Here is a 115,343-nt window from a genome sequence, read left to right as displayed (position 1 = left end):
GTTGCTTCATGAACGGCATCAGGTGAAGCTGTTGTCATTGAAATGTGAACTTTGCCTGCCGTATTATTTTCGCTTAGGATCTTAGTGATATCTTGCATTGCTGCGTCATCGCTTAAGCAGGAAAATATCCAGTCCGATTTTTGCATAAGCTCATCAATGTTTTCTGCAGCGAATGCGCCTTTTTTCTCGATAGCGTCACATTTTTTACGCGTACGGTTCCAAACAGATAAAGCTCCAACCTCAACGAGTATCATCTCTGCCAAAGCTTCACCGAGCATACCCATGCCAATAAACCCGATAAGAGGATAATTTGTCATTGCACCCTCTCTATTCTTGTTGACCAAAGAGGCTGATTAACTTTTCTTCAGGAATGTTGGCTCCGTCCAGACTGCGCGCAAGTTTGTCATATATTTTCCATTTACCGCCCACTTTATACAGCGAGAGATAGTCAAGAAACACGCCGTTATTCTTCATGGTCACGTTCGCCAGGCGGCCTTCCTGAATAGATATGTTCAAAAACTCAACAATGTGATTAGGGCTAAGCGGTAGCGGAGACCATATTTTCTCCCATACATCCACGATTGCCATTACATAAACTTTTTCGTCTTTTGGCGTGCCGGTAATAAGCTTCATTTGGGCTTTAGGCACATCAAATGCACGTTTAATGCGGTCCCAATCTTTGCTGGCAACGCCGTATGCATAATCAAGCGCAGCATTAATAATCATCTGAAAGTCGTCGGTGTTGTTTTGCGTGGCCATTGTAACCTCTATGCCTTCTTTTCCCAGGAGTGTGGCGCATATTTTCTCCTTAAATGATGATTGTTGGCAGGCCTGGTTTGCATGCATGGTTTTTCATTTTTGAAAAACCATGCATTGAGGCGTTTCGCCTCTGGCGATATGCTGGTTGCATGATGAGCACGATAAACTGGGACCATTTACGTATTTTTCGTACGCTTGCAGATGCAGGTAGCTTACTGTCTGCATCTGAAGACTTGGGCATTAGTCCTCCGACCATATCGCGGCAGATGGCACGGTTGGAGCAAACCGTAAATGCACGTCTTTTCGACCGTAGCCCTAAGGGTTATTCCTTGACCAATGAAGGTGAAGGGTTGCGCGAGCTTGTTGAAAAGCTTGATGAGCCGATACAGGCAATTGAACGTTTTACGCGCACCCTTGATGTTCAAGCAGCAGGTACTGTTCGGTTGGCGACAGGCTTTTGGTTTTCCCGCTTCATTATGGAGCGATTACCTTCGTTTTATGCCGAGCACCCTGATATCGATATTTCTTTTATCACGTCTCACGCACTCAGTGATTTGAGCCGCGGTGATGCAGATATTTCGATCAGAAACACACGCCCAACATCAGGTGATCTTGTGCTGCGAAAATTGTTGGATGCGTCCTTCGCGGTTTACGGAACAGCAGATTATACCGCACATAATCCTGATGCTTATTCAGAGCAGCGGTTTGTTAAGTGTGATTGGATCGGCGGTGCTGAGGCACTTGAAAATCTGGCATCATTTCGCTGGTTGCATGCGCGGCTTGAAATTCCGCCTGTTCTGAAATGTTCGCAAACCTTTCAGCTTTTGGATGCAGTTAAATCAGGTGTTGGCCTTGCTGTTTTGCCTATGTTTGTGGGGGATGCTGAAGAAAACCTGATTTGTGTTTCAGAGCCAATTTACCTTGAACAAAGCGAGATATGGCTTGTTGTTCATGAAGATATGCGCCGCGCACCAGCTGTGCGAGCCGTTATCGACTGGCTTGTCCCACTTATGAGGTCAATATGATTAACGGGTAGGCAGGTTTGAAAGCGAAAGCGCGCGGGCGATGCGCGTAAGGTCATGACTTTCACCAGATGTACCCGAAGTACCAAAGAACGCCACAACCAGATCACGTGCGGGGTCAATATATATGCCCTGACCAGAATAGCCGCCTTTGAATGCGCTGCCGTCAGTCCAGATCATATCCCATTGCCATGCTGCGTGTGTGGGTGTGTCATTTCGAAAAATGCGCGCATGCCGCGCGGTTTGCTCAGTATTAAAACGAATACCGTTTGCGCTCTGTAAGTCATTTAAATGACCAGTACCAACAACACCGATTGTGGCTGGAGCAGTGAAAGCTTGTCCAAATCTTGCTATGTCGCGCAACCTTGCTGACAGACCTGAATGCGCCAGAGCTTTACCGGTTTTGCTGATCATCATCATGCCATCAGCTTCGGCACCAATTTTGTCCCATAGAAGGTTTTGCAAGGCTTTCGAGAGCGGCAGGCCCGTTACATTTTCTATTATTAGGCCGGTGACATACGTGTTCGGTGAAACATATTCATATACAGTGTTTGGATCGCGGTGCAGTGTCATAGAACGCAAGTGCTCAAGCGTCGTAGTCGGGGTGTTATGCGGCGCCGTTAGATCAAGGCTTTCTTCATACCGGTATATGCATGTACCTGTGTTTTGGTAACCGTCTGCATCACGGCAATCAATGCCTGAAGCCATGTTAACAATATCACGAACGCTTATCCCTTGCCACGCGCTACCGCTAAGTTCTGGTACATAAACCTCCACAGGTTTACTGACATCAACACGGCCTTGATGCTCCAGGGCTGCAAGTGCGGTGGAAATATATACCTTGGTCACGGACCAGCCTATATGGCGGTCATAGTTGTTCATACGAGGATAGGCTTCGTAAACAATTTTGCCGTGTGAGAGCACAACAACGCCGTCCACAAATGGATTGTTTTGTACATGCTGATCCAGCGTTTCTTTTTCGCTAACACGAAAGCCTGTAACATTTGAACTGAATGCTTTTTCGAGAGGTCTTTCAGACTTTGTTCGGGCAATGGTTGCGTGGTTGTAAAATGCAGGAAAGTTTTTCCAAACATAGTGACTAACCGGGCCGCCATCATCAAAGTTCTCTATGGTATGGGCACTGTATATACGGCGCTGGTGCTCTAGCGCGGTTTCATTGTCCTGTTGGGCAGCCACTTGCACAGCAAGGGTGCCAACTGTTGCAAGTGCTACAGTAATAATTCGAAACGTACCCATCATTAGTCCCTCCCGTGCGAATCCGGGAATGGTACCATGCATGATATAGATGGCGAGGGTTTTGTATTGCGCTTGTTATTCATGCCTTAAGGCAAAAACCGGATTGATGCGTGCAATGCGAATGGCGTGGCTTGCTACTGTTAGTGACGCAATCAATAACACAGTGCCGCCTGCGCTGATGAATATTTGTGGGAGCAAGTCAATTCTATATGCAAATTGTTGCAGCCAGTTTTGAACGACAAAACCAGCAAGCGGCCATGCAATGATACTAGCGATCAGGACCGGTTTGGAGAATTGCCAAACAAACAGTTGAACAATGTCTCTTATCGTTGCACCAAGCACCTTGCGTATACCAACTTCTTTTGTCCGGCGTTCAACGTTGAATGCCGCAAGGCCAAATATACCCAAAAATGCAATCACGATAGCAAGCGCGGCAAACACACTGAATACATGGGTCAAGCGGTCTTCAAGTGCGTATTGATCCGACAAATCATCGCGAAGGAATGTTTTAAGAACAGGAACGCCCGGAATGTAATTTTGCCAAAGTGCATCCAGCTGCTGGATTGTTTCAGTTGTATAGTCTGTTTCCAGTTTAACGGCGATCGTATTCAAAAACACACTGGCGTCTACAAACAGCATTGGCACCATTTCACTGTGAATGGTTTGAAAATGAGCATTGTCGGCAACCCCGATTACCTGAACGAGAACAGTATCTCTCAGATAATCTTTCATTCTGTATGTTGCCCCAATCGCTTGTGGTGGGTTTGTAAAGCCAAGTGCTTTAGCGGCCATGGCATTTATAATGATAGAGGCAGGTGCATCGGTGTTGAGCACGGCACCGTCTTGTGCTTCGCTTAGAGTGTCAGCTTGGCGTCCGGCTTCGAAACTGCGCCCCGCAAGCATTGTGATATCAAGGGTGCGATCAAAATCCACACTGGCAGCAACGGCTTGAACGGTTACTGCTTCTAAAGGCGTATTTGCCAAATCTGCACTTGTTTGATTTGGTATGTCAGTAACTTGAAGGCTGACATTGTTTTGAGATCCTCTACCTGGCATTTGTGCCATTCTACCTGCATAAGCTACGCCCGGTACGCGGCGAAAGTTAGCAGTTAAGGCTTTTTGTGTTTCCGCGTCCTGCGCACCGGACAGGCCCCAATAAGATACGATATTGTCAGCAGTGAAGCCTAAATCGGCTGTCATTGCATAGCGTGTTTGCAAATAAAAATGCCCTGCCGTGATCATCAAGACAATCGAGACAATGTACTGGATCATGATGAGGCCAAGGCGGAAATGGGCGGTTTCAGGCGGTGCTGAACGCCCACCGGAAAAAGCGGTTGAAAGTGTTCGGGAAGATAGCCGTATCGCAGGGTATATAGCCGCAAGTATGCCTGTGACTATGCTGGCGATTGCTGCAATTATCAGAAAGTCAGCTTCAAGAGTAATATTGTTGAAACCTGTAATGCCTATCCAGTTGAATGCAAGAGAGGCGAGGCTTTCGATCAAAGTAAGGGATACCAAGAATGCGATGCCTACCAGAAAAAGTGCTTCAGCAAGCTGTCGCCATATAAGTTGGCCTCGGCTTGCGCCGACCAGTTTGCGGAGGCTTATTTCCTTTTCTCGTAATGTTGCGTTTGCAGACGAAAGATTGATGAAATTAATACCAGCCATGGTCAGTATCAGAACAGCGATACCGATGAAGCCATACACAAGCGCGGCACTGCCGGCAGGTTTTATCGGGTTTTCACCGCGTTGGTGTAAATGAATATCAGGCAAAGGCAGAAATGAAAGCGCCATCACCTCGCTGGGTTTAAAATCGCGCCAGCTTTCCGGTGAGAAGAAGGCATTGTTATCGAGAAACTCTGGAGAAGATGATGCTACAGATTCGATGTTGGTGCCGCTCCTGAGTTGAAAATAGCTGTATAGCCGTGCTGATGTCCAGTCGATAAAGTCACTATCGAGCGTACCGGGTCCGTTGAATAGTAGCACTTCAAAGTCCATGTGCGTGCGACCAGAGAAAGGTTGCAACACGCCGGAAATCGGATAGTCCTGTTCACCCACCGTAATGGTTTTACCAAGTGCTGTTTGGTCGCGGAAATACTTTTCAGCTATAGCCTGTGTGATAACGACAGCAGCACCGTTCTTAAGTGCTGTATCAGCGCTACCTTCCGCGAATGGCAGGGCTAGTACGTCAAAAAAGGTTTCTTCAATAATGAATGCTGGCTCGGAAAACTGTATGTCCTGAATTTTTATTGGAGCGACACCAGCATAAAAGCGTGTGGTGTCCTCGATCTCGGCGAAGTTTTTTTCAAGGGCTGGTATTAACTCTCTGGGCGAGCGAGCAAGTTGTTTGGGTGCGCGTCCTGGCGGTGCGTATGACGTCTCGATAGTATAAATACGTTCCGCATTTGGTATCCATGTATCATACCCGATTTCTGCTCTGACAAAGAGGATGATGAAAAACGCTGCGGTCAGGCCAACCGTTAAGCCGCCAATATTGATGATGCTGAAAAGTTTGTTGCGAAGAAAAAGCCTGATCGCCACTGTCAGATAACTGCCAAACATATCACTACCTCTTTTGTTCCTGCGGATAACAAAGCAAACTGCAGGCCAAACTATGCGAGATAAAACATTGTTTTATTATAGTATGTTAGGAGGAGTTGTTGCAGTGGAATGCTACGGACATTAGGTTCATATCTTTAAAATGTACGATATCGGACACTAAAATTTCATCGCGTAACATACCCACAAAAAATATTTCGGATGTCGGTGGCATATGAGGTTAAGCTGAATATGGTAGGGTTAACGAATAACGTGGGGCAAAATACATGAACTCTCTTTATAGGATGATAGCTATCGCGGCGCTGGTGCTCGGCGCTTTGCAGGCAAATGCACAAATAGAAGTGGGCGGGTTAAAGGCTGTAGCAGGTGAACGTGTTACAGGGTTCATCGATATCACTGATAACGGCGACGGTGGCAGTCGTGTTCCAGTGTCTATTATTCAAGGTCGCTCAAACGGACCAACGCTTGCATTAGTTGCAGGTACACACGGTTATGAATATGCACCGGTTATTGGATTGCAAAAGGCGGCACGGCTTATTGATCCTGCAATGCTAAGTGGTACGGTTATAATCGTGCATGTGGCAAATATGCCTTCGTTCCTCGGGCGTACAATATATTACAGCCCGGTAGACGGTGAGAACATGAACCGTGTTTATCCCGGTAAAGCAGACGGTACGGTAAGTGAACGCATTGCACATGCCATAACCACGCAAGTAATAGAGCAAGCCGATTATCTGGTGGATATGCATAGCGGAGATGGAAATGAGGATTTGCGGCCGTATATCTACATGCCTGTTACAGGTAATGCTGAGATGGATGCCAAGATTAAAGGCATGGCTTTGGCGTTTGGCCTTGATCATATCGTGATTGATCGTAGGGAAAACCTGCCTGCTGACGCTTCGCGCTTCACTGACATGACAGGATTAACACGTGGTATTCCATCAATGACGACAGAAGCGGGCCGTGTTGGCTCTACAGCGCCAGAACTAGTGCGCAAAAATGCGGAAGGTGTCATGAACTTGCTGCGCCACCTGAAAATGCTGCCAGGCAATGAAAAGCCGCCGCAGCCAACGGTCTGGCTCGGTGACTTTACAGTGATTACTAGCCCGGCAGACGGCATATTTGCCGCGCGTGTCAAGGGCGGCTACACGGTTGCCAAAGACGGTGTGCTCGGCGAACTGGTTGATTATTTTGGTGAGCCGATTGCCACCATCCGTGCGCCTTATGCGGGTATGGTGAACTATGTCATTGCAACGCCGCCAATGCGGAAAGGTGAGCCTGTTGCAATGGTTAGTAAAATAGTCGAAGGGGAATAAAGTGCATTGGGGGCAGATTAATGCTTTGATGATGGTTGTTGTTTTTGTGCAGCCAGTCACGGCACAAGAAGGTGCGGATATACAGAACCCATTTTGGCAGAATGAGTACTGTGTTAACCCAACAGCACCCTATGCGGCTAAATTAAATCCGACAGCGGGTAAGGTGTCTGTCCTTTTTGATATTACCGCTGATGGCAGGCCCGAGAACATTCGTATTGTTAGCGCATCAGCTGAAGAAGGTGGTGAGCGCGTTGCGAATGCATTAGCGAGAAGTGCAGCCAGAGCGCTCAAGAAGTGGGAATATTTCGCTTATATCCAAAATAGCGTTGAATCACCACGTTTCGATGTGCCTCTGACGTTTAACTATGTCGATCATGATACAGATGTCAGTGACCTGACAGACGATGAGCGCTGCACGACAAGTATGATGCCTGAGCCGCCATCTCACGCCGGTGACCCTACCGATGCCTTCGTTAATCTGGCACAGTGTATGGCACCCAATATGCCGTTGAAGGCTGATCGGGAAAATGTATCAGGCCAAGTGACGTTGACATTTGATGTGAATGCAAAAGGGCGATTGAAGAACGTTACGTTGGCACCTAATGAGGAAGAAAGTAGTTTTTCCGCGGAAGCTAAACGCGCTTTAAAGCAGTGGCGATATCGGCCTTTCTTGAAAGCAGGTAAGTCAATTGAGAGGAAAAGCCTTTCAGTAAGTTTTGAATTTGGGGGTGCTACTGAAGAGATTGAGCTGGGCAGCTGTAATCACGCACCATTTGGTACTAGTCGAAAACTGAATGCTGTAAGCAAATCTCAGCAATGTAGAATATCGTTTAGTTATGACGGTGTGCCAGAGCCAAGCAAGGAATGTATTCGAGACTAAAAGGTGATATCCAGTACACGGTGATATGCGATAAACCCGGCTTTTGTGATTGCCTTTTGTGCGGCAATATTCTCTCGTTCTGTTGAGCAGATCGGTGCCAAACCATTCTCGCGTGCTAAACGTCTAAGCTGTAAGAGAATATTGGTTGCAATGCCGTTACCGCGTTGTTGCGGTGAAACAACCATGCCAACATCAGCAATGGGTTTTTGGCTTGTGCTTTTCCGCAGCTCACCAGCAGCGACCATTTCATTGCCTTGCCACAAACCATATAGCTGCTCCTGTGCAATATGCTCGCTGTAGTAACCTGTCAGCCATTCTTCATTTGCACCTATCGCCTCAACAGCGAACGCGACAGCAATTTCAAGCTCGCCTTTAGCCACAAGCCTGAACTCGCTACCCTCAGGGAATTTAGCATCTGGCAAATGAGATGTTTCATCGGTGTAATACATCAATGCATTTACGGTCGTTCTGCTTTGATGGTCCAAACATAATGAAAGATACGCGGGTTCCACCGTGCTTGCAAAAGCGCCAGTGATCTTAAATTCAGTTATGATACGCTGAAATATCTCAGGTGCATTGGGTGCGGCGGGCAAATGAAACTGCATTAGTTTCTTTTCGCTGTTTACAACAAAATAGCCTGCGGTTTTCTCGTCTATGTGTACAGTGTAGTGGTCAGCCATATCGGCGAATGTTTCCCACATGCCGTCCAGCGGTGCGGTTATGTCTTGCAAATATTCTCGTTTGAGACTTTGCAAATCACCGGCGTTAGTTTTTTTGAATTGGTATGCGGTCACGGGTGAGGGTCCTTATAACTCTGGAACATTTGCTCGAGCATTTCGTCTAGGGGGAAATCTTTGAATACGGCAAGGTATTGGAGTGCCGTGCCGTCAAGCTCGGCAATAAAACGCCGTGCCAACATGTGTGGGTTTGCAGCATTAGTGCGCTCAAACATGGCCTCGGTTGCCGAAAGTAGATGTGAAACACGCTTTTGTAGGTGTGTGTCGATGATGGCTTTTAAATCAGGTTGAACAATTAGACTAAGTTGAAAAGCAAAGAAGCTTTTATGAGTTTTTAATGCTTGCCCGTATTCGTGAAGGAAGGCGCGCAGCGTGTCTTCGTAAGGCTGAGAAGATGACATTGTATCTGCAATAACAAACATACCTGCACTGGCATGTTCGATGATGGCCAGCAATAAAGCGTCTTTGCTGCTGTAGTAGTTGTACATCAGGCCTTTTGAAACGCCGGCGGCCTTGGCGATTTGGCTTGTTGACGTATTGTGGTAGCCATTTTTTGCAAACAGCTCCATTGCAGCATTGAGTATTTTATCTTTTCCGAGTTGGGGGCGCATGAATGACTACAATATTTATTAATGACTGACCGGTTAGTCAATTAAGAAATACCAACTTCGTTAGCACGAGTCAACAGCCTGAAATGAGACAAATGTTTGCCTCGTGAGCACTTGCGGGCTTATGTTGTTTTGGATGAAATATTACTTCTTTAAACTAGGGGGCGAAAATATGATAAAATCAGCTTTGAAACTGGCTGCGATTGGCCTGGCATTGACGATGTCTTTTGTGCCTTTGTCTGCACAAAGTAAAACAGCTGGAACAATGGCGGCTGATCCTGCTGATGTTGCCACGGTTGATAGTATTGTGGCTGCTGTTTATGCGTCAATCTCTGGTCCCAAGGGACAGCGCCGTGACTGGGATCGTTTCCGATCGCTTTTCTTTAAAGATGCGCGCCTCATTCCAAGCGGCGCGAACACACCAGCAGGTGCAACATCCCTTACTGTGGATGCATACATAAAACGTGCAGATCAGTTCTTCTTTGATAATGGTTTCTTTGAACGCGAAATTGGCCGCGCACAACATGCTTATGGTAATATTGTTCAGGTTTTCAGTACGTACGACTCCAAGAGAACACTTGAAGATGCGGAGCCTTTTGCCCGTGGTATTAACAGCATTCAATTGCTGAAGCATAGTGATCGCTGGTGGGTTATGAATATATTCTGGCAAGGCGAAACACCGGATTATCCTATCCCGCAAGAATATTTAAATTAGGAGCGCGTTGCGTCAATCTTGATGAAGGCCAGGGCTTGCGGTTTCAGCAGTCCTTGCCTTCGCAGGCAAGTGTCACAAACAGTTCGTTATGTATTTTCCACGTGCCATTCACTTTTCGCCACGCCGCAGTGTAACGTCCGCGGTATGTTGTATCGGGTGTTTGCCCACCAACCCATGTGCCATTTTCCATCGCAAGAGGCAAAGCATTGCTGACATAAATGTCCATTGGTGTGCGCGTGTATTTGACCGCCGGAAAATCACTGAATAACGTTCTGATTGACTTGGTTTCTGCTTCCAAACTAAGCGATTTTACACTGCTGCCATATGTGATGATGTAATCATCGTCAAAGAAGCTAACAAACTTATCAGCATCATGTTTTGCCATTGCCACATTAGAGGCTGCGCGCAGTTCTCTGATCGCCTCGTCATCTTGAATGTCTTCATTAGCATATGTTGTTGAAGCAGCCATAAATGCCACTGCAGAAAAAAGCATGGTGAGACGCATATCAGGTTCCTAAAAATATATTTGTTGGCTGTATTATAACGAAGACGTGTTTGGAGGCAATCTAGGCATCTTTGTTTTACCCTTGCAAAAGAGTACAGTGCATGTCCTAATTTGCCGCAATAGGGGGAGTGATTTTCATGAAGTATAATGTATTTTTGCGCGCTATTACCATAGCTGGCATTGCGTGTGGTTTTGGTTTCCAGGCAGGCGCCGCTCATGCTGCCACTGAAGCTAAAAGTGATACGCTGACAGTTGATCATATAATAGGATTAAAGACACCGCGCGATATTCAGGTAAGCCCTGAGGGTGATTGGGTTGCCTATGTTGTTGCGCGCAATGATACAGAAAAAGATAGAGGGTTTCGGCAAATATGGATGACGTCTACAGACGGTAAAACCACTTTACCGTTAACAGCATCTTATACGAACGCATCAATGCCGCGCTGGAATCCTGATGGTACATCACTGGCTTTTCTTGGCACACGTGGCAGCGACAAAGACGCAAAGTCTCAGGTGTGGTTGCTAAACCGCATGGGTGGTGAAGCACAACAATACACAGATGTGAAACACGGCGTTTCGGGTTTTTCATGGTCTCCTGACGGGACGCGTATGGTACTAACTATTCGCGACCCTGAGGCTGAAGATGCCGAGAAGAAAACAGATAGTAAAAGCCCGAAACCGGTTGTGATTGACCGCTTGCAGTTCAAGCAGGATTATGTGGGGTATCTGGATCGTCGCCGTAGCCATTTATATTTATATGACGGTGATAATGAGCCGCTTCAAATAACATCCGGTGATTATGATGACAGTGACCCGCAGTGGTCCCCTGATGGCACGCGTATAGCCTTTGTTTCCAAACGTGATAATGACCCTGACGCAAACACAAACAGTGATATCTGGATTGTTTCAGCTGATATGGGTGCGGTTGAACGTCCTTTGACCCAGCTCACCACAAATAAAGGCAGTGACGCGAGCCCCGCATGGTCCCCTGACGGTAAAAGCATTGCCTATGTAACGGCAACAGATGTAGAAAAATTCTGGTATGCGACCCGTAACCTTGCGGTTGTTGACGCTGAAGGTGGCACACCGCGTATATTAACTGCTGACTATGACAGGATGATCAATAATCCCACTTTTGCAGCAAATGGTAGATCAATTTATTTTACCGCAGCGGACGGTGGCAATTATCCATTAATGAAAATTGCGACAAGCGGTGGTGTGCCGGAAGTGCTGACAAAAGGCGATGTTTCAGTGCGAGACTTTGCACTTGCAGATGGCGGCGCGATTGCGGTTTTACTTTCAAGTCATGATGCGCCGTTTGATGTGAACATGGTAAAAGGCAAAAAAGTAACACGCATTACGCAACTGAACGATACGCTGCTTGATGGCGTTAAACTGGGCAAGGTTGAGCGGTTGAAAGTTGCCGGATGGAACGGCGACATGGTTGAAAGCTTTGTATACTATCCGCATGACTATGATGCTTCGCGTGCTTATCCAACCATCTTTTTCTTGCACGGTGGACCGGTGGCGCAGCATGACGCTTCCTTTGATGTATGGGGACAATTGTATGCGGCGAACGGTTATATTGCTGTGTTGCCTAATCCGCATGGGTCAAACGGATACGGCGAAGCCTTCACATACGCGCTGAACCGTCAATGGGGTGTGCCTGACTTTGCTGACGTGGACGCAGTGGCTGATCATCTGGTTGCAGCAGGCGTTAGCGATGGTGATCGTCTCGGTGTAGGTGGCTGGTCATATGGTGGTATTCTGACCAATTATATGATCACTAAATCCAACCGTTTTAAGGGTGCTGTTTCAGGCGCTAGTGTCGTGAACCATTTGGCAAATTACGGTCACGACATGTACCAAAATACATGGGAGGCCGAGTTTGGTTTCCCGTGGGAAAAGAACGATGATCTTGATGCAATCAACATCTTTACCAAGCTTGGTAATGTTACAACACCCACATTGATCATGGGTGGGCAAATTGACTGGAATGTACCGATACAAAATTCAGAGCAAATGTATCAGGTTCTGAAGCGCCGCGGTGTTGATACACAGCTTGTTGTGTATCCCGGCGAGCACCATGGTATTCGCAGGCCAAGTTTCCAAATTGATCGTTACAATCGTTATCTTGGTTGGTTTGATCAATATGTCAAAGATGAGTAACATCTGGATGACTTTGGCTGCGTAAAAGAGATGAAAGTGCGGAACCTATTTTTGGTTTCGCTCTAACGGATAACAATATTTACCGCGCCGTGTGCGCGTCACAGTAAAATTTAAATATGGAGAGAGACATGCGTTATCTTTGGGCTTTGGTCATTCTGTTTGCGGTGCCTGCATATGCAGATGGACACACACCGGAGGAAAAGCTTGCTGAAGCCGGGCATGTGTTGCCGTCACCGACATCACCGGTTGCCAACTATGTTACGTGGCGCAAGGCGGGCAACATTCTTTATTTGTCCGGTCACGGGGAATGTGGTGATGAAAGAACAACTGGCAAAGTGGGCCGTGACCTTACTGTAGAACAAGGATATGCTGCGGCTCAGCGTACGGGACTTTGTATGCTGTCTACAATCAAAAGCGCCGTGGGTGAGCTTTCAAACGTGAAGCAGGTTTTGCAAATCATGGGTATGGTCAACGCAACACCTGACTTTGGTCAACAACCTTCCGTGATTAACGGATTTTCGGATGTTTTTGTTGTAGCCTTTGGACCAGCTGGTAAAGGCGCACGTGCAGCCGTTGGTATGGGCAGCCTGCCAAGCAACATTGCCGTTGAGATCAGTGCAGTTATTGAACTGAAAGAATAGCTTTTTACACATGAGAGGTGTGTCTGGCTCACGCCTCTCTACTACATGCAGGATCAAATAGCGTTTATTGAGGCACGACATCAAACGCGATTGTTGTGCGGCGCTTGCCTTCTTTTATCGGCACTGTGCCGTGCAGCATATAAGACGGAAACAGTACAAGCCGCCCAGGAACGGGTTTTACAAAACGTTGTGGGCCTTCATTTTGAGGATCAAAGTATGTGTCGCCAAACTTGAGCCAGCCTTCGTGGATGTCATCATCCAGTTCATCGGGCACTTCCACATAGTAAACCGAGCTTATCCAGCCTGATGTATGCACATGGTCATTGTGATACCCGCCTTCGCTCAATTGTACGCTCCATGCACCGGAAAAGTCGAAGCCATCAGTTATGCGATTTTTAAACTCATCAGGGCCTGTTTTTTCAAGGTGTTGTATATATTGTTGAATGCAGGCTCGAAGCTGGTTTTCCAATGCTTTGATTTCAGCATCGCCTTTGTTGAACAACATGCCGTGGGTTTGCGTTCCGCGCACAAGTGTTTGGTCAATAGGCGCTGCATCTGACTGATGATGTGGCTGCAATACGCGCAGAAGTGCATCGGTAAATGCAGCCTGTGTTTCATAGCCGCTTGGCAAGCTGACATCGAAGACCTGAACTAGTTCTTCATAGTCATTGACCCGTTTTGCTTCTGCAGGGTTCAGGTGTGTGTGACACGCGGCAAGAAAAGCCAGGCATTCTTGATCGTTTTCATCAATTGCTTTGCATTCGGTCAATATGTTTGCCGCTTCGCGGTATTGTTCCTTGCCGATCAAGGCGCGACCATAGGACTTAAGCATATTGCTATCTTTGGCATCGAGTGCATAAGCCTGTTTATAAAGAGGAATGGGGTCAAAGTCGGTATCTAGCTGTTTATTTATTGTTGCTAACTCGGCACAAATACGTGCGCTTGGCCCGAACATGCTCAAACAGTTTTCAAGCTGTGTTTTGGCCTCTTCAAGTTTGCCGGAAAGGATGCGGAAATAGACTTGTCGCAGACGCAGTATCAGCAAGCTTGGTAGGTTCTGTATGGCTACATCAAGGCTTTTCATAAAGTTGGTGTGCTCACCGTGTTCCCACAATGCTTTATTGAGTGTGTCGTGGGCATCCACGTAATGGCGTTTTACAACAACCGCTTTTTCATAGTGATTGATGGCTTTGCCGATCTGGCCATCATCGTAGTAAGCATTGCCTGCTAGTAAAAATGCTTCTGCGTCCGCACAGCCAGCGTTGAAACAGCGCTCGTGGCAGGCAATTGCTTGGTCAATGCGACCCATAAGACGCAACACTTCGCCCAAATAGGCATATCCGATTGGCAATTCTTGTGTTTGTAGGCCAGTCTGAATGGCTGAGCCTGCATTATCGAGAGAGCCAACAGACATCATGGCAAGACCAACGATTAAATATAATTCGGCACTTTTACCTAGAGCTGTCATTCCCTCGCTGGCAATTTGAATCGCGCTATCAGGGCGCTGAACATATAGTTCGGCGCGAGCAGCAGCGATAACATTATCAATGGATTTGCTGTTTTCGTTGTAAACAGTTTGGGCGACAGTTGCTGCCAGATCATATGCTTTGATATCAATAAGCATCTGGATAAAAGCTCTATGCTCTATAGGCTTTGGTCGGAATTCCCCTTGCCTAAATGTATCCACGGCTTCTGCTTCTCTTCCGTGTCCAACGGCATGCAGCATGCGCTGGCAACCTTCTGAGAAATTACCATCAAAACTCTGTGTCACACATTTTCCAATCGATAGCCTGTTTTGCAAAGCGCACCTTAACAAGATGCCCAACTTTGGCAATCAGTGTATATGGCAATTGCTTTAGAAAATAGATGATTAAACCATAATCAAGGTTGCTGTTAGGGGCACTGATCTATCTTTATTTGGATGCTACGACGTTTGATGTCATGTTATGGATAAATACTTGCTATCCCATTCCAGTTGAGAAAGCTAATGCAGTGAGCCAGCATGTCCTTGTTATCAGCAATCCCACTGCAGGAAGAGCCAACAGTCATTATGTCACGGATTTAATAGCGGCTCTCGGTAATAATGGGTTCAATGTTAAACATGTCGAGACAGGTCCGGGCGGATCAATTGTAGTTGATCCTGCGGAGGCTATCGACGTGGTGCTGGCTGTCGGCGGTGATGGCACAATCCGCGATATCATCAATAAGCTTTCTGTGCAGAATTATAAGCTCGCTATTGCGCCGAGTGGTACAGCAAATGTTCTTGCCGCCGAGATTGGTCAGGCCGCAGGCGTCCGCGATGTTGTAAATACAATTATGGCCAACAATGATGTTTCGTTGAATTTAGGGTTCATGGACGGCGCTTATTTTTCAGTAATGGCCAGCGTTGGTTTTGATGCAGATGTTGTGCACACTGTTAATCTCAAATTGAAGAAGCGCTTCGGCAAGCTCGCGTATTTTATGGCAGCGATAAAGGCTTTTTGGCATTTTCGGCCACAACGCTTTAGCGTCACAATTGACGGTGAAAATCACGCTTGTGAAGGTGTTATTTTATCAAATAGTCGCTATTACGGCGGGACATTTACCTGCGCGAAAAATGCGCGCATTACAGACCCTTTATTACACGCTTGCCTGATACGATTGAATGGCCGTGTTGATGTGATCAAATTTGTCCTTGCGATGGTACGCGGTCGCTTGCATGTTTTTGATGGTGTAAAGTTTGTTGCGGGCACTGCTTTTGCAATTCCTGAACCCGGATTGTGTGTCCAGTGTGATGGTGACGATGCTGGCAAGACGCCGTTGCATTGTGTCAGTGAGTTATCATCGAAGGTTAGAATTTTGTTGCCGAGCAATTAGTCTGGCTTGATTAAATTCAACTGGACAGTGAGTAACAGCGTGTTTGATACTTGCGTTTCTGGTTCCGATAAGTTGATGAGAAAATGACAGAGAACCTAAAATCTGACAATAAGCCCGATGAGCATCTTGTTCAGGTTATTCTATCTGCTAAGCAATCAGGAGAGCTGTGTCAGGCTTGCGGTGTTTGCTGCACAGGAGCTTTTTTCTCGCATGTTAATGTTGCTGAGAAAGAAGTGGACCGGCTTAGCGGTACGTTGATAAAAACTTATACTGGCAAGAAAGGTAAGCCGGTATTTGATCAGCCGTGCCCTGCGCTGTGTGGTACTAGTTGCTCCATATATGATAAACGTCCGGGTTCTTGCCGCGCTTTCCTCTGCAAGCTTACCAGAAATGTGCTTAATGGTCAGGCTGACCTAGAAGCAGCGCTGGAAACAGTGACTGAACTCAAAGCTTTAACTGTATGGTTGCGTGCTAATGCGCCAGCACAAGTGTTAGAACCAATGAAAAGTACGTCGTCTCTGCAACAATCAGCGGAACACACTCTTGCTGTCTGGCAAGGTAAAACTGAAGCAGAAAATGCTTCATCGTCCAGCAAGGCGTTGCTGGTTATGTTGACAAACCTGCATGTTTACTATTCCAGAAAACAACACAACGCAGCTCTTACCGAGCAGGATAAAGAATACATCACCAACGCTTTCGCTTTTGCTAAGCTGTGTGACCGAGAGTTTGCGGAAACCTCATTGTTGCGAAAATACGCGCAACTTGTTCAGAGGTTCTAACACCTGATAGAGCACGTTAGTTTGTCGCACGTATTGCACGGCTTATCTGTCCGGACAGAAAAAGAGCTGTAAAACTCTGTGTCCCCACAGTTTCTCTCTCGCTGCAAACATCGATTTTTGCCACCTATACCTACAGCAAGAGACAAGCGTGGAGAAAACGAATGAAAAATATAATTACAGTGGCATTAGCGAGCTATGTCATGCTGCACCCTTCAGCTAAGGCCGCAACTGCCGAAACAGCGGTTGCTGATATATGTAACCAAGAGAATGTGGAATGTCTAACGAGTGATGTGGGCGTTATAATTGGCAGGCCCGGTACAACAGCCTCGTATGCGGACGGAATAGAAAAAGCTGCAATAACGTTTGAGCGCTTTTTTGGTCATAAGGCACCAAAGGCGGCTGTTGTGCTGGGCGAGGTTGTGGATATGGATATTCGCAGAAGCCTCACGGATGTTTATCCAGTTGTTTTGCCGTGGCTTACTATAAAAGACCGTGAAGCAATGGTGGCACGCAGTGTACGTGCTCAAGTGTTAAGGCAACAACCGGACCTGGAAGGTGCGGCGCTGGACGCTGTTGTAGAGCGATCCGTGAAGGCAAGTCTGAATGCAAACAGTGCAGGGCGGAATGCGGAAGACATGCATCAAGGGGTGCTTGCACATGAGTTGGGGCATATGTTTTTCATCCGGTCTTTTTGGCCTGAAGAAACCATGAGCATGGTTGAAGTGAGACCAAGTCAGATAAACCGATATGCTGGCCCAGGACCAGACTGGCTTGATGAGATGGCAGCTGTTTTGATGGAAAACAGGGTGTTAACCGCGAGCCGAACTGCTTTGCTTGGCACGATGTCAGAAACCGATGATTATAGCGATATGTGGGATATGGAAACATATTTTAGCATGACTCATCCGGCTTTCGAACAAGCGCGCCGTTTAATCGCTGCACGGCAGAACTCAGCTGAAGGCCGCGCGCGTGGTGGCGTTGTAATTCTGTCGCGCGAAGATGTTGAGGCCGGCGGCGATGGCCGTAATCCTGTAACTTTTTACGCTCAGTCGCGTGGCTTTGCCGATTACATGATTGAGAAAACAGGTAACGAACGCATCTTTGCAGACATTGCACGTTACATTGCTGCGGGAAATTCAATGACAGAGTGGCTCGCGGCAGAAGGGCAAAATTATGGCTTGTCTAAAACGGTGGACTTGCTTGAAGAAGATTTTAGGCTTTGGTTGAAAGGGCGTTATGAGCCCGCCGATGCAGGTAGTCAGATCTAGTTGGTTTTTTTGGTGCTTTCTGCTTTCACGCTTGGCGTGCTGAGGGCATCAATTAGTCGTTTCAACCTGTCTTGATCATTGTTGCTGATAGTTGGTATGTCGGTAAGCTGTTTCAAAAATGCATCGCGTTCGGTGGGGGTCAGATTTGGCGGCATAACAATGATTTTTTCGCCAGTACTTGCTGTGGCTCCATCGAGGTGCTCAGCGCGTAGTTCGATTGTTACATCAGCGAATGCATCGATCTCTGCAGCATCCAGCGCGCCGTTTTTGTTTTTATCGCCTGTCGCTAAAAGCCAGTTAATTGTGTCTTTGTTTGCAAGGTTTATGGTGTCTACAGTTGTTATGACGTTGTCACCGTTATGGTCGAAATAGCGCACTACTTTTTCACCGACAGTAATGTGGTTTAGCTGGTTGAGAGAGAAATATGCCGTCGTTCCTGCTAGGCCTGCGATCAGAATAAGACCAATTGCTGTTGCCATATGATTACGCGTTGTTTTGCTGCTCGCAGGGTTCAGAAAATCCCCGATATAATCCCGAATGGCGTGGCTTGCGGTTGTGCCAGCTTGGCGGCATGCTTCCATAAATGCGAGTTTTTCGGTGTAAGACACGCGAACTTCAATTGTTTCACTCTTTTTTTCAGGGCGTTTTGTCATAACGTTAATGCCTAATCTTGGTAGAGCAAACTGTGAGATTAAAATGCGTCCTTGTCAAAGGGTAGTTATAGATAAGGCCTGAAGCTGTTGAACTTCAGGCCGATGTGGTTCTGTCATGTTTTAACTTAACGTAGTTTTGCGGCAATGCCGTTTAAGGTTTCACCAAGTGATGCCAATCGCTCCTGCGTTTTGGCGTTGCCTTCGCTTGCATTCAACGCCGTAGCGAGTGTTGTCAATTGGTTTGCTGTGTTTGCGTCGCGGCTACCTTGTTCCAGACTTGCCTGGGAACGATCAAGGGCTGTCGTTAAATTTGAGACAGTCGATGCTGACAAAGCATTGCTGCGCTGAAGCTGGTCGATATAGGCGCGTGCCACAACAGGGTCTGCAGGCCATGAAACCCGGAACTGTTGCTGCGGATTGAAGACCGTTCCCTGGTCTGCAATGGAAGCAGCAGCAATTTCATTTTCGGTCAGATATTCACTGGGCAACAGGGCCATTACATCCAGACCGCGGACAATTTCGCTACCATAAATTTTGCCGTTATACCAATAGGCTGACCAAAAACCGCCCGTGACCAGAACGTCCTCGTGGATAGGCCCACGGTCAAAGAAGGCGATCTCTTGCGGGTTGGTGGAATCGGTAAAATCAATCACGGATACACCGCCTTGATACCATGCTTGTACAAAGATATCGCGGCCCGGCACAGGCACAGCAGAGCCATTATGTGCTACGCAGTTTTCCGTCTCTGACTGCGGTGCAGGTAGCTTGAACCGGCCTCTGTATTCCAGCTTTCTGTCGACAATATCGTAAAAGACATTCGCACCCCATGTTTTGGGGTCATGCGCCAAACAGCGCGGACGGCCACCGCCGCCCCACTCATCGGTAAACAATACTTTGGTGCCATCGTTGTTGAAGGTGGCTGAATGCCAGTAAGCAAAGCCTGGGTCTGTCACCACATCGATACGTGTTGGTTTTAGCGGATCGGAGATATCGAAGATGATGCCGTTGCCCGAGCATGCACCCGCGGCAATTTTGGCTTCGGGGAACACCGTGATGTCGTGGCATTGATCTGTTTCACTGGTGTCTTGCGTGTTGGCACCGTGGTCGCCGCCTTGCCACAATCCAGCTATTCTGCCGGTCTCTTGGTCTGCAAACACCGCAGGGCTGTCAACAATCCGCGAATTGGCTGGGTTATCAACCGGAATTTCAATCACATCAATACGGAACAGGGCGGTGCGCTCATCGCCTGGCACGCGGCCTACGCACCCTGCAAGCTCTTCTTCGCTACGCACGGATGATGTGCCTGAGTTGTAAACAACAATCTTGCCGTCTTTGCCCGGTCCAGACACAACCGAATGGGTGTGTGAACCACGGCAGGTTTGAACCTGTCCTACTTGTCGTGGGCGTGCCAAGTCGCTGATATCAAAAATCCGCAGACCACGGAACCGGTCAGCGCTTACGTCTTCACTGATGCCTTGGCGGCCACAATCAACGCGGCCGCGGGTTTGCTCCACTGACATAATCAGCAAGTCACCAACAATCGAGATGTCGCCTTGCCCGCCGGGACAAACAACGGAGCTGTATAATTTGGGTGTACCACCTTCCTGTAGCTGATAAACGTTGAAACCGTGGTAGCTGCCAACAACCAGCTTATCGCCTGAGAAGGCCATGTCGGTGTTGGAGAAGCTCAAAAACGGCGAGCGTTCGCCGCGCTTAACGTCTGCTTCTTCATCTGTTTCACCTGCTTCATCATCAGATTCAATGACAGGCGGAAGGTCAGACGGATTGTCCGGGTCAAAAAATCCGGCAGGACGCGGCAGTGTTGCAATAAGTGCAACATTCATTGCGGCTTCACCGGCATCATCAAAGCCAGCAGCCAAACCGGCACGTGGATCGTTAGACAAGCCAACAAGCAATCCGGTCATACGCTTGATTTCCGAGGTCTGGTCATTGGTGATGTCGCTGACAAAATCAAAGAGCACAGGGTCGTAAGCAGAACCAGAATGACTAAGCAGGTCGTTCACCATGGTAATCGCGCCTTTGTGGTGCGCGATCATAAGCTCCAGAAACATGCGGTCAAAGTCTGTCGCGTTTGCTGCGGCCAATGCGGCCATTTGTGTTGGTGATGCCATGCCTGCCATTTCATGCGACATGTTCATGCCTTCGTGCGCGGTTGGTTCAGGTACATTTTCACCGCGCGCTGCCAGCCACTGCGACATAAATCTGATTTCATCTGCTTGAGACGCATCAATGCGACCTGCAATTTCAATCAGCTCTTCCGTATTGGTGCGACTAGCCACAAGTGCGGCCATCTGTACGGCTTGGTTATGATGCGGGATCATGTCCTGCATAAATTGCACATCATCAGTGGAGTAGCTGTTGTTGGCTATCTCAATGGCCTTCTTGGCATCAAGCGCTTGCGCTGGCTTGCCCGGCGCGCCCGGTTGCACAATGGGTGCATCCTGCGCCATTGCCATACCAGCATGAGCCATTAAGGCAATGCTCGCCGTTGTTGTTAGAATATATTTTTGAAATGTGGTCATTGAACCGCTCCCCATACATGTACCCACCTGTAACTTAAGTACGATAACCGAATTTGGAGGTAATGCAAAACCACAAAACACTAACACTTTCCATCAAGTTCGCAGTAACAAAGGCTTGTATTTGCGTGAATGCGTATTGAGCTATATATGTGCGCAGCACATTAAAAATTAGAATTTGAGGGAAAATGAAACAAAGTTTAGAGATTTTCAATCGCCTGGTCAGTGAGCTGCTGGCGGATGAAGCAGAGAACCCTGTTGCTGAGCATATACCCTCAACTGAATTGTACGAGCGCCTTGATATCAAATTACAAAAAGAAGGGATCAGCGCTACAGCGCTTGAGAACTCTTTAAAGAGTTTGGTTTTTGCCTCACCGCGCACAGCCACCCCCGGGTTTTTCAATCAACTTTTTGGCGGCCGCCAGGACAAGGCTGTTCTGGGTGACCTCATGTCCGTTATCCTCAATAACAGCATGTACACATACAAAGCGGCTGGCCCTCAGGTGGGCGTGGAAAAAGCGATACTGCGTGAAGTGTGCGATATGGTCGGCTGGGGCCCGCAAGCAGACGGCGCACTTGCGCCCGGTGGTTCCATGACCAACTTTATGGGCATGATGATGGCCCGTGATGCCTTCAATGACCAAATAAGGTTTGAAGGTGTAGCGCAAAAAATGACCGTCTACACATCAGCAGAAGGCCATTACAGTACACAAAAAAATGCAGCGTTTGTCGGCATAGGGCGCGCAGGTGTCAGGAAAATTGCTACAGACGACCAAGGCCGTATGGATATGGCGGTTTTGCGCGCAACAATTCAGGATGACATCGCGAAAGGGTATCACCCTGTCCTCATTAACTGTACGGCAGGCACAACGGTGCTCGGCGTGTTTGATGATCTGGTCGCGGCCAGCGCAATCGCAAAAGAACATAACATCTGGCTGCATGTTGACGGGGCATACGGCGGCGCTGTCCTTTTCAGCGATACGTACAAGCATTTAATTAAAGGCGTAGAAAACGCAGACTCGTTTACGATCAATGCGCACAAAACGCTGGGCACGCCGCTTAGTTGTTCCCTCATCGTGGTGAAAGACAAAAAACACCTGCATGATTCCTTCTCTAATGATGCGAGCTATCTTTACCAAACCGACGAGGATGACTTTAACCCGGGCAAAACCTCCGTTCAGTGCGGCCGCAGAAATGACGCGCTGAAACTTTGGGTGCTGTGGAAAAGTGTGGGCACAAACGGGCTTGAAAAAATTGTTGATAAGCAGTTTGAACTGGCAGATACGGCACGCGCATATATCAGAAACAACCCTGACTATACTGATTACAGCGAAGACAACACCATTGCGGCCTGCTTTAATTATAAAGGTATTCCCGCCGAAGACATCTGCACGGCACTGTATGAGCATTCAGAACTTTTGGTCGGATACGGATCGTTCAGGGATGATACTTTCATCCGGCTGGTGACAGTAAATGCGACGAATGAGAATGAAGACATTCTAAATTTCTTCAAAACGCTGGAAGCCTTCGTTGCGAAGAACGAGAACCTGTTGACTCAGACCGTGGCTGCTTGAGCTCTCAAAATAACATTAGAAAAACTGACAACGATAACTCGCTGTACCTACTCGAATGACCATATTACAATCGAATGGTTAGAAAAATGGTGCCGGAGGTGGATTAGACTCGGCGATGCTCGCCACCTTCGCTTCATTCGGTTTGAACCACCGACACGCGGGTTTTCAATCCAGCAGTAGTTGGTTCGGTGTCGGGTTGCTTAGTATATTGAATTTCAATAGTTTTGCTTTTGCAAAAGAGCTTAAGCAAGCTCGCTCATAAAATCATAGGAGCCTTTGGTGTCATCTGCTTTTACCAGTAAACTGCCAAATTTAGAGACCAGTATTTTCACTGAAATGTCGATAATGGCTAACGAGCATCAAGCGATTAATTTGGCTCAAGGCTTCCCTGAATTTGATGCACCCGCTTTTTTAAAAGATAAAATTAATCAGGCCATTCATGAAGGGCACAATCAATACGCACCCTCAAATGGTTTGCCTGAATTGTTAACTCAAATTGCCGAAATGGTGCACAGGCATTATCAAACTGAATTAACTGTTGAACAAAAACTTGATGGCCTGAAGGGCGTTACTATTACTGCAGGCGCAACTGAAGCCTTATGGGTCGCTATACAAACCCTTGTGCGCAAAAATGATGAAGTGATTGTTTTTGACCCTGCCTACGACTCTTACGAACCTGCCGTTGAGCTTGCAGGCGGCGTTTGTCGCCATATCGCACTTGAGGCCCCAAGCTATGAAATAAACTGGGTACTGGTAGAACAAACCGTTAATGCCAATACACGCGCCATTATCATTAACAACCCGCACAATCCAACGGGTTCAATACTGAGCCAGTCTGACCTTAGTACGCTAGAGACATTGGTTGAAAAATATAATTTATATGTCATCAGCGACGAAGTATACGAGCACATGACCTTTGACGGCCTAAGGCATGAGAGTGTTTTACGGTACCCCGCGTTATTCAGGCGCGCCTTTGTCGTCTCTAGTTTTGGCAAGACTTTTCATTGTACCGGCTGGAAAATGGGCTACTGCGCTGCACCGGACGCGCTGTCTGCGGAGTTCAGAAAAATACATCAATACGTCACCTTTTGCTCATTTACCCCTGCGCAAATAGCCATTGCACAAATGCTAAGAGAGCAGCCATCACATGTCACTGGTTTGGCAAGTTTTTACCAGCAAAAACGAGATTTACTCGTCAGCGCGCTAGAAGGCTCACGTTTTAAGGTGCTGCCCTCAAAAGGTACGTATTTTTTATTGTTGGATTATTCAGCCATATCAGCACTGGGTGACCGCGAATTTTGTGAGTGGTTAACTAAAGAAATAGGCGTTGCCGCCATTCCTCTCAGTCCTTTTTACCAATCGGAACAACGGGAAACTTATCTTAAGAATAATAAAGTGATACGCCTGTGTTTTGCTAAAAACGACGGCACTTTGCTGAAAGCCGCAGAAATATTGTGTCAGCTTTAGCAATAGCAGCAGTGCAATATAATATTCATTGGTTACGGGATGGTTGGCGAGCTGCCGCTCGGTAAAAAGTGTCGGTAAAAACGACAAAACCGCTCGTAAGCTATAACGCGAACCGTTCTCTGAAAGAAAAGTGGTGCCAGAGGGTAGATTTGAACTACCGACACGCGGATTTTCAAGCCAGCAATTCGGGATTAATCAGCTAAATCAGTTTTCATGAAGGGAGAAAGGCACGGTCCCGGAATCAAAATTTTTCTCTACGATTTCTAGGGTAGTATCCGTCGCCGCCAACGCCTTGAATTTCTTGCTTGCGTTAGCATCTGGATTAATGATCCGGATTTTCCTCTCTGGCGAAAATACACCTCGAAACAAATAGCGAAATAAACTGTCGACGATGTAGTCATCTTCACTGACGCTAAGACCGATTATTGAGATACCGCCTTGTCTTATGTTTAGAAATTCAGGGCGATACCACAGTGTTGATAATAGTCGAAGGTCGTTCGTTTTCCCATATCCTGGTAGAACAAGCAGCGGTTTAACTTCTCCAGTTAAGCAGTGTGCTTGGTCCCATTTGTCAGAGTTTTCTAGCGCGTCAGACGTGTAAATTTCTGTCGGCTGCATCTCCGTAGAATATCCTATGGGCTGAAACCCGAAACTCTTACCCCCTGTCCCCATGGTAGTGGGCTGCCCTTGAATCCAATGTACCGACCCATGCATCTTCATTATGTCAAGATGGTCATCTTCAAAACCATATGAATATGGCAAGCCCTCCCTTCGAAGAGTCATTTCGAGAAGAGTGTCCCAGTTGAATGTTAACACAATATCGTCTGAGGTAAGTTTGGAGGCAAAGTGTTTGTAGTAGTCTGGAATGTTGGGCAACGCTGGCGTGGAGGAAGCGATTGCTTTTGCAAGAAAGAACTTTAGGGCCATTCGTTCCCTACTGCCTTGATCACTCCAGCGTTCACCCCCTGCATGCTCGCGTAATTCGACAAAATCTAAGTACGTGCACAATCGGGCGAAGTCTTTCGCATCGGGACTACCAACAAGGTCGACATCTATTTGATCCGCATAACCTTCCACACGCGAAAGAAGGCCAGGTGCCTCTTTCCTGAACAGTCGTACGGCTTCTGGAAGTAACTTGTTGGTTAGTGGAATTCCCGCTCCCGCTGAAAATCCGGCGCCTAGAATAAAAATTCGACCTGTTTGAATGCTCAATATTTACTCCGATGCCTAAAGCACAAGATTACGTTGGTTGATAAGCATTGAGCTCGGTTGATTGTGTATGTTTGGCAGGCCAATTTAGTTAAGCGCCACAACAAATGACACCACTGCCAGTGCCAAAGAAAGCAGTCCCAAACAAACGCTAACTTTAACAGCAGGATCAGGGTGTCCAAGAGCGCCCAAAGCTGCTCTCCACCAGCCGACTTCTTCAAATTTTAAATCGAGTGACTCGTCAGAAACGCCCGTTCGTCCATTCAGTTCAATCCAAGCCTGCCAATCTACCCAAATAACTTTTTTGGCGGATATTGACTTTTTGCCTGATTGAGATGTCCATGCTAACTGATTATTCGCAGCAAAACGGATAACTCTGATTACAGAGCCTTTGTCGCTTGAAATTTTAAACCACCTTCCATGGACTGTATGCCTATAAGCTTTACTCTTATCCTTATCATGTTTTCCGTCGGTTTCTTTCGTAACATGTGAAAAGTTCACCGCAAACCAACCGTTAGGTACATCTATTGCTGGCCGTTGAGGTCTTCTCTTAAATTTACCTTGAAAGTGACACGTCATTTCGCCAGTCCATAATGAGCTATCAATAGTTGGGGTTTGATTAGTCATTGTGACAATACAACCTATTGCATGTCTTTTTGCAACAATAGGAAATGAGCGATGCGCGACGTTTTCTCAATTCTGGTAAGGACCTATCTCTCAATTCCACTTGGTCCAAAAGTTCACAGTTCTGCAGCATCGCTGGCTTTTGGCAGGGTCGCGTCAGAGATATTCCTGTCAAATATTGTAAAATCTTTTAGCGGACACTCGAATATACCCGGGGCTGAATACGCAAAAAGCCGCATATTAATGTGGCTTTTGAAGTGGTGCCCGAGGCTAGATTTGGCTCGGCGTTGCTCGTCACCTTCGCTTTGCTCGGTATGAACAGTGATGAAAATCGCTACCCAGGAACACAATTCAAAAAAAATCCCGCCAAAAGGCAGGATGTTTTTTAAGTGGTGCCCGGGGGCGGATTTGAACCACCGACACGCGGATTTTCAATCCGCTGCTCTACCCCTGAGCTACCCGGGCACATATATCTGTCAGGTGGGTTGCCTGACGTGCGAAAGGGCTTTTAGCCAATATTATTAGTTGTGTCCAGCGCTGAGTTGAAGTTTTTGCAAGGAACCAATCCAAATTTTTTATGAGGCTCTGCACAGAAACTGTGTTGCCGATCAGTTCTCTTCCAGATCATCATTTATTTCACTGTCGCCGGGCAGTACATATTGCTCGTTAAACCATTTACCAAGGTCCAGATCAGCGCAGCGTTTTGAACAAAATGGCCGGTATGCGTGCACCACAGGTTTACTGCACTCCGGGCACTTGGCCTTTACCATATCGGCGCTTTTAACTTTCTCGTTCATGTCCGTGCCCCTTAGGTATTGCGCAGGAAAACATCTGGTGTTGTGCCCAGCATCAACTCAACAGTGCGCTGGGTCATGGCTGTTAATTCTGCACTATAGTGTGGGTGTGCTTTCAACCATGCCAGTAAAGGTTCCGGCCCTGCGATAACGAGTGTGCCGGGTTGCGGTGCTTGCCCCGCCTGTAAGGCACGGCGCAGCAGATCAAGCATGGCGGCCTGAACGCGTGTACGTGTCAGCCCTGAAACCTGCATACGGTCCCGCAGTGACAAGCCACTGCGTTTGCGCGCAAATTCAACCAGACCAAATGTTGAAATGCCGGTGTGTTGCACAGGTACGCGGTCCTCACGGGTGACTTTTTCAATAAGCTGGATCAGCTCCTTGGCAGCGCCCTTGGCGGTCATGTCAATGAAGTCAACCACAACCAGTCCGCCTATATCCTGAAAGCGCAAGTGATACAGCACAGCCAGCGCTGCTTCCATGTTGACGATCACTTTGGCGTCTGATGCGCTGCGTCCCTTGAAGGCATTGCCCATGTTCACATCCACCACTGTCATGGCAGGTGTGGGGGTTATGCTGATCCAGCCGCCGGACGGCAGCATGATGCGTTCAGCCAAGGCTTCCTCAATAGCCTCGTTCACCCCGTAATATTCAAATGCTGGCTCAGTGCCTTTATACTGCGATAGTCGCTCATGCACATCAGGCCAGCGCTTGGCGCATGTTTTAGCGGCGGACGCAAAAGCCGAGCCTCCTTCTATCAGCACTTGTGTGCTGTCATCAGGAATAGCAATTAGCGCCTTTTCAAGCGGTGTATATGAAAACACAACACCAGGCTTGTCGGCTGCGCTGTTAATAGCTTGTACCAGAAGCTTTGCTTCCTCAGTAATGGCTTCGGTTGGTGTGTTTGCTGCGCGTGAACGCACAATGATAACTGCGTTTTCTGCACACGCCCCAAGCTCGGGTGTCAGCTTCTTGACCTTTGCAGGACCAATATCTTTGGAGAAATTTAGCCGGGCACCGCCCGTCTCGATAACAACATAACGCCCCATAAGGCGTGGGCGTGGTGTGATAACCAGTGCTTTGTCATCTTGTGTGCTGGGCTCGCTTACAACTTGCACCAGCAGGCGCATGCCTTCTGTTACACAGTCATTGATGCTGTTTGCCTTGCCTTTAACCAGTGATTTGGCGCGGCGCAGATTCATGCACCCCGTAAGGCCTTCTCCGAGGTCAGCAAAGGCAAGATCATTTGCCGTATCAATATGGGTAATGCGTGCGGCAAACACGCTGTCTAGCGGGCTCAGGCTTACATCATCATGAAAGCGCAAGTCGGTGGGCAGGCCGTCATCACCGTCGTTTGTGTCGATGTCAGCGCTGCGCCACTGGCCGATGCCAGGCTCGATGATGGTAAGTGATGCATTAGTCATGGCGGTGCTCGCTGGTTGTGTCCAATGCGCGCTGACCCAGCACGTGCCGACAGTGTGCGTTTAACCAGCCGCCAATCTCGAACAAAGGCAAGCCGACAACATTTGAATAAGAGCCTGACAGAAACCTGACATAAAGAACCGCCAAGCCTTGAATTGCATAGCCACCTGCTTTGCCGTTCCATTCACCGCTGACAATATAGGCTTCGATGTCCGCATCGCTTAAGCGCTTGAAGCCGACAGTTGTTGTAACAGACTTAACAAGCTGCTTACCGTCTGGTTTGATTAGTGAAATACCTGAGATAACCCTGTGGCGCCTGCCAGACAACATCGCAAGACATTGCCGGGCAGTGCTTGCATCTTCTGCTTTTGGTAATATACGGCGCCCACAAGCCACAACGGTGTCTGCGGCTAGGATAATGCTGCCTTGATGTGTGGGTGCAACAGCCAGCGCTTTTTCTCGCGCCATGCGTTCGCCGTAGTGTTTTGGCAACTCGTCCTTGTGCGGGGTTTCATCAATATCAGCTGGGGCAATGATGGCAGGCTTAACACCTATCTGCGCCAGCAAATCACGACGACGGGGCGATGCCGATGCCAGCACTAAAGGCGTATGTGTACCTTCAGATTTTACATCGTCATTTGACTGCGAGGTGGTCATGGGCCACCGAACCGATTATTTGAAACGGTAAGTAATGCGACCCTTGGTCAGGTCGTACGGCGTTAGTTCAACCAGAACATCGTCGCCTGCCAGCACGCGAATGCGATTCTTGCGCATTTTACCTGCTGTGTGGCCGAGAATTTCGTGATCATTCTCAAGCTTTACCCGGAACATTGCGTTTGGCAGCAGTTCAGTAACCGTGCCGCGCATTTCCAAAACTTCTTCTTTAGCCATTATGTCTCCTTGGTATGGCCCTCAATTTCGGCACATACATGACGAGATTAGCATCAAAAAGCAACCATTTTGGCCCAAAACATTAAGTTTTCTTGTTGATTCGATCTGAAATGTGGAATTTTTGTCGCGTATTGTAACGAAAAAGCGCTTAAATCAGGGCTAAAAGGGAAATTTATCAGCGATCTGCACTTCCAGCCGATCACGTACCAAACGGTAACTTTCCATCACCTGATTACGGTTACCTTCTGCGTCTGATGGGTCTGGCGTAGCCCAATATTCAAGGCGTGTGTTTTTAGCCAGATCCATCTTTTCAATGTGAGTATGGCTTTCTGGTGTTAAAGCAATGATCAGATCAAACAGTGTTATGTCGATATCACCTAGTGGCTTTGGTTTGTGGTCTTGAATGTCGATACCTTCTTCCGCCATCGCAGCGACAGAAAAAGGGTCAAGTGCACCAGCGATAAGCCCAACTGATTCTACAAACATACGTCGTTTGCTATGCTTGTTGGCTAACGCTTCTGCCATGGGGCTTCTCACTGCATTTTGGTTGCAGACAAAGAGGACACTCGGCGACTTTCTTTTGGCGCCGCTTTCGCCAGCTGATGTTCCTGTATCGCTCATCGCGGACCTCTGCCGTCTTTGAGGTGCAGCACACATACCAGCGTGAACAGGCGCCGTGCTGTTTGCATATCCACTTCCACCTTACCTTCAAGACGTTCCATCAAAAGCGTGCTGCCTTCATTGTGGAGGCCGCGGCGCCCCATATCGATTGCTTCAATCTGGGAAGGGCTGGCTGTTTTAATCGCTTCGTAGTAGCTATCACAAATAGCAAAATACTCACGGATGATGCGCCGAAACGGTGTCATGGCAAGGCGAAAGCTCATTAGTAACTGATCGCTTATCGCAGACACATCAAACTGAAGGCGCCCTTCAATGGTGCCCAATGTTAACTTGTAAGGACCTTCGTAAGTTTCGTCCGATGACTTTACGAGGTGAAAACTGTTTTCTTCAAGCAGATCAAAGATCGCAATACGCCGCTCATGCTCAACGTCAGCGGTCCACCGCACCACGGTCGATTCGTCCAGCTTCACATCTATCAGTTTGCGGCTCGTCATAGGCTCCTGCCCAGGTTGGTCACTTATTGATCTTTCAGCCGGATGCTAACAGAAAGTGCGTGTGCGCCAAGCCCTTCTTCATTTGCTAACGTCACTGCCGCTGGGCCAATGGTTTGTAGGCTTGCCTCATCACATGCCACAAATGTGGTGCGTTTCATGAAATCATAAACGCTCAACCCGCTTGAGAAGCGTGCTGTACGCGCTGTTGGGAGAACGTGGTTAGGCCCCGCTACATAATCGCCAATGGCTTCCGGTGTATGACGCCCCATAAAAATAGCACCTGCGTTATTTATTTTCCGGCGCATGGCCTCAGGGTCATCAACTGCGAGCTCTAGGTGTTCAGGGGCTAATCTGTCCGTTAAGGCAATAGCGTCGTCCAGATCAGGTACAACAATGACTGCGCCGTAATCACGCCAGCTTGCAAGCGCAATGTCTTTACGTTCCATTGTGGCCAAGTGATCTTCAACTGCGTCCATAACCATTTTGGCATAGACGGCGTCGTCCGTAATAAGAATGCTCTGTGCCACAGAATCGTGCTCTGCTTGCGACAACAAATCTGCTGCAATCCAGCGCGGATCAGTTTTGTTGTCTGCAATCACCAGAATTTCACTTGGTCCGGCAATGCTGTCGATACCAACTTTGCCAAAGACCTGCCGCTTTGCTTCTGCAACAAAGGCATTACCTGGTCCGACAATTTTATCTACAGAGGAAATCGTGGCAGTACCGTATGCAAGCGCGGCTACCGCCTGAGCACCACCGATGCGATATATTTCACTAACACCTGCCAGTTTAGCTGCCGCTAGTACAAGTGGATTAAGTACATCGTCGGGGGTGGGAACAACCATTACAATACGCTCAACACCAGCAACGGTGGCCGGAATAGCGTTCATCAACACAGAAGAAGGATAACTGGCAAGGCCCCCGGGCACATACAACCCCGCAGCGCTCACTGGTTTCCATGCCTGACCAAGGCGAACGCCTACGTCGTCTATATAGTCGATATCTTCAGGCAATTGCTTTGCATGAAACGCGCGAATGCGGTCAGCCGCTAGCTTGAGAGCGTCCATGGTTTCTGCGTTAACCTGAGTGCATGCCCTATCAACTTCTTCGCCGCTGATGGCAAGGCCATGTGTGCGTGCATCAAACCGGTCAAATTGCTCTGTAAAATCAAATAGTGCATCGTCACCGCGTTCTTGAACGGCAGTGAGAATACCTGCTACGGCATCGCGCACATCATTTGACTGTTCACGTTTGGCACCCAGTAAGTTTGCAAACTGATCTTCAAAGTCTGCGGTGGTGCTACTCAGCAGTTTTGCCATCTTCCAGCACCTCCCTGAAGCGATCAGTCCAGTATGTTAGTTCGCGCGGGCGTGTCTTGAACGCTGATCTGTTAATAACCAGGCGAGATGTGATTTCTGTTAATACCTCAACTTCCTTGAGGTTGTTGGCTTTAAGTGTGCTGCCTGTAGATACCAAATCAACGATTCGCTTCGATAAACCAAGGCTCGGCGCAAGCTCCATCGCACCGTTCAGTTTAATGCACTCAGCCTGAACGCCGCGGTTGGCATAATACTGGCTGGTAAGGTTTGGATATTTGGTGGCTACGCGAATGTGTGACCATTCCTTTGGATCGCTGTCCGGTTCGTCCACAGGCATAGCAAGCGACAGGCGGCAATAACCGATCCCGAGATCAAGCGGAGAATACAGATCTGTATAGCCAAATTCCTGCAATACATCATTACCAACCACGCCTATGTGTGCTGCGCCAAACGCAACAAAAGTTGCAGCATCAAACGCGCGCACACGAATGATGGTCAGGTTGTCTATATTGGTCGCGAACTCAAGCTGGCGTGACTTTGGGTCATCAAAGGCTGCTTCCGGCTCAATCCCAGCACCACGCACAAGAGGCATAACTTCATCGAGAATGCGCCCTTTAGGTAGCGCAAGCACCAACTTTTCCGAAAGTTCCATCAACCTAATCCTGTGATGATTTAATAATCAATCTACGTACGCAGCTAACCTTCGTGACGGGGGCGTGCTATCGCTTCCCACGTTTCCGAGAGGTCAGTTGCAACTGCGTCAACAACCTCAGCCGATAGTCTAATACTCGCATTGTCTGCAAAGTTCAGTAAAATTGTGACGCCAACGCCCGTTTCATGAGCTTCCATGTCCAATAGCGACAAAACTGTGTCGCTGCTTTTCAGGTCAATTCCCGAAGCTTGTACCTTGCTAATACCATTGAAGTGTATAGCTGTACGAACACGCTCACCTTTTGGGCGCCGCAGCCAGCCCTTCTTTTCCCAAACATAACGATTGCCAACGAAAGCAAATCGCTGTGTCTCCGGTTGCCAGGCAATATCATTCACCAGCACAGCAGTGTCCTGCATTAAGCTGGAGATAACCGTTAGGTCTTCTGCTGTTTGCGCAATAAGTTTGAGCGATTTGCTCTTTTGAGGCTTGCTCATGGGGACGGGCTCGTTTCAGTTGCAGGAAATGGTTATAATAATGACATTAAAATCAATCGGAACAATGTGATCCAACGTAGTGCAATGTAAGCTGTGCCATCAATGGCTTCAAGAGGCTATTGGGATTTATCACTATTTTGCTGGGTAATGCGCGAATATGTGATTTGTTGCACGACGTGCAGGTCATGTCGCAACAAGGGCAGGCTTGACAGTATGTAGGTGGTCACGCTCTATAGTGCGGTGAGTTGTAAGTGAGGGTTAGGTTATGTCGCAGATCAAAAAAATTCTTATTGTTGGTGGTGGAACATCTGGCTGGATGACTGCCAATTATTTAGCAAGGCAGCTTGGTACAAATAATGGTGGTACCGAGATTACGTTAGTAGAATCGAGTGATATTCCGACTGTTGGTGTCGGTGAGGCAACCATTCCACCGATCCGTACACTGGTATCTTTGCTTGGCTTTGATGAAGCAGAATTTATGCGAGAAACATCAGCCACGTTTAAGCTTGCTATCAAATTTGACAATTGGAACACGCCCGCAGCTAATATGGGTGACATTGCAGACACCTACTATCACACCTTCGGAAAATTTAATCAGATCAATACAGACCTTATGGCACCGTATTGGGTGATGGACCGTGAGAAAAGCGGCGAGAATTACGTCGATTACACGATGTTTGAAGGCGGGGTTATTGATGCGGGTTGCGGCCCGAAACGGATCACAGACCCACAGTTTCAAGGCCCTATGCAATATGCCTATCATTTTGATGCAGGACGCCTGGCCGAATTGTTAAAGAAAAAAGGCAAGGCAGAAGGTATTACTCAGCTAATTGGTACAGTTGATGATGTGAAGCTTAAGGAAAACGGTGACATAGCCAGTGTTATCACCAAGGAACAAGGTGAGCTAACCGCAGATCTATATATTGACTGCACAGGGTTTCGGGCACGCCTTATTGAAGGTGCCATGGGTACCGAGTTTACAGGTATGAACGATGTGTTGTTTTGCAACAATGCTGTTGCATGCCAAATTCCTTACGAAGACCCAAAGGAAATTATTCCCCCGTACACGACAGCAACTGCACAAACTGAAGGTTGGACATGGGATATCCCACTCAATAACAGGCGCGGTGTTGGTTATGTTTATTCCGATAAATATACAGACAAAGAAAATGCTGAAGAGCTGCTACGCTCATATCTTGGGCCACGTGGTAAGGACATTGATGTGTGGCATATTGGTATTCGTACCGGTAAACGGCGTCAGCAGTGGAAGGGCAACTGCGTCTCCATCGGGCTTTCTGCCGGATTTATTGAGCCGCTGGAATCAACAGGTATTTTCCTTGTTGATATGGGTTTGCGCTGGCTTGCCGAGTTTCTTTCAACAACGGATAAGTTTGAGTTAGCTGCCAAGGACTTTAATGGCCGCATGAACGAGATGTACGCCGATATTATTGACTTTATTAAGCTTCACTATGCGATCACTAAGCGAACAGATACAGAGTTTTGGGTTGATAATGCGAATCCGGATACCTGGACCACAACACTGCAAGATAAGCTTGAAGCATGGAAAAGTCGTGTGCCGGGCTTGTATGAATTTTCCGGTTTTCCGCAAGTGTTTGGTCTGACCAACCATTTGCAGGTACTTTATGGTATGGACTATGTGCCTGATCTTTCCGGTCAGGAAGCACGGTATCTGCATGTGCAAGCCGCTCGCGAGCAGGCGCAAAAATTCAAAGGAACGGCGCAAGGCGGTATCGCTGTTATGCCCAAGCACCGGGATCTGATTGAGCAAATTTACACTAAAGGGTTTCAACCTGCACCAAACCGGTAAGTTGATATGGGCCCGCAATGCAAAAGAAAGGTGAAATGCCATGCACCGTATAGTGTTGGGGCTTGTAATCTGGTTTGCAGCTTCGTTCATTAATGTCTCTGTTGCCGATGAAGCAGAAAAATTACATGCTTTGTTTGATGCAGAGTGGTCATCGCGGCTGGAGCGCAACCCTTTAAACGCCACAGCCATTGGCGCCAAAGGGTATGATCACCGTTTGCCAGATGTCTCACCTGCAGCTTATGCGCAATTTTTGGCTGAAGACAGAGCGTTTCTTGCAAGCCTTAGAGCAATAGATCGCAGTGCGCTGGGAGGTGACGAGCAGGTTAATTACGATATTTTCGCATACTTGCTGGACGCCCGTATTGCAGGTGCGGCGTATAAGCCTTGGCGTATTCCTTTTTTGTCCGATTCAGGATTTCATCTTGCGCTGGCATCTTCTGTTGAGACAGTGCCAACTTCCTCTGTTGCTAATTACGAAGCCTACATTGAACGCTTGCAAAAAGTTGGAAATTATTTCGATCAGCAGATTGCTAATATGCAGCAGGGATTAGATGACGGCTTTTCCATGCCGCGCGACATTTTGCCAAAAATTGCCCCAAGTTTTGCTGCACATGCTGATGTTAAGAATGCAAAGGATAGTGCTTTTTATAAACCTGTCGCTCAAATGCCGGACAGCATAGCACCTGCCGATAAAGAGCAATTGCGAATGAAAGCGCTGAAGGTTGTTGGCGAAATTGTGCTGCCAGCATACCGCAGACTTAACAAGTTTTTCAAGCAAGCCTATATGACAACTGCGCGCTCAACCCTTGGTGCGATCAAGATGCCGAATGGTGAGGCTTATTACGCTGACAGAGTGAAGTTTTATACCACCATTGATATTACGCCTGAGCAAGTACACGCGCTAGGTAAGGCTGAGGTTAAACGTATTCTTGATGAGATGAATGCAATCATTAAAGAGGTTGGTTTCAAAGGTGATTTCTCGGCATTTTTGGAGTTTTTAAGAACAGATCCTCAGTTTTATGCGGATACACCGAAAGATTTGTTGAAAGAAGCGGCGTGGATATCAAAACGCATTGATGAAAAGCTGCCAGCTCTCTTTAATAAATTACCGCGCACACCGTACGGCGTGCGAGCCGTGCCAGATGAAATTGCACCAAACTACACAACAGGCAGATATTGGCGTGCCATACCCGGTAAGCGTGGCGGACTGTTTATGGTCAACACTTACGCGCTTGATAAGCGTCCGCTTTATTCGCTGGCGGCACTTGCATTGCATGAAGGTGTGCCTGGACACCACCTACAAAATGCGCTTGCGAAGGAAATTCAGAACGTTCCGGATTTTCGGCGTAATCTCTATGTGAACGCCTTTGGTGAAGGGTGGGGACTATACAGCGAGAAACTGGGTATCGAGATGGGTATCTATGAAACGCCATACGAACACTTTGGTCGCTTGAGCTATGAAATGTGGCGCGCAGGGCGGCTTGTTGTAGACACGGGCATTCACGCAATGGGATGGAGCAGGGACGAGGCTGTTGCGTTCTTTATGAAAAACTCAGCACTGTCCGTTCATAATATTAACACCGAGGTTGACCGCTATATATCATGGCCGGGACAGGCACTTGCTTATAAAATGGGCGAGCTGAAGATACTTGAGCTTCGCGCGCGTGCTGAAGAAGCACTTGGTCAGGCATTTGATGTAAGAATGTTTCATGATGCCGTACTTGAAAATGGTACGTTGCCGCTTAGTTTACTCGAAGATAAAATCGACGCGTATATAGAGAAGACTGTGAGTAACTAGTGACTTCAGGGTTGTGTAATTTAATTACGCATGCAACTACTTAATCGTTCACACGCTCAATGTTGGCACCCACGCGGCGAAACTTTTCTTCTAAGTGCTCGTACCCGCGATCTAGGTGATATAGGCGGTTGATAACTGTCTGGCCTTCGGCCACAAGCCCCGCGAGGGCAAGGCTCATACTAGCTCTGAGGTCCGTGGCCATAACTTGAGCGCCGCGTAAAGCGTTTACGCCCCTAACTGTAGCACTTGACCCGGTAACCGTGATGTCAGCACCGAGGCGACAAAGCTCAGGCACATGCATGAAACGGTTTTCAAAAATGGCTTCCGTGATAACGCTGGCGCCGTCCGCAACAGCCGCCAAAGTCATGAACTGTGCCTGCATGTCCGTTGGGAAAGCAGGGAAGGGCTGAGTTACGATATTAAAACCACTGACGTGACCGTTGGAGCGCACACGAACACCGTCATCTTCAACTTCGACGATGCCACCAGCCTCACTCAGAACATCAAGTGCAGCCTGCATATCGTTTGCGCGCGCGTTCTTGAGCAGTAGATTGCCTTTGGTCATAAGGGCCGCGATTGCGTATGAACCTGCCTCTACGCGGTCGGGCATTACTGCATGTGTTGTGCCTGATAATTCTTCAACACCTTCAACAGTGATGGTGTGTGTGCCAGCGCCCGTGATGCGCGCACCCATGCTGCTGAGGCATAGTGCAAGATCGGCAATTTCCGGCTCTCGCGCAGCGTTTTCAATTGTGGTTGTACCTTTAGCGAGTGTGGCTGCCATCAATATGTTTTCAGTTGCACCAACAGATACAAACGGAAATCGTACCACGCCGCCTACAAGGCCGTTTGGTGCGCTTGCCCGCACATATCCATCCTCAATTTCGATGTCTGCACCCAGTGCTTCGAGCGCTTTCAGGTGCAAGTCAATTGGTCTGTTACCAATGGCACATCCGCCAGGCAATGACACTGTGGCTTCTCCCATGCGGGCAACCAGTGGACCCAGTACAAGGATAGATGCGCGCATTTTGCGTACAATATCGTACGGCGCGACCGTGTCTGCGATGTGGGAGGCATCAAATGTCAGGCTACGCCCGCGCATCATCAGGCCCTTGCCGCCAGCTATCGCGATGGCAACGCCAAGATGATTGAGAAGATCACTAAGAGTGGTTATGTCGGCAAGACGTGGTAGGTTGTTGAGTGTTACAGGCTCATCGGTTAGCAGCGCTGTACACATTAAGGGTAAGGCCGCGTTTTTCGCGCCGCTGATTTCCACCGTACCTTCAAGACGGTTGCCGCCTGTGATAACCAGTTTTTCCATTTTGCCTAACCTATCGAGTAATGTGTTTGATCGCGTCCCACTATCAATAGGAAGGCGGCGAAAACATGGCTATATGCCAAAAATGACATCTTATAGCTTGGGCAAGGTAACGCCTGTCTGTCCTTGGTATTTGCCCGAGCGATCGCTGTATGCCGTTTCGCATGGTTCGTTGCCTTGCAAGAACAGGAACTGACATGCACCCTCATTGGCATATACTTTGGCGGGCAGTGGTGTTGTGTTTGAAAACTCAAGCGTCACATGACCTTCCCACCCTGGCTCAAGGGGTGTTACATTCACAATGATACCGCAGCGTGCATAGGTGGATTTACCTAAGCAAATCACAAGTACGTCTTTCGGTACACGAAAATATTCCACAGTACGTGCCAGTGCAAAACTGTTAGGCGGGATTACACATACGTCTGTGTCACGGTCAACAAAGCTTTCAGAGGAAAAATTCTTTGGGTCTACAACCGCGCTGTTCACATTGGTGAAAATTTTGAACTCGGGGGCAACGCGCGCATCATACCCGTATGATGATAACCCGTAAGAAATATTGCCTTCACGAACCTGACCATCCACGAACGGTTCGATCATGTGGTTATCCTGTGATTGCTGGCGGATCCATTTATCAGACATGATGGCCACTGTGTTCTCCCAAACTCTTATGTATGCAGTGATGCTCTGTTCGGTTTTGTAGGACAAGCGAGCGCATCAGACAAGCCAGTTTCGCACATGGCGGTTCGTGTATGAATTATATGGGCAACAAGGCCATCTAAAATTGGTTGATAACAGTGATGCCGTGAGTGGGCGCATTGTCCATGTTCATCAAGGCAGGCACGGCCTCTTCAAGGCTGATCGTGCCGCCGACAAGCAATTCAGGCATCAGCGCACCAGATGTGATCATTTCCATCATTGCATCGTATCTGTGCGCCTGCATGCCGTGGCTGCCCAGAATTTCCAGCTCATGTGCAATCACTTTATCCATCGGTATGGGCGGCGTTGCATGGTTTTCTGTCATCAGGCCAATTTGTACATGGCGGCCACGTTTGCGCAGGCTGTTAATTGAGTTAAGGCAGGTTTGCGTGTGACCGAGTGCATCCAGCGACACATGTACGCCGCCAGCCGTTTGGTCCCGTATTGCTTCTGCCACTTGCGGTGAGGTTATTGCGTTAACCGTGACTTCTGCACCAAGTTGCCGTGCAAGTAACAGCTTGTCGTCTGTGACATCAATGGCCACAACACGGGCACCGGCTGCTGCTGCAATCATAATGGCAGACAAACCAACACCGCCGCAGCCGTGCACGGCTACCCATTCATCTTTTGCAACACGGCCTTGATCAATGACGGCGCGAAAAGAGGTCACAAACCGGCAGCCAAGGCTGGCTGCTGTTGTGAACGCCGTACTGTCCGGTAAGCGCACAAGGTTAATGTCGGCATAATGTACACCGACATATTCAGCGAACGAGCCCCAATGGGTAAAGCCGGGCTGAAACTGGTTGTCACACACTTGATGATGGCCTGCTGTACATTCCCCGCATGTGCCGCATCCACCAACGAACGGAACCGTTACGCGGTCACCTACACTCCAGCGAGTGACCCCGTTGCCAACTGCTTCAATGACGCCGGCCAGTTCATGACCTGGCACGTGCGGTAACTCAATATCAGGATCGTGTCCTATCCATCCGTGCCAGTCACTGCGGCACAGGCCGGAAGCCATTACTTTAATAACCACGCCGCCGGCAACAGGTGTTGGGTCGGGCACGCTCGTTACACGCGGTGCAGCTTGAAAGGCTTCATATAGCATTGCTTTCACGACAGCCTCCGGAGTGATCATTGGTGCGTTTGTCTGCGATAAAACCTAGTCGTTATTGTCTTTATCGCTAGCGGCTTGTTCTTTTGCCTGCGTTTTGCGACGACGCAAGTTTGCACGCAGTGCTTCAGCAAGCCGTGCCTGCTTTTCATCAGATTTTGCTTTGTTGGCAATATGTGTTTTGTTGTTTGTCATGCACGAGAAAATGCGTTGATCGCAGCAAAATTTCAAGTGAAAATATAACCATGCACCATACTGTGTATGCTGGCTGAACAGCACAGTTTTGACTTGCATCAAGCTGGTCACTGTGGCAATACGCGCGGCGTGTTACCTGTTGGTGCACAGTCTTTTGGTATGCTGCCGTGGCTCAGGGGTAGAGCACCCCCTTGGTAAGGGGGAGGTCGGGAGTTCGAATCTCCCCGGCAGCACCATAGAGTTCAAAGAACTGAACGCACATCTTTTTCGAACGTTTTTCCAACAGGTAAAACTCTACCATCATGCAAGGTAAGTTCAAGGCGACCATCTCTTCGAGATGCTCTTCTAATGCTGTTCCGGTTCACTATAGCCGATCGATGAACACGTATGAAATCAGGCTGCAAAATTTTCTGTAATCCAGAAATCGTTTGTCGCCATAGCAGTTCTCGATTATTGGCACACACACGTACGTATTTGTCTTCCGCCAAAAAGCATCCAATTTCTGTGTTGCTAAGCAGCTGGACATGGCGTCCTTCCTGAATTTTAACTAAATAACTGATAGGCTTGTCAGGTTGATCCCATCGTCGTTCTATGCTTCGCTCCAGTGCACGCATCAGCTTGTGATTGGTTACGGGCTTTGTAATAAAATCCAGTGCGTCCACATCATAAGATTCGGCGGCAAAACCTACATAGGCCGTTACAAAAACGACATGACATTTATACTTGGCCAGTTGCCGCGCAAGTTCTATCCCATTGATACTGGGCATCTGGATATCCAGAAAGAACAGGTCAGGTAGGCCTTCTTGAACACGGTCCAGAACCTCATCTGCAGAGCCACACGTTATCACACGTTTAACGCCGATTTGCTTAAGCTCATAAGAAAGCACATCTCTACCCGCTTCCTCATCATCGCATATAAGCACTGTCAGATTACTCAGTGTCAAAGTATACGCCTCCATCATCCACTCCGGGGACAAACACCGACACAGAAAAAAGGTCTGGTGCTGCATTTACTTGCACTTGCGCTAGTGTACCAAAATTCTCCAGCAGTCGACTTTTCAGACCAGCGAGCCCTGTACCCAAACTGCTTCCTTCCTTCGGTTCATAGGACCCAGCAGGTAATGTGTTGGTTAAGAGTAGGCGAAATCCATTGTCTTTCAGATCAGCCTGCAGCTGCACTTCAATAGTTTCTTTATACTGTTCGACGGCATGCTGGATTACGTTTTCAAGGAGTGGCTGGATGAGCAACACCGGCACTTCCATACTTAACGCTTCCGTTGTGAGTTGTGCCAAGTTGTGCTGAAAAATGACCCGGTGTCCAAAGCGGGAGGACTGTATATCCATATAGTCCAGAGCAAAGTTAATTTCTCTTCCCAGAGATGAAATGCCACTTTCGCCGCGTTCCGCAACATAGCGTAAAAGCTCCGAGAATTTTACGAGCAGGTCTTTGGTGTGAAAAGCCTTTTCTTTGAGTGCTGTGGCCACCAATAGATTGAGCGTATTGAAAACAAAGTGTGGCACCATCTGGCGGCGCACTAGTTCAGCGTTCAGTGCGCTGATTTTTGCCTTGGCTCGCAGCGCCTCTTCCTGGCTTCGAGCTTGTTGTCGAACTGCTTGCCAGGCAGCATAGCAAATACTCCAAACGATAAAGATATATCCCGGTAAATAGAGGCCTGTGGTCACAGACTGAACCAAAGAATAAGGCACCTCCGGAGGGAAGACCTGTTGATATATCAGATCGTGTACGGCCTTGAAAAACAGAACAGAGGTCACGATCGCGATGAATGCCGTAAAGCCGCGCAGTATTGTCTTCTGGCCGATGAACCTGTCCAATGCCGGCCTCAGCAACAGACACTGCAAAAACCCGACGCAGGTGTCAGACAGGTCCACGACCATATAAATAAGCGGCTTGTCGAAAATAACGCCTTGGGACGTGCGCAGAAGCCAGTAAAATAGCACCCACGCAACGGCATTAAACCTCAGAAACCGCTTAAATTCTTCATTCACAGATTTTTCTATTCCACAGGTGTACGACAAATTGGTCGGTTAAGAGGGCACTTTTCTTCATTGAAACGGGTAAAGGATTCTTCAAAAGCTTCCCATGTCCATTTACCAGGATCATGCAGATTAATTACATAATCGAAATCCAACCCTAGTTTAGTGATTTCATTTTTTAAAGAAACACCTGCACGGGTTGCTGCCCGCATTTGACTTGTCGGGTAAGGGGCACGGTAATGGTCAGCCGCTACAAACGCCTTTTTATCAGGTATCTGGAAAAGCAAAACCTCAGATACGTCCACAGTACTCAACAAGTTAAGGATAACTTTGTTTGGTCCTTCTCCAAGTTCACGCATAGAGGAAACCACTTCATAACGATCTTCGCCGAAGTCTGGACTCACATGCTCTGACAGCAGTTGCTCTGTATTTGGCGTAATTATGAACTTAACATCGGTGTCTAAAAGATCTTTGATGCCTGATATGTGGTCAAAGTGATGATGTGACGCAACCATGTATTTCAACGGTTTTTGGTTGCCCATTTGCTCACGGAAATAATCCAGTCTGCTACCAAGACGCTGCAGAGCTCCTACGCCAATCAGGTATTCACCTGTATCAACGAAGGTGCTGTAGGTACTACCTTCACCGATATGGTATACACCCGGCAAAACCTCATCTGTGTGCCATGCCGCCCGATCGATGTTACCCGGCATTTGTCTCAAACTGTTTTCCAACTCAAAATTCTCCGCTGAAACATCATTGACGGCTACGTCTGTATAGCGTCGATAACTCACCAATCGACCATTGTTGTAGAGGTCGACCTGACGGGCAAACCGCAGGCCGCCTTTGTTCGCGTGATCGCGGAATTGATAGAAAGTATCAGTTGATGCATCCGTCATTGCCACTTTAGCAATCAACCCTGTTTCAGGGTCGATAGAAGGATACAATACTCGTTCTCCTTCCAGGGTGAATTTGTATTTGCTGAGCACGCGTCCCATAAACTGCTCGTCAGCAAGGTATTCCATTTTTTCCGGGGTTTTGGAAATCATGTAGGCAAGTAGGAAATCAGAAGTGCGTACAATCGGCAGCAGTTCTCCCATCCGGCTACCAGCACCGCTCGCCCCTGGCAACAAGGCACGGCTCTGATACACTATCGCATGAGATTTCCCATCAACTTCCAGGAACCGAAAGTGATGCAGTGATCGGTAAAAATCATTGAAGTATTCTAACGAGAAACGTTCACCACTAAAGTCCATATCCGCCCATATGCGCATGTTATGGAATTCACCCAACGTCGGCGTTCTGTTTTGACCTAATGACCCAACACTAACTTCCATTTTAACAGAAATTGAATTGACTGCATCCATGCCATCCACAGAATAAGCGTGGGCAATCTTATCGGCGACATCGTTGATTTGGGCGCCAACCGCGCTGCTAACCAGCAGAGCTAATGCGCAAACCCCTGTAAGGGCCGTTGATACAAACTTTTTCATAAACTTCCTCCCAGTTTTCTTGTAAAACTCTATGGAAGGAAGTTGCGCGCTGATACTTACTTTGTCGCAAACTCACCACCCTGTGTCGTGAATTGCTGAAACTCTCAACAGAAGCTATTCGCTCTCAGCATTTGCTTCTTCTGGCTGCTGGTCATCATTATTCTGCGTGACCAACACGACAAGAATTACGGCGACACCCATAATCAAATAGTATGCTTGTGTAATGCCTTCAAACCCGAAGACAAAAGGTGCAGCTATAAATGCGATGCCAGCAATAAAGTCTATAACAAGATGAACTTTGAAAGGAATTGAACGCCTTATACTTGCTGCGTAATCTGTAATTACACTGTATGCAATCAGCCCAACGCCAGCCACGACTGAAAACCAAACCGCGATCAAGGGTGTTCCAATGGGAACAATCAGAAACGGCGCGATAATAAGGGCAAGTGCGGTCGCATAATCGATAAAACTGTGGGCTTTAATGGATAAAAATTTCATGTCTCTTCTCCTGACAGTAATAGGAAAAGCACCACCCACTGCAATGTGGGTGATGCTTTTGCGGGAATTATTTCAATGTTGCAACGCCGAGTGCTACGTTGAAATCTGAACACCACACATAAAATTCGCTGAACTGTGACGGGTTAATATTCGCTGGGATTGCGTAAACTTGCAGGCCTGTTGTTGATGCTAGTTTGGTGAATTCTGTTTTTTCATCAAAGCCGCCTTTGCCAAAGCCAAGTGTTGGGGCAGGGGCGCCGTCCAATGAGAAGTTTCCTTCCAAAACAACTATATAGCCGGCATCTGTTTTCACGATGGAAATGTCGCCGGTTGTTATGTGGTTATTCCGGCCTTCAAAGCTGCCGCTTTTGACAATGGTTGTTGTACTGTCTGCGGGCGCTGCCTGCGCTGTGAAAGATGCTGCGCTGAATGATGCGATGGCAAATAGTGTGAGGGCAATTTTCTTAAGCATGGGTTTAGTCCTTTCCGATAAATTAACGTTCACATGTTTGGCACACAGCCAATTTTTCATTTGATAGTTATTGACCGTGTGGTAAATAACTAAAACTGTAAATGGCAGTTATTGACCACGCAGTCAATAACTAGGTTAATCACGTTAACGTGAGGAGAGAAAATGGCGCGCCCTAGAAAATTTGAAGAAGAAAAAGTGCTGAACGCCATAAAGAATGTTTTCTGGCAAAGCGGATATGAGGGCACATCATATAATGACCTGATCAAGGCTAGCGGATTGCACAAAGGCAGCCTATATGCGGCATTTGGTGATAAACACGCGCTGTATCTGCGTGCCTTGCAGGAATACGATGCGCGCGAGGTGAGGGCGGCTAAAGACTTGCTTATGGGGCGTGGCGCCGCTGCTGATATGCCGGGCAATGCGCGTGTGATAGCGCTGTTGCAAGCAGTTGTTGATGCTGTAACGATACATGATGATCGGCGCGGATGTTTGCTTTGCAATGCCGCCATGGACCAGGCGCCGTATGATAAAGATGTAGAAAAATCAGTGGCGGAAAGCATGGCATCCATGCAGGAGGCATTTGAAAGTGCTTTAGCTGAAAAGCATGCGGGCGCAGCATTGCGGGCAACCGCCAGCGCTGCTAGTGCAATTTACTTTGGTATGCGCGTGATGGTGAAGTCAGGCGCGCCCATTGCTATGCTTGAGCAGGCAAAAGATGGTGCAAAGTCGTTGCTATGACTAGTCACCATTGGTGTTTCACGCTGGAAACAGGAAATCTGTCCATTGACTTATTTTTAGCTTCGCGTGACGTGCAGGGCGCGCTATTAATAATGTTTACCTAACAGGAAGAGTATCTTGTCGCGCCCAAAGGCAAATAAACCGTCAGATAAATTACACGATCAGGCCAGCGCTTCAATTCCATTGGCAGACATGGTTTTTGACACGCTGAATATTGCAGCAGCGGCGCTTGATGAAGACGGTTGTTACATTACTGTAAATAATGACTGGGCAATACTGTTTGGCTCGCCTGACGGTGGATCTTGGGTCGGAAAAAGCCATTTTGAAGAATGTAAGGCCATATTCTCTGAATCTGAATTTGCGGATGTTCTGGCCGGTTCGGCGCTGAGAGAACAGTTGGCGCAAATTCGCGGTAATACTATTGAAAGTACATCATCAAGCGACAGTGAGCTGGCACTATACTGGAATGCTTTACCTATCAAGGAAGCAAAGGTTGCTTGTGTGGTAACGGCTCGCCGCGTTGAAGATGCTGTAGACGAAGTTAAGCAGCTTATTCGTGACCGCGATCAGTTGCGCTTTGCCATTGAAGGTGCCGATTACGGTCTTTGGGATTGGGATGTGGTTACGGGTGAGGTGTATTTCAGCCGCCAGTATATGAATATAGTCGGATATGAGCAATTCGAACTACCCCATACATACGACACATGGTCTATTTTGTGTAGGCCTGAAGACCTGCTTGATGCAGAGCAGGCGGTTAAAGACTATCAATCGGTTGGTGATGGGTTCCTGGAAGATGAATTCCAGATGATACACAAAAACGGCACTTTGGTTTGGATATTAAGCCGGGGTAAGATTGTCAGCTGGCGAGAGGATGGTTCTCCGCGCAGAATTGTTGGAACGCATCAGGATATTTCCGCTAAAAAAGAGCGAGAAGCAGCGCTTGTTAAGGCAAAAGAAGAAGCAGTGAAAGCCAATCAGGCAAAGTCAGATTTTCTTGCCCTCATTAGTCATGAAATACGCACGCCGCTAAATGGTATCACTAGTGTTTTACAGTTGTTGGCAGATGAAGATGATGCTGATGAGCGCGGACGGTTATCGCAAATTGCGCTTAACAGCAGTGATCAGTTGTTAACAGTTTTGTCAGATGTGTTGGATGTTTCCAAAATGGAAGCCGGGCGGTTTGATCTTAACCCACAGTCAATCAACTTGGTTAACCTGGTTGAAGAGCTTTCTCAGACACATAAAAAGGCGATAGAAGCAAAAGGTCTGTCTTTCAATTTGACTGTAAACGGCAATGCTCAGCTGCAGTTGATGATGGACCCTGTGCGTGTGACCCAGATTATGAATAATTTTCTCTCTAACGCTGCAAAGTTTACTGAAAAAGGCGCTGTTGCACTAACTGTTGATATTGACGAGAGCTATACCTCAGATGCAAGTGGCAAAGTGTACTTAAGCTTTGCCGTGCGGGATGATGGTGTTGGCTTGTCTCCTTCTGAACGGGAAAGGTTGTTTCAGCCTTTTTATCAGGCTGAGGGAACACGTAGTCGTTCTTCAGAAGGGACGGGGCTAGGTCTTTCTATTTGTAAAAAACTGGCAGGCTTAATGGGCGGAAAAGTATGGTGTGCCAGTAAAAAGGGCGCTGGAAGCACCTTTTATTTTGAAGCAGCATTTCCTGTTGCTGACACAAATACAAACCGCGACCATGACATTATTGAAGACACAAACGATGTAAGGCGAGAAAACATCCGGGTGCTTGCTGCTGAAGACAACCCCGTTAATCAGATGATGCTGAAAAAGTTTCTTGTAGAGCGTATGGGATATCCGGTTGTTGTTGTTGGTGATGGTGCACAGGCTTTGGAAGCGTTATCAAAGGATGTGTATGATGTTGTACTCATGGACATTCACATGCCTGTTAAGGACGGCGTAACGGCCACGCGTGAGTTAAGGGCGATGGACGAGACGTGGTGTAGATTGCCAATTATAGCCTTAACTGCGGACACAACCCAGGTGCACATGGATGAGTATAGCGAAGCTGGAATTGACGCATGTGTATCTAAACCTGTCGATTGGCAAAAGCTGGATGCAACGATCCAGGAAGTGGTGCGCCAAAAAGTAAGCAAACCAATAACGCATTAGTAAACTACAGATTGCTGTATTGTGGTTGATATAAACTAGTCTGTGGCTTTAAGCATCATGCGGTCAAAATAACGTAACAATTGATCAAGTGCATGCCCTCGCTTCAATATGCGGCCATCCATGCCAACAATACGCCACATACCTTGCTGGGTGTTGCGCGCAGGCTCTTTGATAATGCGGTAAACTGGCATTTCACTGGCGCGGCGAAAAATGGAAAACACGGCCTGATCTTTCAGGTGATCAATTGCATAATCCCGCCACTCTCCGGCTGAAACCAAACGGCCATAAACGTTAAGGATGCGTGCCAGTTCCGGACGCATAAAGTAAACCGCTTTTGGGTGCGCATGACTATTCTGAGAGGCCATGTCGCTTTCGCTGAACAGCGGATAAATAGAAGAATTTTTGCTCATAAAGCTCCTCAATAATGATCATCTTGAGCCAAAACGGTGTTAAATGCAATTGGTCTATCGGTTGTGTTGCTTATGGAATGTTGCGCGATTCGGTTAACATTTAGAACCAGTATCTCTATATTGCAGCAGTATTTGGAATGGAATTCTATATGAATCTTGTACTTAAGCTGTGTGTCTTGACCTTGAAAGCAATCAATGGGATATTTATATGCAGTCTATATAAGTTTCCGCTGAAGAAACGTGACTAATAAAAAACATAATAAAAACGACAACAAACAGAGAGGATATAACAATGGGATTCCCATCTATTTTTGGCCGACATTCGACAGGCCGTAATGTATTGGCAGGCGTTTTGGCTGCTGGCGTTGCAACAAGTGTTCTTTACTCGGTCGCAGGCAGTGCAACAATGTTGCATGATGATGAGGGTGAACGCGTGACACAAACACGCGATGTGGCAACCTTTACACGCATTGAAATACGCGGCGCTATCGACCTTGAGCTAACTGCTGGCAGCAGTGATCAGGAAGTGACGGTTAGAGCGCGTGAAAGCCGTATTGACCGTGTAACGACGGAAGTATCAGGCGACACATTAATCATCGACATGAAAGAAGATGGTAATAGTAAGCGTTTTTGGAACAACACGAATGTTGATGTAACTATCAACATGGAATCATTGCGTGCCATTGATGTGCGTGGTGCCGTGGACGGCGAGTTTGAAAACATTGATAGCGATGAGTTGCTAATTGATATTCGAGGCGCAGCTGATGTGGATATTAGTGGTACATGCGGTACGCTTACAATCGATATGAAAGGTGCAGCTGATATTGAGGCTGATGACCTGAAGTGCGAAAATGTTGAAGTTGAAGTGAAAGGCGCGGGTTCAGCGTCAGTTTACGCAAGCGAAAGCATTGATGCAGATGTGGCCGGTGTTGCCTCCATCTCGGTTTATGGTAACCCTAAGAATGTGAAAAAACATTCTGGTGGTTTTGCGAGCATTTCAATTAAATAAAGACATGATGCTGCCTTTTCGGTGGCTTGAGGGAGAACTCCAATGAATTCACTTGGTAAATTTGTTGCCGGTGCTTGTGTTGTTACGCTTGCGGGCATTAGTGGTGCGATTGCTGCAGATACATCTGAAGAAATGCGCGACATCGAAGCATTCAACCAAATTAAGAACAAAGGTTCTTTTGAAGTAAATGTCACTGTTGGCGGTGAGCAGTCCGTAAAAATTACGGCAGACAGTGATATTATGGGTGATATTGAAACTGAAGTACGCGGTGATACGCTGCATATTGAGCTTGATAACGAGCGTAAATGGCGCCGCAATCATCGTATCGATGTATTACGTGTAGACATAACTGTGCCATCACTTGAGGCTGCCATGGTTTATGGCTCTGGCGATTTTACGATCACAGGTCTAAGCGGTGGCAATTTTAAAACAAGTGTTCACGGTGCTGGCGATGTTGAACTTATAGATGCGACGGTGGACGACCTTTCTATTGATATTAAAGGTTCCGGTGATGTGGAAGCCTCTGGTACGTGCAATTCACTTGATGTGGAAGTTAAAGGTTCCGGTGATGTTAGTGCGCGTAAGATGGAATGTGCAACAGGCGATGTCGGCATTATGGGGTCCGGCGATGTGGCTGTTCACCTCAAAGAAAAAGCGGATGTTGGTATCATGGGCTCCGGCGATGTAGATGTTTGGGGTAAGCCTGAAAGCGTTAAATCACGCAGCATGGGCTCTGGTGACGTAACGCTCCGATAGAAAAAATATCCAAGTAAAATAAGACGGCGTTATTTCGCCATAATTGAGCCATTTGTGGGCCGCATTCGCGGCCCATAGTTTTTTTGTTGGCCTCTGCTGGCTCAACCGGTTGCGTTCCTGGGTCCCCCTGACCCCTTGGTTCTCTTGTCCCCCGGTTGAGTCAGCTTCAACATCTTCATTATTCCGATAATCCACTCACTATTTTGTTGATGGACGCAAACGTCTATTTGGTTCAGGTTGCGCGCATGAATTTTGTGACCGTGGCTATCATCACGGCAAGTGTGGAGGGCACCCATGTTAACACTATTTGAATTAAGCGGCGCACGACCAGAGATTCGGTTTAGTCCGTATGTTTGGCGCATCAAAATGATGCTCGAACATAAAGGACTGGATTACGATACAAAAACAGTCACGTTTACCAATAAATCTGCGCTTGAAGGGTCTGGTTTAAACCGTGTTCCTGTCATTAAGTACGGCGAAAAATGGGTTTCGGAAAGCCTTGATATCGCGCGCTATCTGGATGCTACATTTCCTGAAAAGCCGCTATTCGAGAGCCCTCTCGCTGCAGAGCAAGCGGTTATCCTGAACAATTGGATGGATCAGAACATTCTAATGCCTGTCTTTATGATGATTGTTGCGGATATCCACGATACATTGGATGCTGAATCGCAAGTGTATTTCAGAGAAACGCGTGAACCCAGGATTGGATGTACAATAGAATCAACCCGCAGCGCTCGTGATGAACGGCGCGAATCGTTTAAAGCTTCACTTGCACCTATCGAAGCTATTCTTGCTAATCATGATTATTTGTCTGGTTCGGTACCTGCATTTGCTGACCATTGTTTAATGGGGCCAGTTATGTTTGCGCATATACCATCCAGTTTTGATCCGTTTGCCGGCAGCATACCTATTCAAGCTTGGCGTGAACGTATGTTTGACCAATATGGTAGTTTTGCCAGAAAAGCGCCACGGGCGGTCTGATTTTTGGGTTATTTTAACGCTTACGGGGTTGTCAGAACCGGAGTTTTCTATATATCAAAGCGCTATGAAGCGAGAGTTTAAGCAAAATACTAAAGGATCATTTAGTGGCTGATGTTCTTCTCGAAGCGCGCGACTTAAATAAACACTTCGGTAACCTTAAAGCGGTGGATGGTATTTCGCTAGAGGTTGCCAAAGGTGAAGTGCTTGGTTTTCTTGGGCCAAACGGCGCGGGTAAAACAACAACCATGAAGATGTTAACGGGCTTTTTGGCGCCAACAAGTGGTAGCGCCTACATCTGCGGCGAACTGGTTACATCTGAAAATGAAGCGGCGCGTCAGCGTATTGGTTATCTGCCGGAGGGCGCGCCGTTATACGGCGAAATGTCGCCTGCTTCATTCTTAAAATTTATTGCTGCCACGCACGGCATCACTGGCCGTGAAGCTGACGATGTTGTAGCAAGTTCCGCTAGCGCTGTTAACCTTGAGAAAGTGATGGGGCAGCGTATTGAAACCCTTTCCAAAGGTTTCAAGAGGCGTGTGGGTTTGGCCGCTGCTATTTTGCATGCTCCGGACGTTCTTATTCTTGATGAACCTACCGATGGCCTTGATCCAAACCAGAAACACGAGGTGCGCCGTTTGATTGAAGCGATGTCGGTTGACCGTTCAATCATTATTTCGACACACATTCTTGAAGAGGTTGATGCACTGTGTCACCGGGCCGTAATCATTAATAAAGGTCGCATTGTTGCGGATGGTACGCCCTCACAATTAAAGGCGAAATCCAAATACCGTAATGCTGTGACCATGTTGTTACCGGAAGACAGGGCTGAGTTGGCAGCATCTGCATTAAAATCATTGAAGCAGATTGCTGGCGTCGAAGCAGCTCGCGAAGGTAACCAGATGCGTTTAACTGTCCTTGCCAGGGGTGGCGGAGAAATCGCCGATACTATCGGGGACATTGCTGCTGTTAGTAATTGGCAAGTTAGTCAGTTCACGGTTGATTCTGGTAGGTTGGATGATGTGTTTCGCCAGCTAACCGAGGGAGAAGATCAATGACAGCTATTATGACAATCCTTCGCCGTGAATTCTCCAGCTATTTTGCCAGCCCGGTTGCGTATGTGTTTTTGGTGATCTTTTTGATTATGCAGGGCCTATTCACCTTTTACATCGGGTCATTTTATCAGCGTGAACAGGCTGATTTGGTCTCGTTCTTTACGTATCAACCTTGGTTGTACCTGTTTCTTATGCCGTCAATTGCCATGCGGCTTTGGGCAGAAGAACGCAGAGCAGGCACATTCGAGTTGTTATTGACTTTGCCTTTACCAACACGAGCCGTGGTTATTGGTAAATATATGGCGGCACTAGCTTTTGCGGCGCTCGCATTGGCTTTGACCTTTCCGATATGGATAACGGTTAATTGGCTAGGTAGCCCTGATAATGGTGTGATCATTACGGGATATGTTGGCTCATTCTTGATGGCAGGTGCTTATTTGGCGATTGGTGCAGCAATGTCATCTGTGACCAAAAATCAGGTTGTTGCATTCATTCTTGCTGTAACAGTTTGTTTTCTGTTTCTTGTTTCTGGTTTGCCAATGGTTTTGGACACGGTTGGAGCGTGGGCGCCTGACGCTGTCGTACTCGCGGTGGCAAATCTGTCCTTTCTGACGCATTTTGATGCCTTGCAAAAAGGTGTAGTGACGTTGAGTGACGTTGTTTATTTTGTTGCGGTGATTGTTTTCTGGCTATGGGTCAATCGTATTGTGATTGAAAGCAAGAGGGAGGCAGGGTAATGCAAAAGATTTCATCTCTCCTGTCACGTCGTTCGACAATACAAATCATATTGGCAACATTTGTATTTCTGTCAGCCACTATTATTGCGGATCGTTACTTTCGCAGTGTACGCCTGGATCTAACGGCAGAAAATCTTTACACGCTCTCTGATGGCACCAAAGAGTTGCTTCGCAGCGTTGATGAGCCAATCACACTTGATTTCTATTTCTCAAAAACGCAAGCAACACCGTTTCCGCAACTTCTCAGTTATGGTAAACGTATTGAAGACTTATTGCGGGCATTTGCGGCTGAAAATGCAGATAATATACAGTTGTCTATCATTGACCCTGAGCCATTTTCCGAGGAAGAAGATGAAGCTGTTGGACTGGGTTTGCGCGGTGTACCGCTTAATGATGGTTCTACGCTCTACATAGGATTAGCCGCAGCAGACGCCGTTGACGGTGAGGCTGTTATTCCTTTCTTTTCGGAAGAACGTGAAAAGTTTCTTGAATATGATCTGGTCAAGCTCCTGGCGACGCTTGATACATCTGATCGTCGAAAGCTGAAACTGCTCACTACGTTGCCAATGCAGTTTGGTCCGGGTGGTCCGCAGGCAATGCTTGCGGGGCAATCGGAACCTTATGTGCTGTACGAGCAATTATTTGATTTCTTTGACGTTGAAGATTTGGCTGAGGGTTTCACCGAAATCCCGACTGATACTGATGTTTTGATGTTGGTGCATCCTCCAGCACTTTCAGAAGACCAGATGTTTGCCATTGATCAGTATGTACTCAAGGGCGGAAAAGCACTTGTGTTCCTTGATCCGCACGCTGAGGCGGTTGATCCGCGTGCAGTGGTGCCTAGTAGTTCATCACTTGATCCGTTGTTGGCATCTTGGGGTGTTGAAATGCCCGCCGGGCAGGTTGTGGGTGATGCGTCGCTTGCGCAGCGTGTTCAAATGGGTGGATTTGGACCAGACTCTGTAAAAGATTATGTATTTTGGCTCGCCATTACTGACGACTTTTTATCAGACACTGATGTGGTAACGGGTGCTGTGTCATCAATGAATTTTGCAAGTGCAGGTGTATTGAAGCCGCTGGCTGATGCATCCACATCCATAACACCACTTGTGACGACCAGCACTGTTTCAAGCCTGTTTCCGGCCGAACGTGCAGTCGGTGTTCCTGATCCGGACGCCGTGCTGCGAGATATGGCACCTGATGAAGAGAGTTATATCTTATCAGCACGTATAGAGGGCTTGGCCAGCACAGCTTTTCCTGACCGGGTTGCTCAGGCTGTTATTGCAGCAGGTTCTGACACTCAAAATGCACCTGTTGCCAGTGGTCAGATTAATGTTGCCGTTACGTCAGACGCTGACTTGTTTGATGATCGCTTCTGGGTGCAGTTGCAAGATATGCTGGGCCAGCGTGTTGCTGTTCCACTTGCCGGTAACGGTAGTTTTGTTCTCAATCTGGCCGATCATATTTCTGGCTCTGATGCTTTGCTGGGTTTGCGTGGCCGCGGTATCTCAAAGCGGCCTTTTGAAAAAGTGGATGCATTACGCCGTGAAGCTGAAAGCAAATATTTGAGCGAAGAAGAAGAATTGCAAAATCGCCTGAGTGAAACAGAAGCGCGGATTGCTTCATTGGAATCACAAAACCCTGAGGGGGCTGCCGTTCTTTCTGCTGAGCAGGAGTTGGAAATAGAGAGTTTCCGCGATCAGCTATTGGAAACGCGTAAGGCGCTTCGTAATGTGAATCGCAATCTGCGCCGTAATATTGAAAATTTGGGCGACATGCTTGCTTTCATCAATATCGCTTTGATGCCTATGTTGATTATTCTGTATGTGCTGGTGCGTTTGGTTATTCGGCGGCGTGCAGGTGGTCACCGTTTCCTTTAAAGTAAAATCGAGACTGCTGTGTCTGAAAGAATGACAAACATCCTTGGGTATTTGACGTTGGCGGCCATTTTGGCTGCAATCTGGATATTGTTTGGTGAAGACCCTACCCGTGATCAAGGCGCGCGTGGTGAACGCTCTTTTGCAGGATTGTCTGAGCGCATCAATGAAACGGCCCTTGTTAGCATCACAAATGATGAAGGTGCAGTTACCTTGCACAGAGATACGAACGGCTGGTACGTGAATGAGCGAAACGGTTTTCCGGCTAACATTGATAAAGTCCGTGCATTTTTGCGTGGGTTTGCATTGTCCGAGCGCCGTGAGCCTAAAACATCTAATATCGACCGTTTTGATCGCTTGGGGCTTGCAAGCACGGCGACAGAAGTGGCACTTAAAGATGATACAGGCGGAACGTTGCTGTCGGTGAAGCTTGGCACGCGAAAGGGCAGTAACAATGGTCGCTCCCTTACGTATATGTTTCAAGATACAGACACGCGTGCGTGGCTGGTTACTGGTATTGAGGCAGCGGATATCGACCCTGTTGAGTGGCTTGATAAGGATGTGCTGCACATTGAGAACGCGCGTATTGCCGCTGTCACTGTAAATGATGCCGCTTTAAGCCGTACATCTAGTGATGCGGGTTTTATATTAGAGAATGTGACTGAGGGCACCGCACTTCAACCTGCCTGGTTGCGCGCTGAACCCGCTCAGCTCTTTACATTGCTGACTGTTGAAGATGTTCAAAAGGTTAATAACCCGCTAGCGGACGCTATCGCAGAAGTAAGCCTTAAAACGTATGATGGTTTGGCTTTGACTGTAACGGTCTTCAATTATCAGGAGGGTAATTGGATTAAAGTTACCGCAACTTCTGTTGATAATGCTGGCGGAGATGTTCCTGCCGAGGCTGTAACAATTAATGAGAAAGTCAGTGGCTGGTTGTTTAAAATAGCTGATGCAGATGCTGAAATATTAAAGCGCCGTAAATCTGATTTTGTCCAGATCGAGCAAACTGAAGGCTCACCCTCTTGACGTGCGCCATTCTTTCCCTAAATGAGAGACAAATAATTACTGAGGCAGGGCTGTACGTCATCGCGAATTGCTCGATGACCACAATGATATGCCTGACTTAAACTATGTTCGGAGAAACTAATGAGCGATACAGAAACTAAAACCGAAAAAATGGGCTTCGAAGCGGAAGTTTCCCGCTTGCTACATATGATGGTGCATTCGGTTTACTCTGACCGTGAGATATTCTTGCGTGAGTTAATTTCCAATGCATCTGATGCGTGTGACAAACTGCGTTATGCAGGCCAGACAGATGCCAACCTTTTAAAGGGTAACGGTGACTTTGGTATCGCGATCACGGTTGATCCGGAAGCTAAAACCATGGTGGTTGCGGATAACGGTATCGGTATGAACCGAGATGATTTGATCGAAAACCTTGGTACAATTGCAAAGTCAGGAACGGCTAACTTTGTTGACCAGTTAACTGGCGATAGTAAAAAAGACATGCAGTTAATTGGCCAGTTTGGTGTTGGTTTTTACTCGGTCTTTATGGTGGCAGACAGTGTGTCTGTAACAACCCGTAAGGCAGGTGATGATCAAGCTTGGGTGTGGACCAGTAACGGCGAGGGTTCATACGAGATCGGTGAGGCTTCCAAGGAAAACACGGGTACTGAAATTCAGCTTCATCTAAAAGATGATGCTGCCGAGTTTTTGGAGCAATACCGCCTGCAAACAATTGTTGGTAAATACAGTGACCATATTGCTGTGCCTATCACGATGGCGATCAAGGGCGGCGAGGAAGCTGACGCTGAACCAAAAGTGGTTAATGAAGGTTCAGCGATTTGGACACGGGCAAAGTCTGATATCACAGAAGAACAATATAACGAGTTCTACAAACATGTAGGCGGTGGTTTTGATGACCCTTCCATGACACTGCACTACAAAGCGGAAGGTATGCAGGAGTATACGGTGCTGTTGTTTGTACCAACGCAGCAACCAATGGACCTGTTTGATCCAGCGCGTAAAAACCGTGTGAAACTCTATGTAAAGCGCGTATTTATTTCAGATGATAGTGCTGACTTGTTGCCGGGTTGGCTGCGTTTTATGCGCGGTGTCGTAGACAGTCAGGATTTGCCACTAAACATTAGCCGTGAGATGCTACAGAACAACCCTACTCTCACGAAAATGTCCAAAGCAATTACAAAGCGAGTGATTAGTGAGTTCGAAAAACTCGCGAAGAAGGACAGTGAAAAGTTCCTTGCGATCTGGTCAGAATTTGGTGCCGTCATTAAAGAAGGTATTTATGAAGACCATGAGCGGCGCGATGCGCTTTTGAAACTGTCACGTTTTCGCTCTACTGAGATTGACGGCTGGACGACACTTGAAGACTATGTTGGCCGCATGAAAGACAAGCAGTCCAACATATATTATATTACCGGTACGGATGCTGCTGCAGTTGCTAAAAGCCCGCAGCTAGAAGGCTTCCGTTCTCGTGGTATCGAAGTGTTATTATTATCGGATGCCGTTGATGACTTCTGGCTGCAAATGACGCCTGATTTTGACGGGAAAGCTTTCAAGTCTATCACGCATGGTGGTAGCGATTTGAAGGACATTGCTGACGATAAAAGCGATGACAAAAAACCAGAAGCTGCGTCTGAAGGTGAAATGACAACGCTGACAACGCTAATGAAAGAAGTGTTGGGTGACAAAGTATCTGATGTGCGAACAACTGACCGACTAACTGACACGTCAGCGTGCCTTGTTGCGAGCGAAAGTGGCATGGACATGCACATGGAGCGTATCTTGAAAGCGCATAACCAGTTGGACAGTATGACGGCGAAAGTTCTGGAAGTTAATCCGTCACACCCGTTGGTGCGCAAGCTAGCAAGCCTTGCTGGCGAGAAGGGTGCAATGGATAATTTGGCTGATCCTGTTTGGCTGGTGCTTGATCAGGCTAAAATCCTTGAAGGTGATCCGCTTGATGATGCTTCTGCGTTTGCGCGCCGCCTCAGTGCCGCAATGGAAAAAGGTCTAGCTTAACTTAAGATCTTTGTATTAAACCTAAAAAAGAAACCCGTTACTTCGATGTGAAGTAGCGGGTTTTTATTTGGCTAGTAAGGCATGATGCCTAGAAACGACCCGTTAGTTGTACACCGTAAAAGCGTGGCGGACCGGCAACAAACGTTGGTGAACCAAATGCGCCGCCGGTATTGCCTGCATCAATGATGTATTCACGGTCAAACAGATTGTTGGCGAACACATTAATTTCCCAGCTATCATCGGCTGCGGCGAAACCTGCCCGGACATTAACCAGATTTACTGCGTCTTCAGCGATATCAAGACCTGCGATCTGAGCATTCTCAATTTCAAAGAACGCACTTGAACGGTACGTCCATGTGGCATTGGCAAAGAAATTAATGTCGTCAGTAATTGGCACCGTCATTAAGCCGCCTAACGCGGTTGACCACTTTGGCTGCAGGCGAAAACGATTGCCTGCGAAGATGCCGTTTTCAGCTTCATCATCAATTTGTGCGTCTATGTAAGCAACATTGCCGAATACTTGGAAATATTGATTGAGTTGACTACGAAACTCGCCTTCGACGCCGAAGTTGGACGCTGATCCTGCATTTGAAGGACGTGTTACGCCGTTAGGGTCAAGTATTGTTACCTGAAAGTTTTCATAGTCTTGGTAGAAAGCAGATGCAGCTACATCAAGCCGTCCGTCCAGCAAGCGTGCCTTCATGCCGCCTTCATAATTCCAGATGACCTCTTCAGGGATGAAAGTTGGATCTGCAACTGGCGTGCCGTTCGGGCCTGCAATTGAGCCAACATCAATGACATCCGACCGCCTGCCTTTAGCAACTGTCGCATAGAAATTAACATCATCGCTTGCTTCAAATCGCACATTAAAGCGTGGCAAGAATGCACTGTAATCTTCGCTTGCGGTTACCACATTCCCACCTGTATCGACATTACCGAACGCTAGCAATGGTGCGCCTGTCAGGACCGAGTTCGGAAGCCTTGCGAATGAACCACTTTCGCGTTCCTCGTATACATAGCGAATGCCTGCAGTAAACTCTAACCGCTCAGTGATGCCGATAGTTGCATCTGCAAATGCTGAGTAAATATCAAAGCTGCCTGTGTTGCCAAATTCTGCGTCGTAGAAAATAGGCGGCAGGCCTTGTGCGGCGGTGACTGAGCCCACAGTACCGTCAGGCGCAACACATGGAAGGTCCGGAATAACGCCAGCGGCACACTGTAGGAATGTACCTTCTTCTGTAAGGAACGGTACACGCTGTCTTCCACTTTCAGTGAAATAGTTTACACCGAAAAAAGCGTTTAAGGTGTCGCTACCGTAGTTGGCGCGCAGCTCCTGACTAAACTGATCTCCACTCGAATCCTCAGCAAATTCTGCAAAGATTGCTGCAGTACCGTCTGCGTCAAAAACCTCCAGGCTGTCGAATTCGCGGTAGCCACTTACAGAGGTGATACTCCAGTTTTCGTTTAGGTCCCATTGCATGGTCAGATTGCCGTCAAAAAGATCTCGCTCAATGCCGAGCGTTGCTGAACCGAGAACTTCTTCAGAGCGAGGTCCTGCACCACCAAGTTCAGCAAAGCTGAACGGGTCTGTTGCACCACCAGTTGGTGCAAAGTTTCCAGACTTGAAGCTGGTGCCTGTGTCATCGTTTTCCTCGTAATTGATCACTAGATCAGCAGTGAAATTGTCATTGGGCACAAAGCGGACACTACCTCTTATTCCAAAGCGTTCGATACCATTGAGGTCAGGTTGGACGGTGCCTCCCTCGGACTGCGAGCCTGCATCACCGGCGATGTTTTCAATGAAACCATCGCGCTTGCGGTAACTGAAGGCAAGGCGGCCCTGCAGTGTTTGATTGCCACCCGTTATGAAGCCACGTGCCTGATATGCATCAAAGTTTCCATAGCCAACGCTTAATTCTGCGTCGAATTCTTCCTGTGCTTTGCGGGTAATAACCGAAACTGCGCCAATGGCCGACGCTGTTCCAAAAAGGGTCGCTTGTGGGCCTTTGGCAACTTCAATGCGCTCGATGTCAAACAGTTCAAAATGTGAACCACGTGAGCGTGAAACATCAATACCATTGAGATAGATGGAAACACGCGGCGCTATTTGCGCAGAGCCACTGTCAGATGTGATTCCGCGAATAACAAATGCCGGATTGTTGGGGCTTTGTTCTTGGATGATGAGACCTGGTGTAATCTCGGAAACTTCATCAAATTCATCAATGTTGAGATCTTCAAGTAAGCGGCCAGTATAGCTGGTAACGGTTACAGGTACATCGCGCAAACTCTGACTACGTTTCTGCGTCGTCACAATAATTTCGTCTACAACATCCGTATCGTCAGTGCTGGTTTGTGCCAATGTGGGCAATGATGTCATTATTGCAATAAGGCTGACTAACCCAACAAGCTGAGCGGTTTTCTGTTCGGGCATTATACTCTCCGTGAACATGAGACCTTTTGAGTCTCTTTTATTTATGATGCAGCTTATTTATGGGATTTGCGCGCAGCTTAAATGACTTCAAAATGAATTTTTGATGACGATTATTAATATGTTTGCTGTGACGCTCTCTGGACCAGCTTATTTGAGCTTACGCATACGAATACTGGTAATTTGATTTTTGTTTCGAGCTGTTACTTCAAATCTAAAGCCGTGGAAGCTGTATTTTTTACCAACAATAGGAATGGATTCGGCTTCATAGATAACAAGGCCTGCAATTGTTGTTGCTTCGTCATCAGGTAAATGCCAGTCAAACATACGGTTTAAGTCGCGAATAGTTACGGACCCTTCAACTTGGACGCTGTTGTCGGCAAGTGTGCTGACACCTGGCACTTCAAAATCATGTTCGTCTGTGATGTCGCCGACAATTTCTTCCAGAATATCTTCCAGCGTAATCAAACCCTGAATATCGCCGTATTCGTCTACGACCAGTGCAAAGTGTGATTTGCGCTCGAGAAAAGCATTTAATTGTTCTTTCAGGCTTGTGGTTTCAGGAACGAACCAGGGTTTGGTCATAATCCGCTTGGCGTTAAAGCGGTGCATCTGACCACCAGCGCGCCTGATGGCACGCAGTACGTCTTTTACATGCAGCACGCCAACAATGTTTTCAGGCTCACCGTCATATAAGGGAAGCCTTGTATATGGGCTGCGCACAATTGCAGCAATCAGATCATCTGTTGGCATATTGAGGTCGAGCATTTGCATGCTTTTGCGGTGCAGCATTACGTCTTCAATCGTGACTTCCTCAAGGTCAAGGATAGAGCCCAGCATATGCTGATCTTCCTTGACTATGCCGCCTTCATGGCGGTGTAGGTCGATCGCTCCTCTTATCTCTTCCTGGGCTGAAAGCGGGTTATCAATTTCTGACGTATCAACACCAAAAATCTTCAGCGTTATGCGTACGATTTTTTGTACAACTGAAACAATCGGCGCAAAAATGAAGACAACAAAGCCTATAACGCGCGCCATTGTTAATGCCATAGTTTCCGTATGAGCAATGGCATATGATTTAGGCAAAACCTCAGCAAAAATAAGCACGAGGGCCGTCATTACAGCTGTTGCATAAAAAACGCCGTCATCGCCCATTAGATTCAGAAACAGGCTGGTAGCAAGTGCAGATGCCAGAATGTTAACCAGATTATTACCGAGTAATATTGCGCCAATAAGCCGCTCTTTATCATCAATCAAGCGTGAAACGCGCTTTGCGCGCTTATCGCCGCCCTTGGCGAGCTGGTGAATGCGTGCTTTTGATGCGGCCGTTAGTGCCGTCTCAGAGCCGGAAAAAAGCCCGGACAGTAGCAAGAGCACAAAAATAATGCCTGTGGTTATCCAAAATTCTGTTGTGAAAAGTCCGGCGTCCATCGCCGTTGTCCTTTGCTTAATTAACGCGGTGCATGGATGGAATCATGAAGAACTGAGCGAATAATATCAAGGTCTACACCGTACTGCATTGTTGCAGAACCAATATCACCAAGAATAAAACCAATCTTGCCTGCTTCCACTTTCTTGTCTTTAAACATGTGTTGCAACAGAGCCTCAGCATCTAATGGCCTATTGATTTCTGAAGCGCTTGTTTTCATACCAATTTTTTTGAAGTGCTTAACTACACGGTCGCGGTTTTTGGTGCTAGCTGTACCAAGACGCATGGATGTCTCTAGTGCCTGTATCATGCCAATAGCAACAGCCTCGCCGTGCAATATTGTACCATCATAGCCGCACTCAGCTTCCAGGGCGTGTCCAAAGGTGTGCCCCAGGTTCAATAAAGCGCGTTGCCCTTTTTCTCGCTCATCTGCAGCAACAATGCGTGCCTTGGCACGACAGCAGTGCGTGATGGCCTCAATGCGCAATTCACGCGTGTTATGGTCTTGTTGCTCAGACATGACAGCACCGTAATTCTCTTCCAGCCAAGTGAAGAAAGCGGGATCATCAATCAGGCCATACTTCACGACTTCGGCATAACCCGCTTGTAATTCGCGCAGCGGCAAAGTGTTGAGTGTTGTTGTGTCGATAATGACGCGTTTTGGTTGGTAAAAAGCGCCGATTAAATTCTTGCCAAACGGCGTATTAATACCTGTTTTTCCGCCTACAGAACTATCAACCTGCGCTAATAGTGTTGTGGGTATCTGAATAAAATTGATGCCGCGAAGCAGACTAGAAGCTGCAAAACCGGCCAGATCACCTATGACGCCACCGCCAAAAGCAAGAATGGTATCAGACCGTTCAATGCCAGCTTCTAAAAGATTACAGGCAAGAGATTGATATTGTTCAAATGATTTTGTTGCTTCACCAGCTTCAAGTGTAAACCACTCTGCATCAATGTTTGCGCTCTCTAACGCGGCCTTAAGCCTGTTTCCTTGATGTTCAAAGACCCTTTTTTCTGTAACGATAAAAACACGCGGCTGCTTCAGCAGTGGTGTTATATACTCACCGACGATATCAAGAAGACCTGTTCCAACGAGAATGTCATATGATCGATCACCCAGTGCCAGCGGAACGGTTTGTATTGTATTATGTTGGTTATAATCTTGTGTATCAGGCATCGGTAACTTCTGTAGCAGTTAGTTTTCTGACAATTGCGTCTACAACTGTTTCATGCGGTCCGTCGCATGATTGTACTTTCATATCTGCTTCACCGTATATAGGTGAACGTTCGTTGAGAAGATTCTCAAGGACACTACGCGGGTCTTCCACCTGAAGCAGAGGGCGTGTATCGCGGCGCGCCGTTCTTTCAACAAGTATATCCAGTGAGGCATCAAGCCAAATGGAGATACTGTGTTCTTTTATAAGCGCACGTGTTTCAGCATTTATGAACGCACCACCGCCTGTTGCAATAATTTTAGCGGGGCCTTCCATCAGGCGTGCGATCACGCGGCGTTCGCCTGCGCGAAAGTCTTCTTCGCCGTATGTTTCAAAAATTTCGCTAACCGTCATTTGGGCTGCTTTTTCTATTTCAAAGTCAGAATCAATAAACTCTAAATCAAGTCTTTTGGCTAAACGCCGCCCAATAGTTGTTTTTCCTGCTCCCATAAGACCAACAAGAACAATAGTTTTGGAGATACCAAGGGTATTTCCTTTATGAATAGGTGATGCCTCAAAGTTATGTTGTGCACTATCTGACATAACAGACCTTTACTCGTACAAACGGGCCTCGGCAAAGGCTTTTTCTGAAGATTATCATTATCACACGGTAAGAGATCATAATTTAGCCATTTGTATTACTTAGCTAGTGGTTCATGGCTGCGCTTTTGGTATGTTTGTCTGCTGGACTTGATAGCAGGCAACGCCTATAAACAGCACAAAGCTTTTACTGTACTTTAGTATCTATTTTGCAACGCGGGAAGGCGAGCGGATGACAAAAATAACACAGATCATGATCATTGCTGGAGTTGTTCTGGTTGTAGGTGGCGGTTTGTTTCTAATGACATGGGATATTCCGGCGCCTTCCGAGAATGTCACTAAAACACTCAATAATGATCGTTTCCCTTCTTGACTATGAGGGTTTTTCTTGTGTTAAAGCGTTTCATAATACTTGCAATCGGCTCTTTGGTTCTGGCGGCTGCTTCTAATGCACAGGATGCTGCTCAAGACGATATTGAGCAGTCGCAGGCGGACAATACCACACAGGTGGAACAGGCACAGCGCGCAGCACAAGACGCACAAACCAGCAGCAGAGTACGATCAACGAACAGGCGTACGCTATATTTTGTTGGCCCAAGGGCACGAGCACAGCGTCAGCTGGGCCCAGGTATTGGCGCACCGAAATCAATCCTGCCAACACCATTTGTATCGCGCGGTTCACTTGCTGTACCGGCGGCGGAAAATACGGACACGCTTCCTGCTGATGCTGCGACAATTGTGCCCGGACAAGGCACACCTGCTGATAATGTGGAAGGTTTGGAGAGTGTCGATGCTTCAGCGCTATCCAGTGAACAACAGCAACAGGTGGTTGAGCCAGAGCAGGAAGATACGCCAGATGATCCTTTCGGTGAGTTGTTTCAGGAAGGGATATTAGAGCGCCTTGACCCGTCAGGCATACCAGTCAATACGGGTATTGGCGCCGGCGGTATTGAAACAGTATGGCAAGGATATAGCCGTGCAGAAATTATTGCGTTTTTAGAGCGTATAGAAAAACCTACCTTTTCACCCGCTTTGTCACGTTTGGCGAGTGCAGTGGCTGCATCCCGGCTGACGTTGCCTGAACCAGAGCGTGATAGCGACATCATTGAAATGTTAACTGCACGCCTAGCCGTATTTGAGGCTTTTGCTGATGTGTCTGCATACACTGCATTAATTGATGCACTTCCTATTGACCGTGATTGGTCAGCATTGGCGCGCCATCAGGCACATGCACATTTGCTAAAAGGCGAATTACCAGATGCGTGTGTTGTGGCGGAAAGTCAGCGCGCCATAGACATAAATGCATACTGGGTGCGTCTGAGCGCTTTTTGTATGGCAGCTGTCGGTGACCGTACAGGCGTTGATTTTCAGCTCGGTATTCTGGAAGAAACACGATCCCTTGATACAACCTTCTATCAATTGCTCGATCAGATATTGATTGAGGCAGAGCAGCCGACAGGCGCTGTTATACCTCAACCAACTGTTCTATCTGCGCCTATGCCGGCAGATATTGTTTCTGCTGCAATGGCAAGGTTGGCTCGCGTTGAAATAAATGACGTTGATCTAAGTGATGCCAATCTTTTGGCCGTGCCTATGTTGTTGCAAAACCCTTCTCTTTCCCCAGAAGCTAAGGTCAAACTTCTGGACGCTATGTTATCTCGCGGGGTTGCTGACGCTGCCTTGATGTCAGCGGCTGCTGGCAATTTCCCTATTGATAGCGGTTTGTTGACTAACCTGCTTGCTGGGCCTGTCGACGAAGACGCATCAATAGACAATATTGATGATACATCTGATCAGGTTGTGACGGAGTTGGAGAGCGGGTTGCAAGATGATCGGTCAGGTGAAGAAGCAAGCGAAACACTTAAGCAGTTGACATTGTTGGCGGCTATTGCGCAGCAAACTGACATGGCCCCGCAAGCCCTTGAGCAAGTTTGGGAGAGCAATGTTGCGAATGGCACATTAGCTAAGTTTGCGTCATCAATTGAGATACTGACTAGAGCTTTACAAAATGAAAATGATACTGCTGCGGTTGCGGCTATTGCTGTTCGCGCTGCTGCGATGACAGGCGGTGACGCTTTTGCAAAGCGGATATTGTCGCTGCGCACACAAGCTGCGGGTACTGATGAAGCCAAAGATGTCGCTCTTGTGCGTTTGTGGCCTTTGATAGCAATTGCTGATGTGCCGAACGAACTGTCCACCAGTTCCCGTGTGTATGATGCCACGGCATTTGAACGTTGGTGGCAGACCATGAGTGATAATGAGAATAAATTTGTTATCGCAAATAGTTTGCTAACCGCGATGGATGGTTTGGGCTTTGACGTACCTGACCGTGCCTGGGCTTTGGTGGCAGATGGTCCTGCTGTGTTTGAAGGTAGCAGTATATCGCCCTCTCTATGGCGCGCGCTTGATCAAAGCGTTGCGGCCCAAGATCCAGTGGCTACATTGACCGCATTTTACAAGCTTTACGGCGAAGTGAATGCCAAGGACATACCACCATCTGTCGTTGGTGTACTCATCAATAGTCTTCGTCGTGTCGGGTTTGATGCTATTGCCAAGGCAATTGTGTTTGATATTTTAATCAGCCAAGGCTTGTAAGCTCAATGTCCGATAGAGACTTCGTTGAGCAGTTTCTGGAAATGTTGTCTGCTGAAAAAGGTCGTGCTGAAAATAGCCTTAAGGCATATCAACGAGATATTGATCATTTTTGTTCGGTTACATCTGTGCCATTGAAGGACACTGAAACTGAAACTATTCGCCAATATCTTGCGCATCTTTATAATCACGGCCTTAAGGCAGCAACAGTAGCGCGGCGCTTGTCAGCGATCCGTCAACTGTTTTTGTTTCTGTTTCGTGAAGGTTTGCGCAGCGATAACCCGGCAAAAAATATTGAAAGTCCGCGTTTAGGTGCATCATTACCAAAGATATTGTCTGACGAGGATGTTGAGCGTTTGCTGGACCATGCAGAAATGCTGGCGGCAAAGGGTGAATTGAAAGCATTACGCACGCACGCCTTGCTGGAAACTTTATATGCAACGGGTTTGCGCATAAGTGAGCTGGTTTCGCTGCCGCGCCGATCAGTGGGCCCGGATACAACAATGATTCTTGTGCGCGGTAAAGGCGGGCGCGAACGCATGGTGCCTTTGGGTGGTAAAGCCCGCAGGGCACTTCTCGCATATCTTGATGCTGAAGCGGAACGGCAAAAGGTTATAAAAAAGGGCAAGATTGAGGAAACGACATTTTTGTTTCCCTCTTCAGGTGCTGAAGGACATTTGAGTCGCAGGCGTGTGGGGCAATTGCTCAAAATACTCGCTGCTGAAGTTGGTCTTCCACTTGCCAATGTTAGCCCACACAAACTGCGGCACGCATTTGCAACGCACTTATTGGCTAACGGGGCTGATTTGCGTGCGGTGCAGCAGATGCTTGGCCACGCTGACATATCCACAACACAGATATACACACATGTGCTGGACGAGCGATTGAAAGCGCTTGTGTTGAACCAGCACCCTTTGGCTGATGGCAGTTAAGACTTTCTGGCAAAAGCTTTAAATACATCACTTGACACATTACATAACATCAAGGATTTTGCGCCCAATCTCAAAACGTGATTAAATACGATATGAGCGATGCGTATAGCAAAAAGAAGGCTGACACTATGATGACTTTTTTGGAGTTTGAAAAACCAATTGCTGAACTTGAAGGCAAGATCAGAGAGTTACGGAGTTTTTCAGGCGGCGCGGGTGATGTTGATATTTCATCTGAAGTTGGGCAGCTGGAAACCAAGCTTAGTAAAATGTTGAAAGAAACATACGCCGAGTTGACGCCGAGCCAGAAAATTCAAGTGGCACGTCACCCTGAACGACCACATTTTTGCGATCTTGTCGCGCATCTGTTTACTGAGTTTACACCTTTGGCTGGTGACAGGGCATTTGGTGAAGATTCAGCGCTTATTGGCGGCATTGCAAGATTTCGCGGTGAAGCTTGTGTTGTTATGGGGCATGAAAAGGGTGCGGACACTGAAGGCCGTATTGTCCATAATTTTGGTATGGCGCGGCCGGAAGGGTACCGTAAAGCTATTCGGTTAATGGATATGGCGGATCGTTTTGGTTTACCAGTGATATCACTAGTAGACACTCCTGGCGCATATCCGGGTGTTGGCGCGGAAGAGCGCGGCCAAGCAGAAGCCATTGCGCGCTCAACGGACAAATGCTTGTCACTTGAAGTGCCCATGATCACGTGTGTGGTTGGTGAGGGTGGTTCTGGCGGTGCGGTTGCAATTGCTGCTGCGAACCATGTGTTGATGATGGAGCATGCGATATATTCAGTTATCTCGCCCGAGGGTTGCGCGTCGATTTTATGGCGTACCAATGAAAAAGCGCAGGATGCGGCTAATGCATTGAAGATTACAGCCCAAGACCTGCATAAGCTGGGTGTTATTGATGGTATCGTGCCCGAGCCGCTCGGCGGTGCACACCGTGATACCGAGCGTGCGATGAATATGCTTGGTGACAGCCTCGAAAGTGGTTTGCGCGATATGGCAGGGTTTGATCGTGTTCGTCTCAAGTCGTTGCGCCGCGAAAAGTTTCTTGCGGTAGGGGATATAGGTCTTAACTAAGCCTTTTCCTGGCCGTACAGCAGTTTTACTTTCAATAATGATGATTGGTATGTTGCCGGAAAGTATAGATATGCAGCAGCTGCTCTTTTACTTTGATCTGGTTGGCGTTTTCGTTTTTGCTGTTTCTGGTGCGCTGGCAGCCGTGCGAAAGGGTATGGACGTTTTTGGCATTGTTGTTGTGTCACTTATGCCTGCAGTTGGCGGCGGCACACTGCGTGACCTTGTACTGGGTGAGCCCGTTTTCTGGGTACAAAATACTGCCAGTATCTGGGCGGCGCTCGCAGCATCTGCACTTACATTTTTCGTCGCTGGTAAACTTGAAAGTCGAATGAAGTGGTTGATTTGGGCTGATGCAGCTGGCCTGGCTTTATTTTGTGTCGTAGGCGCGGAGAAAGCACTGGCCGTATCTGGTAGCCCGATGATTGCCGTGATGCTTGGTGTGGCAACAGGTGTTGCTGGCGGTATCATTCGCGACATCATTTGCAATGAAATCCCGCTGGTTTTGCGGGATGATCAGGAAATCTATGCAACGGCGGCATTTGTAGGTGCTGGTCTGTATTGTACTATAATGTACATAGCCGCGGTGCCAGTGTATGCGCTTTGGGCGGGAATGGCCGCTGCATTTATAACACGAGCGGCTGCTATAAGGCTGGGTTGGCGTTTGCCAAAGGCTTTATACTGAACTGAGTTGCTGGCTGCAGGTCTGTAATTTATTTGTAATTACACGCACCAAATTTGACACCTCATCATTTTGTAACACTCTCGTGCTATCAAAACCTGTATCAAGCGCGAATCGTTGAGTTTCCTCACCTGATTTCTAGCATACTGTGTTTATGTGATTGCAGGCAGAGAATAGCTTTCGCTAATCAATGTCGCAAACACTAGATATTGTGGGAAGAAAAAAGTTTTACCACTTTATCTTGACGAATGACTGCATTCGCCCTTATCTTAACCTCCACAGCAATCGAAGCATTATCCGTAACGGGGGACGTTGTTAGATTTGCTTCGTAAGATATTGAAAATAAATAAAAAGTTGATTTTGTTCAGCTTTTGTTCCTGATTTGTGTTACTTTAAGCGGTTTCACGAAGCGATGAAGGAGTCAAAAGTTCAGATTATAAGCTTGAAAAATCAGAGAGAAACTGAACGAGCATATAGAGCAAAAAAGACGATTAGGTATTCAGGGTTAAGAAACTGGGGCGGTCCAGGGAGCAAGAGGCAAGATGTTTGAAGTAACGCATTTCGAGCACGGCGGCGCGGTAGAAATTGATAGAAGTAAAGATGAGCTTCTTACCGAGTTTGGTAAGGCAACACTCACGGATAGATATTTGTTGCCCGGTGAAAGTTATCAGGACCTGTTTGCACGGGTTGCGTCTTTTTATGGTGACGATGCGGCGCATTCACAGCGTTTGTATAACTATATCTCCAATTTGTGGTTTATGCCTGCAACGCCTGTTTTGTCGAATGGCGGGACCAATCGCGGTTTGCCTATCAGTTGTTTCCTGAATGAAGCACAAGATAAGCTTGGCTCTATTGTTGACTTGTGGACAGAGAATGTATGGCTTGCGTCGCGTGGGGGCGGCATAGGAAGTTATTGGGGCAATTTGCGTTCTATTGGTGAAACTGTTGGCGGTGTCGGTAAAACTAGCGGTATCGTACCTTTTGTACGCGTGATGGACAGCCTAACGCTTGCTATTTCTCAAGGGTCACTGCGCCGTGGGTCTGCAGCGATTTACCTGCCAGTAAGCCACCCTGAAATTGAAGAATTTGCCGAGTTGCGCCGCCCGACCGGTGGTGATCCAAATCGCAAAACACCAAACCTGCATCACGGCGTGCTGATTTCTGATGCGTTTATGCGTGCAGTGGAGGCTGATGAAGAGTGGGCGCTCACAAGCCCGAAAGACGGTCATGTTGTAACAACCGTAGGTGCGCGTTCCTTGTGGATTCGTCTGTTAACTGCACGGGTTGAAACTGGTGAGCCGTACTTTATCTTCTCTGATACAGTGAACCGTCAAATGCCGGAGCATCACAAGCTTGCAGGTTTGACAGTGAAAACATCAAACCTTTGCGCTGAAATTACGCTGCCAACAGGTGTTGACCATTTGGGTAACGAACGTACGGCTGTTTGTTGTTTATCCAGTCTTAATCTTGAGCACTTCAAGGAGTGGAAAGATAATAAGGATTTCATTCCCGACATCATGCGTTTTCTTGATAATGTGTTGCAGGACTTCATTGACCGTGCACCGAGTGAGATGGCCAAAGCGCGTTATGCAGCAATGCGGGAGCGCTCTGTTGGCTTGGGCGTGATGGGTTTCCACAGTTTCTTGCAGAACAATATGGTGCCGTTTGAAAGTGGTATGGCTAAATCATGGAATTTCAATATCTTCAAGCATATTGAAAAAGAAGTGAACCGTGCCTCTGAAGCATTGGCATTCGAGCGTGGTCCTTGTCCTGACGCTGCTGATTACGGCATGATGGAGCGCTTCTCGAACAAGACAGCGATTGCGCCAACGGCTTCAATTTCAACCATTTGTGGTGGCGCCAGTCCGGGCATCGAACCTATTGCAGCGAATAGCTATAATCAGAAGACCCTGTCCGGTAACTTTATTGTTCACAATCAGGCATTAACCAAATTGCTTGAGGAAAAAGGGCAAAATACTGACGAAATATGGACCTCTATCACAGTTAATGAAGGGTCTGTTCAGCATCTTGAGTTTTTGACCCAAGATGAAAAAGACGTGTTTAAAACTGCGTTTGAACTGGATCAGCGCTGGGTAGTTGAGCTTGCAGCGGACCGTGCTGTTCATGTTTCACAAGCACAGTCAGTAAACATTTTCTTGCCGGCAGATGTACACAAACGTGACTTGCACCAAATCCATTATCAGGCTTGGAAAAAAGGCCTCAAAAGCCTTTATTATTGTCGTTCGAAATCAATCGCTCGTGCTGAGGTGGTTGCAACCGGCAGTACCAAGAAAAAGGCTGAAATGGAAATGCAGTTGGAACTGGCAGCAGCGAACACCACTGATTACGAAGAATGCCTAGCTTGCCAATAATCGGGCGTATCTCAAAATCATAAGAATAAGTAGTTGAGGCCCTGTTTTCAGGGCCTTTTCTTATTTTTAAACAATGATTTGATACTCGCAAAGCGTAAAGGCTGAGGCCGTGATGCCTGTGAGAGAATATCTTGATAAGCAACCGCATTATTAGTCAGTGAAGCTGGCAATGCACTGCTGTCTGGAAAACGCAAACGATGTGTATTGAGTTTGGTTAATATTTCTATAGGGTCTATTAGGTAAAACGTGCAGCTCGTTAAAACCGGGAATATGATGGATAAAGTCGAAGATAAAATTAGTCATAATCGACGCAATATTATTAAAGGTGCTGCAATGGCTGCTGCTGCTGTAGTTACCTCCGGTACAGCAGGAGGTGCCACGTCGGCGCAAACCCCAGATGCCTGCGGTGTTGAGGGCATCAGAGAGCCAGAACATGTAACAATTCCCAGGCAAGCCCCAGTAACTGAAGGTGTGCTTCCACTCTCTGGTGGTGCCGGAATTTATTACTGGGATACAGGCGGTGATGGTCCTGCGGTAGTTTTTTCTCACCCGGGCACGGGCAGCGCGTTAAGCTGGCCTTATCAGCAGCCTGTTTTTGCGGCTGCTGGATTTAGGACAATAGCTTATTCGAGGCGTGGGCGTTATGGCTCCCCCGCTGGCTCATTGGATGACACGGGCAGTTATGCGGGCGACCTTGACGCCTTAATGGTACATTTGAATATTGATAAGTTTCACATGGTAGGCCTTGCTGCTGGCGGCTTTGTAGTTTCAGATTATGCTGTTTCCTATCCTGATAAACTGATGAGCATGGTTATTGCTTGTAGTTTGTTCGGGTTGTGGGACAAAGACATTGATAGTCGTTCAGACTTTATTCTCTCCAAAGGCTTTAGCGCTATGCCGTCCGAATTTAAAGAGATCGGTCCAGCATATCGGTGGGCGCACCCAGAAGGTGTTCGAGAATGGATTGAGATGGAAGAGAAATCCAGCGGTGCAGGCCCTAGAGTGCACCAGCGGGACATGAGTGAAATAACATGGGATAAAATTCGGTCTCTTAACATTCCAGCCTTTTTTATCGCCGGTGGAGCTGACTTGTATCAGCCTCCTTCAATGATGAGGGCTGCGGCACGTCAAATGCCTGGTAGCGAAACACTTGTTGTGCCAGAAGTGGGTCATGCTGTGCAATGGGAGCAACCTGAATTATTTAATCGTGTAGTGATTGAGTTTTTTAGAAAACATGCCTGAGGGCTCACTCAAAAATAGAGTATGATACCAGACAAATAAAAGCTCTGAGTGCCAGAGTTTTATTTATGATTATTCTATTGTTTAAGCGGGTAACCGAGCGGTGTACCGGATGGTCGCGGTTCAACCAGTAACCAATATAGCATATTGTCGATAAAGACCTTTGATTGGGTTAAGCCAATATGATTGTACGGCAATATCATTACGTTATCGAATGCGATTGGTGAACGAAGGCGCGGTGTCCATATGCTGGCATTGCCGTCTTCCCGTTCATCCATTAATGCTGAATAGCGCGGCACGGTACCATCACCAGGTGCTTCAACCTGTGTTTTGAATGACTTTTTATCAGCATCATAAGTCGCAACCCTGATAGTTTTGTCTGCATCACCTAAAACCAAATCAAAAAGTAGGCGTTCCGGCGCCGCCGCTGGCTTATCTAAGGCCTCAGCGAAACGCCTTGCCTCAGTCAAGTGATGCGCGAGTGTATAATGGGCAATAGAACGCCTTTCATCGGCACTTTCAATTTCGGGAAACAGCCGTGCGTATGTTTTTTCCATTTTGGGATCAAGCAGGCCCCACTGGTGTTTTTCCCACGTTTTAATATCATAAAGCGAACCTAACTGCTCGCCGTTTGGCCCTACGATCGTATTGTGTCTGTCGCGAGGCATCAGCTGATAGAGGGAAGCAAAGGAGCCAAGTACTGCCTGATTGTAATAAGGTAAAAACGGCCAGCCAAAATTTTTACCCTGAACCAGTTCTTCAATCGCACTGACAGATCCGGCGTTGGGTGTGCCAATAAGTATAACGCGTTCAACGCCAAGTGAGCCCGACCAGTCAAGTATTGGATCTGAACCATCTTTCGGCAGGCCTTGTTCACCGTATCGCAGCATATAGCGCGCAACTAAGCCCCCCATAGAATGGGCGACAATGTCAACTTTAATGTCCGCATCAGATATGCCGTAACGGGTTTCATAAACCTGCGCGGTTTGGTCTCGTACGTCTTGAATGAAATGAAATAGCTTTTGAGCGTTTTCGGCGTTAGACATGCGCCAGTCATAATCAAATTGAAACGCGGTATAGTGCGTATCGTCGTATAGTGTGTCATTTGCATTGCCGAGCTGTTTTTCCCGGTATCCGCCAATCCCGAGCGCTTCAATAATTTGAGCATACGCTTTAACTTTCAACGGAATACCAAGCAATTGAAGTTTGACTTCCTTGAGCGCACCGTCCGGCACCACATGGCTCCAGTTCGTTTTCGAGCCATCAGGGTATATATACGGCGCAGTAATCAGGCGAAGCCCGTCATCGCTTTGGGGGTCGGCGGCACCGGAAATGAACGCACCCCAAACAGGCTGATCAGTACGAATATCTTTTAGTTTGGAGCCTAGAACACCCGGAATGACGATAACCGGATTACGGTAAGGCGTTTCGCTTGCAGCTTCCCGGTTGTAGCTGAGCTGAAGATCAGGCTCATTTGGTCCGCTGGCACAAGCGGTGACTAGCTGGGCTAAAATGACAACGGCAAATAACTTTTTCATGCAAAGAATGCTCTAAATATTTTTGTGAGTGTATAGTTTCTATTGTGCGTGAAATTGAGTCAAATCAATAAGAAAATTCATAACGTGTTGTGTTTGCTCGGTTATCCGAAAATATAGCAAATATTGTGTTTCTTCGTTTCACATACACAAATTGAGGGGTATAATCCCCCGATTCATATAATTGACGATTCCTCGATTTAGAGGCTTTTTACGTGCGTGGGAGAGCAATAAAATGGCTGATGGCGGTTCAACGGTAGTTAAGACAGGCTTGCTTGAAGAAAGACATGTTTATAAACCGTTTCGTTATCCTTGGGCTTATGAGGCATGGTTGAAGCAACAACAGGTTCATTGGTTGCCCGAGGAAGTGCCACTTGCGGAAGATGTGCGTGACTGGGCCAATAATTTATCTGCTTCTGAAAAGAACTTGCTGACGCAAATTTTTCGCTTTTTTACGCAAAGTGATATCGAAGTTAATAACTGCTACATGAAGCATTATACCAAGGTATTTATGCCGACTGAAGTTCAGATGATGCTGTCTGCATTCTCCAATATGGAAACAATTCATATCGCTGCATACAGCCACTTGCTTGATACAATCGGCATGCCAGAGAGCGAATATTCTGCATTTCTTAAATATAAAGAAATGAAGGATAAATTTGATTACATGCAGCAGTTTAATTCTGATGATCTACGATCAACAGGTGTAACACTTGCGGTATTTGGTGCCTTTACAGAAGGCCTGCAGCTGTTTGCCAGTTTCGCTATGCTGCTCAATTTCCCGCGCTTTAATAAAATGAAAGGCATGGGGCAAATCATTACATGGTCCGTGCGTGATGAAAGTTTGCACTGTGATAGTATCATCAAATTGTTCAAAACATTGATGAGCGAGCATCCGGATTTGTGGGATGAGCAAATGCAAACAGAGTTACGCAGTGCTTGCACTACAATAATTGAGCATGAGGATGCGTTTATCGATCTTGCTTTTGGTATGGGACCGATTGAAGGCCTTAAAGCAGAGGATGTTAAAAAATATATCCGTTATATTGGTGACCGTCGCCTTCAACAATTGGGGCTTGATCCTGAATATAATATCATGGAAAATCCGCTGCCGTGGCTCGATAGTATGTTGAATGCAGTTGAGCATACAAATTTCTTCGAGAACCGGGCGACCGAATACTCGAAGGCTGCAACCAAAGGTTCATGGGACGATGCATTCGCTTGAGATTGCGGTTCTAATATACAGATAATGATGGGCGCCTAACTAAGTTAGGCGCTTTCTTTTTGCATTTAACTTTAGAATGAAATAAAGAACATATAGTGAACATATGGGTATATTATGAGCAGTTATAATTATATTACGGAAAACTTTATTTCGCTTGAGCAGTTATCAACCTTAAGCGGGGCAACAACGCGTGAAATTGAATCCATGATCGCGGCGCAGTGCTTACCGGATGCCGCTTATCAGTTAAAAGGCGAGTGTACTATTACGTCTATATTTGGTGATTATGTTGAAGAAATAAGGCAGTCTTTTTTCCCAAATTCTTACGTAGATATGGTGCGTCAGATTTTAAGTGATCCACGAGCGTTGGAAGATATTGCGCGGTCATATAAACAGGTATTTTATGATGGGTATCGTGGCTACTTAATAGAATTTGATGCGCAAAATTATGGTTTTCATCATCTGTTTGATGCAAGCGGACAAGTTTCTGGTGCTGCTGCTGACGCATTTTTTGATAGTGAGTGGGAGCATTATCGCAACGGTGTTTATGGTTTGTGCACAAACTCGGCTTCTATTGAAGAGATAGCGACGAAAGAGGCAATGATTGCTCGTATTAAGTTCTTAATGAGCAAAGAAAGCCCCTTATCGGCGCCGGATACTGAAATGTTGAAGAAAGCCGTTGATATGCTTGATAAGGCGTCAGCTCAATTTGCCCCGCATGAACGGGAGGCAAGTTCGCGCGGGAAATACATTGATGCTGTCAATCGTCAGTATTTTGATGGTGAGGCCTGTTAGAAAAAGAAGAAACGCCCGGAATACTCAAAACTACACGTTACAATCCGGGCGTTTCTCTTGTTGGACGTTTCAGACATGAAGGGGAGCGAGGGAACACCTTTTGTCTCTATGAAACGCCCGCTGGTGCTTGTGCGAGATCAGGGTTTGCACCAGCGTTTCTCTATTTTCACCGATATGTCGCGTCAGCATCGCGGTCGTATATACCGGCGCGAGAACGGTGTCCGTCGTAGCGTTGTTCTGTGTATGTAGGCGTGTATGAATACTGTGCTGCAAGATTTGCATAGAACTGTTCACTTCGACCGTTAATGTTTCTTGCAATAGCGTGCGCTAATTTACTTGTCGTTTCGTTGCGCACTTCATATGCGATTGCCTGTTTCTGTTGGTCAACAGACCGTGAGAACAAGCGCGCTACTGCAGAATTTGGATAGTGTGCGGTTGGTATTACGCCGCAGTTGGTTTGTGCGCGCAGGTTTTGACCATGACGAAACTTCTCGTCCGCCTTAATGCGTACGGCGTCTGTGTAGCGACCAGCACCGCGAAGTCGAACGGACAACTTATAATCAGCTAACGCAACGCCTTTTTCCGTAATTCGCGTATAATATGCTCGCTGGTGTATACCACATTGTCCGCCAACATAACGGCGACGCTTCTTATATTTTTTGTTCCGTTGATCAACATCAGTTACGTGAAACGAAAGACGGTAATCCAGTTCATTGGCGCGAATAGTCATATCTGCGGCACGACGATCCGAAACAAGAACGACATATGATGGAACCAGGCCTGCAATACGATCACGTGCAATATATGAAGCTTTATCGCGTCCACGGCGGTTCTCGGTATCTACGCTCACGAAAACCTTAAACGGATGGCTTGCACGAAATTCATAATCAATTGGGTCGGCATTATGCGCTGTGTATGGGTCAGCAAATGCAGGCGATGATACAGACACGGCACCTAACACGATGCTTGCTAGCGCAAGAGGCTTTGTTGCTGTCTGTTGTTTTAATATGCTCAACATTGGTTTCATCCTTGTTTGATGAAGCCAATGTATCGTGCTAACGCTGACTTAATTCTGAGCTAATCATTCATATTCTGTTCATGTAATGAGGCCCGTAAAGTCAAAATCTAATGATTATTGGGGGAAAGCTTCATTAATAAATGTTGATTTTTGAAAAAGGCGATTCCCAGCATAACGAGCACCGTCTGGTGTTAAATGCGTTCCGTCATAGCTGATCAGCTTGCCGGTTTTAGTGAAAATAGGACATGTAGATTTATCTTCACAGACGATTGCTTGAAAATCTATGAAATTATTATGAATCAATTTCCCTATAGTATTGTTTGTTGAAAGGTGGAGTGCGGGCAGTTGGTTTCGTAGTTCTATTCTTTCTTTCAAAGGCATTTCCAGGTAGCGCTTGATTTCAATATCTCCAAAGTGTTTGCGGCCGAGAACGGCAATTTTTGCAGTAGTTTGAGCTGTTAAGTTACTGAGAGATTCAGGTAGTAATGAGCCTTGCCATTCACGCCATGAAGAAGCAAGAATGACATAATCAGCTTCTTTTAACCTTTGTTGCAAAACAGGGTTTTCATAGCGCTCTTGCTGTGCGCAGGCAATCTTATCTTTTTGGTTCAGATTCTTAGCAATGCGTTTGATATCAACATCTAAATTACCACACGCTTGTAAAATGTGAAAAGTAGATACGCTTGTGTTTTGATGTCGATTAACTTCAATAATGCTGTTTAAGAAGTCTTTGCCGAAACTGTCGCCAACGATTAGTACTTTGGAAGCCTTGTCAGAATCAAACGGCTCTAAATTTAAAACATCAAAGTATTTTATTGTGTATTCCCCTTCACTTCTAACGTTTAGTAAAGCAAGGCTTTTGTCTCGTTCCGGATATCTTCCTGGAAAACCATTAGTATATTCTGCTGCGAGCCAGAATATCATCAATAAACATGTTACAGTGATAGGAAGAGCAAGTATTGCCTTGCTACCCAATGTGTTGGGGGGAGCTTTTCTGAACGGAGCTTCAACATATTTGTAAGACAAGAAGGCTAAAGGAAAAACAATTACAATGCCTACTACAAGAATTAGTGGGTTTTGCGCTGTTAAGGGAGACAATCTTATAAAGGCGAAGATAGGCTGATGCCATAAGTAAGCGCTATAGCTGATTAAACCAATCCACACAAAAGCCTTCGTTGATAGTAGGCGTTGAGCTATGTTTTGATCTCGGGCAAATAAGATGATTAGAACAGTTCCCAAAACGGGCAACAGTGCGTATTCGGATGGGAAGGGCACACTACCATCCAAAAATACTATGGCTGACGTAACCATTAAGAGGCCGAGTATTGAGGCAATATTGTTGCCACTAAATAAGTGATTCTTAAGAGCTATAGCGCATGCAGCGCCAGCTAGAATTTCCCACGCACGAGTAGGCAAAAGGTAGAACACAGCCTCAAGTGAAATCTTACTGTTGTCTATTGCCCAAATTGTGAGTGCAAAACTTGAAGCAATGCCGATATAAATTGCCGCTGTGATGGCAGGTTTACCAAATCGGTATAGAATCATCATAATTGGAGGGAAGAAGATATAATATTGCTCTTCTACAGCAAGACTCCAAGTATGCAGTAGTGGCTTAAGTTCGTTAACAGTATTAAAATAACTCTCTCCTTGCCAAAATAAAATATTTGAACTGAAAAATATTGCGGTAATTAAGCTACGGGAATACTCAACCAGTTCTGCGGGCAACAGTATTATATATGCGAATAGGACAGTTGCGGACATCATTAAGAATAAAGCAGGTAAAATCCGCCTCGCACGCCGTTCGTAGAAATTAACTATTGTGAATGTGCCTTTGTCCATTTCGGACAAGATAATCGAAGTAATAAGATAACCGCTGATAACGAAAAAAATATCAACGCCAACAAACCCACCACTAAAGGTTTCTAGACCAGCGTGAAAAAGGATTACGGGCAAAACAGCGACCGCCCGTAGACCATCTATTTCCGGGCGGTAATGCAAGCGATAAAACCTCTGCCATTTCAGTTAGTTGCTCAGAGTTAAACGTTAGTTGGTAGAATAAATTGATCACAGAAATAATCAATCAAAATTCGCATGGCAGGCTTTCATCAATATGTATCATATAGTGTATTAAGGTATCATTTTATTATAACGAACCATGGCAGTGTTTGAACTTTTTACCGGAACCACACGGGCATGTATCGTTTCTGCCAACATTTGCAAATGGGTTGCTGGCTGGTGCTGCAAACGGTGCGCCGTTGCCGCCAACATTGCCGTGACAATGTTTGTACTTTTGTCCTGAACCGCAAGGACAAGGTGAGTTGCGCGGCACGTTTGACCAAGTAGATGTGTCGTTTGCATCAACATCGCCCATATCAACAGGACCCGCACTTGTATCACCTGATATAATACCGCCAGCAGACGGATCAGGATGGTTTGCTTCCATTACCTGTGGCGCTGGCGGCGATGGCATCACATCAGCCGGACTAACCTGCGGCGCAATTTCCACGCGGGCAAGCAATCGTGCCAGCGTCTCGCGGTTCTGATGCAGCATACTTTCAAAGAGAGAGAAGGCTTCGGTTTTATATTCATTTAGCGGATCACGCTGACCATATGCACGCAAACCAACGCCTTGGCGCAAATGATCAAGGTTTTGTAGGTGATCCTTCCATTCCTGATCGACAACCTGCAGGAGTAGGCTTTTTTCGATATGGCGCCAGAACTCGGTTCCATATTGGGTGGCTTTATCATCAATCAGGCGTGCACTTTCGATCTCAAGGCGTTCAATAATGGTGTCGTCATCAACACCTTCTTCTTCGCTCCAGTCTTTTATCGATATGTTGTGCAAACCAAGGGTGTTTTCCACGTCTTCTTGCAAGCCTTCCAAATCCCACTGTTCAGGATATGATTTAGGCGGAATACGGCTTTCAACAATGTGTTGAACTACGTCATCGCGCATATCCTTGATTGTTTCTGATACATCGTCAGAATCCATAATCTCGCGGCGTTGATCATAGATGACGCGGCGCTGATCGTTCATGACATCATCATATTTTACAAGGTTTTTGCGGATATCATAGTTGCGTGCTTCAACTTTCTGCTGCGCTTTTTCGATCGCCTTGTTGATCCATGGGTGAATAATGGCCTCACCTTCTTCAATGCCAAGGCGCACAAGCATGGCGTCCATCCGCTCCGGGCCAAAAATACGCATCAAATCATCTTGTAATGATAGGAAGAACTTCGTGCGCCCAGGGTCACCTTGACGGCCAGCACGACCACGCAACTGGTTATCAATGCGGCGGCTTTCATGACGTTCGGTTGCCATAATGTACAAGCCGCCTGCTTCAAGCACCTTTTGCTTTTCAGTAGCAACTTCTTCTCTGATTTTTTCTTCGATCTTGGCTGTTTTTTTCGGATCGTCGATGCCTTGCGTTTCTTCCGCAATACGCATGTCTGCATTACCGCCCAGCTGGATATCTGTACCGCGACCAGCCATATTCGTGGCGATAGTTACTGCACCGTACCGACCGGCTTGACTAACAATAAAGGCTTCTTGTTCGTGGTGTCGGGCATTTAGTACCTGATGTTTGATTTTCTTTTTCTTCAGAAATGCTGACAACAACTCTGATTTTTCAATCGATACCGTGCCTACAAGAATAGGTTGGCCTTTCGATTGTGCTTCCTCAATGTCTTTCAGGATGGCATCATACTTTTCGTTAGATGTACGATAAAATTCATCGTGTTCATCAACGCGTGCAATTTCCACGTTCGTTGGAATCTCGATAACACCCAGTCCGTAGATATCAGCAAATTCTTCTGCTTCAGTGGCTGCTGTTCCTGTCATGCCGGCGAGTTTAGGGAACATACGGAAGTAGTTTTGGAAAGTAATAGATGCCAGTGTTTGGTTTTCTGGCTGAATTGTAACGCCTTCTTTCGCTTCAAGTGCTTGGTGCAAGCCACCAGAGTATCGGCGGCCATCCATCATTCGGCCGGTAAACTCATCAATAATGATAACTTTATCATCTTTAACGATGTAATCCGTGTCGCGCTCGAACATGGTACGTGCTTTTAGCGCCTGATCTACATGGTGAACAATTGCAGTGTTCTCGTAGTCGTAAAGACTTTCAGATTTAAGTAATCCGTCAGCACGCAGGATGTCTTCTATGCGTCCTGTGCCGTCTTCGGTTAGTGAGACGCTTTTTGACTTTTCGTCTTTTTCGTAATCATCTTCGCTGATCTGCGACAAAGTTTGGTCAATGCTGATGTAAAGGTCTGATTTGTCCTCGGTAGGCCCTGATATGATCAGTGGTGTACGCGCCTCATCAATTAGAATCGAGTCAACTTCATCAACTACAGCGAATGCGAATTCACGCTGTACCATTTCCTCGCGCTGGAATTTCATATTGTCGCGCAGGTAATCAAATCCAAATTCGTTATTGGTGCCATACGTGATGTCTGCCGCATAAGCTTCGCGGCGCTCAGCATCCGTTTTACCTGGAATGACTACGCCTGTAGTCAGGCCAAGGAAACCATAGACTTTGCTCATCCACTCGGCATCACGTTCAGCCAGATAGTCATTCACGGTGACAACGTGAACACCTTTTCCAGGTAATGCATTTAAGTAGGCAGCAAGGGTAGCAACAAGCGTTTTACCTTCACCTGTTTTCATCTCGGCAATCGAACTATCGTTTAAGACCATACCGCCGATTAACTGCACATCATAATGGCGCATGCCCAGGGCGCGCACAGCGGCTTCACGGACAACAGCAAACGCTTCTACCAGCAAGTCATCCAGTTTTTCGCCGTTATCAAGGCGGCCTCTGAACTCAACAGTTTTGGCCGTGAGAGCTTCATCAGACAATGCCTGATACTCTGGCTCCAACGCATTAATGGCAGCAATTTTGGGCTCGAGCTTAGCAAGATAGCGATCATTAGCTGATCCAAATATCTTCTTTGCGAGCGTGCTTAATCCCAACATATGGTTTTCCTAATCTGCCTATTCTCTGCGGCTGTTTTTAGTGTATGCCTCATCCATGAGGGTGCCACATCCGGCCGGTAAAATAATACCCACTACACACTTATTTTTATGCGTATGAATGCACGCACAGATAAGTATAGCCAAGGCTTCTGTCAACCTATGGCAAACATTTGTACCTTACAAAATGACACTGCAAACGAAGCACACTTGCAATAAAGACGCGGTGTGGCCAAAATGCGCCCGAAAAATTGAGCATTTTTGCGCGTTTTTGTTCATGCAGCATGTATACTGTTTCGAGATCATCTTATCGTGAATAACGACATAAATCAGGACAAGTAATGGCAAGCTATCAAAAATCACCTTTGGCGCCGGACAGATTTCCTGATCTTGCTCCCGTGCCGGGCGTTGAGCTGGGAGCTGTAGCTGCGGGCCTACGCTATACCGGTCGTCCCGATCTTATGCTTGTTGAGTTTCCTGGCGGCGCATATGCGGCAGGTGTTTTTACACGTTCCAAAATGCCAGCCGCCCCGGTTGATTGGTGTCGCAGTGCGTTGTCGGAAAGTAAAGGCAAAGCGAAAGCACTGGTTGTCAATGCCGGTAATGCTAATGCATTCACGGGATCACACGGTGAAAAGGCAACAGCGCGCACCGCTTCAGCGGCAGCCGAAATTATAGGCTGTGATATGAATGAAGTATTGCTCGCATCAACGGGGGTTATTGGTGAGCCATTAGACACTTCAAGTTTCCCTAAGTTTTTGCAGCGAATCCATGAAGGCCTTTCTACTGCTATGTGGCATGAGGTAGCGGTGGCTATCACAACAACAGACACTTTCCCCAAAGGATGTTGCCGTACAACATTTATTGACGGTCAGCCTGTTGTTATCTCTGGTATTTCTAAAGGCTCAGGCATGATAGCTCCTGACATGGCTACTATGTTGGGGTTTGTCTTCACGAATGCCAATGTGTCTTCACAGTGTTTGCAAGCGATTCTCTCACATGCAACAGAAGGCAGCTTTAATAGTGTGACTGTAGATGGTGATACGTCCACCAATGATACTGTACTGGCATTTGCGACAGGTGTGCGCGCCAATGCTGATGTGATTGATGACCCATCTGATCCGCGTTTGGCAGAGTTTGTCAAAAAATTCGATCAGGTAATGATGGACTTGGCGCAACAAATTGTCAGGGACGGCGAAGGGGCAACCAAGTTTGTAACTGTAACTGTCGAAGGGGCTGAGGATACCTCTGCGGCACGCACTATTGCCAAGGCCATTGCTAACAGTCCACTTGTGAAAACGGCAATTGCTGGGGAAGACCCTAACTGGGGGCGCCTTGTGATGGCGGTTGGAAAGTCGGGCGAAAAGGCTGATCGTGATGCACTGCAAATATGGATCGGTGATCAAAAGGTGGCCGACAAAGGCGCCGTTTGTAGCAACTACGTGGAAGAACATGCGGCTGCCCATATGAAGACAGACACTATTTTGCTCCGTGTCGATGTTGGGATTGGTAGTGGCTGTGCATCGGTATGGACGTGTGATCTAACCCATGGTTACATCGATATTAATGCTGATTATCGCAGTTAGATATCTGTAAGCAACATTTGCCGCCTAAGTGGTTAATGATTCCGCTTGTGTTTTTGGCGACGATGTTTTTGATTGTTGAATCCCTTTAACTAATTGAAATTTAACAGAAAAATATATGGCACGAGTCTTGTATTGATTTGCTGTGGGTTAAACCAGCAACGATGTACTGGAGAATGAGAATGCCAACAGTGAATTTGGATCTGCAATTGAAATTTTTGAACGAGCTTGAAGAAGCTCTGTCTGATGCATTGCAAAAGTACGCTGACGATGGTGCTGAAAAGCTTGCCGAGCTTAAATATATGCAGCGCGAAGTGGAGCGTGCAAAGCGGGTAATCGCCGAACGCAAAGACGAAGTGGAAGAGCCGCGTCGTCATTATGCGATGGAAGGTTACCGAGAAGCAGCGTTTAGCTAATCGTAGTAAAGATGATTCGATTTCAGCGTGCCAATGTTGGTTGGCGCGCTAGTTTTCGTTTAAGCTGCGCGTGACTTCTGCCGCGTCATTACTCACATTTTCAAATAGTAAGTTTACCAGGTCAGACAGAGCACCCAGCCCGCCTGCAATTCCCAGCGCAACAAGACCTGCTAGTAAACCATATTCCACAGCTGTGGCACCGTCGATGCTTTTGCGAAAATATGATAGGTTTCTGACAATAGATAACTGCTTAACCGTGTCATTTCTTTGAAAGAAAGACACGCCTCGTGATTTGTGCATGATGGTTCACCTCACTGCCTGCTGTCAGGATTAACTTAAACACTCGATTTTTACCTTAGCACTGCAGTGTTGGCGACAAATCTAAACAAGGTGTTAAAGCTTGTATTTGCCTAAAGTTAACGCTAATTGGTCACTATGATTGATGATGAGTGCCCACAGCCAAATGTTCGTGTTGATGCAGACCTGCCAACCGTTCTTGTTGCGGCCATCGCCTTAATGGACGGCGACGGTCATGTCTTGATTGCACAACGCCCTGAAGGCAAATCGATGGCCGGCCTTTGGGAGTTTCCTGGTGGTAAGGTTGAGGCCGGAGAAATTCCAGAAGCAGCATTGATAAGAGAATGCAAGGAAGAGCTCGGTATTGATATTAGTGCTGCTTGCCTTGCGCCCTTCGCCTTTGCTTCGCATACCTATGAGAAATTTCATTTGCTGATGCCCCTTTATGTGTGCCGCAAATGGGATGGATTAGTACAGGGAATGGAAGGTCAGCAAACGAAATGGGTGCCTATTCGTGAACTTTCGACTTATCCTATGCCGCCTGCAGACGACCCATTGGTTGCTATGATCAGGGATTTCTTTTGAGTAGGCACAATGACGCTGCTAAGCGGTTGTTTTCTGTTTTGTATGAAGATGCATTGGCGTTCGCGTGTTTAAAAGCTGTTCAAGAAGTTGGTCCCGATGACGCCTATATTGCTGCAGGCTTTGTTCGAAATCGATATTGGGATCAACTTTATGATAATAATAAAGCTATTTTGGCTGCCGATATAGATGTGATCTATTTTGATCCAGATGATGCAACACATAATGTGGAACATGCATTTGAAGCCGCTCTTTCCAGTGCCGTGCCTGACCAACAATGGCAAGTGCGCAATCAGGCGCGCATGCATGAATATGGTGGGCACAGCCCATTTAAGGATTTAAATGACGCGTTGATGCATTGGCCGGAAGTAGCAACAGCTATTGGTGTGCGAATGACCAATGATGACGCTCTCGAATATATTGCGCCGTTTGGGCTTGATGATCTTTACGATCATGTTTTACGGATAACACCTCTAGTGAAAGAAAAAGACCCTAGCGCATTTGAAAAGCGACTTATTAACAAAGGGTGGCGTAAGCGGTGGCCACAGCTACGCGTTATTCGTGCGTAACGTTTATTCTGTGGGTGGCTCTTTAGGCGGACCGCCTGCTTTCAGGGCGTCAGCCAGGTTTATCTTGCCGCTTCCAGGCTTCAAGGGTTTTTGTTGGCTTTCATGAGGATGCCAGCCTGTTAAGTACATCACCTCAAACGTGGCTGTAATGCGCCCATTTTCCAGCCCAAATTTTTCTTGATACATCTCGCAAGCCCGCATCAAGATTTTACGCCTTAAAAAACCCTTTGGTCGATTAACTAATGCATTTGCTTCGCCCATGCCGCGGAGTTCCTGCATGAGGTTAAGCGGATGTGTGTATGTCAGGGTTAATGTGTCAACGTCCGTTACAGGTAGCGCAAATCCGGCGCGTTGCATCAGGCTGCCAAGGTCTTTTACATCAGCAAACGGGATAACACGAGCAGAGGCACCGCCAGTGATTTCGGACTCCGCTGCTAGAAAAGCATGTCTGAGTTCATGCAGGGTTTGCCCGCCAAGCATAGATGCCGTAAACAAACCGTCAGGACGTAGTGCATTTTTTATCTGAACCAATAACCCGGGCAAATCATTGACCCAATGCATTATCATATTTGAAACGATAAGGTCGCTTGACTGCTGAGGAATGTCCAAAGCATCATTGTTTTGCCTATGGATTTGATACGTTTTAGCCACAGCTTCCGGCACAAAAGGCGCAAACATGCCGCCTAAATCAACGCGATCAGTGAAGGTGCGGTTCACCTCGCTTAAACGCTCCTGCATGCGGTCTGCTATTTCTGCTTTTAAAAAATTGTGACCATCGTCCATGCGCTGGCTTCGCGCACGGTTTCGTGCGACAGCTTGTGTATCGAAAAGGCGTGGTGGTGTGTCTTGCTGTATCATGCGTTTTTCATAAGGCGTTGGCAATCAGGGTGCAACTGCTTAAAGCATAGCCAGTCAACCTTGGCGTTGTTATGATCTGTGTATGAAGCCTGACTTATTTCAAAAGTTCAATTTTTTACCACAGGTGCTTGATTTCCTTTTGCCGCCTCGGTGCACCATGTGTCGCAGTAGAATAAATGAACATGGACATTTGTGTTCAACTTGTTGGTCATCGCTAACCCCAATAGCTGACCCTAAATGCCGCCGGTGTGCCATACCGTTCGCTTTTTCAACAGATGAAGCACAAGCCTGTGGTGCATGCTTGCAAACTCCCCCTGTTTACGACAGCGCTAACGCGCCAGTGTTATACGATGAAAAAGGTCGAGAACTCGTGCTGGCACTAAAGTATGGAGGCATGTTGTCTGCTGTGCCGGTAATGGCACGTATGATGAGTAGGGAGCTCGATGTGGTCTCTGGAAGTGGAGCTGAAGATGAGATCGGCTTTGATGTGATAATGCCTGTGCCGCTGCATTGGTCACGCTTGTTAAAGCGCCGTTTTAATCAGTCACAAGTGCTGGCACGTGATATTGGGCGCATTACCGGTCGACCCGTGGATGCGTATACATTGAAACGCGCAAAAGCCACACCAAGCCAAGGTACACTTGGCAGGGAAAAGCGTTTTGCAAATGTAAGCAATGCGTTCATGGTGCCTGAAAACAAGCAGAGTCACATTAAAGGTAAAAGTATATTGCTTGTTGACGATGTGCTAACGACCGGCGCAACAGTTTCCGCTTGTGCCGCTACATTGAAAGATGCTGGTGCACAATATGTCCATGTTGTTGTTTTTGCCAGAGTAGGCGAACCTGTTGCAGCCTAGTGACCTGAATGTCAGAAGATCACGAACAGGTGTAGTGTCAAACTCTTTAAATATCTGGTCTGTCACCTACATAGGCCTAGATTGATAAGAATTACCGGACGTGGTTGTTCCTGTGTTATGCAGGCAGCAAGCACGATATATAATTAAGGATATTAAAATGGCTGACGTTGTCATTTACAGCTCAAACTTCTGCCCATTCTGTTTTCGCGCTAAAGCGTTGTTAAAACAGCGTGGCGCTTCATTTCGCGAGATAAACGTGGATATGAATCCTAAAGCACGCAAAGAAATGCGTGAAAAAGCAGGCGGTGTGAACTCCGTCCCGCAAATCTGGATCGGTGGCAAGCATGTTGGTGGATGTGATGATCTGCATGCGCTTGATGCACGCGGTGGATTAACCACAATGTTACAGGCATCATAGGCAAAACATATGCGCATAGGCCTTATTCAACTCAACACTGGCGATGAAATAGGCACCGCAACTGCTGAGGCATGTCTTCATATTCGGGCAGCAGCAGAGAAGGGCGCGCAGTTTATCTCTACACCAGAAACGACCCACCTGATGGAGATGAACCGTCAGGCTGTGTTGAAAAAAGCTTACGTGGAAGCGGCTGATCCAGGATTGGTTGAGTTTAAGGCTTTGGCACGTGAGCTTGGCGTATGGCTGCATATTGGTTCGTTAATTATTAAAGTAGATGATAGCAAGCTGGCTAACCGGTCTTTCATGATCAATCCGGATGGTGAGATCACCGCGCGCTATGACAAGATACATTTGTTTGATGTTGATCTGGACGGCGGCGAGAGCTACCGCGAATCTGCTCTATATCAACGCGGAGAATCTGCCGTTCTCACCAAAGCGTGTGACACTGATATGGGTATGACTATCTGTTACGACCTGCGGTTTGCGCATTTGCACCGAGCACTTGCGCATGCTGGTGCAAAAATTATCTTAAGCCCTGCCGCTTTTACAAAGCCCACGGGCGCGGCACACTGGCATATGTTGTTGCGCGCGCGTGCAATCGAAACAGGTTGCTTTGTGTTAGCCGCCGCACAAACGGGAATGCATAAAACGGGCCGGGAAACATACGGCCATAGCCTTGTTGTCAATCCGTGGGGCGACGTAATCGCAGATGCCGGACTGGATGTGGGCGCTTTGGTTGTTGACCTTGACTTGTTGCAAGTAGACACAGTACGAAGCAAAATACCGGCATTAAGGCATGATCAGCCTATCCGTGTTGAAAGTATGTAGGCATCATGATTGTTTTTGATTTGAAATGCGATAACGCGCATCAGTTTGAAAGTTGGTTTCGTTCCAGTTCAGCTTTTGAACAACAAAAACAGGCAGGACTGGTCATATGCCCGTACTGCGATAGCAGTTCAGTAACAAAAGCCCTGATGGCTCCGAATGTGTCCGCTAAGGGTAATCAAACCCGGGCCAATCCCACGCATTCAAAAGATGCCGAGATATCAACGTCCGTTTCTGCGGCACAACTACCTAGCCCGCCCAAGCTGCCAGCGGCTGTATCAACATCACCCGAGATGGAGCGACTTGTCGAGCAAGCTGCAGATGTAATGTCTAAAATTCAGGAACATGTAGAAAAGAACTGTGACAACGTTGGCGACCAGTTTGCGGAAGAAGCCCGTAAAATCCATTACGGCGAAGCTGACGAGCGCGGTATTTACGGTAATGCCTCTGCTGATGAAGCAAAAGAGTTGATTGAGGAGGGTATTGACGTACTACCTCTCCCGGTTGCGCGCCGGACTGATGCCTAAATCTTTCGATTTCTACAGTAAATTCAAGCTTTAACCGTAGCACTCATCGCGTAATTCACGTCAGTATCTGATGGAGATAACCGCCATTTCTGCGACAGTGGTGCGAAGACAAACCCTGTTACTGCACTTGCATCCATGCCGCAATTATCTAGAAAGTTAGCTAATTCATTGGGTTTGATGAATTTCTTCCAGTCATGTGCGCCAACGGGTAACCAGCGCAGCACACGTTCAGCGCCGATAATAGCGAATAGATAAGCCTTGGGGGTGCGGTTGATGGTAGACAGCAGCATAATGCCTTCTGGCTTAAGGAGTTGATGGCAGGCTGTGAGATAGGCGTTTACATCCGCGACATGCTCAATAACTTCCATGTTGACAATAATATCAAATTTTTCGCCTGCTTCGGCCAACACTTCAGCCGTTGTATTGCGAAAATCTATGTTAAGGCCGGAGCGTGCGGCATGAAGGCTTGCTGTTTTAATATTTTTTTCAGCAGCATCAACTGCTGTAACATCTGCGCCCAAGCGCGCCATTGGCTCCGAAATCAAACCACCGCCGCAACCGATATCAAGCAGACGCATGCCTTCCAGTGGTTTTTTTAATCCAGCCTCCAGCTTAAAGTGCGCTTCGACTTGCTGCCTGATGTACAAAAGTCTGGTCGGGTTAAGGAGATGTAGTGGCTTAAATGGGCCTTTAGGGTCCCACCATGTGTCTGCAATGCGTGCAAAAAATGCCACCTCATCTGCATCAACTGTCTGCCCTTCAGCTAGTACGCCTTCGGTTTTTACCGCGTCTTGATCTGACATTTCTTCCTCAATACAGCAAATTAGCAAGTTTATTGCGCGTTCCATGCTTGCGCCGGTCATCGTCAGCCATTAAACAGAACCGCGCTGCCTCTATACGCACTATACTCTCTTTTGGGTCAAGTCTTGCGTCAAATTGACAGCACACTTTGTTCGGGATCTGGATTCAATGGCACGCATTGTTAAAAAGTTTGGTGGTACATCTGTTGGTGACCTTGATCGTATTCGCAATGTTGCCAAGCGTGTGGCTCAGGCTGTCAATGAAGGCCATGAGGTTGCTGTTGTTGTTTCTGCCATGTCGGGTGTGACTAACCAACTGGTCGATTATTGCCGTACTGCAGCACCCATGCATGATGCGCGCGAATATGACACTGTGGTTGCTGCCGGTGAGCAAATAACGTCAGGGTTGCTTGCGATCACGCTGCAGGATATGGGGATACCGGCGCGCTCGTTTCTTGGTTGGCAGATTGCTCTGAAAACGAATAGTGTGCACGGTGCGGCACGAATTGAAGAAATCGAACCTGAAGCATTGGAAGCCTGTTTCAAAGAGGGCCGTGTAGCTGTTATAGCTGGGTTTCAGGGTATAGCTGATGATAACCGCATTACGACACTTGGTCGCGGTGGTAGTGATACATCCGCTGTTGCACTTGCCGCAGTGGTATCGGCAGATCGTTGCGATATCTATACAGATGTTGACGGTGTATACACAACAGACCCGCGTATTGTACCTAAGGCGCGAAAGCTGAACAAAATTACATATGAGGAGATGCTGGAAATGGCATCTCTTGGAGCCAAAGTACTACAAACGCGCTCAGTAGCGCTGGCGATGAAGCACGGTGTTCGTACACAAGTGCTCTCGTCTTTTGAAGATTTGCCAGGAACATTGGTTGTTGGAGAGGAAGAAATCGTGGAACAGGAAGTTGTTAGTGGTATCGCTTATTCACGCGGTGAAGCCAAAGTCACGATCATTGGCCTTAAGGATACGCCTGGTATGGTTTCTGGTGTTTTTGCGCCGCTTGCCAAGCACAATGTCAATGTTGATATGATTGTGCAAAGCGCATCAGATAATAGCCAAACCACAGATGTAACATTTACTGTGCCAGAAGATGATTTGAAGAAAACTGTAAAAGTCATCGAAGAAAACCGGGATACCTTGGATTATAAGGATTTGGGTTATACGGGTGATGTTGTAAAGGTTTCGGTCGTTGGTTTGGGAATGCGCAGCCATGCTGGCGTTGCGAGCAAAATGTTTGATACACTTGCGGAAAAAGGCATTAATATTCAGGTAATTTCGACATCTGAGATTAAAGTCAGCGTTGTTATTGACGCCGAATATACAGAGCTTGCAGTGCGTGCTTTGCACACTGCGTATGGCTTAGACCAAGCTTAAGCAAGCTTAGATCAAAATATAAGTGAGGAATTTTATGGTGGGTTCAACTCAAGAGGCAAGTAATGTGCGCACACGTGCAGAAGCTGCCGAGAGACTTGCTTATCTTTGGCAAAGAGGTACAGACTTTTTAGGGTGTGAGCACGCGATCCTCGGTGGTGCGATGACTTGGGTCTCGGAACGCAATCTTGTTTCCTCTATCTCAAATGCTGGTGGCTTTGGTGTGATTGCGTGCGGCGGTATGGATACAAGCATGCTGGCCGCCGAAATTGCTGCAACGCGTGAAATGACGGATAAACCTTTCGGCGTTAACTTGATTACCTTGCATCCGGATATTGATAATTTGATTGCGGTATGCCGCGAGCAAAATGTTTCGCATATGGTGCTTGCAGGCGGGCTACCGAGTGGTAATGCGATTAAAGAAATTAAAGACTTTGGTGCGAAACTGATGTGTTTTGCTCCTACTGTGACATTGGGCAAGAAGTTGGTGCGTACAGGCGTTGACGCACTTATTATCGAAGGCATGGAGGCTGGTGGCCATATTGGCCCTGTATCAACGAGTGTTTTGGCGCAGGAAATATTGCCAATCATCCGTGATGTGCCAGTATTTGTTGCTGGTGGTATTGGCCGCGGTGATGCCATCGCGTCGTATCTGAAAATGGGAGCTTCAGGTGTACAGCTTGGCACCCGGTTTGTTGTTGCTGAAGAATGTATTGCCCATGAAAAATTCAAAAAGGCATTTATTCACGGTAAAGCACGCGATGCTGTTGCCAGTGTGCAGATAGATTCGCAGTTCCCTGTTATTCCGGTTCGCGCCATGAAAAATGAAGGCACAGAAGCCTTTATGGTGAAACAGCGTGAAGTCATTGAAAAATTCCATAGCGGCGAACTTAATCAAGAAGATGCTCAAATGCAGATTGAGAAATTCTGGGGCGGCGCGCTGCGCCGTGCTGTGGTAGACGGTGACGTTGAAACAGGATCGGTTATGGCGGGTCAAAGTGTTGGAATGGTCAAATCTGTACAACCAACACAAGCTATTATTGATGAATTAATTGATCAGGCGGTTGTTTATTTATCGTCAGACAATACATAAGAGCACGATACCGCGCACTGTAATTTACAGTGTAACTTACCGTATTAACTGAAGGATGACCCTTGCCTGACCATGTTAGCCAGCCAAGACTACTTCTAAGGCGTTTGCACAGTGTGATGGCAAGCGACGGTGCTGCTCAACAGCGGCTTGACCGTGTTGTGCGTGTAATTGCCCAAAATATGGTAGCGGAAGTATGTTCGGTTTATCTATCACGTGCTGGCGGCATTCTTGAGCTTTTTGCTACAGAAGGCCTGAATGCAGAAGCTGTGCACCGCACAAGGTTGCGCTTTGGTGAAGGTCTTGTTGGCCTGGTTGCCGAGCGTGGTCTGCCGCTTAATTTAAGCGAGGCAACAAGCCATCCGCGGTTTGCGTACCGTCCAGAAACCGGTGAGGATATATATCATAGCTTTCTCGGCGTGCCGATTCTTTACCACGGTAAGGTCAGCGGCATTCTGGTCGTGCAGAATGTAACGCCGCGCACCTACATGCCCGAAGAAGTTGAAGCATTGCAAACCATTGCCATGGTTCTTGCCGAACTTGTCAGTTCTGGTGATCTTGTTGCTGCTGGTGAGTTATCTGAGGATGCCACTTCTGTTGGTCAGCCGATTGCACTTGATGGGATTGCCCTTGTGGCAGGTATCGGTGCAGGTGTGGCAGTTTTGAAGAAGCCACAAGTTCATATTACGCGAACGGTCGCTGAAAGTGTTGATGAAGAGCTTGCGCGCCTTGATGAAGCCATAACGCGCATGCGGCAGCAACTTGAAGATATGCTGGAACATCCTGACTTGGCGCATGGCGGCGAGCACAGAGAGGTGCTCGAGACATATCGCCTTTTTGCCTATGATCGTGGCTGGCAGGAAAAAATTCGTGAAGCGGTTAATTCCGGTCTGACCGCCGAGGCTGCTGTTGAGCGTGTTCAGCAGGAAAACCGGGCCCGCATGGCCAAGATTCGCGATCCATATTTGCGTGAACGGATCCTTGATTTTGAAGATTTGGCAGCGCGCCTAATTCGTATCATCCAAGGTGATACAGACACAGGTAAGCAACCATTGACGCAAGACAGTGTTCTTGTTGCACGCTCGATTGGTCCGGCAGAACTCATGGATTATGATCCTCAATTTCTGAAAGCAGTGGTGCTTGAAGAAGGATCATCGACGGCGCACGTGACCATTATTGCTCGCGCTATGGGTATCCCCGTTATGGGGCAGATCTCCGGCCTGCTTAATCACATAGAGCAAGGTGATGAAGTTGTTGTTGATACAGCACAAAACCACGTCTATGTCCGCCCATCTGACGAAATCATTGAAGGCTATAGCGAAGCCGTTAAGGTGCAGGAGCAATTGCTCGCAGAGTATGCAGCGGAACGTGATTTGCCGGCCATTACCAAAGATGGTCAACAGATTGATCTGTTGATGAATGCTGGTTTACTTGCCGATTTGCCCAGCCTGGATACCAGCGGTGCGGAAGGTATTGGTCTTTTCAGAACCGAGTTTCAGTTCATGGTCTCACCTGCGCTGCCCAGAGTGGACGAACAAACGCGTGTTTACTCTGCAGTGTTGGATGCGGCAGGTGATAAGCCGGTTGTGTTTAGAACACTGGACATAGGCGGCGACAAGCCAGTGCCGTTTCTGCCGCGCGAATCTGAAGAAAACCCAGCGATGGGGATGCGCGCAATTCGCGTTGCACTCGAGAGGCCTGCGTTACTGCGATATCAACTTCGTGCTCTGCTTTATGCTGCTGCAGGGCGTGATTTGCATGTAATGTTCCCGATGATTGCCGAGGTGGCGGAGCTGCGTCGCTGTAAGGCGATACTCAAGAAAGAAATTGACCGGCTTGATAAATTTGACAAACAACAACCTGCAAACATCAAGGTTGGCTGCATGTTTGAAGTGCCTTCGCTTAGCTGGCAACTGGATAGCCTGTTAGCTGAAGTAGACTTTCTATCAATTGGTACGAACGACTTGATGCAATTCTTTTTTGCCTGTGATCGTTCAAACCCTAAATTAGCAGATCGCTATGATTTGCTTGCGCCGCCAGTATTATCATTTCTGCGCATGATTATCTCTGCATGTCATGCAGCAAATGTTCCTGTGACTTTGTGCGGTGAAATGGGGGGGCGTTCGATTGAGGCCATGGCGTTAGTTGCTCTTGGTTTGAAGAAGATATCGGTGTCACCTACATCAGTTGGCCCTGTTAAACGATTGCTGCGGTCTGTCGATATGCGACAATTGCATGACTTCTTGTCTGATCACATTCAATCGACTGAACATTCGATTCGCGACTCGTTAATTTATTTCGCGCGCGATCATGGAATTAAGATGTAATTTCATCCTATCTGTATGTTTTTACCATTATTTTGCCCAGAAAATTTGATTCTAATTGACTCTATTGCTTAATTGTTTGTTGATTTGAATCTGGTTAGATATCGTTTGTTTTCGATCTGTCGCTGTTTATGGCTTTTATAAAGTCGCTGTTTATGGCTTTTATAAAGCCGAGAATACTGTGTTTATTTCGACAGCCACATGATTAAATGATTATACCAAGCGAGAAGCGAATAATTGTGGCAAACACAAATCACTGATCGCGTTAGGACGGGGTTATGGCAAATAAAGCTGTAGAAAATTTATCTGCTGTTGCTGATATGTTGCGCACTGCGCGCCGTGAGCAAAAGCTGTCTTTGCAAGATGTGGCTGCAGACATATGTGTTCGGCGATGCTTTCTTGAAGCGATCGAAGAAAATGATGTTTCGCGTCTACCAAATCAAACTTTTGCTGTTGGTTTCGTCCGTTCATATGCAAAAATGCTTGGCTTGGATGATGCTGCTATTGCTCAACAATTCAAAAACGAGCTTCTGGCATTAGAGAATGATGAGGCCACCGAAGAAGCGCTTGTGACAAATGGCGCTGTTGCTGAGTTGAAACCGGTTGTCGAGCAGAAAAAGACTGCAAACATAAAGCATATAACTACCAAGAAAAGTGGTTGGCCCGCTTGGTTTTCACCGGTTGCAGGGCTTGTTGGAGCTTTTGCTTCTTGGATGTTTATCAGTGCGCAGATGACAGGAGCTGTATGGCAAGCTAGTAGTATAGCATCTTCAACTGATGTTGAAGTGCAGCAACTCGCAGCTATTCAGTCACGTTATATCCAGAAAGAAGATGTAAGCCTCTTATCTGCTGTTTCTAGCCAAAGTTTGTCGAATGAGAGCTTTGCCCGTAACTGGCTATATGCAGATGCTGACGGCATTGATACACGTGGTTCGTTGTTTTTCTCGGCGGCAAATGCTGATGTACAAACAGACGAGAGAATTAGTGATGAAACATTGACGCTGCACGCGCAAGAAGATAGCTGGCTCCAGCTAACATACGCCGATGGTACAGCCATGTGGTCTGGTGTGTTGCGTGCTGGACAAGACTATACGCCGAGTCTTACCGACGAATTGTTTTTAACAACAAGCAACGCTGGTGGTGTTTATGTTGTTAGCGGTCAAAAAACTATTGGACCTCTTGGCGATCGCGGCGCCTTGGTTCAGGACCTTGCTCTTAATCAATCGACACTATCTCAATTTTAGGGTCGCGGCGTGATAGAAACATAAACTAATATTTTCTATCAAATCATGCATGTATACAACTTCATAACATTCTATATTTTTCTTTGCTTCCACTGCTAACGCGGCTGATGTATAACGCGGCCTGTAGATGTTTTGTGCTGTGTTATTGAGATGGAATAAGCAATGAGTATACGCCCATGGAGAGACGTCATAAGACGTAAATCCCGCCAGATTATGGTTGGGTCTGTTCCTGTTGGCGGCGATGCGCCTATCACCGTGCAGACCATGACCAACACTCTTACATCTGATGCACCCGCTACTATCAAACAAATACATGCTGCGGTGGAAGCTGGTGCAGATATTGTTCGGGTTTCCTGCCCTGACGAAGCATCAACTGCCGCTATGCCTGAAATATGTCGTGAGGCTGGTGTACCAATCGTCGCAGATATTCATTTTCATTATAAACGCGCCCTGGAAGCAGCAGATGCAGGTGCAGCGTGTTTGCGCATCAACCCCGGTAATATTGGTTCTGCTGAACGTGTGAAAGAAGTTGTGACAGCTGCAAAAGCGAACGGTTGTTCCATGCGCATCGGTGTAAACGCAGGCTCGCTTGAAAAGCACTTGCTGGACAAATACGCTGAGCCCTGCCCTGAAGCATTGGTTGAGAGCGCACTTGAACACGCTCGCATACTTGAAGACAATGACTTTACTAATTTTAAAATTAGCGTGAAAGCCTCAGATGTTTTCCTGGCAGTAGCCGCATATCATGGTCTGGCGGATGCGTGCGATTATCCATTACACCTTGGTATTACTGAAGCGGGCGCTCTGCGCGGCGGTACCGTGAAATCGTCTATTGGGCTGGGTTCACTTTTGTGGGCGGGTATAGGAGATACCATTAGAGTTTCGCTTTCGGCTGACCCTGTTGAAGAAGTAAAGGTTGGTTTTGAACTGTTGAAGTCTCTTGGGTTGCGACACCGTGGTGTGCAGATCATTTCCTGTCCTTCATGCGCACGCCAAGCATTTCCCGTTATCAAAACTGTTGAAGTACTTGAAGAGCGGTTAGCTCATATCCACACGCCTATGAGTCTTTCAATTATTGGCTGTGTGGTGAATGGTCCAGGTGAGGCACGTGAAACAGACATTGGCTTAACGGGTGGTGGTAACGGTAATCACATGGTTTATCTATCCGGCATGACAGACCATAAAATTTCTGACGATAGGCTCGTTGATCATATCGTTGAGCTTGTAGAGAATAAAGCGTCCGAATTGGACAGCGCTGCGGCGAAAGCTGCTCAATAGCTATTTAGAGGAAAACTCCTGTGTCCAAACTGCAACCTGCGCGGGGCACGCGTGATATATACGGTGATGACGCACGTCATATGACTATGGTGGTAGACACGTTTAAACGTGTTGCAGCCTCATATGGTTTTGAGGAAATGGTAACGCCGATTTTTGAATTTACCGAGGTCTACAAGCGGCCACTTGGTGAAGCATCGGATATTGTCTCTAAAGAAATGTACAGCTTTGAAGATAGAGGCGGTGAAGAGATCACGCTTCGGCCTGAGTTTACAGCTGGTGTATGCCGTGCCTTTATCTCTAACGGACTGCAGCAGAATCTGCCTTGCCGGTTTATGAGCCACGGCCCGGCCTTTCGGTACGAACGGCCGCAAAAAGGTCGCTATCGTCAATTCCATCAAATTAACGCTGAACTGCTTGGTTCTGATGCACCAGAATCTGATGTCGATATGCTTTCGCTTGCGTGGCGCATTCTATCCGAGCTTGGCATTTCAGATGACGTTGTGTTGCATTTTAATACACTAGGTGATGTTCAAAGCAGGACGCAGTACCGTGACGCGCTGGTAGCGTATTTTTCTAAACACAAAGACACATTGTCTGAAGATAGTAAGCGCCGCCTAACGACCAATCCGCTGCGTATTCTGGATAGTAAGGACGCTAGTGATAAAGAGATTGTTGCAAATGCTCCGCTGATATCCGGCAGTTTAACTGATGAAGCGCGTTCGTTTTTCGATACGGTCCGTCGCGGGCTTGATGTAATAGGGATTCCTTATCACCATGATGAACGGTTGGTGCGCGGGCTTGATTATTATACCCACACAGCATTTGAGTTTGTGACGTCTGCACTGGGTGCTCAAGGTACAGTGCTTGCTGGTGGTCGTTACGATGGATTGATTGAACAATTGGGTGGCCCAGTGACACCTGGCATTGGTTGGGCCGGTGGCATTGAGCGCCTTGCTATGCTCTCGCAGGCTGGCGCTGCACCTGCGCGTAGTGTTGTGATGATGCCAATGGGTGACGCGGCAACGCTGAAAGCTTTTGCTCTTGCTGAAGGCCTGAGAAGAAATAATTTTACTGTCACACAGGACCGCAGTGGTAATCTTAAAAAGCGTTTGAACCGTGCGAATAAAGCTTCAGCAAGATTTGCTGTCGTTATTGGTGATAATGAGCTTGAAAACGGTGTGGTTGCGTTGAAAGACCTGGACACGGGAACGCAACAGGAAATCAGTTTTGATCGACTTGCCTCTGCAATCCAGGAGAGTAACAAGTGATTACGGAAGAACGCATTGAACAATTACTAACGCGGTACGATTACCTTGAGCATGCACTTGGTACACCAGACGAATTTTCGAACGAAGAATTTGTAAAGCTTAGTAAGGAATATTCGGACCTTGGCCCGGTCGTTGAAGCGGCGCAAGCCTTGAAAGATGGGCGCGCTGAAATGGCCGACCTTGCCGAGATGATGGCGTCCGGTGATGATCCAGATATGAAAGAGTTGGCACAGGAAGAATTTCTTGAGTTGAAGGAAAAACTACCTGTAATGGAGCGTGAACTTTCCATTGAGTTGTTGCCTAAAGACGTTGCTGATGAACGTTCGGCTATTTTAGAGATAAGGGCCGGCACGGGCGGTGATGAAGCAGCATTGTTTGCGGGCGACCTTTATCGCATGTATGAGCGCTTTGCCGAAAGCCAAGGCTGGAAGGTTGAACTGATTAACAGCTCTTCGGCTGATGTTGGCGGTTTCAAGGAAGTGATGGCAAACGTTACCGGTAAAGGCGTGTTTGCTAAGATGAAGTTTGAATCAGGTGTTCACCGCGTTCAGCGTGTGCCTACAACTGAGTCTGGTGGGCGTATTCACACTAGCGCAGCTACTGTTGCGGTGCTGCCTGAAGCGGAAGAAGTGGACGTGGAAATTCGCAATGAAGATATCCGTATCGATACGATGCGGGCATCAGGGTCTGGCGGGCAGCACGTTAATACGACCGATTCTGCGGTGCGTATAACGCACCTTCCAACTGGTATCATTGTTGTACAAAGCGAAAAATCACAGCACAAAAACCGCGATAAAGCGATGAAGATTTTGCGTGCCCGTTTGTACGATCTGGAACGTGAGAAGATACACTCCGAGCGCTCGGAAGATCGCAAGGCGCAGGTGGGATCAGGTGACAGGTCGGAGCGCATTCGTACATATAATTTCCCGCAAGGGCGTGTGACAGATCATCGGATCGGGCTGACATTACATAAGCTAGATCAAATTCTTGCAGGCGAAGGCTTGGTTGAAGTGGTCGAAAGCCTTATTTCAGAAGATCAGGCGGCGAAACTGTCTGCTATGGAAGCTGGCTTTTGATCGAGGCTGTTGATTTGTTGCCAAGCAAAGTATTGCGTGGTGCAGTTGAATGCTTGGCGGGTAAAGGTAACCCTAATGCGCAGCGTGATGCAGAAGTAATGCTTGCGCATGTTTTGAGCGTGGCTCCTTCACATCTGCCACTCATAAATGAATCAATGTCCATCGCAGACTATCAGGTGTTTCAGCACATGATTGAACGCCGCCTCACTAATGAGCCAGTGGCGTACATAACGGGTCGTCAGAGTTTCTGGACTGGTGAATTCATAGTTGATGAGCACACACTTATTCCGCGCCCTGATACTGAAACATTGGTCGAGGTTGGAGCGCTAGCTTTAAAAGGAATAAATGATGGCCAGGTTCTGGATATAGGGACGGGAAGCGGGTGTGTTTTGCTCAGTATTTTGTCTGAGGCGGAAAGCAGTACAGGTGTCGGCATTGATGTATCTGAAGGCGCGCTTGCAATCGCGGCTCAAAATGCAGATGAAAATAATTTAAATGCAAGAACACGGTTCATTCTTGGTGACATGTTTGAACCATTTAACGGAGAAAAACTGCAAAAGGCTGACCTTATTGTGTCTAATCCGCCTTATATTCCAACGCAGGATATTGATGACCTGATGGATGATGTTAGAGATTATGAGCCATTGTCTGCGTTGGACGGAGGTGCAGATGGGTATGATTTTTACCGACGCATCGCTAACGAATCAGCTTTATACCTAAAAATAGGTGGAATTCTTGCGGTTGAAGTTGGTTTTGACCAGGCGCAGACCGTTAGAGCTCTTTTCGAGGCAGTAGGATTTAAAGATATTTTAATTAATCAGGACTTGAATGGCATTGACAGGGTTGTTTCAGGTAAAAATAGTTGAATCGAACCAAATTCTTACTTGGAAACGCAGGATATACCCGTTAGGGTAATTAAATCTTACCGCAATCGAAGTGCCTGATTGGCCATGTTGCAATTAGATATCCGAAAAATGTCGATTGTCGATCTCGGAAAACTGACAGGCATTGCTTGTCATTTACATGAAATTTCTTTCATTATTTGGTACTGAATAAGCATGAAACAGGCTCAGAACGCGCAAAAAAGGCGTGGCAGACCTACGTCCCGAAATAACGGGAAGTCTAACCATAATAATCGCAACGATTCTAAGCCTCGGGGTAATCCGAAGCAGCTTTGCGAGAAATATAAAAACCAAGCACGAGAAGCGTTGCAGGCTGGTGATCGTATGCAGGCTGAATATTATTTTCAGTTCGCTGACCATTATCATCGTGTTGCCAATGAAATGCGTGGACCTAGTAATCAAACTGCTAACAGTCACAATAACAACAGTGATCAAAACACGGCAGGCGATGGTGAAAACAACGCACAACAACCTCGCAGGCGTCATAATAATCGGCGCAATCACCGTAACCGTGACGGTAGTGATGAGCAAAATCAAAACCAAAATGCGACGCCTCAAAATTCAGAACAGCAGAGTGTTGCTCCCCAGAATGGGACTGATAATGCAGAGGCGAGCAAAGTGGATGTTTCTACTGATGTTCCAACACAAGAAGTTGAAAATGTTAAACCTGCGCCGCGCAGAAGAAAGACGGCTGTTGCCAAACCTAATGGTGATGTCAGCAATCAAGAGCAACCGGCGGAAGTCCATCCAGAATTAAACTTGGATGCACCTGCTGAAAAACCAGTTCGCCGCCGTGCACCTGTTCGCCGTAAAAAAGCAGAAGTGACCGAAGCTGCAAGCACTGCAGATGCGAAGCCATCGTCTGATGGTGAAGCTGCATAGCTATATCTGTATATCAATTTATAAAAAGCACCCTTTTGGGTGCTTTTTTATTGTATGAAGACAAGATCGTATTTGACTGAAATTTAATGTCTGAAGTCTTGCGATTATCACTTTAACCCCCACATTAAATAACAAGATGTGCCCAATTGGGGCATCTTGAGTGAAAATGATGTAACATAAATGGTATTGCAGCCAACACGGGGCAAGCCATGATCATGGGGTTAATGACACATGAATAGTGAACGATATACAGACCGCTCCCGCGGGTTTATTCAGTCTGCGCAAAATCTTGCGCTACGTGAGAACCATCAAAGATTTACACCTGAACATTTGCTCAAGGTTCAGCTGGATGACAAGGAAGGCCTGGCTGCAAACTTATTGCGTGCTGCCGGTGCAAAACCTGAAGCAGCGCTTGCTGAGGTTGAGCAGCAATTGTCGAAACTGCCGAAAATTGAAGGTAGTGGTGCGGGGCAACTTCATCTTGATCCGATCACAGCGCAGCTTTTTGCCAAGGCAGAGGAGATTGCGGATAAAGCATCTGACAAATTTGTAACCGCAGAGCGTTTGCTGCTTGCATATTTAATGACACCTAAGTGTGTTGCTGGCGATATTTTGAAAAATGCAGGTGCTGTTGCAGATGCATTAAATAAGGCGATCAACGAAGTGCGTAAAGGCCGCACAGCGGATAGCGCCTCGGCTGAAGACAGCTATGATGCGCTTAATCGGTATGCACAAGACTTAACAGCGCGTGCGCTTGATGGGAAATTAGACCCTGTTATTGGTCGTGATGAAGAAATCAGGCGTACAGTTCAGGTATTGTCACGGCGCACCAAGAACAATCCGGTCCTCATAGGTGAGCCCGGCGTTGGTAAAACAGCTATTGCTGAAGGTCTTGCGCTCAGGATTGCCAACGGTGATGTGCCGGATAGTTTGCGTAATCGGCGAATTATGGCGCTTGATATGGGCGCCTTAGTCGCCGGCGCAAAATACCGCGGCGAGTTTGAAGAGCGCCTTAAAGGCGTTTTGCAAGATGTGTCTCACGGTGCTGGTGATGTCATTCTGTTTATTGACGAGATGCACACACTGGTTGGTGCGGGCAAAACCGATGGTGCTATGGATGCTTCTAACCTGTTGAAGCCAGCACTTGCGCGCGGTGAATTGCATTGCATTGGGGCAACAACATTGAGTGAGTACCGCAAGTATGTTGAAAAAGATGCAGCGTTAGAGCGGCGGTTCCAACCAATAGTGGTCGAAGAGCCAACGGTTGAAGATACGATCTCCATATTGCGTGGTTTAAAAGAAAAATATGAAGTGCATCACGGTGTACGTATCACTGATGGTGCGCTTGTTGCTGCTGCAACACTCTCAAATCGTTACATAACAGGCCGTTTCTTGCCAGATAAAGCAATTGACTTGATGGATGAAGCAGCCAGTCGTTTGCGGATGGAAACCGAATCCAAGCCTGAGGAAATTGATGAGCTGGACCGCCGGATTATCCAATTAAAAATTGAACGCGAGGCGCTGAAGAAAGAGAAAGATGATGGTGCGAAAGCGCGTTTAATTGATATTGAGAAAGAACTGGCAGATCTGGAGCAAAGGTCTGCAGAACTAACAGCGCGCTGGCAGTTAGAACGTGACAAGATTGCTGGTGAAAAATCAGCTATTGAACAGCTTGATCAGGCACGACGTGCGCTTGAACAAGCTGAACGTCAAGGTGATTTTGCACGAGCCGGTGAATTGCAACACGGTGTTATCCCTGATCTTGAACGACGTTTGAATGCTGAAACGACAGTGAATGACAAGGCATTGTTGCGGGAAGAAGTTCTCGATCAGGACATTGCAAGCGTTGTATCGCGCTGGACTGGTGTGCCGGTTGACCGCATGCTTGAAGGTGAGCGTGATAAACTTCTGCGTATGGAAGACGAACTTGGGAAGCGCGTTATTGGACAAAAGGAAGCCTTGGAAGCAGTTTCAAATTCGGTGCGCCGTGCGCGCGCAGGCTTGCAGGACCCGAACCGCCCACTTGGCAGTTTCCTGTTTTTAGGTCCAACAGGTGTTGGTAAAACTGAACTAACCAAGGCACTGGCGTCGTTTTTGTTTAACGATGACAGCGCAATGGTGCGTGTTGATATGTCTGAATTTATGGAAAAGCATGCCGTAGCTCGATTGATTGGTGCGCCGCCAGGATACGTTGGATACGAAGAGGGCGGTGTACTGACAGAGGCTGTGCGCCGCCGCCCTTATCAAGTGATTTTGTTTGACGAGATTGAGAAAGCACACCCTGATGTGTTTAATGTGCTCTTACAAGTGCTGGATGATGGGCGCTTGACTGATGGTCAAGGTCGTACAGTAGATTTCACCAATACGCTCATTATTCTGACATCTAACCTGGGTTCACATCTAATAGCCGAGCTGGGCGATGATGATCCTGTGGAAACGGTGCGCGGTGCTGTTATGGATAATGTCAAAGCGGCATTCCGGCCTGAATTTTTGAACCGCCTTGACGAAATTATCCTGTTCCACAGGTTGGCACGCACCCATATGGGTGAGATTGTTGATATTCAATTGCAACGGTTGTCGAAGCTGCTTGCTGACAGGAAGATCAATTTAGAATTGTCTGCAGAGGCGCGCGATTGGCTTGCTAATGCAGGATATGATCCGGTTTACGGTGCACGACCGTTGAAACGCACGATTCAGAAGTCAGTGCAGGATAAGCTAGCTGAGCTTATTTTGGCGGGTGATATAAAGTCGGGAGATAACATTGTGTTCAATGTTGGTGCTGACGACTTAGTGTCTGAAATAGCGGCTATGCATTAGCCACTGTAATTAACTCTAATGTTCTTGGAAAAGGAAAAGCCGCGGCGAACCGCGGCTTTTTTATTAGCTAAATCAGAGGTGTCGCTTCTTAGAAGCTACCACCGATGTTCACGAAGAATGTACGTCCGATTGGATCAACAGGGCGAGCAAGCGAGCCAATGAATGGGCTACGGTTGCCGAGGTTGTTAATACCAAACGTGATGTTCGCAAGGTCGTTTACACGATATGTAGCAGAGATATCATGAACAAACGCACTGCCGGTGTTCAACGGATCAGCGAAGATTGGGTTACCAGCAACATCTTCGTTGTTGATGCCAATGTTCAACTGGCTTGACTGATAACGCAACTGGTATGTCACGCTCAGATCGCCATAAGACCAAAGAGCTTGGTAGTTAACGATCCATTCAGGCAATGCTGTCTGACCGTTATCATCAAGAGCAAAGTTTGGATCTAGCGGATCCGGGAACTCAATGTTGTTAAACACGTGAGTAGCCGTCAATGTTTGGTTCAACACGCCGTAATCAGCATCAAACAGACGCTCAAGATCAAAGACATAGTTCGCTGAAAGATCGAGACCTTCTGTAGAGAAGCCGCCAAGGTTAACGTTACCAGACTGGAAGTCAGAGATTGCGTTACCATTTGCAGGATCACGTTGAACCTGAGCACAGAATGGGTTGTTTGTGGTTGGTAGATCCACACACAATTCTGCAACTTCGCGGCCCGTAAGGGCGTCAATCGCATCTTCGATTTCGATGTTGTAGTAGTCAGCACGTACGGTCAAGCCTGGCGCGAAAGACGGCGTTAAAACAACACCAATGGTGTATGTATCAGCTGTCTCAGGAGCTAGGTTTGCATTACCACCGGTCGAACCAGCAACACGTGCAGACAAGAAGTCTGCCGGATCAAAGCCAGCGTCAACAAATGTTGCACAGTTTGCTGCACGGTTAGGTGTACCAGCACCAATGTTTTCTGGTGCACATGGATCAGCTGTTACACCGATAAATGCAGGCTGTGCAGGTGAGAACAGTTCAAAGATGTTTGGTGCACGTACTGCGCGGTTGTATGTAGCACTTATGCGAATGTTCTCATCAATACGCCACTGGATAGCACCACCATATGTTTCGATGCTGCCAGCTGTACTGTGGTCTGTATAGCGGAATGAACCATCAAGTGTTAACGATTCAACAAACGGAAGATCAGCAAGAATTGGAATACTTACCTCACCAAACACTTCTGCTACATCATATTGACCATTAACGATATCACGTGCTTCGCCGAGAGTGTTGTATAGAAGACCAGCACGCTCTAGCTCAGGTGGTGTAAAGCTTGATTTCTCATCACGGTATTCGAAACCAACCGCGAAACCAACTGAACCAGCCGGTAGTTCAAAGTAATCAGCACTGTCACCAGCTAGTGTTACCAGAACTTGGCGTTGCTCGATTTCAGCACTTTCAGCTGTATCGATAAATGCAAAACCAATTGCATCAGAAGTGATGCTGTCTGTGCCGAACAAGCTTAGTGGACGACAGCTACCATCACCAGCGTCAAACGTTAGGAAGCCTGGACGATTTGCTGGAAACGGTGATCCTGGTGGCAATGCAGTCGAGTCAAGGTCAGAACGACAAACGATGTTACCTGTTGTAGGGTCAACAACCGCGTCAACTGCAGCAAAGAAACGATCCTCTACGCGGCTGTTGCCGTTGGTTGTGTTGATCTCTGTACGACCATAGTTGTAGGACGCATCCCAACGCCAGCCGTTGTCGAATTCACCGCGGAAACCACCTACGAGGCGTAGTGTATTCCGTGACGTGTTTGTTTGGCCAATAACGGCTTGATCAAGGATATCACGGCTAAGCGTAATTGCTGGTGTAATGCCATCAGCAATCGCTTGGTCGATTTGCGCACGCAAACCAGCCGGGATAAATGCGTTATCGAGCGCGATAGGAATATCATCGTTAAACGGGATACCATCAGCATCTTCAGTTCTTTGCTGAACATATTTAGTTTCAGCATAGAATTCGAGATTATCGGTAAGTTCGTAACGGAATAAGCCATTAAGATTGATGCGATCAATATAAGGAACAATTGCTGCATTCGGGTTTGCTGCCTGAATACCGTCACCGCCTGATGAATTGAACGGGCTAGACTCGATGCCGCGGTTAAATTCACGAACAGAGCCGCCGTCAAATACTTGCAGTGCAGGAATACCTGCAATGATGCCTGCATCACCTTGGCCATCAACGATACCGCCGAACACGCTACCACCAGCACCAGCTTCACGCAGAGCAATAATACCAGCAGAGCTAGAGAAGTTGATGCGGAAATCAGGAGCAAAGACTTGAGCAGCGTCTGGGTTGCGACCAAGAGCAGCTGCCAGAGCAGGTGAATTGGCAAGCAAGTTAAAGAAGCCTGCACCAAACGCATCGTCGCGGTCTACGCGATTAATGCGAGATTGGCGTGTGTATTCTGCACTTAGAACGACGTTACCGCGATCGTTAGCAAAGTTAGTGCCGCCAGTTAAGGCAACAAAAATGTTGTCCGCATCACCTTCGTCAGAAAGAGAGTACTGAGCACGGTAGTCAAGGCCTTCAAAATCATCTTTCAGGATGAAGTTAACAACACCAGATACTGCGTCTGCACCGTATACTGATGAACCACCACCGGTTGCCGTTTCAACGCGGTCAATAAGGGCAATTGGAATTGTTGACACGTCAACTGTACCGCTACCTTGAATGGCAGATACATGACGACGACCATTAACCAGAACCAGTGTTCTGTTGATACCTAGGTTACGCAAGTTCAAGCGACCAATACCAGCGTCATCGTTTAAGTCAGCTGAGTCTGTTGCATTTACCACTGAGCCGGTTGCTGTTAGTGAGCCGTTTAGAGCCGGGATTTCGCGCAGGAGTTTAGAAACGTCTGTTTCACCTGAATCGCGAATGTCGATTGCGCCGACTACGTTTACCGGGTTTGGTGCAGATACATCACGGCGAATAATCCGTGAACCTGTTACCACAACCTCTTCGATTGCTTCTTCTGAGTCTGCATCTTGTGCATAAGCAGTGCTTCCAAGCGCTAAGCTTGCTACGAGCGTTGCTGCACTACCCAATAGGGCAGCACGGCGGAATTTTTTAAGTTCCTGAGCCACGTTATGTTCCTTTGTTATATAACCCCTATCAAAAACAGTGAGATCATGTACGGCATTTGCCAGAGCTACTGTTTTTGCATGTCAAACGATAGTCAGAAGTATTCCGGCTAAAGTCATTGCGTTACTTTAACTACAGTTACACAAAACGTTAATATTCATATTCGCGAAGACTTGATCTGTGTCTCTAGAAAGATGGCTGGAAGGGCGAAAGTGTTGCAGTTAGACAACATAAGGCGCAGGGGCAGCTATAAAATTACAAAACTTAACTATGGTTAAGCATTAAAAATATAAAAATATACGCTCAAGAAACCTGAAAATTACTTCACGTCAGGAAAGCTTGATGGGGGTTAGTCTTAGTGTCTTGTCGATAGATCAATAAAAAAACGGGGCCAAGAGGCCCCGTTTCCATTAGTTGAATATCAGTTTCAGCTTAGAAGTTAGCGCTGATACCGAAAGTAAAGCGACGACCTGTAAAGTCAGAGAAGTTCAGGTTGTTACCGTTACCCGCTGCAAGGCGTGTTGCATTGCCGAGGTTATCAAAGATGTTGTTCACAACAACACGTGCTGCAAAGGTATCATTGATCTGATAACGAAGCGTTGCGTTGTATGTGTTGAAGTCTTTGAAGCGGAAGATGTCGCGGAACTCGTTACTGTCCTCATTACTAAAGAGGCCACCACTTACATGACGCCACTGCAGCAATGCAGAGAAACGATCAAGCTGGTAAGTTGCGTTGATATTCCAACGATGACGGAAGTGACCGTTTTCACGATCAAGTACATCAAGTGTACCAGAACCTACTTGCAAATCACTGCTTAGAAGCAAGAAGTAGTTTGCTGTCAGGTTAATCGTACCGTCAAGGCTTTCCGCCACATCGGCAACATCAAACGTATAGCTTGCATCTGTGATGATCGCTTCCAGACGGCGACGTGCCGCATTCACCTGACCCGTAACTGGGTTTGTAAATTGGAACGTACCAGGTTCACGTGTGAACGCACTACAAGCTGCAGCGTTCGGGAAGTTCGGGCTGTCGTAACAAGCCGCACCAACCTGTGTTGCAGTCAAGCTTGTGATAACGTTTGTTACCTCAAGGTTAGTGTAGTCAGACGAAATTGTCAGACCAGGAACAAACTCAGGCTCGAACACAAAGCCAAGTGTATAAGACTTGGATTCTTCGTTCACAAGGTTCGGGTTACCACCAGTTAGACCAGGTTGTGAAGCGTTGGTAATAACAGAGATATAAGTATCAAGAGCGATACCTGGGTTGATCTGACCAGCAGCTTGGAACTGTGCGAATTGTGCTTCACAGTTTGCACGGCGTTGTGCTGGGTTATTACCACCATCAATGAAGCGTACTTCACAAGGATCATTCGCAAAGAAGTTACCCTGCGCTTGTGGTGAGAACAGCTCAGGAATAGATGGTGAGCGGATCGCTTCCGTGTAGTTACCGCGGAATGTGAACGCATCACCAATACCTGGAAGGTTAAGGTTCAAACGGCCACCAAGTGTCCATGTGTAATCTGAACCAGCAACAGAGTTGTCCACCAAACGAACAGCACCCTCGATGTCGAAGTTGTTGATCAATGAACCAACAGCATCACCAAGGCCTTCGCCGTTATTCACAACAGGGATCAAGCCCTCAAAGTAAACTTCGTCAGTATCAAATCCACCATTAACATTCACAACAGGTGTGGTTGGGTCGATACCAATGTTTTGTGCCTGATCAACATCAAAGCGACCACGCTCGCGGCGGTGTGTTGCACCAATCGCGAAACCAACAGGGCCAGCTGGAAGATCAAACAGTTCACCAGCGATACTACCTTCAATCACAGTTTGTTGCAGCTCTAGAGAAGAGAGAACATTCTGAATCAGGTAATCACGAACATCGTCATTGAACTGGTTGTAACCAAGGATGTTAATTGGAATACAGTTTGTAACATCAGAGTTTGGTGCATCACGACGAACGCCGCCTGGCTGTGTTTCAAAGTCTGGATCAAGTGTTGCACGACAAGCCGCGCGGCCAGTTGTTGGATCAACAACTGCATCAATTGCAAGCGCATAACGAAGACCGTTAATGTTTGCATTTGATGTTTGTGCGTTTGTTTCACCGTAGCTGTATGAGAAGTCCCAATTGAATGAACGACCGAATGCTTCGAAGTCACCTTCAAAACCGGTTACAAAACGGAAACTGTCTTGTGAACGACGGTTCTCGTTACCTTCTTGAATATCAGTGTTTGTCCGAGAGATATTAAGGAACTCAGGCAATACGCCGCCATTATTCAGCGCAACAACGTCGCGGATCTCATCAGTCACAAATGGGTTGTCGGTAAGGTTAACCTGCAACAAACCACCTTGACCTGGACCAAAGAAGGTCGTTGACCAGTTAGGCTGGTTGATTGTGTCAGTAGATTCTGTGCGAGAGTATGCCGCTTCAGAGAACCAGCGAATGTTGTCAGTGATGTCATAGTGTGACAACTGCGTGAACGTGTAACGCTCAAGCGGTGAAATAAGCGAGTTTGCTTCGTTCGTAGACAACACATATGGGTTGTTGATCGCATTGGATCCGGTTGAGAAGAACAAGCCTGAACCACCATTTGCATCCACATCAACACGGCCAATATTTGCAACAGCAGCATCTACCAAGCCACCGTTTAGACCGAAGATCAATGGAACGCCAATGCCGTTACCGTTTGCGTCACGACCACCACTGAATAACAAGCCAGTGTTAGTTGTGCCTAGGCGGTGGAAGGTAGAGCCTTCTGCAAGTGGAACACCAGATTCTAGAACCTGGAACACACCAACGTTATCAAGTGCAAAGATTTGGTCAGCAATACCATCTGTTGGACCAGTGTCGGCTGGGTTACGAACAAAACCAGCACCACGTGCAAGGAACGGACGAGCAGTTGTTAGTAGTTCTTCTTGGTTTGCGTATTCCATGGAAACAACAACGTTACCACGGCCATCAGCAAAGTTACCACCAACCAATGTACGGAAGCGGTAGTTCTCAGCGTCGCCTTCACCTGCAATGCCGTATTCAGCGTCAACGTTAAAGCCTTCAAAGTCATCTTTGAGGATTACGTTAACAGTACCGGCAATCGCATCAGAACCATAAATCGGTGCACCACCAGTATAAATGGTTTCAACGCGGTCAATCAGCGCTGTTGGAATTGTGTTCAAGTCAACTTGAAGACCCAAGCCTGTGCCTGCGTTTACGCCTGAGGTCGTAACAGCGCTTTGTGATACAGTCCGGCGACCATTGATCAATGTTAGTGTACGCTGTGAGCCGAGGCCGAATGCGTTCACAAAGTTCTGACCAACGGCGTTACCGCTTTGTCCACCATTGTTAGATGCGCCTGGAATACCAAACGATGGTAGTTCGTTCAGTGCTTGTGCAACGTTGTTGAAGGCACGTAGTTCAAGGAACTCACTATCCACAACAGTTGCAGGGTTAACTGTGTCAAAACCAGATCGCTTAATCCGCGAACCGGTAACAACCACTTCTTCTACAGCCAATTCGTCATCTGCATCCGCATCTTGCGCGATAGCAGGATTGACGCCGGCAACGCCGACTGCGCCGAGCAGGGCACATGCAGTGCCTAGTCGTAATTTGCGCTTAAACTCATCAGTATGAGCCATATTAAACTCCTCCCAAGGGTGTTACGAGAAACTACCCAGTGTTTGTCAAAGAAAGTCTCGGAACTGCTGTGTCCAATACACAGACAATGCCCAAGTCCAAGTTGGTGACCAAAGGCTAAACAGAGTATGGGAATCGCGCGGAGGAATTCCGGCGAACTTGTCATGCAAATTTAAGAAAAAAGCAGGCGTGTGTGGCGCAGTAAACACAGAAATTGCAAAGGTATATAACTAAAGTATTATTGTTATAAACCAATAACTTATCTCTTAAGTTTTACATACTGCATGTTGTGTGGAAGTCATGCATCAGGCGTCAAACAGGTGATTCGTTGCGTGTAGCTGCGACACTGAATCGATAGTAAATTGACGCGCATTTCAGTCTTTTTTGATCTTACTGAAACAAAATTTGTTTAAAATCCAGAATGCACCAAATGCTGGTTCTGGTGCTATTTGTTGTGCGGATATATGAGCTTTCAGCGCTTATCTTAAAGGAATGTGAGGCATTGTTTCCAAACGGATTACTTATCACTCCTGGTTGAGATGATTCCTATCTAACGCATGTATTCATATCAGCTGAGAGTTGCTGCGAACTTTTTCGGCATAAAAAAACGGGGCCCAAAGGCCCCGTTTCGTTTATCTCTATTTCGCTTAAGCTTAGAAGCTAGCGTTGATACCGAAGATAAAGCGACGGCCTTGGAAGTCAGAGAAGTTGATGTTGTTACCACCAGCTGCTGCAAGACGTGTCTCGTTACCCAGGTTATCGAAGATGTTGTTCACTACAACACGAGCAGCAAAGGTATCATTGATTTGATAACGAAGCGTTGCGTTGTAAGTGTTGAAATCTGCGAAACGGAAGATGTCACGACGATCATCGCTGTCCTCGTTAGAGAAGCGACCACCACTTTCATGACGCCACTGCAGCAATGCAGAGAAACGATCAAGCTGATAGCTTGCGTTTACCTGCCAGCGGTGACGAAGGTGGTTACGCTCACGATCAAGAACATCAAGATCAGCTGAACCAACTTGCAGATCAGACTTCAGAAGGAAGAAGTAGTTTGCAGTCAAGTTCATTGTGCCGTCTAGAGCAGATGATACATCAGCAAGATCAAACGTATAGCTTGCATCTGTAATGATCGCTTCAAGACGACGACGTGCTGCGTTTACCTGACCAGTGATGAAGTTCTCAAGCTGGAAGCTAGTTGCATTACGCGTGAACTGAGCACATGACGCTTCGTTCGGGAAGTTGTTACTGTCGTAACAAGCGTTAGCAACCTGTGTCGCAGTCAAGCTTTGGATCACATCTGTAACTTCAATGTTAGTGTAGTCAGATGAAATCGTCAGGCCTGGAACAAACTCAGGCTCGAATACGAAACCAAGAGTGTATGCTACAGACTGCTCGTTGCGAAGGTTCGGGTTACCGCCAGTAAAGCCAGGCTGTGAAGCGTTGGTAATTACTGACACGTATGTGCCGAAATCAACCGCTGGGTCAAGCGAACCAGCTAATGAAGCGAATTGTGCTTCACAGTTTGCACGACGTACAGCTGGGTTAGGACCATTACCGATGAAACGGTTTTCGCAAGGATCTTGTGCGAAGTTGAATGTTTGTACTTGTGGTGCAAACAATTCAGTGATCGCAGGTGAACGGATAGCTTCCGTGTAGTTACCACGGAACGTGAACGCATCACCAATACCTGGAAGGTTCAAGTTCAAACGGCCACCAAGTGTCCATGTGTAATCGCCACCAGCAGCAGAGTTGTCCACGTAACGAACAGCACCCTCAATGTCGAAGTTGTTGATCAATGAACCAACAGCATCACCAAGGCCTTCGCCGTTAGATACGATCGGAATCAAAGCCTCTGCGTATACTTCGTCAGTGTCGAAGCCACCAGCAACCGCACCAACTGGAGCAGTTGGATCGATGCCGAGTTGTAGACCTTGGTCAACATCAAAACGACCACGCTCACGACGGTGTGTTGCACCGACCGCGAAACCAACAGGGCCAGCTGGAAGATCAAACAGTTCACCAGCGATGCTACCTTCGATTACAGACTGTTGTAGCTCAAGAGTAGAGAGGTTGTTCTGGATTAGGTAATCACGAACATCCTGACCAAACTGATTGTAACCAATAATGTTAATTGGAATACAGTTTGCTACGTCATTGTCATCCCCAGGTACGCGAACGCCACCAGGTTGGAAATCACGACCTTCAACTGTTGAACGACATGCTGCACGACCAGTTGTTGGATCAACAACTGCATCAATTGCAAGCGCATAACGAAGACCGTTAATGTTTGCATTCGATGTAACAGCGTTTGTTTCACCGTAGCTGTATGACAAGTCCCAGTTCCATGAACGACCGAATGCTTCGAAGTCACCTTCAAAACCGGTTACGAAACGGAAGCTGTCTTGTGAACGACGGTTCTCGTTACCTTCTTGAATATCAGTGTTTGTACGTGTGATATTCAATGTTTCTGGTGTAACTCCGCCATTATTAAGAGTAAGAATGTCGCGGATCTCGTCAGTCACAAATGGGTTGTCTGCTACATTAAGTTGTAACAGGCCAGATACACCAGGTGAGAAGAAGTTTGTTGACCATGAAGGTTGGTTGATCTCATCCGTAGATTCTGAACGAGAGTAAGCAGCTTCAGAGAACCAACGAATGTTGTCTGTCAGGTCATAGTGTGACAACTGCGTGAACGTGTAACGCTCAAGCGGTGAAACCAATGTGTTTGCTTCGTTCGTAGACAACACATATGGGTTGTTGATCGCATTAGAACCTTGCGAGAAGAAGATGCTGTTACGACCAGCTGTATCAGTTGGACGAACACCAATGTTTGCTACAGCTGCGTCTACAAGACCGCCGCCTAGACCGAAGATCAATGGAACGCCAATGCCGTTGCCATCTGCATCACGACCACCACTGAACAACAGGCCAGTATCGCCAGCACCTAGCTGGTGGAACAATGAACCTTCTGCAAGTGGAACACCAGATTCTAGAACCTGGAATACACCGTTCGTATCAGTTGAGAAACGAAGGTCAGCAATGCCATCGCCTGCGCCGCCGTTAGCTTCGTTGTTCACAAAACCAGCACCAGTTGCAAGATATGGACGTGCAGATGTTAGCAAGCCATCTTGACGCGCGTATTCCATGGAAACAACAACGTTACCACGGCCATCAGCAAAGTTACCACCAACCAATGTACGGAAGCGGTAGTTCTCAGCGTCGCCTTCACCTGCAATGCCGTATTCAGCGTCAACGTTAAAGCCTTCAAAGTCATCTTTGAGGATTACGTTAACAGTACCGGCAATCGCATCAGAACCATAAATCGGTGCACCACCGGTATATACAGTTTCAACGCGGTCGATCAGTGCTGTTGGAATTGTGTTCAAGTCAACTTGGATACCTGAACCAGCAACACCAGTACCTGTGATAGATACAGATGATTGTGATACAACGCGGCGGCCGTTAACCAATGTTAGTGTACGCTGTGAGCCGAGGCCGAATGCGTTCACAAAGTTCTGACCAACGTTCTGACCAGCCTGGCCACCGTTTTCAGATGCACCTGGAATACCAAAAGATGGTAGCTCGTTCAGTGCTGTTGCAACGTTGTTGAAAGAGCGAAGTTCAAGGAACTCGCTATCCACAACAGTTGCAGGGTTAACTGTGTCAAAACCAGTACGCTTAATCCGCGAACCGGTAACAACCACTTCTTCTACAGCTAATTCGTCATCTGCATCCGCATCTTGCGCGATAGCAGGATTGACGCCGGCAACGCCGACTGCGCCGAGCAGGGCACATGCAGTGCCTAGTCGTAATTTGCGCTTAAACTCATCAGTATGAGCCATATTAAACTCCTCCCAAGGATGTTTCGAGAAACTACCCAATGTTTGTCAAAGAAAGTCTCAGCGGCTGTTGCACGAGTACAATGCCCACTAAGCCCACTGCAGTGAACGAAATGTTTAGTACATAAGTAAAGGAACTATATAACTTATGTATGACTTAGGTTTAATACGGACGGCCCACTGTTGCGAAATGGTCACAATGTGGTGATGCACAATGGTGATCCTGCCCTTAGAAAGCATTAAGATTGGTGTTTGCTGCGGAATTTAGTCACTTGGGATGGAAATGTGGGGATGTGATTTTAGCGCTTATTGGAATCGATTAACCAATATTTCCATGATTTGTTGATACACCATGGTTTAGTTGAGTAAGAGAAAGTTTAGAGTGGGTAACGCAATAAATTACTGCTCAATATGTTTGCATATTGAGCAGTAATGACTTTGACCTATTCTTATTTTATCGGATACGCTTCAAACTGCCACGGCGACCATTCATACCTTCAACAAAGCCGTTGTAGCCGCCTAGGGCATTTCGTTTGATACGGATGGTTTTAGCGCGTTTCGGGACGATAAGATGTGACCCACCGATTTCTTTCCATACCTGACCGTTCGACATTAAGAAGTAGTATTTGCCGATGGCATCTTGCCACGCTCGCGTGAAAGTAAATATCTGTTGCTTAGGTGGCTTTGCTTTACCGTCTTTATTGGCACGCCTGGCGAGTTCGTTTGCACTAAAACCAAAATCACCGTTACGTGTCGTTGTTCTGTTTAGCGGTCTATCCTTAAGCAGATTACCGTTGGACGCTTCTGCTTTGTTGGCTTCTTCCTGCTTTAAAATTTCAATGGCAGCGTTAAAACACTCTAACTTGTCCGCTGGGTCCTTGATCTTGTCGCAGGCCAAAAGCTCTTTGATTGAATCGTCTTGAGCAATTGTAGGTACATAACCACCTATCTGAATGGCAACAAATGTTGCAGCGGCAACAGACAGTATTTTTCTTTTACTCAACATAGCCATAATCAAACTCGACCTTATAAACTGAAACAACGGTATTGCACGCTTGCATATTGATCTTAAGAGCCTTGAATTTCAAGCTTCTTGATAGACTGCAATCCTGAATTTTACTTTGTATAACATGATAGCCAGCTTTTGGTATCAAATCACGGTTACTTTTTCCCGTGTTCATCAGTGCATCGGTTGCCGGGTATCAGCGCGCTTTTGCCGTTGTTGCTGCCAGCCCAGCTCTTTGTTGATCATGATTCTCAATACGTATCATGTCTGCAACGATTACCTCGCGCCTTAATTGGAATGCCTTTAATGCGTCACCTGATAGACTTTTCCCGCTTGGTAGTTTCAGTGTCAGCGGATTGACCGGCTTGTTATTTACAAGCACTTCATAATGGAGATGTGGTCCATTTACGCGGCCTGTGGCTCCTGAATAACCTATGATCTGGCCCTGTTCAACGCGCCGTCCTTTTTTAATACCTTTGCCGTACCGACTGAGATGGGCATAGGCCGTTTTGTAACTATTGTTATGTCGTATACGGATATAGTTACCGTAACTGCCGTTCCGTGCAGCCATTTCAACAACGCCATCTCCAGAGGCCATAATGGGCGTGCCTGGGCGTGCTCTAAAATCCGTTCCTGTGTGCATGGTTCGGTAGCCAAGCACCGGATGTTTTTTTCGCGGACCA

General features: G+C 47.2%; 97 protein-coding genes, 2 tRNA genes and 1 pseudogene (2 of these 100 only partly in view). 52 read left to right on the top strand and 48 right to left on the bottom strand.

Annotated features, from left to right (window positions below; translation table 11 throughout):
* A protein-coding gene (locus OEU88_RS00525) for an NAD(P)-dependent oxidoreductase (RefSeq protein ID WP_262693141.1) crosses the window boundary here: on the bottom strand, window positions 1–317 show its 5' end (the start). It extends 553 nt beyond the left edge of the window; the window shows 317 of its 870 coding nt (coding positions 1–317); the start codon lies at window positions 315–317; its stop codon lies off the left edge, out of view.
* A 10-nt stretch (window positions 318–327) separates the two neighbouring features.
* Window positions 328–759, bottom strand: coding sequence for a nuclear transport factor 2 family protein (locus OEU88_RS00520; RefSeq protein WP_262693140.1), 432 nt, complete (start codon window positions 757–759; stop codon window positions 328–330).
* A 149-nt stretch (window positions 760–908) separates the two neighbouring features.
* Here OEU88_RS00520 and OEU88_RS00515 point away from each other — a divergent pair, with 149 nt between their 5' ends.
* Window positions 909–1,784 (top strand): LysR family transcriptional regulator, encoded by an 876-nt coding sequence (locus tag OEU88_RS00515; RefSeq protein ID WP_262693139.1) that lies wholly within the window; start codon window positions 909–911, stop codon window positions 1,782–1,784.
* Here the strand turns inward: OEU88_RS00515 and OEU88_RS00510 are convergent, their stop codons facing one another.
* Both OEU88_RS00510 and OEU88_RS00505 read right to left on the bottom strand, forming a co-directional pair.
* The gene (locus OEU88_RS00510; RefSeq protein WP_262693138.1) at window positions 1,785–3,041 is read right to left on the bottom strand and encodes a serine hydrolase domain-containing protein; all 1,257 of its coding nucleotides are present in this window, start codon (window positions 3,039–3,041) and stop codon (window positions 1,785–1,787) included. It lies immediately after the preceding gene.
* Window positions 3,042–3,113: 72 nt separating this feature from the next.
* Window positions 3,114–5,600, bottom strand: coding sequence for an ABC transporter permease (locus tag OEU88_RS00505; protein ID WP_262693137.1), 2,487 nt, complete (start codon window positions 5,598–5,600; stop codon window positions 3,114–3,116).
* 263 nt (window positions 5,601–5,863) lie between these two features.
* Here OEU88_RS00505 and OEU88_RS00500 point away from each other — a divergent pair, with 263 nt between their 5' ends.
* Entirely contained in the window at window positions 5,864–6,913 is a 1,050-nt protein-coding gene (locus OEU88_RS00500; protein ID WP_262693136.1) for a M14 family metallopeptidase, read from the top strand.
* A gap of 1 nt (window position 6,914) precedes the next feature.
* Complete coding sequence (locus OEU88_RS00495; RefSeq protein ID WP_262693135.1) at window positions 6,915–7,793, top strand: energy transducer TonB; 879 nt, start codon at window positions 6,915–6,917, stop codon at window positions 7,791–7,793.
* Here OEU88_RS00495 and OEU88_RS00490 read toward each other — a convergent pair.
* On the bottom strand, window positions 7,790–8,587 hold the full coding sequence (locus tag OEU88_RS00490; RefSeq protein ID WP_262693134.1) for a GNAT family N-acetyltransferase: 798 nt from the start codon (window positions 8,585–8,587) through the stop codon (window positions 7,790–7,792). The two genes, OEU88_RS00495 and OEU88_RS00490, sit on opposite strands and share 4 nt — an antisense overlap.
* Window positions 8,584–9,141, bottom strand: a complete 558-nt coding sequence (locus tag OEU88_RS00485) for a TetR/AcrR family transcriptional regulator (protein WP_262693132.1) — start codon at window positions 9,139–9,141, stop codon at window positions 8,584–8,586. Before OEU88_RS00485 ends, OEU88_RS00490 begins: the two co-directional genes overlap by 4 nt.
* A gap of 169 nt (window positions 9,142–9,310) precedes the next feature.
* On the opposite strand from OEU88_RS00485, the gene OEU88_RS00480 reads away from it, so the two are divergent.
* Window positions 9,311–9,853 (top strand): Cif family virulence factor, encoded by a 543-nt coding sequence (locus OEU88_RS00480; protein ID WP_262693131.1) that lies wholly within the window; start codon window positions 9,311–9,313, stop codon window positions 9,851–9,853.
* 43 nt (window positions 9,854–9,896) lie between these two features.
* Here the strand turns inward: OEU88_RS00480 and OEU88_RS00475 are convergent, their stop codons facing one another.
* Window positions 9,897–10,358 (bottom strand): YybH family protein, encoded by a 462-nt coding sequence (locus tag OEU88_RS00475; RefSeq protein WP_262693130.1) that lies wholly within the window; start codon window positions 10,356–10,358, stop codon window positions 9,897–9,899.
* Window positions 10,359–10,495: 137 nt separating this feature from the next.
* Here OEU88_RS00475 and OEU88_RS00470 point away from each other — a divergent pair, with 137 nt between their 5' ends.
* The gene (locus OEU88_RS00470) at window positions 10,496–12,526 is read left to right on the top strand and encodes a S9 family peptidase (protein WP_262693128.1); all 2,031 of its coding nucleotides are present in this window, start codon (window positions 10,496–10,498) and stop codon (window positions 12,524–12,526) included.
* A 128-nt stretch (window positions 12,527–12,654) separates the two neighbouring features.
* A complete protein-coding gene (locus OEU88_RS00465; protein WP_262693127.1) occupies window positions 12,655–13,167 on the top strand; it encodes a RidA family protein in 513 nt (170 codons plus the stop codon).
* 64 nt (window positions 13,168–13,231) lie between these two features.
* On the opposite strand, the gene OEU88_RS00460 is transcribed toward OEU88_RS00465, so the two are convergent.
* The gene (locus OEU88_RS00460) at window positions 13,232–14,938 is read right to left on the bottom strand and encodes a putative 2OG-Fe(II) oxygenase (RefSeq protein ID WP_262693126.1); all 1,707 of its coding nucleotides are present in this window, start codon (window positions 14,936–14,938) and stop codon (window positions 13,232–13,234) included.
* Window positions 14,939–15,159: 221 nt separating this feature from the next.
* Between OEU88_RS00460 and OEU88_RS00455 the strand changes: the two genes are divergently transcribed.
* The 3 genes from OEU88_RS00455 to OEU88_RS00445 all read left to right on the top strand — a co-directional run bounded on the left by OEU88_RS00455 (window position 15,160) and on the right by OEU88_RS00445 (window position 18,070).
* Window positions 15,160–16,023, top strand: a complete 864-nt coding sequence (locus OEU88_RS00455; protein WP_262693125.1) for a diacylglycerol/lipid kinase family protein — start codon at window positions 15,160–15,162, stop codon at window positions 16,021–16,023.
* An 83-nt stretch (window positions 16,024–16,106) separates the two neighbouring features.
* Window positions 16,107–16,802 carry a YkgJ family cysteine cluster protein gene (locus tag OEU88_RS00450; RefSeq protein WP_262693124.1) on the top strand — a complete coding sequence of 232 codons (696 nt, stop codon included), beginning with the start codon at window positions 16,107–16,109 and terminating at the stop codon, window positions 16,800–16,802.
* Window positions 16,803–16,963: 161 nt separating this feature from the next.
* Window positions 16,964–18,070, top strand: coding sequence for a hypothetical protein (locus OEU88_RS00445; protein ID WP_262693123.1), 1,107 nt, complete (start codon window positions 16,964–16,966; stop codon window positions 18,068–18,070).
* Here the strand turns inward: OEU88_RS00445 and OEU88_RS00440 are convergent.
* Window positions 18,067–18,723, bottom strand: coding sequence for a hypothetical protein (locus tag OEU88_RS00440; protein ID WP_262693122.1), 657 nt, complete (start codon window positions 18,721–18,723; stop codon window positions 18,067–18,069). The two genes, OEU88_RS00445 and OEU88_RS00440, sit on opposite strands and share 4 nt — an antisense overlap.
* 125 nt (window positions 18,724–18,848) lie before the next feature.
* Window positions 18,849–21,266 (bottom strand): DUF305 domain-containing protein, encoded by a 2,418-nt coding sequence (locus OEU88_RS00435; protein ID WP_262693121.1) that lies wholly within the window; start codon window positions 21,264–21,266, stop codon window positions 18,849–18,851.
* A 185-nt stretch (window positions 21,267–21,451) separates the two neighbouring features.
* Between OEU88_RS00435 and OEU88_RS00430 the strand changes: the two genes are divergently transcribed.
* Complete coding sequence (locus OEU88_RS00430) at window positions 21,452–22,837, top strand: pyridoxal phosphate-dependent decarboxylase family protein (RefSeq protein ID WP_262693120.1); 1,386 nt, start codon at window positions 21,452–21,454, stop codon at window positions 22,835–22,837.
* Between the two features lie 279 nt (window positions 22,838–23,116).
* Window positions 23,117–24,304, top strand: coding sequence for a methionine aminotransferase (locus OEU88_RS00425; protein ID WP_262693119.1), 1,188 nt, complete (start codon window positions 23,117–23,119; stop codon window positions 24,302–24,304).
* Between the two features lie 204 nt (window positions 24,305–24,508).
* Here OEU88_RS00425 and OEU88_RS00420 read toward each other — a convergent pair whose 3' ends face one another.
* The 12 genes from OEU88_RS00420 to OEU88_RS00365 form a co-directional block, all read right to left on the bottom strand.
* Window positions 24,509–25,516, bottom strand: coding sequence for an SIR2 family protein (locus OEU88_RS00420; RefSeq protein WP_262693118.1), 1,008 nt, complete (start codon window positions 25,514–25,516; stop codon window positions 24,509–24,511).
* An 84-nt stretch (window positions 25,517–25,600) separates the two neighbouring features.
* On the bottom strand, window positions 25,601–26,140 hold the full coding sequence (locus OEU88_RS00415) for a hypothetical protein (protein WP_262693117.1): 540 nt from the start codon (window positions 26,138–26,140) through the stop codon (window positions 25,601–25,603).
* 387 nt (window positions 26,141–26,527) lie between these two features.
* Window positions 26,528–26,602, bottom strand: a tRNA-Phe gene (locus OEU88_RS00410).
* 143 nt (window positions 26,603–26,745) lie between these two features.
* The gene (locus tag OEU88_RS00405; protein WP_262693116.1) at window positions 26,746–26,934 is read right to left on the bottom strand and encodes a DNA gyrase inhibitor YacG; all 189 of its coding nucleotides are present in this window, start codon (window positions 26,932–26,934) and stop codon (window positions 26,746–26,748) included.
* An 11-nt stretch (window positions 26,935–26,945) separates the two neighbouring features.
* Window positions 26,946–28,355, bottom strand: coding sequence for a ribonuclease E/G (locus OEU88_RS00400; protein ID WP_262693115.1), 1,410 nt, complete (start codon window positions 28,353–28,355; stop codon window positions 26,946–26,948).
* Entirely contained in the window at window positions 28,348–29,010 is a 663-nt protein-coding gene (locus tag OEU88_RS00395; protein ID WP_262693114.1) for a Maf family protein, read from the bottom strand. The genes OEU88_RS00400 and OEU88_RS00395 overlap by 8 nt, the downstream gene beginning before the upstream one ends.
* Before the next feature lie 15 nt (window positions 29,011–29,025).
* Window positions 29,026–29,244 carry a translation initiation factor IF-1 gene (infA, locus tag OEU88_RS00390; protein ID WP_191250466.1) on the bottom strand — a complete coding sequence of 73 codons (219 nt, stop codon included), beginning with the start codon at window positions 29,242–29,244 and terminating at the stop codon, window positions 29,026–29,028.
* 159 nt (window positions 29,245–29,403) lie between these two features.
* Window positions 29,404–29,865 carry an arsenate-mycothiol transferase ArsC gene (locus OEU88_RS00385; RefSeq protein WP_262693113.1) on the bottom strand — a complete coding sequence of 154 codons (462 nt, stop codon included), beginning with the start codon at window positions 29,863–29,865 and terminating at the stop codon, window positions 29,404–29,406.
* A complete protein-coding gene (locus OEU88_RS00380) occupies window positions 29,862–30,359 on the bottom strand; it encodes a UPF0262 family protein (protein WP_262693112.1) in 498 nt (165 codons plus the stop codon). The genes OEU88_RS00385 and OEU88_RS00380 overlap by 4 nt, the downstream gene beginning before the upstream one ends.
* Before the next feature lie 23 nt (window positions 30,360–30,382).
* Entirely contained in the window at window positions 30,383–31,678 is a 1,296-nt protein-coding gene (gene hisD / locus OEU88_RS00375; RefSeq protein WP_262693111.1) for a histidinol dehydrogenase, read from the bottom strand.
* Entirely contained in the window at window positions 31,659–32,330 is a 672-nt protein-coding gene (gene hisG, locus OEU88_RS00370; protein ID WP_262693110.1) for an ATP phosphoribosyltransferase, read from the bottom strand. The genes hisD and hisG overlap by 20 nt, the downstream gene beginning before the upstream one ends.
* Window positions 32,331–32,374: 44 nt before the next feature.
* Window positions 32,375–32,824 carry a DUF2948 family protein gene (locus OEU88_RS00365; protein WP_262693109.1) on the bottom strand — a complete coding sequence of 150 codons (450 nt, stop codon included), beginning with the start codon at window positions 32,822–32,824 and terminating at the stop codon, window positions 32,375–32,377.
* 265 nt (window positions 32,825–33,089) lie between these two features.
* Between OEU88_RS00365 and OEU88_RS00360 the strand changes: the two genes are divergently transcribed.
* Together OEU88_RS00360 and OEU88_RS00355 are read left to right on the top strand one after the other, a co-directional pair.
* Window positions 33,090–34,652 carry a tryptophan halogenase family protein gene (locus OEU88_RS00360; RefSeq protein ID WP_262693108.1) on the top strand — a complete coding sequence of 521 codons (1,563 nt, stop codon included), beginning with the start codon at window positions 33,090–33,092 and terminating at the stop codon, window positions 34,650–34,652.
* Window positions 34,653–34,692: 40 nt separating this feature from the next.
* On the top strand, window positions 34,693–36,450 hold the full coding sequence (locus tag OEU88_RS00355) for a DUF885 domain-containing protein (protein ID WP_262693107.1): 1,758 nt from the start codon (window positions 34,693–34,695) through the stop codon (window positions 36,448–36,450).
* A 40-nt stretch (window positions 36,451–36,490) separates the two neighbouring features.
* Here the strand turns inward: OEU88_RS00355 and murA are convergent, their stop codons facing one another.
* The 4 genes from murA to OEU88_RS00335 all read right to left on the bottom strand — a co-directional run bounded on the left by murA (window position 36,491) and on the right by OEU88_RS00335 (window position 39,776).
* Complete coding sequence (gene murA, locus OEU88_RS00350; RefSeq protein ID WP_262693106.1) at window positions 36,491–37,771, bottom strand: UDP-N-acetylglucosamine 1-carboxyvinyltransferase; 1,281 nt, start codon at window positions 37,769–37,771, stop codon at window positions 36,491–36,493.
* A gap of 90 nt (window positions 37,772–37,861) precedes the next feature.
* The gene (gene dcd / locus OEU88_RS00345; protein ID WP_262693105.1) at window positions 37,862–38,416 is read right to left on the bottom strand and encodes a dCTP deaminase; all 555 of its coding nucleotides are present in this window, start codon (window positions 38,414–38,416) and stop codon (window positions 37,862–37,864) included.
* Between the two features lie 127 nt (window positions 38,417–38,543).
* The gene (locus OEU88_RS00340; RefSeq protein WP_394805200.1) at window positions 38,544–39,584 is read right to left on the bottom strand and encodes a zinc-dependent alcohol dehydrogenase family protein; all 1,041 of its coding nucleotides are present in this window, start codon (window positions 39,582–39,584) and stop codon (window positions 38,544–38,546) included.
* A gap of 45 nt (window positions 39,585–39,629) precedes the next feature.
* Window positions 39,630–39,776: a hypothetical protein gene (locus OEU88_RS00335; protein WP_262693104.1), complete on the bottom strand. Its 147-nt coding sequence runs from the start codon at window positions 39,774–39,776 to the stop codon at window positions 39,630–39,632.
* 161 nt (window positions 39,777–39,937) lie between these two features.
* Between OEU88_RS00335 and OEU88_RS00330 the strand changes: the two genes are divergently transcribed.
* A tRNA-Thr gene (locus OEU88_RS00330) sits at window positions 39,938–40,012 on the top strand.
* Window positions 40,013–40,018: 6 nt separating this feature from the next.
* Here OEU88_RS00330 and OEU88_RS00325 read toward each other — a convergent pair.
* The 5 genes from OEU88_RS00325 to OEU88_RS00305 form a co-directional block, all read right to left on the bottom strand.
* Entirely contained in the window at window positions 40,019–40,720 is a 702-nt protein-coding gene (locus OEU88_RS00325; RefSeq protein WP_262693103.1) for a LytR/AlgR family response regulator transcription factor, read from the bottom strand.
* Window positions 40,707–41,783, bottom strand: a complete 1,077-nt coding sequence (locus OEU88_RS00320; RefSeq protein WP_262693102.1) for a sensor histidine kinase — start codon at window positions 41,781–41,783, stop codon at window positions 40,707–40,709. Before OEU88_RS00320 ends, OEU88_RS00325 begins: the two co-directional genes overlap by 14 nt.
* Before the next feature lie 8 nt (window positions 41,784–41,791).
* Window positions 41,792–43,264, bottom strand: a complete 1,473-nt coding sequence (locus OEU88_RS00315) for an MBL fold metallo-hydrolase (RefSeq protein ID WP_262693101.1) — start codon at window positions 43,262–43,264, stop codon at window positions 41,792–41,794.
* Between the two features lie 114 nt (window positions 43,265–43,378).
* Window positions 43,379–43,762, bottom strand: a complete 384-nt coding sequence (locus OEU88_RS00310) for an SPW repeat domain-containing protein (protein WP_262693100.1) — start codon at window positions 43,760–43,762, stop codon at window positions 43,379–43,381.
* A 67-nt stretch (window positions 43,763–43,829) separates the two neighbouring features.
* Window positions 43,830–44,234 (bottom strand): DM13 domain-containing protein, encoded by a 405-nt coding sequence (locus OEU88_RS00305; protein WP_262693099.1) that lies wholly within the window; start codon window positions 44,232–44,234, stop codon window positions 43,830–43,832.
* A gap of 162 nt (window positions 44,235–44,396) precedes the next feature.
* On the opposite strand from OEU88_RS00305, the gene OEU88_RS00300 reads away from it, so the two are divergent.
* Window positions 44,397–44,972 carry a TetR/AcrR family transcriptional regulator gene (locus tag OEU88_RS00300; protein WP_262693098.1) on the top strand — a complete coding sequence of 192 codons (576 nt, stop codon included), beginning with the start codon at window positions 44,397–44,399 and terminating at the stop codon, window positions 44,970–44,972.
* A 117-nt stretch (window positions 44,973–45,089) separates the two neighbouring features.
* On the top strand, window positions 45,090–47,108 hold the full coding sequence (locus OEU88_RS00295; RefSeq protein WP_262693097.1) for a hybrid sensor histidine kinase/response regulator: 2,019 nt from the start codon (window positions 45,090–45,092) through the stop codon (window positions 47,106–47,108).
* A gap of 35 nt (window positions 47,109–47,143) precedes the next feature.
* On the opposite strand, the gene OEU88_RS00290 is transcribed toward OEU88_RS00295, so the two are convergent.
* On the bottom strand, window positions 47,144–47,518 hold the full coding sequence (locus OEU88_RS00290) for a DUF2794 domain-containing protein (protein ID WP_262693096.1): 375 nt from the start codon (window positions 47,516–47,518) through the stop codon (window positions 47,144–47,146).
* 292 nt (window positions 47,519–47,810) lie between these two features.
* On the opposite strand from OEU88_RS00290, the gene OEU88_RS00285 reads away from it, so the two are divergent.
* The 8 genes from OEU88_RS00285 to htpG all read left to right on the top strand — a co-directional run bounded on the left by OEU88_RS00285 (window position 47,811) and on the right by htpG (window position 56,975).
* Window positions 47,811–48,527 carry a head GIN domain-containing protein gene (locus OEU88_RS00285; protein ID WP_262693095.1) on the top strand — a complete coding sequence of 239 codons (717 nt, stop codon included), beginning with the start codon at window positions 47,811–47,813 and terminating at the stop codon, window positions 48,525–48,527.
* 42 nt (window positions 48,528–48,569) lie between these two features.
* Window positions 48,570–49,283, top strand: a complete 714-nt coding sequence (locus OEU88_RS00280) for a head GIN domain-containing protein (RefSeq protein WP_262693094.1) — start codon at window positions 48,570–48,572, stop codon at window positions 49,281–49,283.
* Window positions 49,284–49,577: 294 nt separating this feature from the next.
* Window positions 49,578–50,264, top strand: a complete 687-nt coding sequence (locus OEU88_RS00275; protein WP_262693093.1) for a glutathione S-transferase N-terminal domain-containing protein — start codon at window positions 49,578–49,580, stop codon at window positions 50,262–50,264.
* 104 nt (window positions 50,265–50,368) lie between these two features.
* Window positions 50,369–51,319 (top strand): ABC transporter ATP-binding protein, encoded by a 951-nt coding sequence (locus tag OEU88_RS00270; protein WP_262693092.1) that lies wholly within the window; start codon window positions 50,369–50,371, stop codon window positions 51,317–51,319.
* On the top strand, window positions 51,316–52,053 hold the full coding sequence (locus OEU88_RS00265) for an ABC transporter permease (RefSeq protein ID WP_262693091.1): 738 nt from the start codon (window positions 51,316–51,318) through the stop codon (window positions 52,051–52,053). Before OEU88_RS00270 ends, OEU88_RS00265 begins: the two co-directional genes overlap by 4 nt.
* Window positions 52,053–53,933, top strand: coding sequence for a GldG family protein (locus tag OEU88_RS00260; protein ID WP_262693090.1), 1,881 nt, complete (start codon window positions 52,053–52,055; stop codon window positions 53,931–53,933). The genes OEU88_RS00265 and OEU88_RS00260 overlap by 1 nt, the downstream gene beginning before the upstream one ends.
* 18 nt (window positions 53,934–53,951) lie before the next feature.
* Window positions 53,952–54,959 carry a DUF4340 domain-containing protein gene (locus OEU88_RS00255; RefSeq protein ID WP_262693089.1) on the top strand — a complete coding sequence of 336 codons (1,008 nt, stop codon included), beginning with the start codon at window positions 53,952–53,954 and terminating at the stop codon, window positions 54,957–54,959.
* 120 nt (window positions 54,960–55,079) lie between these two features.
* Complete coding sequence (gene htpG, locus OEU88_RS00250; RefSeq protein WP_262693088.1) at window positions 55,080–56,975, top strand: molecular chaperone HtpG; 1,896 nt, start codon at window positions 55,080–55,082, stop codon at window positions 56,973–56,975.
* 88 nt (window positions 56,976–57,063) lie between these two features.
* On the opposite strand, the gene OEU88_RS00245 is transcribed toward htpG, so the two are convergent.
* From OEU88_RS00245 to OEU88_RS00230, 4 genes are all read right to left on the bottom strand, one after another.
* The gene (locus tag OEU88_RS00245) at window positions 57,064–59,406 is read right to left on the bottom strand and encodes a TonB-dependent receptor (protein ID WP_262693087.1); all 2,343 of its coding nucleotides are present in this window, start codon (window positions 59,404–59,406) and stop codon (window positions 57,064–57,066) included.
* Between the two features lie 147 nt (window positions 59,407–59,553).
* Entirely contained in the window at window positions 59,554–60,834 is a 1,281-nt protein-coding gene (locus OEU88_RS00240; protein WP_262693086.1) for an HlyC/CorC family transporter, read from the bottom strand.
* Between the two features lie 20 nt (window positions 60,835–60,854).
* Window positions 60,855–62,012, bottom strand: a complete 1,158-nt coding sequence (aroB, locus tag OEU88_RS00235) for a 3-dehydroquinate synthase (protein ID WP_262693084.1) — start codon at window positions 62,010–62,012, stop codon at window positions 60,855–60,857.
* Window positions 62,005–62,592 carry a shikimate kinase gene (locus OEU88_RS00230; RefSeq protein WP_262693083.1) on the bottom strand — a complete coding sequence of 196 codons (588 nt, stop codon included), beginning with the start codon at window positions 62,590–62,592 and terminating at the stop codon, window positions 62,005–62,007. The genes aroB and OEU88_RS00230 overlap by 8 nt, the downstream gene beginning before the upstream one ends.
* 229 nt (window positions 62,593–62,821) lie before the next feature.
* Between OEU88_RS00230 and OEU88_RS00225 the strand changes: the two genes are divergently transcribed.
* The 7 genes from OEU88_RS00225 (at window position 62,822) to OEU88_RS00195 (ending at window position 71,494) form a co-directional block, all read left to right on the top strand.
* Window positions 62,822–62,962 (top strand): hypothetical protein, encoded by a 141-nt coding sequence (locus tag OEU88_RS00225; RefSeq protein ID WP_262693082.1) that lies wholly within the window; start codon window positions 62,822–62,824, stop codon window positions 62,960–62,962.
* Between the two features lie 17 nt (window positions 62,963–62,979).
* Window positions 62,980–65,184, top strand: a complete 2,205-nt coding sequence (locus tag OEU88_RS00220) for a hypothetical protein (RefSeq protein WP_262693081.1) — start codon at window positions 62,980–62,982, stop codon at window positions 65,182–65,184.
* A 5-nt stretch (window positions 65,185–65,189) separates the two neighbouring features.
* A complete protein-coding gene (locus OEU88_RS00215; RefSeq protein ID WP_262693080.1) occupies window positions 65,190–66,113 on the top strand; it encodes a site-specific tyrosine recombinase XerD in 924 nt (307 codons plus the stop codon).
* 131 nt (window positions 66,114–66,244) lie between these two features.
* A complete protein-coding gene (locus tag OEU88_RS00210) occupies window positions 66,245–67,201 on the top strand; it encodes an acetyl-CoA carboxylase carboxyltransferase subunit alpha (protein ID WP_394805213.1) in 957 nt (318 codons plus the stop codon).
* Between the two features lie 70 nt (window positions 67,202–67,271).
* Window positions 67,272–67,883, top strand: coding sequence for a trimeric intracellular cation channel family protein (locus OEU88_RS00205; protein WP_262693078.1), 612 nt, complete (start codon window positions 67,272–67,274; stop codon window positions 67,881–67,883).
* Between the two features lie 539 nt (window positions 67,884–68,422).
* Window positions 68,423–70,252 carry a ribonucleoside-diphosphate reductase subunit alpha gene (locus OEU88_RS00200; protein ID WP_262693077.1) on the top strand — a complete coding sequence of 610 codons (1,830 nt, stop codon included), beginning with the start codon at window positions 68,423–68,425 and terminating at the stop codon, window positions 70,250–70,252.
* 270 nt (window positions 70,253–70,522) lie between these two features.
* Entirely contained in the window at window positions 70,523–71,494 is a 972-nt protein-coding gene (locus OEU88_RS00195; RefSeq protein ID WP_262693076.1) for an alpha/beta fold hydrolase, read from the top strand.
* A 74-nt stretch (window positions 71,495–71,568) separates the two neighbouring features.
* On the opposite strand, the gene OEU88_RS00190 is transcribed toward OEU88_RS00195, so the two are convergent.
* Complete coding sequence (locus OEU88_RS00190) at window positions 71,569–73,029, bottom strand: esterase/lipase family protein (RefSeq protein WP_262693075.1); 1,461 nt, start codon at window positions 73,027–73,029, stop codon at window positions 71,569–71,571.
* A gap of 232 nt (window positions 73,030–73,261) precedes the next feature.
* Here OEU88_RS00190 and OEU88_RS00185 point away from each other — a divergent pair, with 232 nt between their 5' ends.
* Both OEU88_RS00185 and OEU88_RS00180 read left to right on the top strand, forming a co-directional pair.
* On the top strand, window positions 73,262–74,251 hold the full coding sequence (locus tag OEU88_RS00185; protein WP_262693074.1) for a ribonucleotide-diphosphate reductase subunit beta: 990 nt from the start codon (window positions 73,262–73,264) through the stop codon (window positions 74,249–74,251).
* 114 nt (window positions 74,252–74,365) lie between these two features.
* Window positions 74,366–75,043 (top strand): DUF6058 family natural product biosynthesis protein, encoded by a 678-nt coding sequence (locus OEU88_RS00180; RefSeq protein ID WP_262693073.1) that lies wholly within the window; start codon window positions 74,366–74,368, stop codon window positions 75,041–75,043.
* A gap of 166 nt (window positions 75,044–75,209) precedes the next feature.
* Here the strand turns inward: OEU88_RS00180 and OEU88_RS00175 are convergent, their stop codons facing one another.
* The 3 genes from OEU88_RS00175 to secA all read right to left on the bottom strand — a co-directional run bounded on the left by OEU88_RS00175 (window position 75,210) and on the right by secA (window position 81,036).
* Window positions 75,210–76,061, bottom strand: coding sequence for a hypothetical protein (locus OEU88_RS00175; RefSeq protein WP_262693072.1), 852 nt, complete (start codon window positions 76,059–76,061; stop codon window positions 75,210–75,212).
* Window positions 76,062–76,175: 114 nt separating this feature from the next.
* Window positions 76,176–78,059 (bottom strand): acyltransferase family protein, encoded by a 1,884-nt coding sequence (locus tag OEU88_RS00170; RefSeq protein ID WP_262693071.1) that lies wholly within the window; start codon window positions 78,057–78,059, stop codon window positions 76,176–76,178.
* A 145-nt stretch (window positions 78,060–78,204) separates the two neighbouring features.
* Window positions 78,205–81,036, bottom strand: coding sequence for a preprotein translocase subunit SecA (gene secA, locus OEU88_RS00165; RefSeq protein WP_262693070.1), 2,832 nt, complete (start codon window positions 81,034–81,036; stop codon window positions 78,205–78,207).
* Between the two features lie 338 nt (window positions 81,037–81,374).
* Here secA and argJ point away from each other — a divergent pair, with 338 nt between their 5' ends.
* Both argJ and OEU88_RS00155 read left to right on the top strand, forming a co-directional pair.
* Window positions 81,375–82,619 carry a bifunctional glutamate N-acetyltransferase/amino-acid acetyltransferase ArgJ gene (argJ, locus tag OEU88_RS00160; RefSeq protein ID WP_262693069.1) on the top strand — a complete coding sequence of 415 codons (1,245 nt, stop codon included), beginning with the start codon at window positions 81,375–81,377 and terminating at the stop codon, window positions 82,617–82,619.
* A gap of 179 nt (window positions 82,620–82,798) precedes the next feature.
* On the top strand, window positions 82,799–83,032 hold the full coding sequence (locus OEU88_RS00155) for a hypothetical protein (protein ID WP_262693067.1): 234 nt from the start codon (window positions 82,799–82,801) through the stop codon (window positions 83,030–83,032).
* 48 nt (window positions 83,033–83,080) lie between these two features.
* Here OEU88_RS00155 and OEU88_RS00150 read toward each other — a convergent pair whose 3' ends face one another.
* Window positions 83,081–83,332, bottom strand: a complete 252-nt coding sequence (locus OEU88_RS00150) for a Flp family type IVb pilin (protein WP_262693066.1) — start codon at window positions 83,330–83,332, stop codon at window positions 83,081–83,083.
* A 135-nt stretch (window positions 83,333–83,467) separates the two neighbouring features.
* Between OEU88_RS00150 and mutT the strand changes: the two genes are divergently transcribed.
* Both mutT and OEU88_RS00140 read left to right on the top strand, forming a co-directional pair.
* Window positions 83,468–83,914 (top strand): 8-oxo-dGTP diphosphatase MutT, encoded by a 447-nt coding sequence (mutT, locus tag OEU88_RS00145; protein WP_262693065.1) that lies wholly within the window; start codon window positions 83,468–83,470, stop codon window positions 83,912–83,914.
* Entirely contained in the window at window positions 83,911–84,480 is a 570-nt protein-coding gene (locus tag OEU88_RS00140) for a nucleotidyltransferase family protein (protein ID WP_262693064.1), read from the top strand. Before mutT ends, OEU88_RS00140 begins: the two co-directional genes overlap by 4 nt.
* Before the next feature lie 3 nt (window positions 84,481–84,483).
* On the opposite strand, the gene OEU88_RS00135 is transcribed toward OEU88_RS00140, so the two are convergent.
* The gene (locus OEU88_RS00135; protein ID WP_262693063.1) at window positions 84,484–85,338 is read right to left on the bottom strand and encodes a methyltransferase domain-containing protein; all 855 of its coding nucleotides are present in this window, start codon (window positions 85,336–85,338) and stop codon (window positions 84,484–84,486) included.
* Between the two features lie 82 nt (window positions 85,339–85,420).
* On the opposite strand from OEU88_RS00135, the pseudogene OEU88_RS17640 reads away from it, so the two are divergent.
* From OEU88_RS17640 to OEU88_RS00115, 5 genes and pseudogenes are all read left to right on the top strand, one after another.
* Window positions 85,421–85,630: pseudogene (locus OEU88_RS17640) on the top strand (double zinc ribbon domain-containing protein); the annotation flags it as partial.
* Between the two features lie 9 nt (window positions 85,631–85,639).
* Window positions 85,640–86,194 carry a ComF family protein gene (locus OEU88_RS00130; protein ID WP_262693062.1) on the top strand — a complete coding sequence of 185 codons (555 nt, stop codon included), beginning with the start codon at window positions 85,640–85,642 and terminating at the stop codon, window positions 86,192–86,194.
* Between the two features lie 157 nt (window positions 86,195–86,351).
* Window positions 86,352–86,612 carry a glutaredoxin 3 gene (gene grxC / locus OEU88_RS00125; RefSeq protein WP_262693061.1) on the top strand — a complete coding sequence of 87 codons (261 nt, stop codon included), beginning with the start codon at window positions 86,352–86,354 and terminating at the stop codon, window positions 86,610–86,612.
* A 9-nt stretch (window positions 86,613–86,621) separates the two neighbouring features.
* A complete protein-coding gene (locus tag OEU88_RS00120) occupies window positions 86,622–87,440 on the top strand; it encodes a carbon-nitrogen hydrolase family protein (RefSeq protein WP_262693060.1) in 819 nt (272 codons plus the stop codon).
* Window positions 87,441–87,445: 5 nt separating this feature from the next.
* Entirely contained in the window at window positions 87,446–87,964 is a 519-nt protein-coding gene (locus OEU88_RS00115) for a DUF1178 family protein (RefSeq protein WP_262693058.1), read from the top strand.
* A gap of 23 nt (window positions 87,965–87,987) precedes the next feature.
* Here OEU88_RS00115 and ubiG read toward each other — a convergent pair whose 3' ends face one another.
* Window positions 87,988–88,767: a bifunctional 2-polyprenyl-6-hydroxyphenol methylase/3-demethylubiquinol 3-O-methyltransferase UbiG gene (ubiG, locus tag OEU88_RS00110; RefSeq protein WP_394805212.1), complete on the bottom strand. Its 780-nt coding sequence runs from the start codon at window positions 88,765–88,767 to the stop codon at window positions 87,988–87,990.
* A gap of 166 nt (window positions 88,768–88,933) precedes the next feature.
* Between ubiG and OEU88_RS00105 the strand changes: the two genes are divergently transcribed.
* From OEU88_RS00105 to clpB, 10 genes are all read left to right on the top strand, one after another.
* A complete protein-coding gene (locus tag OEU88_RS00105) occupies window positions 88,934–90,154 on the top strand; it encodes an aspartate kinase (RefSeq protein ID WP_262693056.1) in 1,221 nt (406 codons plus the stop codon).
* Window positions 90,155–90,188: 34 nt separating this feature from the next.
* Complete coding sequence (locus OEU88_RS00100; protein ID WP_262693055.1) at window positions 90,189–91,244, top strand: NAD(P)H-dependent flavin oxidoreductase; 1,056 nt, start codon at window positions 90,189–90,191, stop codon at window positions 91,242–91,244.
* Window positions 91,245–91,306: 62 nt separating this feature from the next.
* On the top strand, window positions 91,307–93,568 hold the full coding sequence (gene ptsP, locus OEU88_RS00095) for a phosphoenolpyruvate--protein phosphotransferase (protein WP_262693054.1): 2,262 nt from the start codon (window positions 91,307–91,309) through the stop codon (window positions 93,566–93,568).
* Between the two features lie 275 nt (window positions 93,569–93,843).
* Complete coding sequence (locus tag OEU88_RS00090; protein WP_262693053.1) at window positions 93,844–94,809, top strand: helix-turn-helix domain-containing protein; 966 nt, start codon at window positions 93,844–93,846, stop codon at window positions 94,807–94,809.
* A 162-nt stretch (window positions 94,810–94,971) separates the two neighbouring features.
* Window positions 94,972–96,087: a flavodoxin-dependent (E)-4-hydroxy-3-methylbut-2-enyl-diphosphate synthase gene (gene ispG / locus OEU88_RS00085; RefSeq protein WP_262693052.1), complete on the top strand. Its 1,116-nt coding sequence runs from the start codon at window positions 94,972–94,974 to the stop codon at window positions 96,085–96,087.
* Window positions 96,088–96,107: 20 nt separating this feature from the next.
* Window positions 96,108–97,355, top strand: a complete 1,248-nt coding sequence (gene hisS, locus OEU88_RS00080; RefSeq protein ID WP_262693051.1) for a histidine--tRNA ligase — start codon at window positions 96,108–96,110, stop codon at window positions 97,353–97,355.
* Complete coding sequence (gene prfA / locus OEU88_RS00075) at window positions 97,352–98,431, top strand: peptide chain release factor 1 (protein ID WP_262693050.1); 1,080 nt, start codon at window positions 97,352–97,354, stop codon at window positions 98,429–98,431. Before hisS ends, prfA begins: the two co-directional genes overlap by 4 nt.
* Window positions 98,428–99,297, top strand: coding sequence for a peptide chain release factor N(5)-glutamine methyltransferase (gene prmC, locus OEU88_RS00070; protein ID WP_262693049.1), 870 nt, complete (start codon window positions 98,428–98,430; stop codon window positions 99,295–99,297). The genes prfA and prmC overlap by 4 nt, the downstream gene beginning before the upstream one ends.
* A gap of 192 nt (window positions 99,298–99,489) precedes the next feature.
* The gene (locus tag OEU88_RS00065) at window positions 99,490–100,215 is read left to right on the top strand and encodes a DUF4167 domain-containing protein (RefSeq protein WP_262693048.1); all 726 of its coding nucleotides are present in this window, start codon (window positions 99,490–99,492) and stop codon (window positions 100,213–100,215) included.
* Window positions 100,216–100,446: 231 nt separating this feature from the next.
* Complete coding sequence (gene clpB, locus OEU88_RS00060; protein WP_262693047.1) at window positions 100,447–103,032, top strand: ATP-dependent chaperone ClpB; 2,586 nt, start codon at window positions 100,447–100,449, stop codon at window positions 103,030–103,032.
* Window positions 103,033–103,120: 88 nt separating this feature from the next.
* On the opposite strand, the gene OEU88_RS00055 is transcribed toward clpB, so the two are convergent.
* From OEU88_RS00055 to OEU88_RS00035, 5 genes are all read right to left on the bottom strand, one after another.
* Window positions 103,121–106,180, bottom strand: a complete 3,060-nt coding sequence (locus OEU88_RS00055; protein WP_262693046.1) for a TonB-dependent receptor plug domain-containing protein — start codon at window positions 106,178–106,180, stop codon at window positions 103,121–103,123.
* A gap of 430 nt (window positions 106,181–106,610) precedes the next feature.
* Window positions 106,611–109,814, bottom strand: a complete 3,204-nt coding sequence (locus OEU88_RS00050) for a TonB-dependent receptor domain-containing protein (RefSeq protein ID WP_262693045.1) — start codon at window positions 109,812–109,814, stop codon at window positions 106,611–106,613.
* Between the two features lie 651 nt (window positions 109,815–110,465).
* The gene (locus OEU88_RS00045) at window positions 110,466–113,657 is read right to left on the bottom strand and encodes a TonB-dependent receptor domain-containing protein (RefSeq protein WP_262693044.1); all 3,192 of its coding nucleotides are present in this window, start codon (window positions 113,655–113,657) and stop codon (window positions 110,466–110,468) included.
* A 451-nt stretch (window positions 113,658–114,108) separates the two neighbouring features.
* On the bottom strand, window positions 114,109–114,666 hold the full coding sequence (locus OEU88_RS00040; protein ID WP_262693043.1) for a hypothetical protein: 558 nt from the start codon (window positions 114,664–114,666) through the stop codon (window positions 114,109–114,111).
* 190 nt (window positions 114,667–114,856) lie between these two features.
* Window positions 114,857–115,343 carry the 3' end of a M23 family metallopeptidase gene (locus tag OEU88_RS00035; RefSeq protein ID WP_262693042.1) on the bottom strand. Its footprint extends 950 nt past the window's final position, so the window shows 487 of its 1,437 coding nt (coding positions 951–1,437); its start codon lies beyond the right edge, outside the window; its stop codon occupies window positions 114,857–114,859.

It is taken from the genome of Kordiimonas aquimaris (assembly GCF_025574485.1).
Taxonomy (GTDB): Bacteria; Pseudomonadota; Alphaproteobacteria; order Sphingomonadales; family Kordiimonadaceae; genus Kordiimonas; species Kordiimonas aquimaris.
Note: the sequence above shows the minus strand (reverse complement) of the source record. Positions and strands in the feature narration are given on the sequence as shown.

Coding starts and splice junctions, on each gene's coding strand:
- OEU88_RS00365 (WP_262693109.1), bottom strand. CDS start 32,824: ATGAGCAAGCCTCAAAAGAGCAAATCGCTCAAACTTATTGCGCAAACA.
- OEU88_RS00445 (WP_262693123.1), top strand. CDS start 16,964: ATGAAAAATATAATTACAGTGGCATTAGCGAGCTATGTCATGCTGCAC.
- OEU88_RS00135 (WP_262693063.1), bottom strand. CDS start 85,338: ATGATACAGCAAGACACACCACCACGCCTTTTCGATACACAAGCTGTC.
- grxC (WP_262693061.1), top strand. CDS start 86,352: ATGGCTGACGTTGTCATTTACAGCTCAAACTTCTGCCCATTCTGTTTT.
- OEU88_RS00040 (WP_262693043.1), bottom strand. CDS start 114,666: ATGGCTATGTTGAGTAAAAGAAAAATACTGTCTGTTGCCGCTGCAACA.
- murA (WP_262693106.1), bottom strand. CDS start 37,771: ATGGAAAAACTGGTTATCACAGGCGGCAACCGTCTTGAAGGTACGGTG.
- OEU88_RS00285 (WP_262693095.1), top strand. CDS start 47,811: ATGGGATTCCCATCTATTTTTGGCCGACATTCGACAGGCCGTAATGTA.
- OEU88_RS00310 (WP_262693100.1), bottom strand. CDS start 43,762: ATGAAATTTTTATCCATTAAAGCCCACAGTTTTATCGATTATGCGACC.
- ispG (WP_262693052.1), top strand. CDS start 94,972: ATGAGTATACGCCCATGGAGAGACGTCATAAGACGTAAATCCCGCCAG.
- hisG (WP_262693110.1), bottom strand. CDS start 32,330: ATGGAACTTTCGGAAAAGTTGGTGCTTGCGCTACCTAAAGGGCGCATT.
- OEU88_RS00335 (WP_262693104.1), bottom strand. CDS start 39,776: ATGACAAACAACAAAACACATATTGCCAACAAAGCAAAATCTGATGAA.
- OEU88_RS00045 (WP_262693044.1), bottom strand. CDS start 113,657: ATGGCTCATACTGATGAGTTTAAGCGCAAATTACGACTAGGCACTGCA.
- OEU88_RS00480 (WP_262693131.1), top strand. CDS start 9,311: ATGATAAAATCAGCTTTGAAACTGGCTGCGATTGGCCTGGCATTGACG.
- OEU88_RS00355 (WP_262693107.1), top strand. CDS start 34,693: ATGCACCGTATAGTGTTGGGGCTTGTAATCTGGTTTGCAGCTTCGTTC.
- OEU88_RS00430 (WP_262693120.1), top strand. CDS start 21,452: ATGAAACAAAGTTTAGAGATTTTCAATCGCCTGGTCAGTGAGCTGCTG.
- aroB (WP_262693084.1), bottom strand. CDS start 62,012: ATGCCTGATACACAAGATTATAACCAACATAATACAATACAAACCGTT.
- OEU88_RS00230 (WP_262693083.1), bottom strand. CDS start 62,592: ATGTCAGATAGTGCACAACATAACTTTGAGGCATCACCTATTCATAAA.
- OEU88_RS00515 (WP_262693139.1), top strand. CDS start 909: ATGATGAGCACGATAAACTGGGACCATTTACGTATTTTTCGTACGCTT.
- OEU88_RS00180 (WP_262693073.1), top strand. CDS start 74,366: ATGAGCAGTTATAATTATATTACGGAAAACTTTATTTCGCTTGAGCAG.
- OEU88_RS00115 (WP_262693058.1), top strand. CDS start 87,446: ATGATTGTTTTTGATTTGAAATGCGATAACGCGCATCAGTTTGAAAGT.
- ubiG (WP_394805212.1), bottom strand. CDS start 88,767: ATGTCAGATCAAGACGCGGTAAAAACCGAAGGCGTACTAGCTGAAGGG.
- OEU88_RS00090 (WP_262693053.1), top strand. CDS start 93,844: ATGGCAAATAAAGCTGTAGAAAATTTATCTGCTGTTGCTGATATGTTG.
- OEU88_RS00415 (WP_262693117.1), bottom strand. CDS start 26,140: ATGACTAATCAAACCCCAACTATTGATAGCTCATTATGGACTGGCGAA.
- hisD (WP_262693111.1), bottom strand. CDS start 31,678: ATGGCAAAACTGCTGAGTAGCACCACCGCAGACTTTGAAGATCAGTTT.
- OEU88_RS00280 (WP_262693094.1), top strand. CDS start 48,570: ATGAATTCACTTGGTAAATTTGTTGCCGGTGCTTGTGTTGTTACGCTT.
- OEU88_RS00225 (WP_262693082.1), top strand. CDS start 62,822: ATGACAAAAATAACACAGATCATGATCATTGCTGGAGTTGTTCTGGTT.
- OEU88_RS00100 (WP_262693055.1), top strand. CDS start 90,189: ATGGTGGGTTCAACTCAAGAGGCAAGTAATGTGCGCACACGTGCAGAA.
- OEU88_RS00485 (WP_262693132.1), bottom strand. CDS start 9,141: ATGCGCCCCCAACTCGGAAAAGATAAAATACTCAATGCTGCAATGGAG.
- OEU88_RS00450 (WP_262693124.1), top strand. CDS start 16,107: ATGACAGAGAACCTAAAATCTGACAATAAGCCCGATGAGCATCTTGTT.
- OEU88_RS00275 (WP_262693093.1), top strand. CDS start 49,578: ATGTTAACACTATTTGAATTAAGCGGCGCACGACCAGAGATTCGGTTT.
- htpG (WP_262693088.1), top strand. CDS start 55,080: ATGAGCGATACAGAAACTAAAACCGAAAAAATGGGCTTCGAAGCGGAA.
- secA (WP_262693070.1), bottom strand. CDS start 81,036: ATGTTGGGATTAAGCACGCTCGCAAAGAAGATATTTGGATCAGCTAAT.
- OEU88_RS00300 (WP_262693098.1), top strand. CDS start 44,397: ATGGCGCGCCCTAGAAAATTTGAAGAAGAAAAAGTGCTGAACGCCATA.
- OEU88_RS00185 (WP_262693074.1), top strand. CDS start 73,262: ATGGCTGATGGCGGTTCAACGGTAGTTAAGACAGGCTTGCTTGAAGAA.
- OEU88_RS00200 (WP_262693077.1), top strand. CDS start 68,423: ATGTTTGAAGTAACGCATTTCGAGCACGGCGGCGCGGTAGAAATTGAT.
- OEU88_RS00395 (WP_262693114.1), bottom strand. CDS start 29,010: ATGACCACCTCGCAGTCAAATGACGATGTAAAATCTGAAGGTACACAT.
- OEU88_RS00150 (WP_262693066.1), bottom strand. CDS start 83,332: ATGCACAAATCACGAGGCGTGTCTTTCTTTCAAAGAAATGACACGGTT.
- OEU88_RS00465 (WP_262693127.1), top strand. CDS start 12,655: ATGCGTTATCTTTGGGCTTTGGTCATTCTGTTTGCGGTGCCTGCATAT.
- OEU88_RS00205 (WP_262693078.1), top strand. CDS start 67,272: ATGCAGCAGCTGCTCTTTTACTTTGATCTGGTTGGCGTTTTCGTTTTT.
- clpB (WP_262693047.1), top strand. CDS start 100,447: ATGAATAGTGAACGATATACAGACCGCTCCCGCGGGTTTATTCAGTCT.
- OEU88_RS00385 (WP_262693113.1), bottom strand. CDS start 29,865: ATGAGCGATACAGGAACATCAGCTGGCGAAAGCGGCGCCAAAAGAAAG.
- OEU88_RS00470 (WP_262693128.1), top strand. CDS start 10,496: ATGAAGTATAATGTATTTTTGCGCGCTATTACCATAGCTGGCATTGCG.
- OEU88_RS00195 (WP_262693076.1), top strand. CDS start 70,523: ATGATGGATAAAGTCGAAGATAAAATTAGTCATAATCGACGCAATATT.
- OEU88_RS00245 (WP_262693087.1), bottom strand. CDS start 59,406: ATGCCCGAACAGAAAACCGCTCAGCTTGTTGGGTTAGTCAGCCTTATT.
- OEU88_RS00500 (WP_262693136.1), top strand. CDS start 5,864: ATGAACTCTCTTTATAGGATGATAGCTATCGCGGCGCTGGTGCTCGGC.
- OEU88_RS00400 (WP_262693115.1), bottom strand. CDS start 28,355: ATGACTAATGCATCACTTACCATCATCGAGCCTGGCATCGGCCAGTGG.
- OEU88_RS00065 (WP_262693048.1), top strand. CDS start 99,490: ATGAAACAGGCTCAGAACGCGCAAAAAAGGCGTGGCAGACCTACGTCC.
- OEU88_RS00510 (WP_262693138.1), bottom strand. CDS start 3,041: ATGATGGGTACGTTTCGAATTATTACTGTAGCACTTGCAACAGTTGGC.
- OEU88_RS00290 (WP_262693096.1), bottom strand. CDS start 47,518: ATGAGCAAAAATTCTTCTATTTATCCGCTGTTCAGCGAAAGCGACATG.
- OEU88_RS00305 (WP_262693099.1), bottom strand. CDS start 44,234: ATGCTTAAGAAAATTGCCCTCACACTATTTGCCATCGCATCATTCAGC.
- OEU88_RS00520 (WP_262693140.1), bottom strand. CDS start 759: ATGGCCACGCAAAACAACACCGACGACTTTCAGATGATTATTAATGCT.
- OEU88_RS00240 (WP_262693086.1), bottom strand. CDS start 60,834: ATGGACGCCGGACTTTTCACAACAGAATTTTGGATAACCACAGGCATT.
- OEU88_RS00215 (WP_262693080.1), top strand. CDS start 65,190: ATGTCCGATAGAGACTTCGTTGAGCAGTTTCTGGAAATGTTGTCTGCT.
- OEU88_RS00265 (WP_262693091.1), top strand. CDS start 51,316: ATGACAGCTATTATGACAATCCTTCGCCGTGAATTCTCCAGCTATTTT.
- OEU88_RS00435 (WP_262693121.1), bottom strand. CDS start 21,266: ATGACCACATTTCAAAAATATATTCTAACAACAACGGCGAGCATTGCC.
- OEU88_RS00190 (WP_262693075.1), bottom strand. CDS start 73,029: ATGAAAAAGTTATTTGCCGTTGTCATTTTAGCCCAGCTAGTCACCGCT.
- OEU88_RS00315 (WP_262693101.1), bottom strand. CDS start 43,264: ATGAAAAAGTTTGTATCAACGGCCCTTACAGGGGTTTGCGCATTAGCT.
- mutT (WP_262693065.1), top strand. CDS start 83,468: ATGATTGATGATGAGTGCCCACAGCCAAATGTTCGTGTTGATGCAGAC.
- OEU88_RS00440 (WP_262693122.1), bottom strand. CDS start 18,723: ATGACAAAACGCCCTGAAAAAAAGAGTGAAACAATTGAAGTTCGCGTG.
- OEU88_RS00260 (WP_262693090.1), top strand. CDS start 52,053: ATGCAAAAGATTTCATCTCTCCTGTCACGTCGTTCGACAATACAAATC.
- argJ (WP_262693069.1), top strand. CDS start 81,375: ATGGCAAGCTATCAAAAATCACCTTTGGCGCCGGACAGATTTCCTGAT.
- OEU88_RS00175 (WP_262693072.1), bottom strand. CDS start 76,061: ATGTTGAGCATATTAAAACAACAGACAGCAACAAAGCCTCTTGCGCTA.
- OEU88_RS00380 (WP_262693112.1), bottom strand. CDS start 30,359: ATGACGAGCCGCAAACTGATAGATGTGAAGCTGGACGAATCGACCGTG.
- OEU88_RS00050 (WP_262693045.1), bottom strand. CDS start 109,814: ATGGCTCATACTGATGAGTTTAAGCGCAAATTACGACTAGGCACTGCA.
- infA (WP_191250466.1), bottom strand. CDS start 29,244: ATGGCTAAAGAAGAAGTTTTGGAAATGCGCGGCACGGTTACTGAACTG.
- OEU88_RS00475 (WP_262693130.1), bottom strand. CDS start 10,358: ATGCGTCTCACCATGCTTTTTTCTGCAGTGGCATTTATGGCTGCTTCA.
- OEU88_RS00405 (WP_262693116.1), bottom strand. CDS start 26,934: ATGAACGAGAAAGTTAAAAGCGCCGATATGGTAAAGGCCAAGTGCCCG.
- OEU88_RS00210 (WP_394805213.1), top strand. CDS start 66,245: ATGACTTTTTTGGAGTTTGAAAAACCAATTGCTGAACTTGAAGGCAAG.
- OEU88_RS00120 (WP_262693060.1), top strand. CDS start 86,622: ATGCGCATAGGCCTTATTCAACTCAACACTGGCGATGAAATAGGCACC.
- OEU88_RS00105 (WP_262693056.1), top strand. CDS start 88,934: ATGGCACGCATTGTTAAAAAGTTTGGTGGTACATCTGTTGGTGACCTT.
- OEU88_RS00155 (WP_262693067.1), top strand. CDS start 82,799: ATGCCAACAGTGAATTTGGATCTGCAATTGAAATTTTTGAACGAGCTT.
- OEU88_RS00505 (WP_262693137.1), bottom strand. CDS start 5,600: ATGTTTGGCAGTTATCTGACAGTGGCGATCAGGCTTTTTCTTCGCAAC.
- OEU88_RS00360 (WP_262693108.1), top strand. CDS start 33,090: ATGTCGCAGATCAAAAAAATTCTTATTGTTGGTGGTGGAACATCTGGC.